The following is a 115,343-nucleotide window of genomic DNA, read 5'->3' as shown; positions in this document are numbered from 1 at the left end:
TCTATTTTTTCCGACATTAGGGTAGCTCCTCAATAAACGAATGAAGTTGCTCCCTCATTATAGTAAACACATTGATCATTAATCAACACGGTGTTAATTTCGGAAAAATCACGGCTCATCTACATTCGTTCTTTGCTTAGGCAATCTGATGCGGAACGCCGTTTCTACTTGTGGGATGCTAGACATTTCAACGCTGCCCTGATGGGCTTCAACGATATCCTTCACAATGGAGAGGCCGATACCGAGTCCTTCGCCCTGCCTACCGCTGCTGCGATAAAAGCGATTGAAAACGTGCTCCCGATCCTCCTGCGAGACCCCTTTGCCTTTGTCCATAATCGCTATGAGCACCGTTTTCTCCTCTTCAATGATTTGGAGACCTAGATATTTCCCTTCGCTTCCATAACGGATCGCATTGTCGAGGATATTGCGTACGGCCCGCTCGATCAGCGAAGTATTCATTTCGATGAAAACCTCCGCTTTGGGGATGTTAAATTCAAGCACGAGGTTTTTCTCATCGATTATTAATAAATAATCGGCGATTATTTTTCGAATGATCTCGCATACGTCTTCGTTGGTAAATTGAATTTTCTGAGCGTCCACATCTTGCTTGGAGATGTCCAAGATTTGATTGAGCAAACGTTCCATGTACCTGGAATGCTGCAAAATGTTTCTTGCGCTGACTTGTAACTCTCTCTTATCTTTGTAGTGCTCCACTCGAATGGTCTCCGCGTATCCAAGAATCATCGTTAACGGGGTGCGGAGGTCATGGGACAAGTTGAATAGAAGCATTTTCCGCTTACTTTCGAACTGTTCGATCTGAGCGACCTGCTTACGAATTCTTTGGGTCATCTCATTGTAGTGGGTGTTAAGTTGGCTGATTTCATCTTTGGAGTTATCGTGCAGTTCGATTTCCTCGCCTCGCAGATTGACCTGATTAAGCGCGAAATTCAGTTTGCGCAACCGCCGATTCATAGAGTAAAAGAACCATAGGGAAAGGAAGAAGGGGGTTAAGAATGCGACCAGGAGAGGAATGGTTAATGTTAATAGCGTTTGGTATGAGCGTATGAAAAAATAGATCTGACCGGATTTCATCGCTTCGCTCGGCAGACTAACCAGTAAGTAATAGGACTGTCCGTCTTTGTCGGCAGAGGCAGCCAAGGTAACGATTTCCCCTTCGGTCCATAGATTGGTAGGCAAGGGAACGAACCGATCCGTCAGTTCCTTGAAGCTGTACGGAGTCGTTTGGCCGGAAGTATCATAGATCGGTATGCCTTCCGAGGAAATCCACTCCAACCGAAGCTGCGGATGCTGCCGATGAAGGTTGTCCAGAATAGGCTGTGCCTGATCCTTGGCAAAAGCTTGCTCGTCCTTCATTTGTTCGATTGCGGTATGGATGAACTTGTTCAACGAGTTCAGACTGTATCCATTGTCGAATTGTTTACCCGTCAACAAGGAAAACACAATAAATAGAAAAAGGCTCAGGAAGAAGCTAGAAACGACGAGCAACCATAGCTTCGTACTTAATCTCATAACCCATCTCCCGAAAACCGGTAGCCGATTCCGCGAACCGTTTGAAAATGATTAACCGATGATGAGGGACTCTCCAATATTTTGCGAAGCCGATTGATATAAACCCTTAAGTTATTTTCGTCATAATTTTCATGCTTCCAAATTTGTTGATAGATTTCTCTTTTGGTTAGAATACGATCGGGATTACGCATAAAGAGATGGAAGAGCTCGAACTCCACCGGCGTTAAAATATGATGCACCCCGTAGCATTCAAGGGTGTTATTGTTCAAATCCAGAACGAGTCCGTTGAAGCTCAACGTTTCGGAATGGTTCCCGCGTTTAGGAAGATATCGCCTGATATTCGCTTGAACTCTAGCGATGAGCTCCAGCGGACTGAATGGTTTCGTGATGTAATCATCGGCACCCAAGCCTAACGTGGTGATTTTGTCCTGTTCTTGCATCCTTGCGCTAAGGACGATAACAAGCGTTTTCGGTTTACTTTCCTGCACATACCTCAGTACTTCGAAGCCGTTGCAGTCGTCCATCATCAAATCAAGAATCATGAGGTCAAAGCTGCGGCTCTTCATCAATTCGATGGCTTCTCTCCCGGATGGGGCTTCTACCGCTTGCATGCCGGCACGTTCGATATGGAGACAAATTAATTGACGAATATCGGCTTCGTCGTCCACGATGAGTATCCGTTCCATTATGTATAATCACGCTCCGAAGTTATGAGTATCTTTTGCGCTGCTAAGTTAAGTTCAACAGTTAGAAACGTTATCCTCCTTTCGACAATAAATAGTGCGGAACCCAAAGAAAAGCGTTGAAAATTGTAATTCATTTACATAAACTATTAATTATTCATTAATTATTAATCGAGGGTTTTCTAGTAAAATATTCGGGTAGCACAATCGAATAATACTATTCTTTGGAAAATCTGTTTCTATATTAGAGGGGAGATTCAATAATGGATCAAGGTTGGGGGAGAATAGAGGGTAGAAAAAGCGCTTCTTCGTTAAGGCCCGGAATATGGGTTTGCGGGGGCAGTGTCGAAGGCGAAGGAATACGGGATCATCAATGGGTACGAGGATGGAACGTTCCGTCCTGCGGACACCATCACGCGCGAGGAAGCGATGTCTCTCGTCATACGGGCCATGGAGCTGTCGGGAGTAGAAACAACGGTTAACACGACTGATATCGAAGTGACATTATCCAAGCTTGCCGGGAATGAGGAAATAAGCGTATGGGCTAAACCTGCCGTTGCTTCGGCGGTGAAGATTGGAATCGTCAACGGCAGCGATGCGGGCTTGAAGCCAGCGAGTGAAATGACGCGAGCGGAAACGGCCGTTATCGTCCAGCAGATGTTGAAGAAAGCTAAACTCATTGATTAATTAAATATCGAACGTAAAGGATAAGGATTGTCCGCAGGCAGAGGCGCTGCTCGCGGACGATCCTTTATTCTGTTTTCCCGATGAAACCGCGGTTATTGAACAAACTTACATAGAACTGGCGTTTAATGAACAGATCAGTCTGAATTTGATTATTGTATTCTTCGGTAATGACAATATAATAAACGAAGTGACCTTTAATCAACATGGTGTTAATTAAAATAGAGAAAAGATGGTGGAGAGAGTGGCTATATTTAAGCAAAAATTGTTGTGGATCGGGATTATTATCGTCATGGTCGTACTGATCGTCTTCGGAGCGGCGATGATGGGGTCCGTGCTGGGCACGAAACCGAAAGAGCTTCCCGTTGCGTTAGTCGTAATGGATAAGCCCGCTGAATTGCCGACGGGAGGAGCGCTAGCGATCGGGGAGATGATCCGGGAGAAGCTGACGGCGAATACGCAGCTTCCGTTGACTTGGGCAGTCGTTGAATCCGAGGAAGCGGCTCGGGCAGGGATGGACGAACACGATTATTACGGAGCTTTGGTTATTCCCGCCGATTTAAGTAGCGGTTTGCTATCGTTAGCGTCACCGACTCTTAAGCCTGCAACCGTTCAAATTATCGCGAACGACGGTATGAACGCGCAGGCCGCGACGGTCGTGAAGCAAGTATTAGGCCAAGCGATGAAGGCCGTTAGCTTGGAATTATCGAATCAATTGCTCGGGCAGATCGGACAGCAGACCGGAGGACAGATTCCGGTAGCGACGGCGCAAGCTTTGCTCTCGCCGATCGTGATCCAGGAAGAAAGCATCCATGCGGTCGGCGTGAATAACGCGAGCGGCAATGCGCCGGGATTGCTTACCCAGATCATGTGGATGGGAAGCTTGGTGACGGGGATGATCCTGTTCCTGTCCATCCAGAAGACGGTAGCGGCAGGGGCTCGCAGATGGACGGTGATCCTGTCTCAGACGGTAGCCGGAGTCGCGATCGTAGGCGTGGCATCGGGATTCCTGGTCTGGATGGCTTCATCCTGGTACGGCATGGAGCTAGCGCAAACGATGGATACATGGCTGTATCTGTGGCTAGGGGGCGCGGTGTTCTTCCTCTTGCAGTCGATGCTGCTGAATTGGATCGGGCTTCCGGCGATGGCGATCTTGGTGCTGCTCATGTTTTTCTCGATGCCGGTTCTCAATATGGCTCCCGAGTTCTTATCGCAGACGACGCACGACTGGATTTATTCCTGGACTCCGCTTCGTTTCGTTTCCGGGGGATTGCGCGAAGTCATGTATTACGGCGGACTGGACTCGGTCAGTACGAACGCATCCGTGTTATGGATTATCGGGGGAGCGTTCCTCGTTCTCCTGCTGGCATCAAGCGTGAAAAGGGCGAGTACGAAGTCGAACGCGGCGGCATAAAGGATGGAATGATGCGTTGCAAACCGTATCGTGCTTCAATTATAGTCCCGGCCACTCTCTTCGGAGGGTTGGCCGGGTTTTTCATTGCGGCTTGGCCTATGGTACGATAGGGGCACGAAAAAAGGTACGAAAATGGCACGAAAGAGGCACGATAGCATAATATCACGATGGCACGAATGCGCACGATAAGGCACAACACATACAGGGGTTCAGGAGAGGGACGGGATATATGGCAGGGAACGGAAAAATTCGCAACGACGTTAAGCCGGGACTGGAAGTCGATATCGTATTGAAGCAGGACCAACGGACGGGAAAATTAACGCGGGGTGTCGTGAAGGATTTATTGACGAATTCGCCCCAGCATCCACATGGGATCAAGGTCAGGCTGCAGGATGGCCAAGTCGGACGGGTTCAGAATATCGTTAGCGGCGAAGGCATTTAGGAGTTTGACTCTCGAAGCGTCCCTTTTTTGCAGAGCTATGCGGATTGGGCTTACCTGAGTGAAATACACATATATCTCGTTCGGATCGGGAGGCTTTATTTTATGCATATTCAGATTGTCAGCGTCGGTAAATTAAAGGAGTCCTATCTTGTTCAAGGGATCGCGGAATACGTCAAACGACTTGGCCCTTATGCGCGCATAACATTAACCGAAGTAGCCGACGAGAAAGCGCCGGAAGTTCTCAGCCCGGCGGAAGAGCGACAAGTGGTCGGCCGCGAAGGTGATCGTATACTTGCCCAGATCAAGGAAGATGCTCACGTTGTCGCTCTTGCCATCGGCGGAGAACTATGGTCGTCCGAAGATCTCGCGTCGCATCTCGATAAACTCGGCACCTACGGCAAGAGCCACGTCGCCTTCGTCATCGGCGGCTCGCTCGGTCTGTCCGAAGCCGTACTCAAACGCGCGGATAAGAAGCTGAGCTTCGGCCGGCTCACCTACCCTCATCAGCTAATGCGACTCGTATTGGTTGAGCAGATCTATCGGGCTTTTAGGATTAATCGGGGGGAACCTTACCATAAGTGACGGCGAAAAAATTCCCCCTTCGAGAAAATAAATGTACCCGTCTCTAGGGTTTCTACTGATACGAAAAGCCTGAGGCACTCTAGAGAAATCGTCTGTTTGGAAGGCATCGAACTAACGGGAAACGATAGTTGAATCACCGACAAGTAGGCCGCCGAGTATCTCGACGGCTTTCAGTGCATATGTATGAAGGTTTGATCATAGCTCTTGGATCGGATATAAAAGTTTGGCAATTATGCGCCGTGGCAGTTGCTTTCCCATCATTCGCCGATAGACCCGTTAAGCTTAACCGTATCACAAGTGACGGCGAAAAATTCTGGTGTCGAGTAGGGTCTAGAGGCCTGTAGGAGTGGTGGAGTGGGAAAATACCGCCCATCAGTGTAGACAAAGAAATTCCATTTAACTTAATACCATGGAAGACGTATGTGAGTGAAGAAAATTATGATTATATGGTATTTTGCCAATCGCCCGGCTACACACCAAGAAAAGCTGATTTTATGATGGATATTATTAAAGAATATATGATTGAAGTATAAGGGCAATATAATTAATATCCGCTCCAAACAGTCACCCACGCTGCTTCACCAAGCCAATTAAAGGAGAACGCCATCACAGCGTTTTCCTTTGCCCTTTCCCGTATCAATTCTTTGTGTCCTCCCGAGCTTCCAACTGCGCATAAACTTCACCCAAGCCAATCGACTCATAATATCCCGTGTGGTCTGCTCCTTGCGCTTAATCACAGCATCATTCTGATCCTCCGGGACGAACTCCAGAGCAAAGGAGCGCCGAGTCGTCTACAGCATCTACAGCCCCAGCTTGTTGCCCCGCTCGAGACGCTGGATCTGCTTCTCGCCGGAATCGGCCAGCTCGCGGAACTGATTGATCGTCTCGCGCATCTTAGGGAGCGCCTCCTGTTTGTAGGCGCTGATCGAATCGAGCGCCGACAGCACATCGGTGAACGCCTGCTTCATCGTATCGACCGAGATATTGGCCTCCAGCGATTGCCTGTGAATCGCTGCACCCTGATCCTTGAGCATCCGGGACGTGCCGGCGATCAGCTCGTTCGTCGTCTGGTTGAGCAGCTCGATCTTCTTGAGCACGATCTTCTGATTATAGAGCGCGCTCGCGACGATGACGGCGATCTTGAGCGCCGATACGGTCACGTTCTTGGCGCGGTCGACCCCCCGAATCAGCTCCTTGTTATTACGGACGACAACCTCGATCGCCATAATGCCCTGTTGATTGACGACTTGCATCTGCTGCAAATCCATCAGCCGCTGACGCAGCGGGAACATGACCTCCTCCGTAATAAAACGGATCTTGTCGGGATCTTCGCTCCGCACCTTCGCCGCTTCCACCTGCTGCTCGATCGAAGCGTCCATGAGCGTGCCGAGCTCGATTTCCTTCTGCAGCTTCTTCGTCAGGTCGCGCAGCGCCTGCTGCTCGATCTCGAGCGTCGTATTGTCGTTCTTGAGCGTCGTCTTGCCTTTGTCCAGCGAGACGATAATGTCGGAGATGACGTTATCGGCCTTCTCGTATCTCGCGAAGTACGCCCGCAACGGATTGAACAGCTTGCCGAGCAGCCCGCGCTTGGCGAAGTCGACCGCGCTCGGGTCGAGATCCTTAAGCTGAATGTTCAGCTCCGCCAATCCCTTGGCGACCTGCCCGCCTTCGTCGCCCGTCTTGGACAGATTGCCTACGGTAATTTGCAACAGCTGATTTTTCTCCGAAGAGGAACGCATCGTGCCCATGCCGAACGTGTCGATCGACTGGAGGATGTCCTTGCGCTTGTCGAGCGACTCGATATCGAGCGACATAATCGCCTGGACATTGGCATCCGCCATCTGCCGAAGCTTGGCGACCTCCTCGGGTACCGGTTTGACCTCTTCCTCAATCGCAAATTTGATCTCTTCCTGGCTCGGTACTTCCATCGTAAATGACATCTCGCGCTCACCCTCCCAAGGTTCTATGACTTACATTTGAACGTTGAACAAATTGCCGAGCTTGTAGACGACATCGTCCGTATCCGCGTTGATGCTGGCCGCTTCGTTGATGCTTGAGATATCCTGAAGCGCTGCGATGTCTGCGTTGTAGCCGACCGTGTAGATCGGAATCTTGTAATACTCGATGAGATCCCGAATCTCTTTGAGCTTGAGGCCGCCGTTGGTCTCTCCGTCGCTGAGGACGAAGATCAGCGGCTTTACGTTCGGGTTGGCCGCCGCGTAGTCCTGCAGCAGCTTGAGTGCCACGACGACGCCGTCGAAGGTCGCGGTGTTGCCTCCAGCTTGCAAGCTGTCCACCGCGCCGACGAACATCGACTGCTGGTTCGTATCGTACTTGCCGATCGGCAGGTTGACCGTAACATTGCTCGAGTAAGACACGAGGCCGATGCTATTATCCCGGCCTAGATACTTCTGCCCCTTGCTCAGCGATTCCTTGAGACGGTTCAGCGGTTCGCCGTCCATGCTGCCCGAGACGTCAGCTACGAATACCGCTGCGATTGGCTTGCTGCCGTTTTTCTTTTCCTTCCACACCTTCTGGGTCGCGATCAGGACGCTGCCTTCGACCTTGTCAAGCTTGGGCTGATAATCTTCAAGTCCGTTGAAGCCCTTATCCTTGGCGGTCTCCTGGTATTTGGCCTGGGCCGTGAACTCGGAGAATTTCTTAATGATCTCGAGCTTGGTTGCGGAGACGTTGCCAAGCACATAGAGCGGGCTGTCATGCCGCGCGCCGAACGGGGTGAATACGTAGGCTCCCTTCAGCTCCGCCGTGTTGACATAGGTTTGATACTCCAGCACGAAGCCGTCGAGCGCGCCCGACTTGGCCGCTTCCCGCATCTGCAGCGTCGTGGATGCAATGAACGGCACGTTGGCCTGGAAGTTCTCGAACCCCTGAACGGCCTTGTCGCTGAGCAGGTTCGCGCTGTCGAACGTCTGCAGCGTCGTCACGAGGAAGTTCAGGCCGGTCGAGCTGGCGAAAGGGTCCGTGTAACCCATAGAGAACTCTCCCGCCGCGATCGCGTCGATCACCGACTTGACGGTCACCTCGCCGTATTTCTGTACGAACGAGTCGTGCTTCGCCTTCGAGATGACGATACCGGGGACGTTGCCGGCGAGCCGCTTCGTTATGAGCTGCGTCTTGACGCCGGATGCCTTCACCATCTCGCCCCACAGCTCGTTGGAGGGCGTGAAGGCGTCAGGCACGTACTTGCCCGACCGGATATAATCCGCAGCCGTGCCCGAAGCAATATTGCGCAGCTTGACCGAGACAGGCTTTCCGTTTATGGTGATTTTGGCCTTGTTGAAATCCTTCGCGACATCCGTCAGCCAGCCGTCATCGCCTGTCCCCGACTTCTCCGTCGAGGAAAAAATCTCGGCATAATCGGTTGTCGTGCTGTCCGCCGTGATCGGGAACTTGGAGATATCGGGCAAAGAGGCGGCTACATCGACCGGATCGAGATTGATCTGTCCTTTGACAGGCGCCTCCGTCGTCACATCGATATTGCCATACAGCTTGCTCAGCCGCTTAACCGCATCCTCCGACGCCATCTGCTTGTCGGACTTGCCCCAGTTCGTGGACAGATTAACGCCCAAGTAGACGATGACGAACACGATGACTAGAATAATGCCAGTAACCAACAGAAATCTCTTGCCGCTGCTCAATGTATCGCACCCCTTATTGTTTATAGTATTTGGTTTGCTTGATTAACGAATCGATCTCCAGCATGGCGGGCATCTGCTCGATGTCGCCCGGCTCGATGCTGTCCAATCGGGAAATCTCCAGCAGCAGCTTGTCGAGCTTCAGCAGCATCTCTTCGTTCGTACCGATCGCGTTCTTGATATAAGCCATGTATTCGGTGTAAAATGCGGTCTTCTCCTGCAGTAGCTTGGGCGAGTACCGCGCCGACTTGTGAGTCATCACTCGTTCGTACTCGGATTCGTCGAACACGACCAGCCTATTGAGCACGCTCTTGATATTCAAGTAGAACAGATTCTCCACCTCGTCCGCGACGGACGCAAACTTGGCGAAGCTCATCTCTACGGGGTCGAACCGCTGTTGCAGCACCTTGAGCAGGGTCGCCTTCTTCTTGTCCATGCGCTCCATCTGCTCCAGCGTCAGTGAGACGTCCTCCGCAAGCGCCCGGATTCGGCTGTAAGGCGCCAGCGCGGCCAAGAAGTCTTCGCGCGTCTCGATCCGGGCCGGGGTCAATACGATTTTCGCCTTGTACAGCCAGTTGTAGCTTCCGTATATGAGCGCGATCGCGCTGGCGACCAGCAGCGTAACGCCCAGCGCGGTCTCCAGCGAGCCTCCGCCTATCATCACGCCGGCGAAGGCGGGAGAGAGCGTAAGGATATCGACGACAGCCACAGCGGCCGTTAGTCCCAGCATTTTTATGTAATTGTTTGCAGCCACGTCTTGCAGCCCCTTTCACTCCGGTGTAGGATTGTCCGGCCACGCAAGCCGCTCACGATGAATATATGGCCGATCTGGAAATCCGTTCCTATCACTAAATACTATCATATTATGCTAGCGTACGGATTGCCACGAATTGTTTTTCGACAAGATCTTTGAAATTCATTCTTCCGATATTACGGGAGTTGAGGGCTTTGGCCCGTTTAATGAGGAATGTAAAGCGAAATATAGCACCTGCGGAAATGAAAGACAGAATTTCTTACTGTGAAGGAAAACGGTACTTGGTTTATAACAATATTGGCAACCGTTTATGATCGACATCATATGTAGTATTCCTCTTGAGTTCGGATTGAAGTGAACAAGGAGATTGACGCGCACACGACGTGGCGGATTTTTCGCCGATAGACCCGTTAAGCTGAACCGTATCATAAGTGAGAGGAAATTTTTGAGTATTTCTCGGACATCGAACTTAAACTTCTATGAGGGAATCCCCGATGAGAGAACGAACCTTATCACGCATGGAGCGAAACGGAGAGATCGAGGTGACGATCGCGTTCAGCCTGATATGTAGCAGAATTATACAATCTCGCCAATTGTTCTGCCTACTTCCAACTGATCTTCTTCGCTGAATTGATCCTGATATAAATTACAATTTGTAATCGCAGTCACAGTAAGTTCGGGAAAAGTTCTTTATAATTAAAAGTAATGCGGATCTATGGAGAAGAAATTTAACACCCTTAGGGTATAGAGTTCTTTTATATTGATTACGTTCCATATTATTACTCTTTAATAATTTGCTAGACGCCGTGATGATAGAATAATCTGGAAACGATTGTGAGAGGAGAAGTGAGAAGAACAATGGCTTGGGGACATACGGAAAAGAAGGAAGCCATTTGCGGTCGGACGACATCTTGGATGGTCCGCCTTTTGCTGGCATTGATACTTACGCTTGTGCCGATACTTGCCGCGCTGCCCGCATTGGCGGCAGCCGCTGCTGATGCGCCTGACCAAACATCCGGAGCAGGCGATCCGGGGAGCACGTATCGGGCGAACGGACTTGCTCAAAGCTTTACGGCAGGCAAGTCCGGCTATTTGAATCAAATTGACTTGTATATGGCGGATTACGGGAGCTCGGGAATTGTGTTTACGCTCAGTATCTATGCAGGACAAAGCGTGTCCGGAACGGTGCTTGCTTCAGCGACTTTTGGCAGTAGCAATATTCCGTACAATCCAGGAGGCTGGCTGTCCGCTTTGTTCGATCAGCCGGCACAGGTGCAGGCAGGACAGCAGTATACGATGCACTTAACGTCTTCCATCGGTGATACGCCGGTAACGACATGGAAGCACTATGCGACCGACGTATATGCAGGAGGAAGAGCTTATACGGCTTCCAATTGGTCCGATTATGATATGGGCTTTACCACTTATGTCGGTGATTCTCCAAGGGATTATACGACTACGCTCGCCGTTTCTCCCATAACCGGTACATACGGTCAAGCGGTAATGATATCGGCGACGCTGACAACTCCGGAAGGGCCGCTTGCAGGAAAGAGGGTTAATGTCTACCTTGATGGAAGCTCGGTAGGTTACTTAACGACGAATGCAGCGGGTTATGGTTCAGGTAGCTATTCAATTAGACAAGCTGCGGGCAGCTATGAACTGAAAGTAGCGACAGCAGCTTCGTATCCTTACCCTGCGGCGGAGCAGACAACGACGCTTACGGTCAACAAAGCCCCGCTCACTGTAACGCCTAACAATGCGACTAGACCCTATGGAACGTCTAATGGCAATTTCACAATGAGCTTTGGCGGACTGATGGCATGGGACACGGCCTCCTCGCTTGGGCAGCCAGTGTATTCGACTCACGCCGACGCATCCAGCACAATCGGCAATTATGACCTAACAGCCAGCGGTTTGACATCAACGAAGTATGCAATCACTTATTCGCCGGGCACTTTAACCGTGACGCCGGCACTCTTAACCGTCACTGCTGCGGATCAAGCTCGGGCATATGGGCAAAGCAATCCATCTCTATCGGGTTCGATCACCGGTCTTGTTAATGGAGATGCTATTCTGGCGTCCTATTCGACAGCAGCAGTCGTGTCAAGCCCGGTGGGATTGTATCCGATCGTTCCGGCCTTATCTGATCCGGGAGGCAAGCTGAGCAACTATCATGTTGTCATTGAGCAAGGCGGGCTTACAGTTACGAAGGCCGAGCTTCGCGTTGCGCCGAATTCGGCGTCTCGATGGGTCGGCAATGTGAATCCGCAATTCGACGGCACGCTTACAGGCGTAGTCGCCGGCGACTCCATCACTGCACAGTATGAATCGGCGGCGACGATAGTTAGCGCTGAGGGTGTTTATGATATTACTGCACAGCTTCTCGATCCGTTGAACCTTTTGTCCAATTATGAGCTCATAACCGACACAGGCAAGTTAACTGTCTATGCCGCTCCAAAGCCGGTGTTTGCCGCAGGAGAGACGGCCGGTGCGGTGAAATCGAATGTTGGGCTGCCGGGCACAGATGCTGCAAGCCGTCCGATCCGCTGGACGTCCTCAGACAACGGCTTGCTTGATGCAACAACAGGAGCCGTGCATCGGCCGGCTTACTCGGCGGGCGATTCAGCCGTAACGCTGGAAGCAGCGGTTGATGCGAATCAGACAACCTATAACGTCCAATACAATGTAACGATCATCGCTGCCGATATGACGGACAAAGAGGCGGTAACAAGAGATATGGCGCTGCTTGCGATCGGTTACGCAGCCGGAGATGACGAGACGCAAGTGCGCAATGGACTGACGCTCCCGGCTGCAGGCTTGAACGGCTCTGCCATTACATGGGCTTCAAGCCGAACGGAGCTGATTAATCCCGCTAATGGTTCGGTATCACGGCCATCGTATGGGGCCGGAGACCAAACGGTTACGCTAACGGCTACAGTTACGAAAGGGCTGGAATCGGACAGCCGCCAGTTTCAATTGATTGTTTTAAGGAATAATCCAATTGTTGTGGGGCCTGAACAGCCTAAAGAGCCCGAGCAACCTAAGCAGCCTGAGCAGCCGCAATCGGACTTTTATATCGATTTCATCGCCGAGAATAATAAGAAGGAACGAATTAAACTTACGCAGTCTCAAGTGAAATCCGGATGGATTGAATTTGTTAAGAATACAGCAAAGGGATATTTCGAGCTGAGCGCAGAAACGGCAACCAAACTGCTCCGGTTGAATCCTTCGTTTGCGTTTCAAGTGTCAACGGCCGGCGGCACAATGAGGCTGCCTGTCTCCGAGCTGGCTGCTGCCGCAGATAAGCAAAATGCAGGCAAGGACGGCGATAAACTCAACTTTGCGATATATGCTGGAGAGATTGAGGTTGATGCTTCTTTATTGACAGAGCTGAAATCCCGGGGTGCACAATTATTGTCTGGTCCTGTTCAGTTTAAGATTGTTATGAGCAATGGCGACGGGGCTGAAATTGCCATTATCCAATTAGGCAGCAAAGTAGAAAGACGCATTGCGGTTCCAAATACCGACGCAGATACAATTGTAACGGTATGGAACGAGCAGCTTCGGCAGCTGCAATATGTTCCGGTCCGATATGAAAATGTTGGGGGGAAGGCCTATGCGTTGCTTCCCGTCAGCAGCGACGGCTTGTACGTGAATATGGTTAACCGGAAAGCTTTTGCCGATATGCAAGGACACTGGGCGAGATACGAAGCGGAGAAGCTGGCTTCTATGCTCATTTTTGAAGGAAAAGGAGAGGGCATCTTCGATCCGAATGCCCGCTTAACGCGAGCGGAGACAGCAGCGCTGCTGGTCAGGGCGCTAGGTATCCCCGCGGCGGCTCAGCCCGCAGCTTTATCCGATATTGCGGGGCAATGGTACGGAACGGCGGTTTCCTCCGCAGCAGCGGCCGGGTTGGTGACCGGATACGAGGACGGAAGCTTCCGCCCGAATGATTTTGTTACAAGGGAAGAACTAGCGGTCATCCTTGCGAGAGCGATCGAATACGATAGCGGCTCCGCCTCCAATGCCCCGGAAAATGGTTCGGCGCTGCTGAACGATTCGAGCGAGGTGTCGAAATGGGCTGCCGAGGCAGTGCGGCAAATGCTTGCTTACGGCATCGTTAAAGGCGACCATGCAGGCAATTTTAAGCCGCATCAAACCGCAACCCGCGCAGAAATGGCACTTATGCTGAGCCGTTTGCTCGGCAAGCTTGGATATCTGTAAAAAAAGTTGCTGGCGCCTGTATTCAACAGTCGCCAGTTTTTTTTGCATTCGATTAGAATGATACGGGTAACCGTACATCATTTTGTCATGTGTGAAGTGGTTTCCCCGGATTCTGTAATCCTTCTACGACTTCCTTCGGTATTTCCCTGAACTTGATATCCCCGCTTAAGAAAAGCAGCCAATTCGTTATTTCGGTCAATTCATCCGGATGATGAACCTTAATGAAAGTCTTTAAGATAGCCGTGGTTTGATAAGGATTCGTGTATGAAATAGTAATGTTCAATGGATGGTATTTCTTGAACTGGGCAATCGCCTTGGGACCGAGACTTTTACTACCTAGGGAACTAATATTAGGTAAGGTGTCGATTCATCCATTAAAAAAGGGAGTTGAAATATAATGGCGACGTATGCCTTTGAGGAAAAAGACAGCTTTATCGTTCTTGGTATCGGAACGGAACTGAAAAGCGATTACACGGATTATGCCGGCATGAACAAAGAGAAGGAAAATTTCTGGCGGTCGGTGGAGCAGGATGGAAGGCTGGACACGTTAAAGGCAATCGCCGCGAACGACTATATTTTTGCCGTAAACGAAGCGGTAAATCACAAGATGATGTATTATGCCGGCGTGATGACCGATTCATCGGTGCCGGAAGAACATAGAGTGATCCAGTTCCCTAAGGGACAATGCCTCGTCGTTAAAGGCGAGGGGGAGTCGGCTGATGAGTTGAGCAGCAGGCTTACCGGCATTGCCTTCGGTCAAGTCTTGCCAACGGTCGATCGTTACGCCTATGTCGGCGGGCCCAATGCAACGGTCGAGATGGGGCGGCGAGACAGCCTTGTATATGGGGAAATGTGGATTCCGGTCGTGGAGAGGTAAACAAGATCAATAGGAGGAATGAGCAATGTCCACTATCGTTAATTTTAAGGATGTATCTACGGTCGGTCTGGAATCTTCGCCGGTAGCAGAAGCATTAGCTGGTTTGCGTGCGAATGAAGCCCGATACTTCATGAACAAATACAAGCACGAATTTACTGTCTTACCGGCCAGCGAAAGCCAGGAGACGCTTGATTACGTGAACCGGGTTTTGAAAGAAGAACGCGGTATCGCGTTTGCGGCCAAACCGCTGGAAACATCGCTTTTCCAAGTAGAAAATATTAGATGGGCCTTCGTCTTTTATGAGGACGGTCTAGCGGTCAACGTCCTGTATACGGTGGATGACCCTAAGAAGCGGGCCGTAGGGTTTAAGTTATCCGAGGGGATGGAAGTGCCTAAGGAGCTGGAAGAGAAGAAGTTCAAATTCGCAAGACAGAAGTCCAAACTGGCAGGGACCATTCGAGGCTCGTTCTTCGTCATTAAAGGAGAGTATTGAAGCTATCCGCACCGCTTGCAGTAAGGCACCCGTTTGGGTGCCTTTTATTTTTTCTTCAGCCGTTTTCAACCCCATGTTTAGAATTTTGTCATATTACTAGCATATACTGACAGCAAACTCTACTTGGGAGGGATAGAATTGCAATCATTTAAAAAGTATGCGGCTGAATTCATCGGCACGTTCGTACTCGTTCTGTTCGGCTGCGGAAGCGCTGCCACGGCGGGAGGCGAGCTGGGGTATCTGGGCATCGCAATGGCTTTCGGCTTGTCGATCGTGGCGCTCGCCTACGTGATCGGCCCGATTTCCGGCTGCCACGTTAATCCGGCCGTATCTCTCGTCATGCTTGTCAGCCGGAAGCTTTCCGCCAAAGATTTCTATGGCTACGTCGTCGCCCAGGTTGCCGGTGCCGTCGCCGGTTCGGCGCTGCTGTACGCGATCATCGACTCGACGGGCAAGGCGGTGACAAGCCTTGGGCAGAACGGTTTCGGCGAAGGCTACGGCATCGGCATTACCACGCTGATGGCTTTTGTGGTGGAGGTTGTCTTGACGTTCGTATTCGTCTACGCCATTCTCGGCGTGACTTCGGAGGCCAGTAACGGCAGAGTCGCCGGGCTGGTCATCGGCTTGACGCTTGCGTTCGTACATATTCTCGGCATCGGCTTGACGGGAACTTCGGTCAATCCGGCGAGAAGCTTCGGACCGGCGATTCTGCTCGGGGGAGAAGCATGGTCCCAGCTGTGGGTTTTCGTCACGGCTCCGTTCATTGGAGCGCTGCTGGCGTTAGCCGCTTACCGGCTACTGAACGTTCGCAAAGCCTAGCCAATCTATATTTCTCTAGGCACGAGCCACTGCTGCGATTCCGGGCGGTGGCTTTTTAATGAGCACAGAAGTTGGTTGTATACGCCGTTACTCTAACTACTGTAAAATTAAATCTTATGTAGCCAAACATCTAACGATAATCACTATTTTAGTGATATAGAAAGGTAACACTATGATAAAAGTCGAACGCCTATCCTTCTCCTTTCCGCAAAAAGAACTATATAACAACGTTTCATTTACGCTGGAAAATGATCAACATTGCGCTTTTATAGGAACAAGCGGCAGTGGGAAAAGTACATTGATAGAGATACTGATGGACCCGGAAAGATATCTTTTCGATGGCAAATTAGAGATGGACCCCGATTGCGCGATCGGATACGTAAGTCAGTTCTCGGAACTAGACAACGCTAGAGAAACAACTGTTTTTGAGTATATCGGAGAACGATTTATAAAGATTCAAAATGAAATTCAATCGATTTGCACGGAAATGGAAACTTCGGAAGACATAGAACCGTTGCTGGAAAAGTATCAATTAGCCTTGGACGCATTTGATACAATGGGCGGGGAAGATTTTGAAAGTAACATTCATAAGCAGCTAAATCTAGCAAACCTCTTGAATCGAAAAGATCTAAAGGTATCCGACCTAAGCGGCGGCGAATTCAAGCTTATTCAAGTGATGAAGGAAATGCTTAATCGTCCCGACTTGATGATTATGGACGAACCGGATGTTTTTTTAGACTTCGAAAACCTAAATGCACTGAAAAAGCTCATTAATTCGTACAAAGGAATGCTGCTGGTCGTTACGCACAACCGTTATTTATTGAATCACTGTTTCAACAAGATCATTCACCTTGAAAATAGGGAGATCCAAGAGTTCGACGGGCGATATTTGGAGTATAACTTCTCATTACTTCAGACGAAAATCGAGTTGCAGGAACTCGCGGTCGCCGAACAGGAAGAGATCGAGAGAAACGAGAAAATCGTCAATCATCTAAGAGTTATTGCGACTTATAACGCAGAAGCCTCTAGAGGCAGAGCGTTAAAAGCTAGGGTTAGTTATCAAGAGAGATTGGAAGCGCGTAGAATTAAAGCGCCGTTCGTGGAGATTAAGCAACCGAATATCCGTTTTGATATTGAAAACGAGTTGGACGACGCCCTTGTCGTCAAGGTCGATAATTATAGCGTTGCCTTTGATGAGTTGCTGCTAGACAATGTTAGCTTTGAGATTAAATCTACGGATAAAGTGGCCATTATCGGTCCGAACGGTACCGGAAAAACGACTATACTTCGAGAAATCTTTAACAATAATCATGATTCAATCGAAATAAATGCGGATGCCAAAGTGGCTTATTTATCACAGCTTCAAGGTGAAATGCTAAAAGACTCTAATACCCTACTAGGAGAATTCATCGATGCGGGGTTTAAAACTTATGACGAGATCGAATCTTATCTTTCAAACTATGGTTTTGAAGGAGAAATCCTGAATCAAAAGATAGAATCCTTATCCGGCGGAGAAAAAAATATTGTTCAATTGGCTAAAGTCGCTGCCGGTAAAGCAAACGTATTGCTTCTGGATGAACCGACAAGCCATTTAGATTCCTATACGCAAATAGCACTGGAGAACGCCATTAAAGAATTCAAAGGCGCGATTCTCATGATCTCTCATGATTTCTATTCCGTCGTAAACGGTATGGATTATGTGTTAATCATCGAGGATAAGACGGTTAGAAAAATGAGTATGCGAAAATTCAGGCAGATGATTTATGCTAGCCATTTTGATAAAGACTATTTAGAAACGGAACAAAAGAAAAAATCGGTCGAAATGAAAATAGAATCGGCTTTAAAAGATACGGATTTCGAACTTGCAAAAAAATTCGTCGATGAGCTGGAAGAGCTGATTAAGTTACTTTAGATAATATTAACGCAACGACCGCTTCCCGGTATTTTACCGGGGAACGGTCGTTTCATTTTAGTTATAAAGTAATTTCGCCGTTAGGTGAGTTACGCTGAACCGTATCATAAATAGGACGAAGTGATTTTAAGTTTTGAGGAGTGAGCTTCGGACAGGGGTTCAACTCCCCTCGCCTCCACCATGTGAAACCACAACCGCACGAGGTTGTGGTTTTTTCTTTTCCTCAAAAGCCGTAACAGGAACCTTCAGAATTGGCTCCACATACTCTTTGTAAACGATGACCATTTCTACAAAACTACTAATGAATTTTTTGATCTCAAGGATGTTGCGATCAACGACACGATCTTTTTCGCTTTCTGCCGTCCGGCCTTTTGTTTATTGGCATCCATTTTTGCTTGATTTGCTGAAACAACTCGGTGCTCACGATCGCTGGCATGCCACCCTCTACGTGGATCACATCTTGCATCCAGCTTGAAACACTTCAACATGATCGTGAAAGATGACACTAATCTTGATTCTCCAGAATTTCAAAAAGATTCAGAAACAATAGGGAAATTAATGAAGTTTTTTCTGATTAAGGTAACATACAATCTTTAAACTACGTTGTTACTCAAACCCAAGTATAGCACTGCACCCGAGGATGAAGGGCTGTGCCTTTTTTATGATGTTATTTTCGAGCCATATAGGAACTTAAGCATTCTTGAAGAATATTAATAAAGTCTACCTCTATTGGCTTGTATTAGGCATAATGATTGAAATTCACAAATCTTGATTAACAATATTCGGTGGATTGAAATACTAAATACGTTAATTACATTAACTGAAGCAAAATCCTTGTGTTGTTTTTATTGATAATAATCAAATTTTGTATTTTTGGAGAAATAATTATTTATTCTCGTAATTTATATTACACTTCCACCGATTATTTCACTTTAGATGTTCAAGTGACTTATCTGGAGCCTCATAAAGTGAAGAGCTTACTAGACTTGCGGAGTATAACGCTCAATGATTTTAAATTTACTTTATTAATGAGGGTGGGAAATAATTTCATATGAAAACAGTGGTAGATTTTTTTAATGAGTTTCTGGAAGCTGAATATCATTCAACAGTGTCCATATTTACAAAGGAAATGTCTGATGAAGAAAGCAAGGAACTTACTGATAAAACCAAGTCTTTTTTACATTCAATAGTGAAATATCAACACGAAAGAAGCGGTGCCGAGTTTGATGAAGACATGGTAGAGTTTTCGGAAATAAATAAAAACAACGTTATAAAGCGGCATATTTTTCTGGTAAAAGAATATCAGAATGCAACATATGGTGAAGCTTTAAGTAGAGTTATTATTGGAAATAAATTGTATGGTTTTTATTGTAGCTACAATATGAAAACCAGAAAAGAAATAGGATATTCACAAATATTTTTTGTGACTGATACCGACGAGGGATTTAAGATAGTTTATTTGAAGCGATTCCTTGATGGTAAGTGGGCGCTGATGCATGGATATGAACCTATGCAAATAACTAACACTGGTCATGTAGTAGAAGTTTGTAAAGTACAGGCGCCAGTAGACGCTGTAAGTCTTGCACGATATGAAGAGGATTAAAACTTCACTAGGGTTTATAAAGTTTAAAGTAATTTTTCAAAGGAGCTTATTAAGGAACAGCAAAAAAAATGAGTTGAGTGATTTTCTATGAATTAATACTTATGACAGTTCCATTGAGGAAAAGGCAAGTAAAGGAGAAGCCATTTACTATTTTTCTGATTCGTAGTCATTTGTACAAAACCCTTGCCGCGACTATATTGATGTTTGCCCCTCTAAACAAGTATTAATTATTGATTGTAGATATAGTGATAGCATCATATGACGTCGAATTGTGATTTATCAAACCACGGTTCGCACAGCTTGATCCCTTTCAACTAAGCCAGGGCACCATTTTGAGTGACTGGGTTTTTTCGCTCGATAGATGATATCGTGAACCGTATCATAAGTGATGGCCACCTTAATCTTACTTTCCAAAACTTTTGGATGCAATCTATAGAATTTCGAATAAGAAGTCCTATAATCTATGAAATCCGGTTCATGCTACGCTAGACACGAAATCGATCCGCCTAAACTTCAAGGAGGGCTGCGTAGTGGGAAAGTGGAAAAGGATAAAGCGTCTGATAATGGGTTTGACCATCATGGCATGCATAGCTGGCGCAATGGGAGCGATGCCGCCGGAGGCCAAGGCATCGCCTTACTTAACCGAGGATTTCAACGGGAGTGTTGCCGGATGGATGACCTTTCAGGGCAATTGGTCCGTCGCGAACGGGGCTTATGTCGTGAATGGGAACGGGTCTAACCGGCCGAAATCGTTAAGAAATTTGACAACGCTTACATCTGGCGCATATGCGGTGGAAGCCGACGTGACCGTATTAACCGCGGGAGAAGCCGCCTTATTGGTGAATGTGAAATACCCCGAGAACGGAGCGAACAATCTGTTAGGTTACGGGATTGGCATTGACACTGCCGCGGATGAAGTATGGATCGGACGGTTTAACGACAAAGCCGCGATGACGAAGCTGGCCTCGGCCAAAGCCGCGCTTAACCCCAATACGGCTTACAGGATTAGAATCGAACTGCAAGATGGCGACATGAAGGCGTATGTAGATAATGTCCTCTTCTTGCACATATACGATAGCATGTTCATGAATCCGGGGATGCTCGGATTCCGCGGCGGAAGCAACAATTCCGTCGCGTTCGACAACCTGGTTGTGGAACCGCATCAGGCCGTAAACACGCAGTCCGTGCTGGGAGGATCGGCTATCGTGACGGGGAATACGTACAAAATCCGTTCAGATGCGGCCGGCAAGTTGCTGGAAGTCGCTCCGGACGGGTTGACGGTGGACATCTACGAGGATCTGCAGGATACTTCCCAGCAATGGCGGATCGTACAAGACGGCAACGGCTATTTTTTCGTTCGTTCCGCGAGCGCCGAAGCAAGCTGCCTCACCGTATCGAATCAGCCGATTGGGCAACAACAATTGGGAGCGTACCTGAAGTTGACTTCTTGCGGGACGGTTATCGCGGCTCCCGATAGTCAGCGGTGGTCGTTCGTCCCGATCGCGAACGGATATTACAAATTGCAGTCGAAGGCGAGCGGATTCGTCGCCACGTTGGAGAACGGCGTCACCTCAGGCGGTACGAAGGTTCAGCAGTGGGCCGGGAGTACTCCCGGCCCTCATCAAGGGTGGCGGTTCGAGCTTGTGCAGAACCAGCAAGCCGCGGCGTTGGCTGCCGTTTCCGGAGGTTATAAGCTCATGCCCGTTAACGACGGAGACGGCCGTTACGGCCTCGCGATCTATGAGCAGGACGGAAAGCGGAGACCATTCGGCCAACAGCGCCCGCTCATGATACAGATCCGGGATACCGGCGGGAAATTGCGTGAATACAAAGCGAACTACAGCCAGATCGCTAGCGATGGCCAAGGCGGATGGGTGGGAAGCGGAACGGTATCGACGGATCGGGGATCTGCGTTCTCTTTCACCGACGAATATTCCCCGTATGACGGTTCGGGAGCCTTCCGTCTTCGTCGCCAAGTGAGCGTTATTGCGGCGCAGGCCGGCGACGAGGGCTTCGGTACCGTCTTCGGGCTCTATCCGAACGAATCGCGAGAAGCGAGAAACTTCTTGAACTACGAATACTTCGCTCCCGCCAATTGGTATCAGCAGAACGGCTACAACCCGGCAACGGGGCAGACCGACTTCGTGGAATCGCAAGCGTTGGCCAGCGATTTCTCGGACAACTACTATTGGATGCGCGAGACGAGGCTGCCGCTGCCGATGTTTATGATGCGCAATAATACGACGCAATCGGTTCTCTCCATGCTCCATTTGAACGCGACGGAGCTGGAAGATTCCCCCGAAGGCGAGCTGGACGCGGCCGCAAAAGTGACAGATCCCTTCGGCAACACGACGCATTGGAAGGTCGGTAACGTGTACAAGTTCGGCTCCCTCGGGGTGCACAAAGCGCCGCAGCCGACGCTCGATTTCGTCTATCCCGGATCGGAAGGGGAGAAAACGTACGTCCAGCAAAGCGGAAATCCCAATCGCTGGTCGCGCAAGAGCCAGCCTGTCGTCCTAGGCGCTTCGCAATTGTACGAGCTCGTGCTCAAAGCCCAGAAAGCTCCTAATTACGGGGAAGCGATGTCCGGCGCCTATCGCTATTTCTACGGCATCTACAATCCCCAGACGAATCCCTTGGACGTTGACGCGATCTACGAGAACGCGCTTGAGACGATCGATTCCCACATGCAGCCTTTCGGGCCGCAGAACGTGATGGGCATGCCGTTCAAAGCGAATGTGTATACCGGATTTTACGATACGGACGGCAGCGACGGGGTACACGATCTGCACATGCAGTCCGGGTTCGTCGGGCAAGTACTGCCCGCTTCGTATCAACTGCTTCGGCATGGACTTCAATCCAATTTGCCGAACCAGTATGCGAAAGGCGCGGCTTCGATCGATTGGTGGGCGCAGAACGCCGCTATGAATGCATCTAATCCGAACCAGAAGAACACGTACGGATTGGTTCGAACGGATTACGATATGCTCGGGAACGGATGGTTCCCGACCCCGATCTTCCTGCGCACTGCGACGGACGGAATGGAAGGGGTCATCGACGCCTATGAGGTCGCGCTAGCTCATGGCTATTCGAAGCCGGATTGGCTGGCTTTCGCGCGGCGTTACGGAGATTGGCTCGTGAACAATCAGAATGCCGACGGCAGCTTCTACAGAGCTTACGATCAGAACGGCAATCCAGCCAGTCTGAGCAAATTCAATACGACCGTTCCGATTGGGTACTTGGCGAGGTTATACGAGGTTACGGGAGATGCGAAATACAAAACCGCAGCGCTGGCTGCCGGCGAGATGTCCCGTACGGTTCTATTCCCGTTCGGCACCTATGTCGGAGGTACGGCGGATTACCTGCATCAAGTCATCTACGACAAAGAAGCCGGGGCTATCGCGCTCTACGGATATTTAGCTCTACTGGATATCACGCAAGATCCCAAATGGCTGACGGCGGCGAAGTCCGCGGCCGATTATACGGAGACATGGACGTACGCTTATCCGTTTCGCGTCAAACCGTACGTACCGACCGATCCGAACGCTCAAGATCCGGGGAGCACGAACCCTTTTAACCCGAACTCGGCCTATCATTACACTTCGGATCTCGTCGGTCTTAGCTTGGTGAAGACGGGTTTGTCCTATGTGGATGTCTATTCCGCATATTTGTCCGAACCGTTTTACCGGCTGTACCTCTTCACGAACGACCCGCACTATCTCCAGCAGGCGAAGCTCTACCAGCATAACGCGAATCAAATCTCGGATTGGTTAGGCAAGAACGGCTTGGCGCAAAAAGGTTTGGTTCGGGAAGGAATAGGGGCGGATTACCTGGAGGCGGCGTTTAACCCTTATTGGCTGCCATGGGTATCCGTAGCCCAGACCGACCCGCTGTCCAAGCTTGAGGATCGGTTCGGCAGCATGGATATCGATACGATCGAGCAGCTGCCGCTATCCGTCCGTCAACAGTTGAATCACTAGTCCCGTCTCCGCAGGAGCTTGCTCTTGCGGAGTTTTTTATTGTTTAGGAAATTATAACCGATTAAAAATTGTGGATAACTTGAACTTTATTGCTTGATCCTACTGGAAAAAGTTCCTGAGCAATGTACACATAATTATAAATAGAACCAAGGCACATTTTATGCCTTCATTCGCCGATCGCGCCAAACATAGTCCAGCCAAGGTACATTTTATGCCTTGATTCACCGATCGCGTCAACCATCCTCCAGCGAAGGCACATTTTGTACCTTGATTCGCCGATCGCGCCAACCATCCTCCAGCGAAGGCACATTTTGTGCCTTGATTCGCCGATCGCGTCAACCATCCTCCAGCCAAGGTACATTTTGTGCCTTGATTCGCCGATCGCGCCAACCATCCTCCCACCAAAGCACATTTTGCTCCTTCACGGAGCTACACGTCGTTATTTGTGTCCAAATGATCCAATTTCGTTGGATTATCGGCAAATCAGGGCGCTCACTTCGACAGGGAGGAACCTGCCCCAGGACCTGCCCCCTCCTCTGACTGTGCCATTAATCGTTGCCAGCGGGGTTATGCGATAACGCACAAGGGTTAATCTGTCGCTCAAATTTCAGTTTCGTAAGTTATAGCCTTGCATTCAATTCGCTATTGGGTTATGCAGGTATGTGCAGTTTACTCAGGCAGCCAGAAATAGCGTAGATAGAAAAAGTTTAGCAAACGGAGTCACCCGTTAGGGTGATTTTGTTCTTTTCTACACGACATGAAATCCATGCAATAGAAACCTAGAATCCGTGAAATGTATTCCGATACGAATCTCCCTATGATGAAAATAGAGAACCGGTCAGACACAAGGGAGAGGATACGAAGCATGACTGGCGAGCTGAAAGCGAAGATGACGATCGATCGGGAATTTGCCGTGGCGACGGTGGATCCCCGCATCTACGGATCTTTCGTCGAGCATATCGGAAGAGCCGTATACGGAGGCATTTACGAGCCGAACCATCCGCAGGCGGATGACCGCGGATTCCGGCAAGACGTGGCGGATCTAGTTAGGGAGCTTCAGGTTCCGATCATCCGCTACCCGGGCGGCAACTTCGTCTCGGGCTATAAATGGGAGGACGGGGTCGGTCCGAGGGACCGGCGTCCGGCAAGGCTGGATCTCGCGTGGCGAACGACGGAACCGAACGAGATCGGGACGAACGAGTTCATGCAATGGTGCCGCCAAGTAGGCGCGGAAGCGATGATGGCGGTCAATCTGGGGACGCGGGGAATAGAAGACGCCTGCAACCTGATCGAGTATTGCAATCATTCGGAAGGCTCTTATTGGAGCGATCTGCGCAAGTCGCACGGTTACAAGGAGCCGCATCGAATCAAAACCTGGTGTCTCGGAAACGAGATGGACGGCGAGTGGCAGGTCGGTTATAAAACCGCCGAGGAGTACGGCAGAATCGCGGTCGAAACGGCGAAAGCGATGAGGCTGGTCGACCCGGGCATCGAATTGGTCGCTTGCGGCAGCTCTCATTCGGCGATGCCTACGTTTCCGCAATGGGAAGCGACGACGCTGGAACATACGTACGACGCCGTCGATTATATCTCCTTGCACCAATATTACGGGAATCCGAAGCGGGATACGGCGAACTTCCTCGCTTCCGCGCTGGACATGGATCGTTTTATCCGAAGCGTGATTTCGACCTGCGATTATATGAAAGCCAAGAAACGCAGCAAGAAAACGATCAATCTGAGCTTCGACGAATGGAACGTCTGGTTCCATACGCTGGAAAGCGACAAGGCGATCGTGCCGTGGTCCGTCGCTCCGCCGCTCGTGGAGGATCGGTATACGTTCGAAGACGCTTTGGTCGTGGGGAGCATGCTGATTACGCTGCTGAAGCACGCCGATCGGGTGAAAATCGCCTGCTTGGCCCAACTGGTTAACGTGATCGCGCCGATCATGACGGATACCGGAGGCAAGTCGTGGAAGCAGACGATTTTCTACCCGTTCCTTCACGCGTCGGTTTACGGCAGGGGCATCGTGATGCAGCCGATCGTCTTGTCGCCTAAGTACGATAGCGCGGACTATACGGACGTGCCTTACTTGGAGGCGGTTGCCGTTTATCGTCCGGAGACGAAGGAGATCACGGTGTTCGCCGTCAACCGTCACTTGGAGAGCGCCCTTCTGCTCGATTGCGATCTTCGCAGCCTGGGACAAGTTCGCGTCGTCGAACATCTCGTGCTGGCCCACGACGACCTGCAAGCCAAGAACACCCGCGACGAGGAGCCTGTACGGCCCCGACGGGGGCCGGAGGTGCAAGCGCAAGACGGGCAGCTTGCCGTGAGCTTGCCGAAAGCTTCATGGAACGTCATTCGATTGGAGGCAATGGCATAAATGGCTGTGGATCTAAAATTGGGCATCAACTTGGGATTCGCTAACAACAAATACCCGGAGCCGCACGTATGGACGAGAATCGTGGCGGAAGAGCTGGGATTGAAATACGTGCAATTCGTCGCGGATATCTTAAACGTCTTCCTCCCCGACGAGATCATTGAGCGACAAGTCGAAGAGATCTTGGAGAACACGCAGAAATACGGTCTAAACATTACGAGCACGTTCTTGAGCTCGTTCACCCGGGTCAACCATTTCATGCATCCCGATCCGGAGCAGCGCAAGGTGTGGCTCGCTTGGTTCAAGAAGTTCGCCGACATCTCCGCGCGCATGGGCGCCAAGATGACGGGCGGGCATCCCGGCATCCTGACGTTTAACGACTACGATGACCCGGCAAGGCGCGAAGAGATTACCTTGGAGGGGATCAAGCATTGGCAGGAGCTCAGCTGGCACTGCCGCGAGCTTGGCATGGATTGCATGATTTTCGAGCCGATGTCGATTCCCCGCGAATACGCGAACACGGTCGAGGAGACGAAGGAATTGCTAGCGAGGCTGAACGACGGGGCAGGATTGCCGTTTAGGCTCTGTCTCGATCCGGGCCATGCTCCGCATCCGGATGACAGGGATCCTTACCGCTGGATTCGAGAGCTCGGCAGCGTATCTCCAATCGTGCACATCCAGCAGACGGAAGCCGGTCACAGCAGGCATTGGCCGTTCACGAAAGCTTATAACGAGATCGGCATCATTCATGCGGAGAAGGTCATTGAAGCCTTGGAGCAATCGGGCGCCAAGGAAGCGGAATTGGTGTTCGAAATCTATCACCGCGAGGCGTGGTCTTCGGAATTCTCTATCGTTCAAGATCACAAGGAATCGGTCGAGTATTGGCGCCGTTACGTGAAGGGATAGCCTTATACATGAGCAATTAGCATTATCCGCATGGAGGAGGCGGTCAATATGGCAACGAAAGCCGCAGCGGAGACGCAGGAACCGAGCATTGCGATATGCGGGCATATCGCGGTAGATATCATCCCGGAATTTCCGCATGCCGCGACGGCCGCAATCGGTTCGCTCTTAACGCCGGGGAACCTCGTCGAGGTAGGCGCCGCCGCGATCGCGACGGGAGGCGCGGTATCCAACACCGGAGTGGCGTTGCATCGATTGGGCGCGAACGTCAAGCTGATCGGCAAGGTCGGCGACGACGTCTTCGGCGAGATGACGGTAAGTACGCTGGAGCGGATCGATCAGGGGCTCGCTTCCGGGCTGATCCGGGCGAACCAAGAGGTCAGCTCGTACACACTTGTGATCAGTCCGCCCGGGACGGATCGGATTTTCCTTCACTGTCCGGGCGCGAACGATACGTTCACTGATGAGGATGTTCCATATGGAGCATTAGAGGGCATCGAACACTTTCACTTCGGTTATCCGCCGCTCATGAAGCGGATGATCGATGATGGAGGCGTTCGGCTGGAGCGGATGCTGAGCCGAATTAAGGGCATGGGCATTTCCACCTCTTTGGATATGGCGCTGCCGGGCGCCGGTACCGTCGCCTACGGACTGGATTGGGTCCGTATTCTGGAGAAGGCGCTGCCTCACGTGGATCTGTTCATGCCGAGTCTGGAAGAAGCGCTTCTCATGACGGATCAACCGGCCTACGAAGATCTGCTACGAACGTTCGGCAAGGCGGAGCTGTGCGAGAGAACGCCGATTGCGACGATCCGCAATTTGGCGGAGCGGCTGCTGGCGTTCGGGTGCGGCACGGTCGTATTGAAAATCGGCAGCTCCGGTTTGTACGCCCGCTCGCGGGAGCGGGAGCTGTGGGCGCCTTGTTTCAAAGCGAATCTCGTAGGCACGACCGGAGCGGGAGACAGCACGATCGCGGGGTACCTGTACGGCATGCGCCGAGGCCTGTCGCTGGAACGGACGATGACTGCGGCTGTCGCCGTGGGCGCGTTCAGCGTGGAAGCGGCGGAAGCGACGGCGGGCATCGCCGCCTGGGACGACGTATGGAGCAGAGTCGAACGCGGATGGGAGAGACTTTCCGTTCCCCAAGATCTTGAAGGCTGGGCATGGAACGGAGACGAAGGTATCTGGCACGGGCCGGCGGATTGCCGAACGAACAAGACAACATATGGAGGGCTGCACACATGATCCAACAACGGGCACGACGGAAAACGACGCTAGGCGTCATCATCGGCAACAGGGGATTTTTCCCCGGGCATCTCAGCCAATCCGGCCGGGCGGAAATTGTCCGCATTCTGGCGGAGGAAGGGCTGGAGGCCGTCATACTGGAAGAGTCGGCGACGGAATACGGCGCGGTCATGACCTTAGACGAAGCGCATAAATGTGCCGAGCTATTCAAGGCCAACCGGGACCGTATAGACGGCATTCTCGTCTCCTTGCCGAATTTCGGAGAAGAGAAGGGCGTAGCCAACACGTTAAGATTCGCGGAGTTGAACGTTCCCGTTCTCGTCCATGCGTTCGACGACGACATTCAAGCGATGGGCATCCAGCACCGCCGAGACAGCTTCTGCGGCAAAATGTCGGTATGCAACAACCTGAGGCAGTACGGCATTCCATTCACGTTGACCGAGAAACATACGGTCAATCCCGACAGCGAGAGCTTCCGGAACGACTTGAGGAAATTCGCAGGCACATGCCGTGTCGTGTCGTCGCTTAAGAACGCTCGATTGGGATCGATCGGCGCGCGTCCGGCATCCTTTAACACGGTTCGTTACAGTGAGAAGCTATTGGAGCGTTCGGGAATCAGCATCGAGACGCTCGACTTGTCCGAAGTGTTCGGCCGGGCAGGCAAGAAGAAGGAGTCTGACGCGGCCGTCAAGCGCAAGCTGGAGGAAATCGCGGCTTACGTGAACACGAAAGGCTTTCCGCAGGACAATCTAGTGCGAATGGCGACGCTCGGAGTCGTCATCGAAGAGTGGATGGCGGAGAACGAGCTGGCCGGAACGGCCATCCAATGCTGGACTTCGATGGAGGAATATTTCGGCATCGTGCCTTGCACGATCATGAGCATGCTGAGCAGCCAGCTCATTCCGAGCGCTTGCGAGGTCGACATTACCGGACTCGTGTCGATGTACGCTTTGCAGCAAGCATCCGGCAAGCCAAGCGCGCTGTTGGACTGGAACAACAATTACGGGGACAATCCGGACAAGGGCGTCGTATTCCACTGCAGCAACCTGCCTAAGGAAATGTTCGAGGAGATCCGCATGGACTATCACGAGATTCTATCGGGCACCGTCGGCAAGGAAAGAACGCTTGGCACGATTCAAGGGCGAATTAAGCCGAGCGCGTTCACGTACTGCGGAATCGCGACGGACGACGTGAACGGAGAAATCATCTCCTATGTCGGCGAAGCGGCCTTCACGAAAGATCCGTTGAAGACGTTCGGCGGGTACGGCGTCATCCAAGTGCCGCGGTTCCAGAAGCTGCTCCGTTATTTGTGCGAAAGCGGATTCGAGCATCATGTCGCGTCCACGATGTCCACCGTTGCCGAGTCGGTCGAAGAAGCTTTCGGCAAGTATAAGGGCTGGCGCACGTACAGGCACGGAGCGGAGTAACGAATGAGCGCTCAGACGGTCGCGAAGGCGACCCGCCAACCAAAACCAGCCGCCAAAGCCGCGAACAGACGTTTAAAAGCGTCTTTGTTAGCGATGACGATCCCTTTCTTCGCTTTGGTCATCTTGTTCAACTACGTTCCTTTGCTGGGATGGGCGATCGTGTTCTTCGACTACTTTCCCGGCAAGAGCTTATTGGCTCACGATCCCGTCGGTTGGAAACACTTTATCCGCATGGCCACCGACGAGACGTTCCTTCGGGCGCTGCGCAATACGCTCGTACTCAGCTTCCTGGGGCTGGTCATCGCACCGGCTCCGATGATCTTGGCTTTATTGTTAAACGAAGTGAAATCGCTTCCGTTCCGGAAGTTCGTACAGACGTTGTCTTCCTTTCCGAACTTCATCTCCTGGATCATCGTCTACTACGTCTTCTTCAGCTTCTTCTCGGTGGACGACGGGCTGTTGAACAGCATGCTCCTGAAGCTGGGCTGGATCGGGCACCCGACGGATATACTGGCCAATTCGAGTGCCGCATGGGTATTCCAGACGCTGGTCGGTCTATGGAAGGGCGTCGGATGGGGAGCGATTATCTATCTCGCCGCGTTGTCCGGCATCGACCAGGAGCTGTACGAAGCGGCCCGGGTCGACGGGGCGGGACGGTTGCGGGAAGCGTGGCATATCTCCCTGCCGGGCATGATGCCGACGTTCGTCGTGCTCTTCGTGCTGGGCATCGGCAATCTGCTCTCCGGAGCCGGGTTCGAACAGATCTTTACGTTCATGAACCCGATGGTCAAGGACCATCTCGAAATCATCGATACCTATGTTTATTTTAACGGTTTGCAATCGCTCAATTTCTCCTATGCGACCGCGATCGGGGTTGCCAGATCGATTGTCAGCATCGCTCTGCTGGTGTTGGCCAACTACGTCAGCAGGCTGGCGACGGGCAGATCGATTCTATGACCCCTTACCGGAAAGGAGGCGTGGTCACTTGTTAAGAGCCATTTCGCAGAAGGGATTCGACGTAGGCAACATTGTGTTCCTCTCCGTACTCGTGCTGTTGACGAGCTACCCTTTTTATTACATTCTGATCAATTCGGTGTCGGTGCCCGCGCGAATTTTGTCCGCGCCCGCGTTCTTGCTCCCGAAAGGCTTCACTTGGGTCAATTACGAGCAGATCTTCACGAAGAACGATCTGATCGGACCTTTCTTCGTGTCCTTATCCAGAGCGGTCGTCGGCACGTTCCTAACGCTGGCCGGCTCCTCGATGCTGGCCTACGGATTGACTAAGAAGCAGCTTCCGTTCAGGAGAACGATGTACTTCGGCGTCATTTTCACGATGTACATCAGCGTAGGTCTGATTCCGAACTACATTCTGATGTCCGAGCTGCATCTGCTCGATACGTATTGGGTATACGTGCTGCCGGGCATCGTTAACGCGTTTTTTCTCGTTTTGATCAAAACGTACTTCGAGCAGCTCCCGATCGCCTTGGAGGAAGCGGCGATGCTCGAGGGGGCGGGCGTCTTTACGATTTTCCGTAAAATCGTGCTGCCCCTATCCAAACCCATTCTAGCTACGGTGGCGATCTTCAGCGCGGTCGGGCAATGGAACAGCTGGGTGGACAATCTCTATTATGTAACCAATTCCAAATGGATGACACTGCAATTGCTGCTGCTGAATTATATCCAGAGCCAATCTTATAACCTGAGGGATGCCGCGGCGCTATCGACGATGGAGAGCGCGATCTCGGTTACGCCGCAATCGCTGCGCATGGGCATTACCGTTCTCGTCATTGCGCCGATTTTCCTCGTTTATCCGTTTCTGCAGAAGTATTTCGTGAAAGGCATCATGTTAGGAGCCGTTAAAGGCTGACGAAAGCGACTATTGGGGTTGTGGCGAACGCCTCGCCGTAATAGCATAGAACTATCATTCTAGGGAGGACATCACATGGTCAGAGGATCGAAAGGAATTGCGTCAGGCCTCGTATTCGCTTTAAGTTTCAGTTTAATGATGGGTTGTTCCGGAGAGAAAAAAGAAGCAGCGAATTCCGGGACGCCGACGGCTTCCGAGAGCGCGAAGAGCACGCAGGAGGGGGTCGGCAAGGAGCCGGATCTGACGCCGGTTACCTTAAAGGTATTTCACAGCCAGCAGATCGTGACGCCTTCCGAAATCTTGGACAATCCGGTCATGAACGAGCTGGAGAAACGCACGGGCATCAAGATCGACTGGTCGCCTTACATGGGATCCGGAGACGCTAAGCAGAAGCTAAGCGCTCTGATCGCCAGCAACAATTTGCCGGATCTAATCGTGAACAGCGACAGCGATACGAACAAGATGCTATTGGAAAACGACTTGATCATTCCGCTGGACGAGCTCGTGGCCCAGAACGCGCCGGAGATCGCCAAGAATATCCCGGACGCCATGGCGCTCAGCAAGCTGATGATGTCCAACGGGCGCGACGCCACGTACTTCTTGCCCGGCAACGTGAACTACATTAACTTTTTCCCGAACGGAATGGACGCCGTCTTCCAATACCGTTATGATCTGTACAAAAAGATGGGCAGCCCGAAGCTGGAGTCGCTCGACGATCTGCTGAAATTCGGCGAGGAAGCGCAGAAGCTCGAGCCGAAGAACGCGGACGGCCAGAAGACCTATACGTTCGGCATACCGTTCGCAGATCCGCAAGGCTGGGCGTACTTGGACTGGGACAAGTCTCATTATGACGGCTACTGGGGAAGCAAGAGCTTTATCTACCTGGATATCGAGAACGATAAGGTCGCTCCAAGGCTTAACGCCCCGGATAATTCCTTCTGGAAGTCGATGGAGTTCTATAATAAAGCTTATATCAAAGGGTTGCTCGATCCGGAGTCCGCGACGATGAAGTTCCAGCAAGTGCAAGACAAAGGCAAAGCCCTTCGGTACCACGTCGGCTTGGCCAGTTGGCAGATCGGTTGGCCGAACAGCGTAATCCTGAGCAAGAAGGATCCCGAGAAAGGCTTCGTTCCGACGCTGCTCGATTCGAAGAAGGACTATACGTTCTACGAATTCTCCTTCCCGGCAGGCAACGGCATGTATTGGTCCGTGCCGAAGAACGGAAAGAATATCGAGAGAGTGCTGCAGTTGCTTAATTTCGTCGCTTCCTACGAAGGTTCCGAGCTGTTCTGGAACGGCCTCGAGGGACAGCATTGGGATAAGGTAAACGGAGTGCCGGTTATGAAGGAGCGGGATCCGAACCAGCCGGTCGACCCGGACGAGGCGAAGAAGAGAGGCTCGACCTACGTGGCGCCGAACTTCATTCTGAACGGCGGCTACGTCAGCCCGCAAGGTTGGAAAACGCGGTATACCGACAATTCGCCGGAGCGTTGGGAGAAGGATTATACCGAAGGCGAGAAGCAATTCATGAAGGATTACGGTTTGAAGTATCCGGTACAGCAGTACGAGACGCGCGAGCACCGCACGGCCAACACGGCGCTGATCGATTCGATCGCTCCGGAAGCCAACAGCGAATTGGCGATCAAGGAACAGTCCCTTAACGCGTACCTGGACAATAACATTGCGAAAATCGTGTATTCGAAAACGCCGGAAGATTTTGCCGCCGCCAAAGAAAAGTTCCTGAAGGATTTGGACGGTATGGGCATTCAAGAGATCGTCGACTTCTACGACAAAAAATACGAAGAGATGAAGCAGCAGTTGAAGGCATTTAAACAAGGCTAATCCCGCAAGGGAAAAGGAGCATTTTGCGATGCTCCTTTTCGCGTACCCGCGCAGGGGATTGTAAGCTATACTTATGGAACACAAGTTTCGCTCAGGGTTGGTGAACGCATCTATGAAGTGGCCGCGAAGTATTGCCGGAATGAGCATGAAGTCGAAACTAATTCTCCTCTATTGCTTCACGATTACCGTCCCTTTTCTCGTCATCGGGCAGGTGATCCTGCAAGTTTACGGGAATCTGGTCGTCCGTCAGACGACCGAGCTGTCCCAAGAATCCGTCAAGCAGGTTCAACTGAATCTGAAAGAACTGCTCGATCGCCAAACGGAAATTCTGGACAGGTTCGCGTTCGATTCCTATTTGAGAAGCTATTTGAACCCGCAGCGTTCCTACGCGGATAACCGGGATAGCATCGATGCTTACAACAACTATTTGAAACCGATTACAAATAATCTGACTATCCCGGACGGACTAGTCTCGCTTAACATCTATTTTCTAAACGAAACGCTGTTGCCGGGACTCGGAATCTATGCCTATGCGGACGAACGGATCCGAAGCGGAAAGGCGTATTCAAGCGCAATAGAAGTGGGTATGGGAATCGCGTGGGGACTGGAAAACGGAAGATTGTACTTGTCTAGATCGATCCGCGAGTATAGCGGCGAAATCTACGGAGTCGCGGTCGTCCGATTGCCGGAGACGTTACTGTATGCTCTGATGAAAGAAAGCGATCCCGTGAACAATCGGATTCTCATCGCGGACGATCAGGGACGGGTGGTGTCTTCCAACGATCGCGATCGGGTCGGAACTTCGATCTCCGAAGAACCGTTCTATGTGCAGACGAGCGGCCAGCGGCATGGAGCGGCGGAGGTCAAAACCGACCAAACCTACAAGGTGCTCTTCGAAACGATCGAGTCGGATATTAATCTGACCGGCTGGAAAGTCTACTCGCTCATTCCGATCGACCATCTTCTGAGGGAAGAGAAACGGGTACGGACGATCGGAATCGCCGCGATGGCCGTCATGGCCGTCCTGTCGTGCGTGTTATTCCTATTTTTCCTGGATCGGATCACGAACGGTATCAAGACGTTGGTAGGCAAAATGAAAAGCCTGAGGAACGGCGAATTCTCGACGATCGAGGATAAGGGCTACCGTGACGAGATCGGAATCATGACGCGCAGCTTTAATCGGATGGTCGAGGGGCTGGAGAGGATGATTCAAGAAAACTATCTGGCCCAGGTCAAGATCAAGGACATTAACATCAAGAAACGCGAAGCGGAGCTGTACGCCCTGCAGAGTCAGATTCATCCCCATTTCCTGTTCAATACGCTGGATTCCATCCGAATGAAGCTTCTACAGCTTCCGACGGACGACCATCAAGAAGCGTCGGACATGGTTCTTAACTTATCGAAAATTTTACGTAAAAGCCTAAATTGGCAGTCCGGCGTCGTCACGCTCGCGGACGAGCTCGAATTCGTAGCGAGTTATCTGGAAATCCAGAGAAGCCGGTTCAAGGATAAGATCGGCTATCGAATCGAGATTCCTTCCGAATGGATGGCGCTGCGCATTCCGAAGCTGATCCTTCAGCCGATCGTAGAGAACGCGATCCAGCACGGTCTGGAGAAGAAACGCGGACAGGGTATGATCGCGATTAGCGGCAGCGGTTCGGGCTCTGAACTGACGATCGAGATCCGGGATGACGGGCTGGGCATGGAGCCGGACAAGCTAATCGAAATTCAAGGGGCGTTAAATTGGCAACAATCTTTAGATAACGAGCAGAGCATCGGGATTAAGAACGTTCACGACCGGATTCGGCTGCATTTCGGCGATTCGCACGGGGTGACGATTCAAAGCCGGCCGGGAGAGGGGACGGTTGTAACGCTAAGCATGCCTCTCGAACAACAAGAGCGACTAGAGACGGGGGATTCGAATGTTGAAGGTCATGATCGTCGATGACGAATACGATATTCGGCAAGGCTTAAAAATTATCATCGACCGGGGCGATCAAGGATTTCGGATCGTCGCCGAGGCGCGGGACGGAACAGAGGCGGTCGAGCTGTTCGAGCGTACCCGTCCGGATATCGTCATTACGGATATCCGCATGCCAGAGACGGACGGTTTGCGGCTATGCGAGAGAATTCGCGCGATATCTCCGGAGACAAAACTCGTCATCCTGAGCGGATACAACGATTTCTCGTACGCGCAGGAAGCGATGAAGTTCGGCGTTGCTTGCTTTTTACTGAAGCCCGTCGACCCGGGCGAACTGAACCGCGAGCTTGCTTCAATTAAGGAGCAGCTTGCGGCGGAGCTGACGGAGAAGCTTGCGGAACGCCACCGGGCGGAAGCGCTGCGGGAGTACTTGATCTTGAAGCTGGCGAAGGGAGAGCAGGTGTCGGACGAGCTGCTTCTTCGCGATGGCGTGCTCTCCCTCGGAGAGATCCGGCAAGCCCGGTCTTACGGGTTCTTGATCGTCGACATCGATCGATGCGGAGACATGCTGCTGCAACGTTCCGGAAGCGACATTCGGCTGCTGAAATTCGCCGCGCGCAATATTGTAGAAGAATTGCTTCAGGAGGAAGGTCGAGGAGATCTGTTCGAAATTTCGGACGCTCGAATCGGCATTCTCTTGAAAAGCGCACAATCCGGTTTCGAGCGCCAACGCCTGGCGGGTATGGCCGATCGCATGGTTGAATGTCTGCTCTCGTATGCCAGGATTCAAGCTGTCGCGGGCGTCGGCAAGACGGTGCATTCGTGGACGGAATTGCCGGAGTCCTATCGGTCCGCGGAGAATGCGCTGCACGGTAGCTTCTTCTCGTCCGAGCACGGGGTATATTTTCACGATGACATTAATATGTCGGTCGACGTGTGGTCGTTCGGATGGCACGATCAAGATCTGCTCCGGGCGGTCAAGAATAAGGATATGGACGCCGCGCGCAGGGAAATCGCGGAGCTGCTTGCCCGGTTTAGCCGGCAAGCCGTTCCTTACTCCACGATCGCCGACGTGCTTAAGCTCGTGATCGTCGGAATCTCCCGCCTCGTACTGGAGGAGAACGGCGATTGGGAGCAGTTGTTCGCGGGGAAGCGCGGCTATGCTGAAGACTTGCTTCGGCTGCGCGATCAGGCCGAGATCGGACGGATGCTGACGGAAATCTGCGAAGCCGTTTGTTCGTATCTCCGGCAATCGGAGGATCGGCGCGGCGACCCGATCGACGAGATTTTAAGCTATGTCCGCGGCCATTATACGGAAGCGATCAATCTCAAGCAATTGTCGAACCTGTTCTATTTTAATGCCAGTTATCTCGGTCAGCTCTTCAAGAAAGAAACGGGCGAGTACTTTAACGACTACGTACACGCGCTGCGGATCGAGCAAGCCAAGCGGATGCTTAAAGAGAACGGCAGGTCGATTCAACAAATCTCGGAGCGGGTAGGATACAAAAATATTAACCACTTCTATATTCAGTTTAAGAAGCACGTCGGCGTCAATCCGGGCGATTACGACTGAGACATTGACGCCGAGACTAGTAATTTATCAGGAATAGTTCTCCATCATTTGAGATAAATAATTTCGAAAGTCTTCCACATAGGTTTTGGGCTCTACAACTCTCAGATGAATGCCGAAGCTTGCTATAAATTGAAATCCCATACGATTTTGAGGGACATAAAGGGTTGCTAATAAAAGTCCGGAACCATGGTCTTCAATACTTCTTCGACCATACCTTTCGATGATTTGATCTTTTATGCTAGGCGATATCCATGCCTTAATCGTGACGAATTGCGGCTGATAACTTGCTTCGTGTTCTTGCTCTGACCAATCTTCTCTAGGATGAAACGCGCGTTCATCCATAGTAATAGGATCGATCCGGGATAACTTGAATGTTCGATATCCCTGGCGTTGTAAACAGAATCCTTTCAAATACCAACTCGATTCGCTAAAATGCAGCTCATAGGGCTCGACCGTTCTATGCGTTACAGCCCCGTCTTTATCTATATAATCAAACGAAACCAGCCTTTTCTTTAAAATGGATTCTTGACATGTCTTTAAGGTTTCAAGAATCTCGGACCGACCTACCCAATCATAAAACGACAGTTGAATAGAACGATTCAGAGACAATGGACTAACCATTGCCTCTATTTTTTTTATCGTTCTTTCAACTTCTTCGGTAAGGAGGAGTTGTTCCAATCCGCCGAGCGCGGTTAATATATTCTGTAAATCGGAGCTGTTTAAAAGGCGTTTATCAACCTTGTATTCATCCATTATGCCGTAGCCGCCTTTGACCCCATTGACAGAATAGATCGGGATGTTCGATAAGCTCAATGTTTCCATATCGCGAAGGATCGTTCTTTTGGAAACATTGAATAGTTGCGAGAATTCCTTTGCAGAAACAAGCTCTTTTTTCAGCAAGATCATGATAATCGAAATGAGTCGCTCCACTTTGTCCATAATTGCCCTCTTTTTTTTCTACATGATTTCAGAACGGTGACAATAAGGTGTCACCATTTAACCATTATACTACATGTATCACAAGAAGGAGGTTTTGATTCCATGTTTAATCCAATCGATTTCCCCAAGCCCACCCTCATTTCAGTCAACGCTGTAGAACTCGAAGTCTTTGAAGCAGGCCGAGAAAACGCAGGAAAACCCATTGTTCTCTGCCACGGCTGGCCTGAACATGCTTTTTCCTGGCGCTATCAGGTGCCCGCGCTTGTCGCAGCGGGATACCACGTCATCGTCCCGAACCAGCGGGGTTACGGCAACTCTTCCCGCCCGGCCGAGGTGACGGATTACGACATTGAACACTTGTCGGGCGATCTCGTCGCCCTTCTCGATCACTATGGATACGAGGACGCCACCTTTGTCGGTCATGATTGGGGTGCGATGGTCGTTTGGGGACTGACCTTGTTGCATCCAAACCGCGTGAACAAGGTGATCAATCTGAGCTTGCCCTATCAGGAACGCGGAGAAAAACCCTGGATCGAGTTCTTGGAGGAAATCCTCGGCGGCGACTACTATTTTGTCCACTTCAATCGACAGCCAGGTGTCGCGGACGCCGTATTGGATAAGAATACGTTTCGGTTTCTTCGCAATCTGTACCGCAAGAACGAGCCTCTCAGAGCACCTGAGCCAGGCATGGTGATGATCAATCTTGCCAACGCGGAAACACCGCTCGGCGAGCCCTTGATGAGCGAAAGCGAACTGGCCGTTTTCGTATCCGCCTTTGAAACATCAGGGTTCAGGGGCAGCATAAATTGGTACAGGAACCTTGACCGCAACTGGCGCTTATTGGCGGACGTGGATCCTGTCATCCAACAACCCGCGCTCATGATCTATGGCGACCGGGATGCGATCCCGAAATCCGGAAATCTGGAAAAATTCGTGCCCAATGTGGAAGTGGTCAATCTGGATTGCAGTCATTGGATCCAGCAAGAAAAGCCGGAAGAAACAAACCAAGCGATTTTGAGATGGCTGGAACAGCAGGATGCCACCTAGTCTCAAGAGCTTTAAGGTTAAGCCTGCCCTCCGGGTTGACCGGAGGGTGGAATGAGACGCGGTCACCATCTTTGGGGTGACTTGATTGGGCACCGCTACCCCGGTAGGGCTAGGACATGTCTCCTAAAGGCGCGGCGGTCGTGAGCCGTGCGGGCGGAGCAACAGGGCTGATCACTTAAGGAAGATCAACAAGGAACTGCTTCGAGCATTTAAATAGCACCCTCTCTGTATTTGAGCGTAGTGCTCAAGTGAGGGGGTGCTTTTCTTAGGCGGAGAGCGTAATTCGTCTAACAAACTGTCTAGCCAGAGCGATTTAAAGGAGTTGTGATCGATTGCGATCATGTGGTCTTGCCTTAATTTTCGCCGATAAACCCGTTAAGCTGAACCTTATCATAAGCGACGGCGAAAAAATTGGCAGTAACCGCTTGCTGGGAGCAGAAAAAGTGAAGGGTTTTAGATAATTTAGGCGAATTATGTTTATGGGGCTTTGATTTTAATCTCGGCGACATTCAGCCAACCATCTCTTCAATTATGCACGGTCTACCTATTATTTAATTGTCATAGAACGTTACCCCAGTCAATTATTTTCCCCATGAGTATAGAGATTTCTTTCTTATTACTACAGGATCATTATCAACGTTCATTTTCCCAACAACAATGCAGGGTCAGAACGTATAGAACCGGGTTGGTTTTGTCGTGTTCAACTTGGTCGAAGGGAAGAGAAATCGATCCTGGAGGGGTTTCACTTGGTCGTGAAGACGAAACTATACATCCCGCATAAACGCCATGATTCGGTGCCACGGCCGAGGTTGATGCGCAAGCTAGACGAGGGACTCAAAGCGAAGCTGACATTGATCTCCGCGTCGGCCGGCTATGGGAAGACGACAGTGTTAACTGAATGGGCCAGGCAGAGCGGAATTCCCGTGGCCTGGTTGTCGCTGGATAAGCAGGACGACGAATGGGTATCGTTCTGGACCTATGTGACCTCTTCCATTCAGGAGCAAGCTCCCGGCTTCGGGCAGACGGTTTTGCCGCTGCTGGAGAAAGGACCGTCGGCGTCTTTCGTGTCCTCGGAGCCTGCGGTCGCGGCTATGCTGAACGAATTGAATCAGTTGCGCGACGAACTTGCGATCGTGCTGGACGACTATCATTGCATTGAGCTTTCCGCGATCCAGAGGTCGCTAAGTTATTTGGTGGACCATTTACCTCCTCATATCCATCTATATATCGCCAGCCGTGCCGATCTGCCCATCCCGACCGCCAGGCTCACGGCCAAAGGGGAGATGCGGCAGATTATGGTTCGCGATCTGCGGTTTCAACCCGACGAAGGACAGGCTTTCTTCCGGGAAACCGCGGGTTTATCGCTGTCCAGGGAGCAGTTCGCGCAGTTGTACGAGCAGACGGAAGGCTGGATCAGCGGTCTGCACCTCGCGGCGATCTCTCTGAGGCGAAGCGATAATATCGCGGAATCCATCCGGCAATTCAGCAGCCACCAAACTCGTATTTCCGATTATTTGCTGGAGGAGGTGTACCTTCATCTACCGGAGGCCACCCGCGCTTTTATGCTCCAAACCTCCGTGCTAACCCGCATGAATCATTCCTTGTGCGAAGCCGTAACGGGTCAGTTGAACGGCCAGGAGCAGTTGGAGCGATTGGAGCAGTGGAATTTATTCATTACCCCTCTGGACGATCGAAGGCGCTGGTATCGTTATCATCATTTAATGTCCGACTTCTTGCGGCGAATGTATGTTCGAACCCATCCCGGGCAATGGGCGCAAAAGCATGTCCATGCGGCTCGTTGGCTGGAAAGCCATGGATTCGTTGAAGAAGCGGCGGAACATTACCTGGAGGGTAGACAGTACGAGGATGTCGTCCGGGTAATCGAAAACAATCTTCAAGCCTTCATGCAAAAGAAATTCGCCGCGCTAAGCAGATGGATCCTGCAGCTGCCGGAGAGTTACATTTCCAGGCGTCCTATGGTCGAAATGTTCTATCTGCTCCTTCTTATTGGAATTCGGCAATGGGATAAAGCCTCGGTAAAAATAGAGCAGGCCAAAATCCGCTATGAAGCGCTGCAAGGGACGATGGACGAGAAGGAATGGAAGAACGTCATGGGCAATATTTACTACCTGTGCGCGACCTCCTGGTATTTCAGGAAAGATCTGCCCAAGGTCTCGGACTACTTCGAGCGGGTTGACCAATATGCGCCGGAAGGCAGTTTCTTGCAAATGATCGGGGACAATCGGTATAACGGTTACGATGAATTCGAGGATCATTTGACGTTTATTAACGACTATCATGGCGCCGCTGCGTTTCTGTCGAAATGGATCACCCGGTGGGGGGGCAAAAAAACGCATCCGTTTGCCGGACGGCTCCAAGCTTCTTATAGCAAGCTGCTCTATGAATGGAATCGGCTCGAGGAAGCTGAGCGCTGCATTGGTCAGGTCCTTCGTCCCGAGGACGCGCCGCCCAACACTCGGAGCATGATGCAAATTTACATTAGCGCTTCGCGAATTCAGCAAGCGCTTGGCCATCCGGTCCGGGCCGCGGAGCTGCTGGAGAGGTTGACGATACAAATCGAATCTCCGGATTATGAACTCTTTCTTCGGAAAATAGAAGCGGAGCAAGCTTGCTTGGCCGTCCGACAGGGCTCCCTGCAAGCGGCGATGAGATGGCTCGAACGATACGGCATGGCCTCGACGGATGAGATATCGTTGAACGGCGCAGCCGAATATGCGGCTTTAGCGAGGGTGCTCGCCGCTTGCGGGCGGACGGACGAAGCGATGTTGTTGTCGGAACGGTTGCAGCAGCTGTTCTGGAAAGAGGATCGTCTTCGAGAACGAATCAAAATAGTCATCTTGCAAAGCGTGATGCAATATCGCAGCGGGCAAACGAGAAAAGCGCTCGACTTGCTGGAGACCGCACTGCGCTTGGCGTGGCCGCAAAGGTTCGTTCGCAGTTTCGTGGACGAAGGCGCCGTCATGGCGGAGATTCTATCCGCTTATGTGAAAGAACGGCAAGACAACCGTTCAAAGCCCGAGACCTCTTTTCCGCCTGACTATGCCGTTAGTCTGCTTCGGGTACTCCATCTTTCTCAGCAGGAAATGGCAGTACCGATTCGGGTAGAGGTGAGCCGCAAAAAAAAGCCGCAGATCGAACGGCTGACCAATCGCGAGGTGGAGATTGTCCGTCTCATGGCCGAAGGGATGTCCAATAAGCAGATCGCACTGGATATGGATATTACGGAGGGAACAGTAAAAAGTCACGCCAGCCATATCTATGAGAAACTGGACGTCCGTACGCGAGTGCAGGCGATTAAGAAAGCAAGAGAGCATAAATGGATAGACTAAATCATGCGAACAAGGCACGGTTTCTCCCGTTGGAGAGCCGTGCTTTTTTTTGATGGGCAAGCAGCAGACTCTGTTCGACAATATACGCGTTTTTTACGCTTTTTATAACTTTCTATAGATGTGCTAGTGTCGCTTTTTCTATAAAATTGGCGGTGGCATAGTTTGATAGGGGGAACGGGCATGCGTAAATGGAGACGGTTTATGGCCTCTATATTGGCTTTTATGTTAGTGACGACATCCTTGTCTCTGTTGTTCAGGGGACAAGCTTATGCGGCGAACGGCGATATTATTGTCACGGTAGCGGGCACGGGAAGCTACGGCTCTTCGGGAGATGGGGGCTTGGCGACGGATGCGGAAATCAAAGATCCGAGAGGCATTGTTTTCGATAGCAACGGCAATCTGTATATTGCGGATAGCGGCGGCAATCGCGTTCGTAAAGTCGATAAATCGACCGGGATCATTACGACGGTGGCGGGCACCGGGGCTCAAGGGTTCTCGGGAGACGGAGGGCAGGCGGAGGATGCCCAGTTGGCGTATCCGAGCGGCATCGCGTTCGATGCCGCCGGCAATCTGTATATCTCGGATACCGGCAATAACAGGGTACGGAGAGTGGATGCCGACGATGGCATTATCACCACGGTTGCAGGTACGGGGAACAAGGGGTATTTGGGAGACAATGGCCCGGCGACGTTTGCCGATTTAAACGGTCCTACTGCCCTGGCGTTCGATAGGGCGGGGAATCTCTATATCGCGGATACGGGCAATAACCGGGTTCGAAAAGTAAGCACGTCAGGGACAATTATCACGGTTGCAGGCACTGGAACAGGGCAACCGAGCGAAGGGGCTTATTCCGGAGATGGCGGACCTGCTAGTGCGAATCAATTGAATTTTCCCTACGGACTGGCGGTCGACAGCGTCGACAATCTATATATTTCAGACTCCAATAATCATAGAATTCGGATGGTGGCAGCTTCAACGGGGAACATCTCCACCGTGACCGGCGTTGGCTACCCTGGCTATTCGCCGGATAGAACGGATGCCGAACATGCGTATATTAGCATACCTATCGGATTGGCGATGGACAGTAACGATAATTTGTATATCGCCGATGCGGGCAACAGTCGGATTCGGATATTGAATAAGGCATCGAATACCGTCTCCACGATTGCGGGCAACGGAAGCTTTGCTTATTCTGGAGACGGGATAGTGGCGACTGCTTCCCCGATGAATTTACCGGCGGCGGTCGCATTGCATAGTAGCGGGACGCTGTACATCGCGGACTCGAGCAATAATCGAATTCGGCGTCTTGCTCCCTCCAACAATTCGAACTTGAGCGGGTTGACGTTATCCAGCGGCAGTCTAAGCCCTGGTTTCGTATCGGGCACGACGAGTTATACGGCTAGCGTATCGCTCAGCGTATATAGCGTCACTGTCACGCCTACGGTAAGCGACGTCGACGCGACGGTAACCGTCGATAGCGCGCCGGTGACAAGCGGAACGGCATCGGGCGCGATCAACCTGAGCGTAGGAGCTAATCTGATTCCAATCGAAGTTACGGCGCATGATGGAACGGCGAAGACGTATACCGTGACGGTAACGCGCGCGTCGGATGACGCGAGCTTGAGCGGTTTGGCGCTATCGAGCGGCACTCTAAGCCCGACGTTCGCATGGGGCACGACAGGTTATTCGGCAAGCGTGGCAAACAACGTAAATAGCATTACGGTGACGCCAACGGTGAGTGATAGCAACGCAACGGTGACGGTTGATGGCGTTGGAGTAGCAAGCGGAGCGGCCTCGGGTGCGATTAGCTTGAACGTAGGCGCGAACGCGATCCCGGTCGTGGTGACGGCGCAAGATGGAACGACAATTAGCACGTACACCGTGACGGTAACTAGGGCGCCGAGCAACGATGCGAGCTTGAGCGGTTTGGCGCTGTCGAGCGGTACTCTAAGCCCGACGTTTGCATGGGGCACGACAGGTTATGCGGCAAGTGTGGCGAACGCCGTTGGCAGCATTACGGTGACGCCGACGGTGAGTGATAGCAACGCAACGGTGACGGTAGATGGCGTTGAGGTGGCAAGCGGAGCGGCCTCGGGTGCGATTAGCTTGAACGTAGGCGCGAACGCGATCCCGGTCGTGGTGACGGCGCAAAATGGAACGACAATTAGCACGTACACCGTGACGGTAACTAGGGCGCCGAGCAACGATGCGAGCTTGAGCGGGTTAGCGCTATCGAGCGGCACTCTAAGCCCGACGTTCGCATCCGGCACGACAGGTTATGCGGCAAGTGTGGCGAACGCCGTTGGCAGCATTACGATGATGCCGACGGTGAGTCATAGCAACGCAACGGTGACGGTAGATGGCGTTGGAGTGGCAAGCGGAGCGGCCTCAGGTGCGATTAGTTTAATCGTAGGTGCGAACGCAATCCCGGTCGTGGTAACGGCGCAAGACGGAACGACCACGAGCACGTACACCGTAACGGTGACGAGGGCTCCAGCGGCAACGAGCGGGGGCGGCATCAGCGTCAGCAGGAGCAATGACGCGCGCCTAAGTGGGTTAACGCTGTCGAGCGGCAGCCTGAGCCCGGCGTTCGCATCGGGCACGACGAGTTATTCGGTCAGCGTGGCAAATAGCGTAAGCAGCTTGACTGTCGCGCCGTCGGTTACAGACCGCGTGGCAACGGTGAAGGTGAACGGTGCGGCTGTGTCGAGCGGTTCGGCCTCGGGCGCCATTAGTCTCAAGACCGGAGACAATTCGATCTTGGTCACGGTAACGGCGGAGGACGGCACGACGAAATCTTACATGCTCACCGTAACGAGAGCGAGCGACAATATCGCATCGCCTGTATCTCGCGGGCCATTGCTGAACGAGAAGATCGCGAATGCGCCGAAGGTGAGAGAATCCTCGTTAACCGCGCTTCAAGCGAACGAATACAAGCCCTTTGCCGATGTGAAGGAGAGTAGATGGAGCTTCGAAGCGATTCAAGTCGCCCAGCGCTTGGGCATCGTTCAAGGGAAACCCGACGGGAACTTCCATGGCGCAGATTCCATAACGCGCGCCGAATTCACCGCAATGGTAGCGAACGCGCTGTATCTCGATACGGCGAGCGGTGCGAGCACAGCCTTATCCGATACCAAGGGTCACTGGGCGGAACCGTCTATTGGCGCTTTGACTGCCGCGGGCGTCATTGAAGGTATGGGCGACGGGACTTTCAAGCCGAATCAGCAGATTTCCCGGGCCGAGATTTCAGCAATTCTAGCACGGCTCATGATTTTCGATGAGTCTATTGGCAATGCCTCATTCGCGGATACGACCGGCAACTGGGCACGTCAATGGATTGAACTGCTGGCTGGCGCGGACGTGGTGAAGGGTCAAGGCGACAACAAGTTTAATCCGAGCGCCTACGCGACGCGCGAGCAGGCAGTCGCCTTAATTCTGCGTATGCTGGCCGTCTGTCGCAACGTCGATCTTCAATGGATAGATTAAGGAGGACAATATGAATCGTTTGCGATCGTACTTGAGGACAAGGATGGCTTCTAAGCTTGTATCTATTATTTTATCGATAGTGCTCCTAAGTGCGATGGTGCCCGTGACCGCGTCGGCGGATGAGGACGCGGTCGTTGTCGCAGCCGATATCGCTATTGGAACGGCGGCTCCGGTGAACGGGGCGGCTATCTCCGACGGAATGGTCTCGTTCGGCGGCGGAACCGCGGCTGTGACCTGGTCGTCAGATGGGACAAGCTACGCCGCCGCGAGCGGCGCTTTCGCGCATAGCACGGTCTACCGGACCAAATACGTGCTGACGGCAAACTCGGGCTATGTGTTCGATCCGGTGTCCGGCGCATATGAGAAGAACGGCGCGAAAGACATAACGGGCAGCATCGCCAACTTAGGCTCGGGACCGTTCGCGGCGACTTTCACCGCGACCGTAAGCCAAGGGTTCTCTTTAAACGATACGCTGACGATCGTAATCACGTGGCCGAACGCAACGATCGAGCCCTCCGATATTTCGATCGGTACGATTGCTCCGGTAACAGGCGAGGCGATCGCGGACGGCGCGAATACGTTCAACAAAGCCACGGCCGTTATTACTTGGTCCAACAATGGCACTATTTTTGGTCCGGCAAGTGGAACTTTCGCGGCTAACATGTACTATTACTCGAAATATGTCATCACGGCCAACGCAGGGTATGCCTTCGATACCACGAGCGGAATCTACAAGAACGGAGCCAAGTCGTTGGCGGGACGCATCGCCAATCTTGGCACGGGTATGTTGGCTGGGGCTACAGTATCGACGGTAACTCGTCCTAATGACACCTTGACCCTCATCGTAGGTTGGGAGTCGACCGATGCAGGATCGGGGCAGATCGTCATCGGGGCTTCCGATATTTCGATCGGCACTGTTGCCCCTGTGCCATCCGGCGTCGTGGCGAATGGAACGAACGTATTCAACCATGCGACGGTCACTTATGTGGATTGGAGTCAAGAGACTCCCTTTGCCTACTTGGATGAGGGAGATCCGTTCGTTTCCGGAATGACTTACGCAACGGAGTATGTTCTCAAGGCGGCGAACGGCTATACCTTCGATTCGAGGTCGGCTTATTTAAAGGACGGGGCCAGAGATCTGTCGAGCCGCATTGCGAATCTTGGATCGGGTACGTTCCAGGTGTACGAAAATGCACCAGGCGAGATATCGATTAAGGTCATCTGGCCCCGGACAGGGCTCCTCCTGCCGAACGATATCTCTATCGGCACGCTGGCGCCGGTCGCGGAGGCTGCGGTGGCGGACGGAGTCAATACGCTCAACCATGCAACGGCCGAGGTGAATTGGTCTGCAGACAACGGAGCGACCTACAATCCGGCGGGCGGCACCTACGCCTTCGTAACGACTTATAAAACGAAATATGTTATCGCTGCGGAAGCGGGCTATTTCTTTGATAACGCTGCAGGCGTATACGAAGCGGGCGGGGCGAAGACGTTGACGAGCCGCATCGCTAATCTCGGATCGGGTACGTATACCGCGGTCGTATCGGGCGCGTCGAACGGTACGTTGACGGTCGTCGTCACTTGGCCGCAGACTGCGGCGGCGCCGTTCACAACCATTGACGCGTCGGGAATGTCGATCGGTACGGTCGCTCCGGTAACGGGGGCGAACATCGCGAACGGCACGAACGCTTTAGCGCATACAACGGCGAGTGTGACGTGGTCCGCCGACAATGGTGCGTCCTACGCTTCCGCGAGCGGTAAGTTCGCCCCCGGCAAGGCGTACAAGACGAAGTACGTGCTGACCGCGGAAGCGGGATACGTATTCGATCCAACGGCGGGTGCTTACGGTTCGATCTCGATCTCGGACTTAGGTTCCGGCACGGTCGTTACGCAAGTGTCGACGACAAGCACGTCCAATGACACGTTAACGATTACGGTGACTTGGCCGTCAACGGCGTTGGCAACGATCGCTGCGAACGAGCTCTTGATCGGGACAATCGTGCCGGTATCCGGCGCGAGTATGGCGGACGGCGCCAATACGTTTCCACATGCTACCGTTAGCATTGCCTGGTCAAGCGACGGGGGCCTCTCTTATGCGGGAGCAAGCGGGGCCTATGCGCCGAATACGGTTTATAAAACGAAATACGTGCTAACCGCGGCTGGGGGCTATAAGTTCGATTCGGCGATGCATGCTTACAATACCGTCGCCGTCGAGAACCTTGGAGGAGTTGCGCTCAGCGCGGACGTATCCACGTCGGCCACGGCAAACGATACGTTAACGATCGAAGTCACTTGGCCGGCAACGGGCGCGGCCACGCTCACGGCTGCGGACATCTCGATCGGAACGATCGCGCCGGCGACGGGCGCCACCCAGGCGAACGGGACGAATACGTTCGCGCATGCGACGGGGTCCGTTACCTGGTCAAGCGACGGGGGAGTCTCCTACGCGGCAGCAGGCGGCACGTACGCCGCGGCTAAGGTGTATAAGACGAAATACGTGCTGACATCTATGGCTGGTTACGCGTTCGATTCGACGGCAGGCGTCTACGATAAGAACGGGGCGAGAGATCTTTCGGGACGAATCGCCAATCTGGGCGCAAGCCCATTCACCGCGACGGTATCTACGGCAAGCTCGTCGAACGACACGTTAACTATCGTGGTGACATGGCCGGCAACGGGAGCGTCAACGATTGTTCCCGCGGACATCTCGATCGGAACGGCGGCTCCGGTTACGGGGGCGACCCAGTCGAACGGGAGCAATATTTTCAACCATGCCACCTCAAACATTTTCTGGTCTGCCGATAACGGCAGCACGTATCAGCCGGTGGGCGGGACATTTGCAATCGGGAAGAGCTATAAGACTAAGTACGTGCTCACCGCGGCGGCAGACTATCGATTTAACGCGGGAGCGTACGGATCAATCAACATCGCCAACCTAAACACACCGGGCACGTTCACGGCACAGGTGTCGTCAACAAGCGCGACGAACGATACGCTCACGATCATCGTCACTTGGCCGGAGACGGCGATTACCGACACGGTAAGGGTCAACGTGAACAACACGACCGACTTCCGCGCGTATTCGGGCAGCACGCTCATCCCCTTGCAGGGGTTGATCGTCTCTGCGGAGAACGACTACAGCATTACGCTCGTCAACGAATCCATCGATACGACGAATCCGTCCGCGCCGCTCACCGCCGCGATGGTCAAGAGCATTATCGTCAAAGATAGTCTTGGCAACAACGTGCCGATAAGCGTGCAAACCGTAGCGAATGGCGTCGCGCAAAATCGTCCGTGGAGCTTGAAGATCACGATCGACCATAATGCGTCGGCGGCGGCCAGGCTGATTACGGTAACGGTGAACGCAGATACCGCTCAGCGAATCGATATTCGCAATCTGATCGGATTCACGAATCCGACGATTGAATATGCTCTATCGACTCCAAGAAGCCAATATCCTTACGAATACGGCAATTATTATTACTTTCTTACCGGCGATCCGTTGAAGATGCAGACGACGTCGAGCGGGCTTATTCCGGCGGGCGTACAGATCGTAGGCAAAAACACGTCCAAAACGTCATCCGTGACGAATACGCTGTTCGATACGACGAGCTATCGATTCGGCTACTCTTTCTCGATGCCGAGCGAGCCGATCTACCTTTCGGTGACGTCGACGGACGGCAAAGCCGCGCATAACATAGCGGTGCAAGCGACGATTCCTGGCGTCGTAATTCCGAAGCTGTCCGGCGGTTCGAACTTCGTGCAGGCGACCGTGAGTAAGCCGGCGACTGATTATTCGGGCGCTACCATCACCGTCGATCCGGGTAGCTACAATCGTCGCATCTATAGGGTTAAGACGGTCGAAGTGCGCTCCGACCTGCTGAACGTTGCGTTACCGGTTATGCCAGACTCTACGACCGGCAAGTATTCGTTCGTTATGCCGTTCACCGATGCGAACGTCACGGTCGTGATCGAGAAGATCGTGTCGAACCCGGTCCAGACGGAGATTACGACGAACGCGAGCGCGGAAATGACAGTCGATCTCGAGGAATATTATCCAGGAGACACGATTAAGGTACAGATCGTGAACAAAGATCCGGCGAAATACGTCGCTAACGTCCAAGTGTACCGCGTGTCGGGATCTTCGAGTTCCTTGGTCAAGCAGACACAGCCGGCCAACCCCTATGACTCCAGAATCGATGTCAGCATCCTGCCTTATGCGTCTACCGTCCAACTGACGGCTGGCGCGACGCTGAAAGTTGTCGCCAAGTTCGAAAGCGTCTCGATACCCGTAACGACGGCAAGCGCCGCGCAATTCTCGAACTATCCGGACAGGGCGAGCTTGAACGAACCGATTACGTTCAGCTTCGCGCCGCCGAGCGACTCAAGTAAAATCTACAAGCCGATCGTCCGGTTCCGCGATAAGCTTAACAACAAGACCGTATATGCCTGCACGTACGTGAGGTCCGATCCGCAGGATCAGACGAAGAGCGTATACACTTGTCCGGCCATTACGAAGAACAGTATCGATTTGGTCGAATTGCTGTACGATGCGATCGATACCCATTCTCCGGCCGCAGGCGGCGCGCCGGGCGCAACTAAGCTCAGGAATATCGCCTCCGTCTCGCCGAATTCCAGATTGGCAGGCATATTCAAATCGATTAACGTATTCGGAACGAATATGAACGGCCAGGGACAAGTGTTCATCGGCACGTCGCCGAATCCGACGCTGGCAGCTACCGTAACAGATGCGACGGCGACCTCCCTGGTCGTCCAAGTACCCTTCAATATGATGTCCCGTACGTTGGACGTCACATATTACGTGTCCAGCAATGGCGTACAGCGATCCGTTACGATACCGGCAACCGAGAACTTAAGCCACACTAAGTTCGGTTATATGGCTGTTGTCTCGGATAGCCAATTCAATCATTCCGTCATCGTCTCGGAAAGCGAGAAGGACTTGACGCAGCAGTTGGGTAATCGCACACCGATCATGACGATCAAAGGCAGCTTCACGGCCAATCCGAACATGAGGGGCGAATACGTGTTCAGCGGAACGACGACCGTTAACGGCGGCCTTGCAGTCTACCTGCCGGACACGCAAAGCTTGCTCAATGTGCGCGACGATACCGACGGCACGGTCAAGCTGACGATGGGAAAAGTCAACATGACCGCGGGCTCGTTCAGCATCATGTCGACGGCTGACGGCTCGATCAGGCTGGATAAGGGTATCGAGTATATTTCCGAGTATGCGAGGGACGAGGACGGGGAATTAGAGGATCCGTCTAAGCGGAACATCGAGGTCGCCATCCATAACCAGAACAAGTTGACCGTTGTGGGGAGCGGTATGCAGGCCGGCATTACGGGGGCAACGCTGCTCGGTAACGCCGTCATCTTCGACGGAAGAATCTATGTCGGCATGGCACTGCCGGGCAGCAACGTGGTAGGGATCGACCTGAACATCGATCGTCTCCAGTACGGCATGGACGGTAAAGGGAATTTGAGCTTCCAAGGGGTTACGGCGGACGGCTCCTTTACACCGGGCACGGATATATCGCAAAAGCTACTCGGCGGCTTCGGAATTAACGGCAGCGCGGAAGGCTCGATCGATACGTTCGACGGCAAGTACGCCGTCGCGTTTGACATAGACGCCAAGCTAGCGAATTTTGCTTCGAGCATGAGTCTGAGAAAGAATGGCGCGACCGGTCAGTTCATACCCGATTCGATCAAGATCATTGTCGGATTAGAGAACGGAATTCCGGTAACGCCGATGACGCCGATCGCGAAGCTGACGAGAGTCGGCGGAGGCGTCTCGGGCCTAGCGGACACGATCAGCGGCAACTATAAGGGCGTCGCACCGATCTTGATTTTGCTCAATGGCGATTTCGAAGTCGGAAGTCTTATTCCAGGCACTGGCCTGCTCGAATTCAATGATGTAGAGCTCGCGATCGGGCCTTCCCAGATTAGCCTGTCCGGGAACCCTACTCTGCTGAAGATGCAGATCTTCGATAAGTTCGAGGCGGGCATCTACGTGACCAATTCTTCCGTATCGTATCAAATGCAGATCGCCGCTAATATCTTGAAGAACTTCTCGGTCATTCTGGCAGGCGGCAATGCCAACCTTACTTATTACAGAAACAACGGCTTCAATCTGAATGGTCAATTGCGAGGGAAGCTCCAAGTGCCGGAGATCGAAGTCGGGCTGTTTTCCATCGGTCCGTATACGTTGCTCAACAGCGACGTCGGGCTGAGCAATACGAACGCCTACGCGTCGTTCAGCATTCTCGGTTTCGGATTTAAGGTGAACTATGGGTTCGGCAGCGGCTCCGTTAGCGTGGGGCGTCGCAGCTTCGCTTCGGCGCAGACGGGACCGGAGGGACAGACCGTGTACGACGAGAATGGCGCGGAGGTCGGACAGATTAACGCATTCTCCAACGTGCGGCTCGTCGCGTCGAGCGGCGGCTCGCGAAGTCTGCTTAGGACGCTTGCGGTCGAGCCGGCGATCTCGACCAACGCTGATGGAACGGAGCATACGGTGTCTTTCCCGGCAGACTTGACGGAAGATTATGCGGTGCTCGTATCCGCTGACCCGGAAGATCTTCGCATATTGGACCCGAGCGGCAATCCCTACGGCTTGACGTATCCGGAAACGTTGGATGACGGAACGCCTTATTACGACGATCCAAACGCGAACGCATCGGTCGTATCCGAGAGCACGGTCATGATTCGCCTGCGCGCACAAGCGGGTGATTGGACGATTACGTCCGGCCAGCCGTTCGGCAGCTCGATCATCGCCATTGCGCCGATTCCGAAGATCGCCGGTACTTCCTACGATGCGGGGACGCATAAGGTAAGCTGGGATTTGTCGGGTCTGGATACCGCGACGGAAGACTATCAAGTCGAAGTCCGTCTGTCGACGGACAACGGCGACGATCCGAACGCCAGAATCGCGGGTGTACTGGTCCACACGGTAGATATCGACGGAGCGGACGTGACGGACAAAGCGGCATCCGGCAGCTATACGTTCACGGAGCAAGATTTGAACTATCTGCAAAGCGGGCAGTATTACGCGAGAGTGACGCTGGTCGGCAAGCCGATGTCCGACGCCTCCAGATCGATTCCGTATGCGAGCGTGAATGCGAAGGAGGCGATGAGCGTCGTCAATCCGCTCGCGCCCGGCTCAATAAGCGGCGTAACCGTGTCCGCAGGCGGCAGCGGCACGATACATGCTGCGTGGAGCGTCGTCTCGGACGCGGACGGTTATCTCGTTCGGATGTACGATGCCGACGGAAATGCCGTCATGTCACCTTTGATGTACACGGACGAGATCGGTAGTGACGGCAATCCGACGGGTAACCAGGTCGCGCATGCCGGTAGACCGATCGAGTATCAAGTCGCGGCTAGCGACGAGGTGAACGGACAGTTCAGCCTCGACTTCGGCGGGATTGATTCGGGCAACAGCTACAGGCTTGCCGTCACTCCGTTCGCCTACGCGGACGACGCGGAGATGAACTCATCCTATATTTACGGAGCGACAACGGTGACGGACATCGTCGACGTTCCACTGGTCAAGAACCCTGTCATTCACGTTAAGCCTAGCGCAGGCACCATAGCGAACGATTCGCTGCTGGGCAATGTGCTTACGGTAGGCGGTGACTTTACGCTGGAAGCCGCGACCACATATGTGAGCGAAGAGGACGGACAGACGCAAGAGCTGGACGCTAAGTTCATCGTATGGCAAAGCGACGGAACGATCGACGAAAACACGAATCTGCCGAGGTTCGTTCAAGTCTACGCTAGCGACGATTATGAGAGTCGGGTTTCCGTACCGATAACCGTCGACGGAGACGCGGGATCAACCTTGCTGCGAATCGTCGCCGAGAACGATCAAGGCGACATATCCGAGTACGGATTGGCTGTCCACTACAAGGGTCTCCCGCCTGCTTTGTTCGTCGAGACGGGAATGGATGGCAAGATCGTCGCCGATTCGGCCGGACGGTACCGAATTCTAGGCAGCACGGTTCCTTACGCGACCGTGATTGACGACCAGGGAAATCGCACAACGGCGGACAATGAGGGTCAATTTAGCTTAAGCGGCGCGCTCGGTTCCGGTACGCAAGCTTACAGTACCGTCACGGCTATCGATTCCGTGGGGAACGTCGCGCAAGACGATGTCTCGATCATTAAAGGAAGCCAACCCGCTAGCCCGGGAACAGGCACGGGTACGGAAAGCGGCACGAATACGGGCTCGGGCGGTAAGCCTTCGACGAATGGCGGCCGAACCGACGGTTCGACGGACAACGGAACGCCAACGAAGAAGGCGTTCAAGGACGTGCATGACGAAGCGGCTTGGGCCGAAGATGCAATCGAACGAGCTTACAAGTTGGGCATCGTATCCGGTCGGACGGTGGACATATTCGCTCCGAACAGCCATACGAGAAGAGACGAAGCGATCGCGTTGCTGGTCAGAGCAAGAAAGTTGGCGATTGGCAAGCAAGCCGATCTGGATGCTGCTGCGGCGTACTTCGCCGATTGGAACGAGCTGGCGCAGTGGAGCAGGCCGTACATTGCCGCCGCTTATGCGAACGGCCTGGTCACGGGCAAGGAGCGCCAAGGCAAGTTTTATGTCAATGGAGCTTCGCTCGTCACGCGGGCGGAAGTGGCGGTATTGTTCCAGAACGCTTACCGGCTGATGGCGGACGTCGGCAACAGCAAGACTTTCGGGGACATGATCCCGTCTTGGGCCGCGAATAGCGTGAATATCCTGTCTTCCAATGGCGTAATCAACGGATATCCGGATTCGACGTTCCTGCCTGCGTCTAACGCGACGCGCGCGGAGATCGTGGTCATATTAATGCGTTTGATCGATCGGCAGGAGAAAGACGCGCCGATCAAAGGCGAGTAGACGAGTGGCATTTGAAATAAGCGACTCAGCAATTTAGAGTAAACCTGGAAATCTTGTACACCTAAGTGTACAACCTACAACTAGTTTGGGGAGTTTTTCTTTCTCCTATGACTAAGTGTAAAACCTGCAACTAGATCAGGAGAATATTTCGATTGCAGACGAAATCAATCGATCTAATTGTACTTTTTACATTTAGAACGTGGAAACGAGGAATTTGGACGACACTAAATGTACATTTTACAATTACATTTTGAGTGTGCCGGGAAACGATAGTTGAACACGCTCGTTTAGGCCGCCGATTACTTCGGTGGCCTTCCGTGCATTATTATGTAGGCTTGATCATAGCCCCGACGAAGTTCGAATCAAGGTCCCACTTGATATTGTCTAAGGAGGCATGAATGAAACTAACTTTTATATTAGATACATATGGAACGTAACGTCAGGTGCTTTATGACCAGTAGTAATCGGTACTGAATGATAGAGAAAAAACGTGCCTCTAGAATCGCTTCTAAGGCACGTTTTGCGTAAAGGGAATCATATTTGAATTTTAACCAGCAGCCCAAACATCTAATTCAATTTTTAATTCAGGTAAACCTAATCCTTTAATATAAGCAACCGTCATTGAAGGAGGAGTGGGACCGAATACTTTATTCCAAATGGCATTGAAATGATCCCAATCAATTTCTTCTGTGGCCCAAATGTTGATTTTAACGACATGATCAGGAGTTAACTTTTGAGAGGAAAGGATTTCAACAATATTACTCATTGTATTTGTCACTTGTTGATTAAAATCCGTGGGGATATTGTTGTTCTGATCGATACCAATCTGACCGGAAAAAACATACATTTCAGCGTTTCTGCTTATTTTAGTCACATGACTATAGTTTCCAACGGGTTTCGCTATATTTTCCGGATTATATCTATGAATTACATTATTATTTAAGTTCATCGTTTGTAAAGTCTCCTTATAAGTAGAAAATATCTAACTATAGATAGGCTAAATATTTTCACTGTTTTTTAATTTCAATTAATAGATGACAGACCTATCCCGTCGATATTAATTCTAGAAAAAAACAGCAGTTGAATACCCAATACCAAAAGATAAATATTTAATCGATCTCTTCTTCATTAGGTATTCCCCCCTTCATACTTATAATCAAAAACCTTGCAACAAAATAATAACATGAACTCAAGAAAAACTGTAGTAGAACCCGACTGATAGTATAAGGCATTATGTATTTCGCTGTTTGAGTGATACGGTGAATCTTATCATAAGTGACGGCGAAGAATTCGGTTGTCAAGAAGTGTGTAGAGTACTGGAGGAGTGATGGAGGAAGGGGCTATAGAGGGGCGATTATTGTGACCAGAAAAAGAGATTAAAAAGGCCAACTCGTAAAGGATGTATGAATACGCGGAAACCCGCTACAAGAAAATCCGATTATATGTCTAATTACACCTAAAATTATTTGTTTACAGCCTTATATACAAGCCCATAATTTTTTTGAAAATCAATGGAAAGTAAGCTTTACATTTATGTTAATTGTTTGTATGCTTAAGGAAAGTAAGCTTTCCTTTTCGAGGAGTGATTGTTTGAAGAACCGACTAGAAGAAATAAGAAAGAAGCTTGGAATAAAACAAGAAGAACTAGCGGATAAGTTGGAAGTATCCAGGCAAACGATTGGTTCACTTGAAAATGGTAGGTATAACCCATCCATCATTCTTGCATTTAAGATTGCACGTTTTTTTGAAATGAACATAGAAGATATTTTCATTTATGAGGAGGAGCGGGAAAATGAAAACGATAGGTAGATGGGTGCTCTTAACAATTGTTGGTGCTAGTGCGGCTTATATGGGTGAATTTATTTTAATCGAGGAGAAGCTAAAAGGAATTGCCGGCTTGCTCTTTGGCGTTGGTTCAGTTCTTGTGGTGCTCGGATTAGGAAATATGGTGCATTTGTTATGGCTGAATAAGCCTAAGAACAAAGTGAAGTACGATGCAAAAATTAGAACGAGTAAAATTGAGGCTAAAGACGAACGGAAGATAAGAATAAAAGAAAAAGCAGGCTGGAAAACAAATATTATTATTTTTTACATCCTAATGGCATTGACTGTCGTGTTTAGTTTAATAGGAATAGATAAGATTGTAGTCACTGTGCTAAGCGGCGTTTTTGTCTTTCAAATCGGATTAGGAATCTTCCTGTTTAATCATTATGCTAAAAAAATGTAACTGAAATAACGCCGAGCTGTAAGCAACCACAGCAACCATACTTGGTATAACGGAGGGATGAAAGGACATACAATAACCATACAATCCGGATGCACAGTCCGTGGTTCAGTCCGTGTTTCTAAGATAGAATTTGCTTTAATAAATAAGGATTCAAATGTCCTTATTGTGGAACGGGATTATGATTGAAGGAGAATAACGTCTATTTTGTTGGCCAAACGATTAATAATTATTATGGGACATTTCCTGTTCAAACAACAACGCTACCAAAGACGAATTAAAGATGTTATTCATTGTGCCACTTGTATTAGCTTACGTTGGTAAGGAATTTAAAATCCGTTGAGGTTGTGAATAGTTTGACTTCACTGACCGAATTGGCGATAACGGGTTATAATGGTACTGTATCGCCGATCGTAGCGTCAATCATTTTGTATAAATGAAAAAACATCTCTTGTAGAAGACTGCGTTAGTACATAGTGGTGAACATGGCTTGGAGTTCAGCGATTGCTTGATCAAGCCGATATGACCTGCACTCACTTCTAACACAGATCCTTATATGATGAAAAGGAAGAGATTCAGTGGGAAGAAAACAATCTTTTACTGAGACAGAGCTGTTGAATACGACAAAAAAATTAGTGCTTGAGCATGGCTACGACGGATTTCATCTCAAACTGCTCTCACAGCATCTATCCGGAGCCCGGAGCACTATTTATCAATATTACTCTAATAAAGAAGAGATAGTTGCTGCTTGTATGAAACGCGTAATAGCAACGGTATTAGAAAATTCATCAGCAATTGATGAGACTGATCCTATGGACGCTCTCGAGCAGTTACTTCTCATTTACGTAGAAGAATCTACGCTCCATCAACTTCTAGGAGATGCTGGTAAAATTAATACTACTAATTCTTCTGCGGCAGCGAGAGATCTTGAATTTATTGAGGAAGCACATATGACTCTCAAAATTCAATTATCACGCTTGTTTGAACGGGCACAACAGGATAAAAGCCTGCGCCAAGATATCCCACTGCCTGTACTTATTGGTGTTTTTTTCAACTTAATTAATACGCCTAATATGTTGAATATCCCTACACCTGAATGGGGAAAGCTGTTGTTTCAAATGTGGATTGGGGGAGCAAAGAGCTAGCCGCAGTCTTGAAATTAATTTGACACAAGTGTCATTTATGGTGTTTAATTAGCGGGGATAAGTGTAACGGTATTATTAAATTGACACATGTGTCAAAAATGATAAGGAGTTGAAAAGAAAATGTTTTTAGCTATGAAGGAATTGATGAATAGTAAAATGAGATTTCTAATGATCGTCATTATTTTTGTACTAATCGCTTGGTTGGTATTCATCTTATCAGGTTTGGGGAATGGGTTATCTACGCTAGCTGCATCAACATTCAAGACCATGAAGGCTGATTATGTCGTCTTTGAAGAAGGGGCGCAGTCTTCAATGAGCAAGTCGTTACTGTCTGATCAATTGATGGCGGAAGTGGAGCTGCTACCAAATGTGAGTGCTGCCGCACCTATGGGAACAACGATGGCAACGGCGCTGAAGGAGCAAAGCACCAAGAATGAAGATAAGGTGGACATCGCGATTATTGGAATTAACCCAGGAAGCTTCTTGGAACCGGCTATCGTAGAAGGGGAAAGCCTATCTTCCGGGAACCCTACGGGTGTCGTGGTGAATTCAACCATGAAGGATGAGGGCTATAACATTGGCGACACTTTTCAGTTAGATGGAACGACGGAATCCTTGACGATTATCGGATATGTCGAGAATCAGACCTATAACCACGTTGCATCGGTATTTACTCCGATGGCTGAATGGCGGAAGATTACCTTCGCGGCTCCGGGTTCGGATAAAGGAGTCGCAGGGCCCGTTAATGCGATTATGTTACAAGGCAAGAATATCGATCCGGATTTAATTAACAGTAAGCTATCAAATACGGATACGGTTACCCGAGCGGCAGCCGTTCAAGGAATGCCGGGGTACAAAGAAGAGAACGGTACTATTTTAATGATGCTTGCATTTCTGCTTGCTATCTCCGCATTCGTGCTTGGGGTGTTCTTTTATGTAATTACGATGCAGAAGACCAACCAGTTCGGCATTATGAAAGCCATTGGTGCTAGTAACGGATTTCTGGGCAAAGCTATTGTATCGCAAGTGTTTGTGCTTTCGCTGACCAGTATTGTAGTTGGAATTTTACTGACTTATGGAACGGCTGCCATTATGCCGAAGGGTATGCCATTCAGGCTGGAAACCAGTCTTGTCGTCACGTATTCTGTTATCTTGCTAATTATCGCTATGCTAAGTTCGATGGTATCTGTTCGCAAGATTACAAAGATTGATCCGCTCAAAGCGCTTGGGAGGGTTGAATAATGACTAAGGGATTACAAATGAGTGAAGTCACAAAGTATTATGCCGAAGGAAGCAATCGAATCGCCGCACTCGATCATGTGTCGATATCAGTGGGGCCGGGTGAGTTCGTTGCTGTAGTTGGACCGTCCGGGTCTGGTAAAAGTACGTTCTTATCCATTGCAGGAGCGCTGCTTAAGGCCTCCGAAGGAGATGTTAAGCTGAATGGGTATAATATCTCTACGCTTACAGCGAAGGAACTTTCTAATATAAGGTTACGAGAAATCGGATTTATTATGCAATCATCGAATTTGGTTCCTTATTTAAATGTTCTTGATCAATTGTTAATAGTAAAAAGGATGTCGGGAAAGGTTAAAAGGGAGGATAAGGAATTCGCCGCTAAATTGCTGGAAGAGCTGGGTCTGGGCTCGAAGTTAAAAAGCCTTCCGGAAGAGTTATCAGGCGGCGAGAAGCAACGCACAGCGATTGCTCGTGCTTTAATTAATAATCCCAACGTCATCTTGGCGGATGAGCCGACAGCAAGTTTGGATACCAAGCGCGCCCATGAAGTGGTTGGTCTAATTGCGCATGAGGTGAAGTCACGCCGGAAAGCGGCGATTATGGTTACCCATGATGAGCGTATGCTTGAATATTGCGACAAGGTATACCGAATGGAAGATGGGAAATTGTCGTTGGCTGAAATGTCAAGATCAAGGGGAGTCCATGTTTGAGTTCTTTTTTTTCCTTCATTTCACGGCACTTTCCTTCTCGATTGGTTTAACGATTGCTGCTAATGAGGAAACAGATGACGAATCATGTTGTAAAAGGCTTGGGTCTATTGAACGCCAAAGAAATCTCCGATTCTCGGAAGTGAAGACTAGACTAAAGGCACCCGATATCGGGTGCCTTTAGATGTCGCTCTACGGATGATCCAAAAATGCGCTGTTAAATTATATAGACGGTACCAAATAATCCGTTATATTTTAATCCTAAACCTGTTGATAACTTCTATTGGTCTATTACTTATTTCGTTAATAAAGCCTTTAACAGCAGCGCTTAAAGAGTTCCCGGAATGTTATCTGTCACCTATCTATGCTTAACTAAAATACATACTCGATTCTCACAACACTCAGAATCTAATTGTAAAATGTACATTTAGTGTCATCTAAATTCCTCGTTTCCACCTCTTAAATGTAAAAAGTACACTTAGATTGATTGATTTCGTCTGCGAACGAAATATTCTCCTGATCTAGTTGTAGGATTTACACTTAGTCATATGAGAAAGAAAAAACTCCCCAAACTAGTTGTAGATTTTACACTTAGGTGTACAAGATTTCCAGGTTTACACTAAATTTCTGAGTCGCTTAATTCAAAAAACACTTTTAATCTCTATGACTGATCTTGCATTCATTTATAGATATCCTTCAATGCCGTCTATATAAGACAGAGAAATATATTTTACCCGGGTAATATTGTTTTTATTTCTTTTTCAAGTCATCAAGACTACCTGACAGGTATCGGACATCGGACTGCAGCAATCGAAGATTCACGCCTCCTGCCTTTAACTGAGCTTCCGATGCCAAATTAACTGAAGGAGAAAACAATCATGAACATTCTAAGAGTCAACGGTGTTGAGTTGGCCTATGATAGTTTCATAAGTGACGGCGAAAAGTAATTGCAGGGAAACTCGGATACTGCCGTACGATTTCAACGATGCAGTAAAAATTCGTGTTCATAAATCGCATTAACACTTTGCAGTACGTTCCGCGCTTGATCTTGAAATTTTATTTCTGCAACCCGGCCGTTCACCAAGAACACACCAGTCTTATCGCGATGTCCCCCGAGGGCTCCTTCATACAACTTGCTGGCTCCGTGGGTAGGCGGAGAAAAAAACAACTTCATTAACATTGTAACCAATAAAGGCAGACCGGATGGTTTTCCTTTTCTCAGCGTATTGTTGCCGCCTGGGTCAACACTGCGGACCCTGATGTCTTCCTTGGCAAGCTGCGGCGCTATGGCCTGAGTCCATAGTGAAAGAGCCAGCTTGGAGGCAGCGTAAGGACCAAGCAGCTTACGGAAGGTTTTGGGACGCTCTAGTATTTCGATAGTAAACTCTTTAGTCCATTTTTGTGCTGAAGATGAGGTGTTGATCACCGTTTTTAATTGACCACGTTTAAGTAGTTCCATCAATTCCATCAGAATGATATACGGAACGACCGTTAACAACTCATAATGCTGTTCACGCCCTTGTTTTGAATAACTCAGCTCGGGAAAGGATCCGCCAGCGTTGTTAAACAGGATGTCGATTCGCTGTTCCTTGCCTTTGATTTCTTCCAATGCCCGAATCAAGCTGGAATAATCAGCAAGATCAGTCGTTTTATATATTCGAAGCTTTCCAAGTTTGAGTGCAGTTTGGATTATCTCATCATCCGCCGGAAAGTCAGAACGGTTCAAAGCAATCACCTGCCAGTCCTCCGACAGCAACTTCCGGGTTAATTCCAACCCGATTCCTGCACTAGCCCCCGTAATCAATGCGATCGTTTGATCTTGTCTCTTGTTCATTGCACATCTCCTCCAGATACCGGGATTCCCCTTGATAATGCACATTCTATAACTTGGAGTCGGCTCCAAGTCAAGGCGGAGGAGCATAGATTTTTGCCCTGGGGTTAAGAGACTTGACTTAGAGCCGGCACCCAGACGTATAATGCATTAAAATCATCTCTGAAAGGTGCGGACAGGATGAAGGAAGAGCTGACTTTTACAATAAAGCAAATCGCTATGCAGATCGGAATTTCCGAAGATACGATCCGGTATTATGAGAAGATCGCGCTACTGCGCCGGGCTGACCGGAAGGATAACGGGCACCGCGTCTATCGGCAGGAGGACATCGATACGATCCGGCTGTTATCTTGTCTGAAGAAAACGGGGATGCCGCTGGGAGAAATGCGACCTTTCTTGGCAGTCTCCGCCGATGCGGATCCCGCGGAATATCCCGAACTGGTGGGACACTTAAGAAACCATCGGGAAAATATCATCGCCCAAATCGCCTCTCTGCAGCAAGTCGTCGATTTTATCGATATGAAGTTGGAGGTGGGGAGAATCCGTAAAGACTGCTCCGATGATATTTCAGATGCCATGACGGGAGAACCGCACCCAAAGCCCGTCTCACCCGTTGAGATGGCTTTTTTTCCTGGATCGTCCGGGGTGCGCAATTCACCGTCCTCCGGAAGGTGAGCCCTCAATTGTAATATTTCATAATGAGCAGATAGAATGTTTTAAAACTTCTTTTTCAATAGTCGGAAGAGACTGCGAGCTTTACGCAGTCTCTTTTTTTTGCATCTCTTAATCTACTCTTAAACTGAAGCTGATACTATTCGCATTGCCCCTATTATGTCTGACGGGCACAGTATGATTGCGGAGGACGAAAGCATCAGATCTATTAAAATAATGGAATTATATTAAGGAGAGATAGAAGTGCATAATATTTTGGGTATGGTAAAACAGAAAAAGATATTCACGGTCGTCCTCGCTTTGGCAGTATTCATCAACGTTTATTCGGGGGTCGCTAAAGCTCAGGGTACGGCCGCATTGAAGATTTCGGCAAATTCCATGGATTCGACTTATGGGGAGGATGTAACCTTTAACGTCACTGCACTAGATCCGGTAATCGGTGGAATGACCCCTAGCGGGACAGTCACCTTCAGGGATGGTAATCAGGACCTTATGACCGTTGGATTAACTACCGCTGAACCAGTGATTACGAGAACGAACTGCGGTTCATCATGTCCCGTTATTCAATGGGGGGCATACACCTACCGGGCTTACAGTTTTGGGGATAATCGCCTTGCGATGAACATTGTGACTTACGACGCTTCCGGCAATATGGTTACCCAACTGGAAAAGGCAGGAGCACGTTATTTATCGAACATTACGATGGATGCCGCTGCTCGGACTTTCACCTTCTGGGGTCAAGATAACATGACGATTACGGTGGGATGGGGAGAGCTCCTAAGCGCCTCGTCCAGCGCCAGCTTTAAGACATCCGCTCTGGCGATCGGCATGCACGCCATTACCGCTGCCTTTCCAGGGGACGACGCTCATGCCGCAAGCGAAGCGACCACTACGATTACCGTGCACCCTAGGTATACCGTGGCGTATAACGGCAACGGCAGCACTGGAGGAGAGGTGCCCGCTAACAGCGGTTCACATAATGGCATTAAGGTGTTGGTTTCCGGCAACAACGGAAATCTGGTGAAGACAGGCTACACTTTCGCGGGCTGGAACACGCAGGCGGATGGACGTGGAGTGAATTATAAAGCAGACGCTGAAGGCGTGATCACGTCCGATGTGACGCTGTACGCGAAATGGAATAAGACTTTAGACATTGGAACGGGTACTGCAAGCGATCCTTATCGGATTGCAACCGGCGAGGAACTGGATACGGTCAGGAATTATTTGGGTTCTGACCTGTATTTCAAGCTGACGGCGGATATTGATCTGAACAGCTATGGCCAAGGATGGTTGCCGATCGGGGGCGGGGGTTCTAGCGGTCGATTTCAGGGGCATATGGACGGCAATGGACACAAGATCACAGGCTTGACGATTAATCGACCTAATGATAATTATTCAGGGTTGTTTGGGCATATAGACTATGATGCAAGTGTTTCCAATATGATTCTGGAAAATGTGAATGTTACAGGCAAACAATATGTTGGCGGCTTGGTAGGCCGTATCGATGGCGGCGAGATAAGCAACAGCTATGTATCGGGAAGCGTAACAGGAACAAGCACCATGGTAGGCGGTTTGATTGGCTACAATTACTATGGAACGGTTAGTAACAGCTTCGCAAAAGCAAACGTAACAGGAAGCAGCAACAATGTAGGCGGTTTGGTTGGATCCAATTTCGGAGAGATCAGCTACGGCTATGCAGCAGGAAACGTAACGGGAACCGGCACCAATGTAGGTGGTTTGATCGGCACCAACGGCGGAACGATCAGCTACGGCTATGCAGCAGGAAGCGTAACGGGAACCGGCACCAATGTAGGCGGTTTGATCGGCACCAACGGCGGAACGATCAGCTACAGCTTCTACGACTCGGGTACAACCGGTCAATCGGATACAGACAAAGGCGTTGGCCGATCGACCGCGGAGATGAAGACGCAAAGCACTTATGCGGATTCAAACTGGGATTTCACAACCATTTGGGGGATAAGTCCATCGCGCAATAACGGATATCCCTATTTGCAGGCCATACAAAAGTTTGTGACCTATGACGGGAACGGGAACACGGGCGGGAATGTGCCGACTGACGGCAAGTCGTATTCCCAAGGCGAAACAGTCAACGTCTATGGCAACACGGACGCTTTAGTCAAGACGCGCTATACGTTTGCAGGTTGGAATACGCAAGCGGATGGAACCGGGACAGATTATGCTTCAGGCCTTTCATTCCGCATGGGCTCGTCCGATGTGATCCTGTATGCGAAGTGGGAATCGAACCCGAAATACACGGTGACGTATAACGGCAACGGCAGTACAGGAGGGAGCGTTCCGACCGATAGCAACTCCTATGATCAAGGCGATACGGTGCCGGTTTACGGAAACAACGGAAATCTGGTGAAGACGGGCTACACGTTCGCAGGGTGGAATACGGCGGCGGATGGAAGCGGCATGAGCTACGGCAATGGGATAGACTTCCCTATAGGTACGCAGAATGTCACCTTGTATGCGCGATGGCTGTCAACGAATACCTTGTTGTCCGGCTTGTCAGTGGATCAGGGGGCGATCGATTTTTCACCATCGCAGACCCATTATACGGTAGATGTGGAAAACACGGTTTCGAGCCTCAACCTTTTCATTAGTAAAGGGGATCCCAATCAATCTCTAACGGTTACGGGAGCGACTTACGGTTCGGTAGCCGATGATGTGTATTCCTACAACGCTTCAAACTTGGTTGTCGGGCCAAACCCTATTCAGATCGCAGTGACGGCTCAAGACGGCGCAAACACGGCATACGTGGTCACGGTCACCCGAAAATATCTCATGGGAGAGCCGGTGCAATTAGATCCTTCGGTCCGTACGCTTAAGTATTCGGGCGGACTCACGATCAAGTTGCCTGACGAACTGTTGATTCCCGAAGGTGCGACATTGACGGTACGAGATTCGAGCGCCGCGCCGTCCGGGGGGATTAAACTCTCCAGAGCCGGACAAGTTATAGATTTCCAATTTGAAGGGATAACCGTCGATCGCCCTGTAGAGATTACGCTCGGGTATGACGGGAATTCGGATCCGAGCAAACTCGCTATTTACTATTACAACGTAACTACAGGCGAGTGGGAATATCATCCTTCTCAAGTAGCGGACAGCGGCATGAAGACGACAGTCAGCCATTTCTCCACCTACGGAGTGCTTGCGGATACGACCGCACCGGACCAAGTAACCGTTACCTTGGGCGCAAAAACGGCAAACTCAATCACGCTTCATCTTGCCGCAAATGACGATTCGGGCGTGGCTAAATATTTGATCTATCGCGACGGGACGCTCATTGCGGAAACGGCGGAAAGTACGTATGTCGATGCCGGGCTTTCTGCTTCGAAGACGTATACCTATGCCGCTAAGGCTGTCGATAGGCTGGGTAATATTTCGAATGCCAGTGAAAACGTGACGGTCGCAACGAACGGCGGTGGCGGTGGAGTTGGTGCACCGGCAATGCCTCCAAGCGATAAAGTCACCTCGTCGGACGGTAAACTGACGCTTCTTGTAGGCAAGTCAGGTGAGGTTAGCTTAGGCGATGGGATAAAGATTATCATTCCTGCAATGGCTACCGGCAAAGAGTTGAAATTAACGATCGACAAATTCACGGACATACAGACGCTGATTACCAATAAGGACGTTCTTCTCAGCTCGGTATTCGAAGTTCTGAAAAACTTCGCGGAGAACTTCGACAAGCCTGTCACGCTCTCTTTCAAGTTTGACCCAGCTCGCTTGAAGAGCAATGAAAAGCCGGTCGTCTTCTACTATGACGAAGCGAAGAAGGAATGGGTGAAGGTCGGCGGTACAGTGAGCGGCAACAACATTACCGTAGAGGTTAATCACTTCACCAAATACGCTGTATTCGCAGTAGCCGATGCTACCCTGCCGGCAACGGATGGATCCGCAACAACGAAAGGGAGCTTCAGCGATATCGCCGCACACTGGGCGGAAGCCAGTATCAAGCAAGCGGTAAGCGTCGGCATCGTTAGCGGCTATCCGGATGGCACGTTTAAGCCAGGTCGTACCGTGACGCGCGCGGAATTCGCGGTTATGCTGATGAATGCGCTCAAACCGCAAGGAGATGGAGCCGCCCTGACATTCACCGACAAGGCGATGATCGGCTCCTGGGCGCAGAAATCTATCGCACAGGCAGTGTACGCGGGTATTATTAGTGGTTATGAGGACGGCTCCTTCCGCCCGAATGCCGAAATCACTCGTGCGGAAATGGCTGCGATGATCGCAAAGGCATTGGGTCAGACTAGCGAAACGGCTACGGCAGCTGGCTTTGCAGACGATAAAGCCATTCCGAGCTGGGCGAAAGGCGCAGCGGCGACCATGAGAAAGCTGGGCATTATCGAAGGCAAAGGCGCGAACCAATTCGCTCCTGGAGATAAAACGACAAGAGCAGAGGCGGTAACGGTGCTCTTAAAAATGCTGGAACAAAAAAGCAAGTAAAGAATCTAGACAAAGGCTGCTTTGAAGTCAAATTCAAAGCAGCCTTTGTTTTGTAGAACCGATAACCCGGATTCCCCGCTGCCGAGAGGGATAACCCGGACTGCGGCTGCCGCGCTTCATCCCAAAGTTGGTACGGCTTCTCATCCATGCAAATGACGGGACAATCTTTATCGTAGGGCTGCTGGTACACATCCAGCACGGAGAACAGGCGGGGTGAGGCGTTTCTTACGTCCGACGGCCGCTTCGCCTTGTTCGGTATAGGCTTTTCGAATGGCAAAAACGGTGTTCACATGAACCCCTGCACGTCATAAGATAAATAATCAGAAAAAGGTTTTTTGGTGGTAATACCCTTCAGTGATAATACATACGGAATGGCTCAAAAGCCTGAGCTCGTATCATAGAGACCTCCGTTCCCTTGTGCGTCATGGGAACGGAGGTCTCTTCCATTATATGGCCGGTGAGGGGGGGGCATCCGCGTGAGAATCTGGCTTGGATTCTTCGATAGAGCCGGTTACGTACAGTTCCATAATTTTATGAATGACTGAAGGGAGCGTGTGATAGTAGCTAATGACCGTTCCCTCGCTGCCCCGATCCGGAAGGATGCGGCAATAGTGCTCCATATATTCGTCGCAATAGCCAAGCGCTCGTGTGCAGACGCTAATGACGTCGTGTTTCTGCGCTTCGCTAAGCGTTCCGGGCGGGAGGGAGCCACACACGGCTTGAAGCTGCGTCATTACTTCGACCATGTTCAGATGAATCAGCGTGCACTCGATTCGATTCGCGATCAGCTCAAGATCGTTCGAGCCATTCGCGGTTGCCGTATCGATCCTACACGTCTGAAAGAGCTCCAATACCCTCTTGTATTCTTCCCTGATCGTCGTGATCCGCTGGGGCTCATAGGCACCGAAATAGCCCAAGCGCCCGTTCCACCAACAATCCGCAAAGCAGAATCCGATATTGCTTAGCCGGTTCCGGACCTGGTCGTCCGTCTCGTCCAACAATGCCATGGCCGAAGCGTAGCGCGGCGTGTCGGCAATGCCCAGACTCTGGGCGTAGCTTTCGTAAAATTCCTCCGGCTCGATATAACCGCGAATCATCGTCAACGAACCATACTTAGCCGCCGTTTTGTTTTCGGCCGTTCTCCAATGGTTGAGGTTGATGCCGTAAATCTGCTTGTTATCCTGGCTTGTCGTCAGGAACTTAAGAAGCTGCCCAATGCCTTCGACAGCGTTCTGCTGCAAATACATATTGCCGTCAAACTCTACCCAACTGTAAATCATACAGTTACGCATAAGCTCGCGATCCACTTCCATGGCTTTCAAGGAATTCTCCACGGCTCTGGCCCCGTGTGCAGGGAGCAGCGAACAGCGGACGTCGGCGGGCATGTGCGTCTCCAGTATTCGTCGGATGATCTTCAACGTGGAATGGTCGGTGGCGTAGAGGCCCAACGCAAGCTCCGGCACCGTCCGTTCTTCTCTGGATGCCAGCAGTTCGTTCGCGAGACGAATATGATTGGAAAGCTCCTTCAAGGTACCCGGAAGCTGCCAGATACCTGCGTTGATAAATGCTTTCGTATCTTCGTCCGTCTCCCGGCAGGCTTCGGCTAGAATTCGGCGAATCGCGCCGTCTTCGAGCACTTCCGGGCCGAACAATTCCGCAATCAACCCCTCAAGCTCTCGGGCGGGCAAAACCGGATAGGCCCAGGTTCCGCATTCTTGGGTGATCAACTCCAGTTCGTCGATCAATGGGTAAAGCGCCAGAATCCGATCGCAGATTTCCAATCCTGCCCGATCCAGATGGTCGCGCAATTCAACGGAAAACCGAACCTTCAATCCGACAGCTTTGGCTTCCTGCATCACCGCGCCTAGCCATTGAATCGCCGCTTGGCTTTTGGAGGGGGCGTCTTCGTCATGCCTTTCAATCTCCGGAATGCAAAATAAGTTTTCATTCGCGATATAAGGGGAGAGCTGCCGAGGAATCGGATATCGCTGCCCGTAGAAGAAATTCCCAGCCAGCTCCCCAGAGGGAAGGTCGTACCACTGACCGGGATAGCTATGAAACGTGATGCAATTCATTCGGAGCCGGGCAAGATTGCAAATATACTCTCGGGCATCCGGAAGCGAGTAGGAGGAAATATCCATTGGGAAGTTGATATGCTGCCGGATGCCTCGCCATTTTACAGCGGGTACTACGAATTCTTTTAAGTCCCATATTTTGTCATATTCGAAGCTCTTTGTCACAACAGGGCCTGAAATATCGAAGACGATCCCCATTTCCTCCAGAAAGGTATAGACGGCGTGCAGGACGCCCGTCGCATCTCGCCCCGTCAGTCTGAGAACGGGCTTTCCTGTGCCGGAGTCGAACCCGGGTTCTATCCCGAAGGAAAAATTCGGAAGAGAATGCCCAATGACAAGCTCGATATAACCGTCATATCGTTCCTCGGTCGGTTCCTCTCGTTCCTCTGCCTCTAGGGAAGCCGAAGCGTTCAAATATCGCTTTAATTCTCGCACCGCGTAAAGCAATACCGGATCGTTCCGCGTAGCGATAATGCCGATCCGTTTGCGTTTTTCTTCCATACGATTGCCCCCTTGTCGAAGCGGCTAACCTTTCACGGCTCCGGCCGTCATTCCGCCGATGATGTATTTTTGCGTAAAGAGATAGAACCCCATGACCGGAAGCAGTGTGATCGTTACTCCCGCCATCAATAAATTCCAAGTCGTGCTAAAGGTTCCGCGAAAGCTCATGATGCCGACCGTAACCGTTTTGTTCGCGGTCGTGCTGATTAGCAGATTGGGCAGGAAAAAGTCGTTCCAGATTTGAATGCATTGCAAAATGATCAAAGTCACGGTCACGGGTTTGATTAGCGGAACGATGATCTTTCGGTACAAGGTCCAGTCGGAGCAACCGTCCATCCTGGCCGACTCGTCCAGCTCCATGGGCACGGTTTTCATATAGCCTGCAACAAGAAAGATTCCGAAAGGGATCGCTAGGTTGACGTAGACCAAAATGAGTCCAAACAGATTGTTGTACAAGCCCAATGCCCGAATCACAATCATTAAAGGGACCATGCTTAATTGAAATGGGATAAAGATGCCGGAAAAAAACAATAAGTACGTCAGCCGGCTTCCTCTGAAGCGCAGCCTTGCAATTGCAAAGGAGGCGCTTGTCACAAGCAGGACGATTCCCGCCAGGCTTGCCACCGTCACGATTATACTGTTCGAGAACATTCGGGCAAGCCTGGCTTCCTCCCATACCCGAACGTAATTTTCGAAATGAAAGGAGTTGAAAAGGCCGACGGAGTCCATGTATAGCTCGTTTTCCGATTTCAGCGATGTGCCGATCATCAGCAGCAGCGGATAAGCGACGAACGCGCTGACGCCAAGCATTAGCCAAAAAATCAAATTCTTATAAAGCGTCTTCTCTGCCAGCATCTAAGTCCCACCAACCTTAATTCGTATCCTTTTGTTCGGTCATTTTTAACTGGGCGTAGGCCAAAAAGAACAGCACGACGAACAGCAGCACCGCCAGGCTGGAGGCGTACCCCATCCGGTTGGCCGTAAAAGCTTCGCTGAAGATTCTCGTCATCAGCACTTCCGTCTCGTAACCTGGTCCCCCGCCGGTCAGGATGTATACCATATCAAAGGTTCTTAGTGTTCCGTTGACCGTGAGAATGGTGACCATGCCCAGTACGGGAATCATCAATGGAAACGTAATTCGAGTAAACGCTCTCCACGGTCCCGCGCCGTCGATTTTTCCCGCTTCGTAAACGTCCGAGGGGATCGTCTGCAATCCTGCCAACAGAATGACCATGTTAAATCCGACGCTTTTCCAGATGTCCACGAGAATGATGGAGATCAAGGCCGTGGAGGAGTCTCCAAGCCAATTACGAGTCCACTCGCCCAATCCCGCGGCCTGAAGGAATTTGTTCAAGTCCCCGACCTGCGGATCCAAAATATACCCCCAAACGAAGCTGACCGCTACAGAACTGATCACCACGGGCAGGAAGATGATGGCTCGGAATAGATTCGTTCCCCGGATTTTTTGATTCAGCAGCAGGGCGAACAGGAAGGCCAGTCCGTTGCCGAGTAAGAGTTGGAACACGAGCCAGACCAACGTGTTGAGGATGGCTTGACCCATTTGCTTGTCCCGAGTCAACAAGTATATATAATTGTCCAACCCTACGAATCGCAGTTGCGACAGCTTCAGGATTCCGTCGTAGTTCGTCAAGCTGTAAACGAACGTATAGAAGGAGGGCAATAATGTCAGGATGACATAAACGATTAGCGCGGGCAGGATAAACCAGTAGGCACTGCCTTTTTTCGAAGCCACATGTATTCCTCCAACGGTCGATAACGGCAGCATGGACGAAGGCCACGATCTCCTTCGCCCATGCGCTTCTGACGTGTTTATTTGGCTTGTAAAGCCCTCTCGTTGCTTTCGTCCATGTCCTTGACGATGTCGGTTGCCGTTTTTTGATTCAAATAAGCTTCCTGAATCGATTTCAGCATCGTATCCGCCACCCCGGAGAGCCATACATCGTTATCCGAGGGATACATCGTCATTCCGACAAAGCTATCGCTCATTGCGTTCGCAAGCGGGTCGATGGAGGAGACGTCGATGCCCTCCAGCACGGGGAACCACTTGATACCGTTTACAAAGCTTTGATAGTTCTCCTGCGTGAACAGCCAGTCTAGATATTGCTTGGCCGCTTCTTTGGTTTTTCCGCTTTTGACGGAGAGCGACATCGAATAGCCGCCCCAGCCGACTTTCTCGTTTTCCGCTGCATCGTCCGAGGCAGGAAAGTCCATGAAGCCCAGTTCGAATTCGGGATTGATCGCGCGAATGTCGGAGAGCAGCCAGTCCGTCCCTACGAACATCGCGCTTTTGCCCTGGGCAAACTCCGCTTTGGCTTGATCGAAATTAATACCCAGCGCATCTTTGCTGAAGAAGCCCTTGTCTCGGAACAGAAGAAATTTCTCGAAGGCTTCCGAGATCGCCGTATCTCCGAATTTCATTTCTCCTTTGGCGATTTTGTAATAGATGTCCGGATCCTTGGCCTGTACCGGGGCTTTGGTCAGCGGATAAATGAAAAACTGGGTGAACCAGGAGTCTTTCACGGTCATCCCGAAAGGCACGATCCCGTTTTCCTTGATTTTCTCGCTAACCTCGATCAGCTCAGACCAGGTACGGGGTACATCCAAATTCAGTCGGGAAAAAATTTCCTTATTGAAGAGAATCCCCGTTCCTCCTATTGCCAGTGGGATCGCGTAGAGCTTACCGTCGACCTTGTATTGGTCGAGATTCAGACGTTCGAGCTTTTTCAAGGCAGCCAGATCGTCCAAAGGGGCGATATATCCGGCCTGAACGAAGGATTCCAGATCAGCCGGATAAACCGACATGATGTCGGGCCCTTCTCCCGATACCACCCGGGCCTTATACACTTGACTGTACTGCTTGGAGTCCATCGGCTCGTTGACTACCGTAATATTGGGGTGAGCTTCGTTAAACTTAGCATTCAAATCGTCCCATACCTTCTGTGGAGCCCCCGAGCCTTGCCAAGTCATCAGAGTCAGGTTGTAATTTTGTTCCGGATCCGGCGTTGTTTGCTTGCCGTCGTCCGAAGACGCTCCCGGGCTTTCGCTCTTTCCAGCGCAACCCACCATTAGCGTAAATGCCACAATACATGAAAGGATAAACGCCCATCGCTTTTTCATCGCTGTAACTTCCCCCTAAATTTGTCCATACAAAGCGTGCACGCTTATGTATTCTAGTCTTAATCATACGCGCTCAAGGCGTTGAAATCATTGGCAATGCCTTTGTAAAAAGTGCGGTTTGGTTAGATGTTGGGGCGACTTGACAGCCGGCCTTCCCGGGTAAATAATAACTCTATCATATTAATTCGGGGCTGGTGAATCCGCTTGCAAATCTTGATCGTAGAGGACGAAAAGCTCACGCGTGAGGGAATACAAAATATTCTGGAGGTAAAGTTGCCGCTTGAGAAGCATCAGATTTTAAGCGCCGTAAATGGAGCCGAAGGCATTGAGAAAGCGCTTGCAAGTAAGCCGGACATCATTATTACCGACATTAAAATGCCCGAGATGAACGGTATCGAGATGATCCGATTTTTGCATCGGAGCCTGCCGTCCTCCCATTTTATCATCGTCAGCTGCTACAGCGAGTTTCATTACGCCCAGACCGCTCTCAAGTATAAACGGGTCCACGATTATTTGCTGAAACCGATCAGCTGGAAGAGCCTCGTGGAGGTGATTCGCAACATCCAAGCGGAACTAAGCGACGCGGAAGCCTCTCGAGTTTTCCCCGATTCTATCGGTGTTTCGATATCCGACGAGAATAAGGAAGGAAATGCGATCGAGAAGGCCAAGCGAATGATTCACGACAATTACGGCCAAGACATTAACTTGCAGATCGTCGCGGAGCGTTTGTACCTGAACTCCAGTTATTTGAGCACAATCTTCAAGAGCGCCACGGGGCAAGGCTTTTCGGATTACTTGATCGAGGTTCGCATTAAACAATCCCAGCGGCTGCTGAAGGAAACGGAGCTGTATGTATATTCCATCGCTCAGATGGTTGGCTACAAAAGCGAAAAGCACTTTATTAATATTTTCAAGAAAAGGGTAGGCTGCTCGCCGAATAAATTCCGCAACGCCTAGCTCCCGTTCAAAGGAAAGGTCACCTCTACGGTCGTGCCTTTGCCTTGCGTGCTGCGAATTTGGATGCCGTAAGGCTCGCCGAAAGCCATTTTGATTCTTTTGTTGGTTTTGTACAACCCGATGCCGGAGCTGCGATCTTCGGACCGACTTTCATGGAGTCTTTTCCGAACGGTCTCCAGCTCTTGGGTGTTCATTCCGATCCCGTTATCCTCGATGACGAACGAAATCCGATCTTTATGCAAGATGGAATGGATGCTCACGACACCTTTTCTTCCTCCGCGAAAGCCGTGCACGATGCAGTTTTCGATCAGCGGCTGAATAGACAGCTTTAAGATCTTATGCGCGAGCGTTGCTTCCGCAAGCTCGAATACAAATTCGACATCGTTCAGCCGATGGCTCTGCAGCTTGACGTAGTTGCGGATATAATCGATTTCAGCCTTAGCAGGAACGATCCATTGATCGTTATGAACCGTGTATCTGAGCATTTCTCCCAGCATGCTCATCATCTCGCTGGCCTGATAGTCTCCGTTCATCACGGCGGTCATACCGATCATGTCCAATGTGTTATATAAAAAATGGGGATTGAGCTGATCCTGCAAAGCGGAAAGCTCCGCCTCCATCTTCAAAATCCGGAGCTCGTAATTTTCTCTGATCGTTCGATCGAGGTTCCGGATCATGGCGTTGAAGCTTTCGCCTAGAGCGCCAACCTCGTCCTCCGTATGCACCTTCACCTGAACCTTCAAATTTCCTGCGTCGGCCTGTCTCATGGACCGACTTAAGACGACAAGGGGCTTCGTCAGATATCTGGAGAAGAAAATCACGCCGAGCAAAAACAGCAGGAAAAATAAGCCGAACAGGAGAATGGCTTTGTTTTTCACTTTTTCCGATTCCGCTAGGAGCTCGTGGTAAGGAATGATATGAATGAGGCGCCAATTCGTGAATGACGAATGGCTGTAACTGACGAAATAGTCCGTTTTATCCACCAATACGTTTAGATATCCGTTTTCGGCATCGCCTGTCTTCTCCATAATTCCGCCATAAAAAAAAGTCTCTCTTTCCGTCAGAAGGTCCTGGGAAGGGTATACAAGGTTGCCTTGGCTATCGCCAATAATCATCTCGCTGCGGAGGGTATACTTCACGTCTTGCAGCGTATCCTGGAGCAGCTTCGTTTCCAGGTTGATGCAGATCAGGCCAAGCGATATCCCGTTATAATCCTTCAGATTGCGGATGAAAGATACGACGTGGGGCAAGTCGTGTCTATACGTCAGAATGTCCGGCTGGTGAGAGGGCAGTAGAATGAAATCCTGGCCGCTTTTATCCAGCGTCTCGCGCCAGTCCTGGACATACTCGACATAGTTTTCTTTGAGCGCCCCGTACTTTTGTTGATTAAACATGATGTTATTAGGGGTAACGACAAAAACGCCTTGAATATTCGGCTTGGTCCTGAAAGCCTCCGTGATAAACGCGTCGATCTTGCGCCGTTCGAACAGATCCGGAGCGTTATCGCTGTCTCGCGGGAACTTGAGAAGCACTTCGGTAATCTGATCGTTGTTCATAAACAGTTTAGTAATGCCATCGGCATCCATCATATATTGATCGATCGTTTTATTCAGCTGAGTGTTTAATTGCATCGTGTCCTTCACGGATTTTTCTTCAATAATTCGAATATAGCTGCCGTAAAAAAACGATCCGATTCCTGCACAAGGCAGAAGGATAAGCAGGATGTAGGTGATTATGATTTTCCTTTTGATGCTTAGTCGGGATAACTGCCTCTTCAGTTTATAGAAAAATAACGGGCTTGTCTGTCGTTGAGGTCTCATCGCTTGGCCCCTGTCTATGAGGAGAGTAGATATTCCGGCTACAGAAAAAAGGTTAGCTGCGGAATCGAACCAACCTTTTTTCTTGATTATAGCTTTCTTTGTCTACCGCGTGAATTGAACGTCGTCGAATTGACTGCTCGCGCCTCCCGTTATCAGACTGATATACCCCGACACGTAAGCGGAGTCCGTAATATCGAGAGCGGCAGTCTCGCTGTGATTGACGTACACTTTCAGATTGTCGTCCCGCAGAACGACTTCAAGCCGGAACGGATGGGAAGGATCGAGGCCCGTATCGTACGTCTGCAAATCTCCCGCTCCCGCCTTGTAGACGGCCAACTGTCCGTTTTTCCTCATGTAAACCAAATAACCGGAATCCAAATAATTATCGGCGGCGTTCGTCTTTCGTACGATTAACCCCACCCAATTCGTTGCGTTTCCGTTCTCGTTAACGATTCGCAGGGTTGCCTCAAGCTCTCCGTTCGAATACGTTTTTCCGGTAAGGGTCGACATTCCGTTTCCCGTATTTTCAGAGTAAACGCCAGAAACGATGCTCCACGGGGAGTAGCTTTGCGTCCACATTGTATCGTAGCCCGTTTCGAAATTGTCGAAAAAGTCGACTCCCGGCACCGAAATCTTGACATTGTCGAAATGCGCAAGTACGCCGCCCGATCGAAGACCAAGATAACCAGTGGTAAACAGATCGTCGGTGACCTCCAGTGCGGGGGTAAGGCCATGATTGACATAGACTCGGATCGTCGATCCGCTTGCCGCGACTTTAAGATGATTATATTCGGCCATCCATACGGGAAGCGAGACCGTGGCCAGATCCGATCCTGCCCGGTGAATAAACAATTGCCCGTTATGTCGTATTCCGATCAGATATCCGGTCGCTGAGTCTCCAGGGTTATGGCTTCTAATCTGGAAACCGGCCCAGTTGGAGGCATCACCGTTGGCATCCGGAATTTGGACGTCAGCACTAAATTCGAAATCTCTGTAGGCGTTGCCCTTCAGGCTCGAGACGGCGTTGTAAGTCGTCATGTCGCTTTGAACATACTGTTCGCCGTTCACGCTCCACGTGCCGACAGCATGGTGCCAACCGTTGTCGTTGCCTCGGGAAAAGTCATCCTCGAAAGTCGTCATGGTCAGATCTGAATCCGCGGAAACGATGTCGTCGAGAATCATTTTATGCGCATGGACGATATCCGAGCCGTCATGGGTGTAGTCGGTTCCGTTCGTCATGAGGCTATCGACGATTTTTTTGGCGAGTTGGGGCTTGGACGCGCTGAGAATCTTTAGCAGCTCGTAATCTTCTATGCCGTCGAGCTGCGCCTCATGGCGGATGCTGTCGTATACGCTCAGGTTGGCGACATCCGGATACACGATATGGGTGTCTCCCGGAGCCCAGTCCCATGAGCCGTCGGCGTTTTGCCAATTATCCAGAACGTTCGGCTTGGTATTCCAGTAGTTCCAGCCGTAATGCAGGAATCCCGTCGCCCCCGCTTTCCAATTGAACCAATGGATCAATCGCGTTTTGAGCAGGGCGTAATCCAAGAAACGATTCGGATATTGTCCTTGCGGTCCCACGCAAGTGTATGTCCAGATTTCCTTGCCCTCGGCGCGTCTGGCCGTATAGTATGCCATATTCTGATCCAGTACGTCCAACTGCGGAACGAAGGTCGTTAGGCGGTTTTCCAATCCGGCCTTGAATTCGTAGAAGGGTTCTCCCTTTCTTGCTCCGGGAACGTATTGATCGACCTTATCGTAAAACCAGTTGTCCGCGGCGATATGCTGAACCGTTGCCGGCTCGTCATGTCCGACAAGGTAATACATCTCGGTCCATCCTTTTTGGTCCAAATGGCTCTTAAGAGCCGGTAACAGCACTTCCAGCCACTGATTGGCTTCGGCGGAGCCGGCTGGAACCTCGCTCAAGGTCGGTACTCCGTTGGCCCGGGTAATGGTTTTGATGTAGCTTGGCCCTTCCCAGCCATCCTTTCTATCCAACATGTGCGCGTTCCATATATATTTCACGGTGCCTTCGTCGATGAACAGTTCGATGAAACGATCGAAATTCGTCCAATCGAACGTATGATGGCCTAGCGCATCGATGTCTAAGCCCCCGAGCATCAGAAAGCCCAGAACATCAACGTACAGGACGTTATTCCGATGTTTTTTGAAGTTCTTTGCTATGTTTTCGTAAATGGTCCACCAATCTTCGTCGAAGATTTCCACGCCGAATTGATAGGGAACCGATATTTGCGTCCCGGTGAAATCCCAGCCGACCGAAGTCAGCCAGTTATTGACCAGATAATCCGCCGAGGCCGTCTGGGGCAGCTCCACATCGTAGACGACCAGACTGACGTCGATCGGGACGTTCCCCGAATCCGTATTGACGACAACCGTTCCGGTATAGGTGCCGGGGGCCTGACCGGAATCGACGTATACGCTGTACCAGTAGGCGAGGGTAACATTCGCTTCCACATTGAAAGGCGCGTTGTCTACCAGAATGTCGGGGTATTCGTTCGCGTTCGGAGCAGGCGGCATTTCGATCTCGCCGCCGGAGTTGTGCAGCGTATACACATTTTTGACTCTTCTCACGCTGATGTTGCCGGTGGGAATCGTCGCCCCGTCGGGTCCCGTCAGCGAGTGAACCGTGACACTGACATTGTCCAGAGTGTGAGTTGAGCGAATCCCGATTTGCGCGGCTTCATTCTCGTTTTTGGCGGAAAAGAGCTCTATCGAGGTTCGGGGGTTAGCCGGAACCGGCGATGAGGAATAGACCTTGGTTGCGGAATTCTCTACCCATACCGTCAATGCATTTGAAGCATATGCTGGGGACGGATATTGAATGCTTAAGCATACCAACGATACGATCAATAACTTCTTCATAATTCGTTGTGACCATTTTCTCAAGCTGAGTCCTCCTCGTTTTCTAATGCCGGCGAATATGACCTAAAGAAAATTGAAAGGGTTTACATTTGGCCGCGCAAGGTAACTCTATCAAATGCACGCTTCTGTTGTCATTAGCACAACCGTTGTAAAAAGTGCGTTTTTCTTGGGTGATGAGGGGCTGAGGGTTAACGGGGGAAGAAGTTTGTAACCTTAAGCAAGGATTTTTCGGAACGGAAACCACTGAGCCAAGGTTGAAATTAATAGATGGTGGCCCCAACGGATCAATCTCGATAAAATGAGGGGGATAAGAATATGGCTGGACATGCAGGCGGAAATCTTGATAGAGCAGTGAAGTGACCGTCTCAAACGATACGTAGACCGTACCCTAAGTGATGGCAAGTTTCTCGTCATGTTCTTAATGAACTTGCAGTGTGCCTTGATACGAAATTCCCACAATCTACCGAAGCGGTTCTTGACCCGCGACGGGCAGCTTCCAACCTTTTCTCACAATGAAAGTAATCCCCAAATAGGCAATGATCAGAATCCATAATTGGTAAGCAATCGCGTTGATCTCTACGGCATAGGACCATCCAGCCCATTCCAAAATACCTGCCAGAATGCCAATTCCGCAACCTATGGAAAGAACGGCTAACGCCGCATGGATATAGCGGGAACGGTATAAAGCAACGGCTGTCAGGATCGCCCATATTCCCATGGTTAGGAAGCCAAGCGTTTCTCCGATTGTTACGCCCAGATACATATGAAGCATATTAAAGCTAGTCTCAATCGCCCATTGTTGATCCGCTGACAGACGATCCGTTCCGACATATTGGGCAGCCAAATAATCAACGGCGAACAACCACCTCGAGAAACCAAGAACATGAAAGACAGCGCTGGTAATGCCAATACCGGCCGCAGTTAGGCTCAAGCTTCGATTGGCATGGTTTGTAAGGCGGTATAGCGAGAGGGCAACCGGAATGATAAGCAGGCTCGATAAGACCATTCCTGCCCAATAAAGCTTTAATGTGATTCCGCCTTCGTCATATTGTTGCAGGATGACGGAGGTGGGCTCCCTCAAAATGTCGGGGTAATCGAAACGGCTAATAAGTCCCGACCATGAGATGACAATAAGCAGCGGCATGAGCAAAAGCAGTATCCCCATCATTCGCATTTCGTAACGGCTCATCATTTTGCACTCCTTGCAATATTTACTTTGATATAATCATCATAGGCATGAAAGCATCTGAATCCTATGATGCATAACGCAATAAAGTTATTCTGCGGCGAAGAGAAGGAGTGTAGATATGGGCCATGGCTTATCTGTCGGGATGATTCCCCCAATTCTGAGTTTCTTGGTAAGGCGAGGCTATGATTCGGAATCGTTCTGCCGATTCGCTTCGTTCGATACGAGAATCCTTCAAGAAGCGGAGGCTCGAATCCCGGAAGAGGAATTCGACCGACTGCTGGTTGCTGCTGCGGCTTTTACAAACGATAGTTGCTTTGGTCTGCATTTAGGACAATCCATCGAGTTGTCCAATCTCGGCATTCTTGGTTATGTACTCCTGAATTGCAACACGATTGGGGAAGCGCTGGCTGCTTATCGAACCTATAATATTATTCTGTGCAGCGGTATCGACATGGAGCCGGAGACGAATCATAGAGAGACGGTCATCGCATTTAAAGTTTGCGACTCTGCCAGGCAAGCATCCAGACAAGCGCTTGAAGGTATGATTAGCTCCTTATATACCATTCTTCTTAAATTGAGCTGTCGCAACATTACTCTTGGCAAGCTGCAACTGGCGCATGAAGCCTCGGAAGAAGAGCGTAACGCATACCAGAACATCTTCGGTATACATCCGGAATTTGGCGGCGAAAGTAATCTCCTGAGTCTGGAAAGCGAGGTTATGCAGTACCCCATCCTCTTTTCGAATCAGGAGTTGCTAAGTACGTTTGAGGCATATGCGGTAGAAGCGAGAAAGCAGTTGTTGTATGGCCGTTCCTTTGCGGATCAGGTGTACAAATGGATTGCGGGATGCATGCCCTCCAGGTTCCCGGATGTGACAGAAGCCGCGCAAAACTTCAATGTCAGCGTTCGAATGTTGCAAGTCAAATTGAAGCAAGAGGAAACGACGTACAACAGCTTGTTCAACAAGGCGCGCAAGGAATTTGCCGTTTACTACCTGAAGAGAACGCAGCTCGCAATTGGCGAAATCGCCTATTTGCTTCAATTTTCGGAGCCGAGTGCTTTCCAGAGCGCTTTTAAGAAATGGACCGGAATGCCGCCGGGAGAGTATAGGGAAACTTGCCGTTACAGACAGCGCGGTGAACCGTACCATATGCAGAATTCGGGGGGAGATACATGCTAATCGGAAGTCACGTATCCATGGGAGGCAAGGAGATGTTGCTCAAAGCCAGCAAAGAGGCTGCTTCTTATGGAGCGAATACATTCTTGATATACACCGGTGCTCCACAAAATACGAAAAGAAAACCGATCTCTGATTACAAGATTTCAGAGGGGCATGCGCATATGAAAGAGCAGGGAATCAGCAATATTGTTGTTCACGCTCCTTTCCTAATCAATCTTGCAAATTCCATGAACAATCAAGTATTCAGTCATAGCATTGCCTTTATGCGCGATGAAATGGAACGGACGGAAGCATTGGGTTCGGAACAGATTGTTATGCATCCCGGATCGCACGTTGGAGAAGGAGTAGGCAAGGGACTTAACATGATCATCAAGGGGCTTAATGAAGTTCTTACCCGGAATGAAAAGGTTCAAATCTCGTTAGAGACGATGGCAGGTAAAGGGACGGAATGTGGCGTTCGCTTTGAGGAACTGGCTCGCATTATAGATGGAGTAACGTACAATGAGAGTCTTTCGATCTGCCTGGACACTTGCCACGTTCATGATGCTGGATACGATATTGTCCATGACTTTGACGGCGTGCTTGATCAGTTCGATCGCATCATTGGGCTTAATCGGTTAAAGGTGCTTCACATTAATGATTCCAAGAACGAACGCGGCTCCCGTAAAGATCGACACGAGAATATCGGACATGGATTTATAGGTCTGCATGCCTTGGACTATATTGTTCACCATCCTCAACTTTCTAATCTCCCCAAACTGCTTGAAACCCCATCTATTGGACCTATTAAATACAAAAACCCTCCGTATAAACATGAAATTGCTTTACTTAGAAGAGAATTAACAGAACCCATAGAAAAGTAAGACTTTGTAAGAAATCAAACATAGGCAACCATCCGCATGAATTCTTCCGTATCCAATCGTCTATATCCCTACTAGCTTCATACCTATTATAAGACGGTTGGGAAGGAGTGCATGTCGGATGTCGGAATGGGTTCGTTACAAACATGCACCGATTTCTCTTATACATTCGAACAATTCTCGCTCATTATTGAGCAATTATTGGATCAGCTGTCTATTCCACAGTTTATTTTGTACTGTCACGATTATGGCGGTCCCGTCGGATTTCGGTTGGCCGTCAGGCACCCTCTTCGCGTCCGAAGCTTTATCATTCAAAATTCCGTTGTGAACTTCGAGGGATTGGGAACGCCATTTGATGTATTCAAAGCGCTCTGGGAGCACCCGGATGCCCGAACGCAGCAGGAATTCGCAGCCACCGTAACCTCTTTCGACTTCACCAAGAAGCAGTACTTTACCGGAGCATGCTATCCCGAAAGGGTTAGTCCCGATGGACCCTACATGGATCAAATGTTTCTGAATCGCCCCGGCAATCGGGAAATACAAGTTGCTCTTGGCTACGACTATCGCAAGAATGTGGAGCAGTATCCTATCTGGCAGCAAATAGGCTTATCTTTATAAGATCGACTTGTGTATGCTTAAGTGGATATATATAGCACAACAACTATCAAAAAAATAAAATCGATGTAATCTATATTTTTATTCAGGAGCGGTGCAAATGAATGAATATATACAGCAGATAATTGATTGGATAGAAGAAAATTTAAAAAATGAATTTTCGCTAGAGGGCTTAGCTAGCTATATGGGATATTCCCCTTATTATTGTTCTTTTAAATTTCATCAGGCAACGGGTATAAGCATTAGACGCTACATTCTTCTTAGAAGGTTGTATTTATCTACGGGTGATTTAGCAAATAATCGGAAGATAATCGATATTGCCTTTGATTATAGGTATTCATCGCAAGAAGCCTATAGCAGGGCTTTTAAAACAGTTTTTGGCGTTAGTCCAAGAGAATTTCAACTCAAAAAAATGCCTGTTCAGTCATTTGCTAAGCTCACTCTTAATCAGAGAGAGGATGGTTGCAGAATGAATATATCTAGAGAAACCGAGGTTGAACAATTAAAAAATAGGAATCGAGAATTGTTTGACCAAGATGTACTGAACATATTAAATGGTCAAATCATGTATGAGGAATTTAAGAATAAAAAGCTTATGGGAGATTCTGATTATGTACCGTTCAATGAAGCAATGTGTGCAAAAGCGACTACGGTACCTATTTTTGATTATGCGTTTATTCAAAAGAGAGCATCAGAACATAATGAGTCTGTAGAAAATTACAGCAATATGGTAATAAAGCCCTTAGATAGTTTGTTTAAGAAAAACTATAACTATATTGTTTTATGGTTTGGGGAAGACATGTTTTGTCAGATGAATCTTCTGACTATCCTTGCCTATCTTGAACAGTCTCAGTATAAAGGTAAAGTGTTTGTTAATAGCTTTAGAGAGGATGAATTTAAAGTAAGCCAAACTGAGCTTAGTTTAGGTAGCTATTATTCCGTCTATGAAGAAGTATTAGTCAATCATATGAAGCCAACAAAAGAACTACTTCCAATGATGTACCAGGCAATAGAGTTATTTTTAGAAATGCAGACAGAAAATAATGCCGTTATCAAATACATTTCCAAAAATAAACATCTACCTACATCCGAATTGCTTAAGCGGTTATTCGAGATTTTCCCAACAGTAGGATATGGAGATTTACAATATATTGAACTCATTGATAAAACGAAGTGAGTAAATAACAGTGTAAATATTGTTTACAGCATGGAGAAGCGATTGAATGACATACAACCAAGCCGCCGATTACTTCGGCGGCTAAATCATTTAAGGCGACGGGTCAATGCCCAGAATAGAAGAGCCGAAGCGCTGACAATTGCACCTAACAAGCACACTCCGTTCCAGCCTGAGTAAGCATAAATATGGGTAGATGCGATTGACCCGGTGGCGCTGCCAATGGAATAGAAAATCATGTAACCGGCAGTAAGCCTACTGCGTGCCTCAGGGCGCAAAGTAAGGATCATGCTCATATTGGTGACATGTACGGCTTGTACTGCCAGGTCAAGAAGGACAATACCGACGATTAATGCGAGAAGCGAATGCTGAGTATAACTTATTGGCACCCATGATATAAGCAACAGAATCAATGCCACGCCCGTGGTTCTTTGCCCTAAACCTCGATCGGCAAGACGACCTGCACGCGCCGCGGCTAACGCACCGGCAACTCCGGCGAGACCAAACGCTCCAATCGCAGTATGTGAAAGAGAAAGCGGCGGAGCGCTGAGAGGCAGCACTAGAGGAGTCCATAATATACTGAAGGCGGTAAAAATCATCAGACATAGTACAGCTCGGATTCGCAGGATTCGTTCTTGCGCGTACAACGTGAACAGAGAACGAAGAAGCTGAAGGTAGGATAATGATTCTCTCTTGTGCTCGGAATGCGGCAGTACCCTAAACAATACACATGCCACGATTAGCGTTAATACCGCAGAGACAAGGTAGACAGAACGCCAACCGGCTAAATCCATTAATATGCCGGCAAAAGTTCGCGCCAGTAGAATACCCATTACGATTCCGCTTGTCACAACACCCACGGTACGCCCGCGTTCGGCTGGGGCAGCCAAAGTTGCCGCGAACGCAACGAGCGTCTGCGTCACTACGGCAAGCAATCCAACCGAGGCTATGCCCATGAATAACACCATGCTGGTGGGAGCGGAACCAACCGCAATCAGAGCCAAGACGGATACTAGCATCTGTCCAGCGATCAGCCAACGTCGATTTAATAAGTCGCCAAGGGGCACAAGCAATAGCAGTCCCAGTGCGTAACAAACTTGAGTGATCGTAATGACGATGCCGACGGATGAATGAGTAATACCGAACTCGTTCGAAATAGCGTCCAGCAAGGGTTGCGCGTAATAGATGTTGGCGACCGCCAGTCCGCAGGCGATAGCAAATAGGAGTGCCACATTGCGAGTCATTAATAAAGCCTCCTTAAATTAAATACCGATTGGTATGAAATATTGCCTGATAAATATAACTCCAGAAAAAGATAACTGTCAAGAAACAACTGTAAAGGGTAGACGAATAGAGCAGATAAGCTCAATCTAATTGACAGGGCAATCTTCACAACATACAATTATAATATACCGTTCGATATGGAAAGAGGGGGTCACAATGGCTCGACCGCGCGAATTTGATGAGGAAAAGGCATTGGATGCAGCTATGCAACTATTTTGGGAAAAAGGGTTCGAAGCTACCTCATTAAGCGACTTGACATCAAGAATGGGCATTCAGCGTCCAAGCATATACTCCGCCTTTGGAGACAAAAAGGGATTATTCGAAGCTGCGTTGCGAAAATACACGAGTTCTCATGCCGCCTATATTCGCGCCAATCTTCAAAACAATTCTTCCGTTAAAGAGGCATTCCGTGCCTTTTTTGAAAATATGGTGGCGAAAGAATATGGAAAAAGTCCGAACTGGGGATGTTTTTGCATCAATTCGATGGTGGAACTTGCTCCTCATGACGAGAAATTCGAAATCCTAACAAGAGAACATCAGATGTATCTCTCCGTAATATTCCAAGAAACGATCGAACGAGGTTTGCGCTCAGGCGAGCTGGATACGGGTATTAACGCGAAGGGTTTAGCACAGACGCTTGTCATATCGTTAATAGGACTTACCGTGATCTTGAAATCTCGTCCTGAACGATCATTTGTTGATAATTTCGTAAAAGAAATTCTTACATTGCTTAAGTAGTTTGGGGCTATTTTAGGGTTGGAAGGAAGGTCTTTGCGTGGCAAAAAAGAAAACAGCGAAAAGAATCAATAAGATTCTTCTGACTGCTATAGGCGGAGTTGTGCTTATTTTAGGTGTTTTGGCGGGTTATGTTTACTTCTTCATGCTTGAAAAACCCGCCGAACCGGATAAATGGGCTGCTGCGGAGCGCTATGTCTGGAATAAAATCAAGTTTGACCCGGATGCGCAAGTTATTTCTGCCGATGGTTCGGATTACTATTTACTTGCCAATAAGGGAGCGGCTGCCGAAGATAAATTGATCATTTATTTTTCCGGGGGCGGCGTGGCCTGGGATGCGGCGACTGCCGCGCAGCCGATCAGTCTGAGCAATGTAATGAAGAACGGCGAGATCAAATATTATTTTCCGAACATTCCGTTCTTTAAAGTCAGTACGCTTGGCGGCCTGTTGAAAAATAATAACCCCGACAATCCGTTCAAGGATTGGAATATTGTATATATCCCATATTCTACTGGTGATCTGCATATCGGGAATGCATCCAAGGAATATACGGACGCCAAAGGCAAGCCGTTTACAATGCGTTACAACGGTCAAGCCAATACGCGCGCAGCATTGGAATGGATTGCAAACCATTTCGCCGCGCCGGAAAAGATCCTCGTTGCCGGAGAAAGCGCCGGAGGATTCGGAGCTGCTTTCTGGGCGCCCGAGATTGCGAAACGCTACCCGGATGCCCGCATTTATCAATATTCGGACGGCTCCTACTTAAATGCCGACCGCTGGCCGGATATTATCGACAACGAATGGAAGGCCGACTTTGCGGCAACCTTCGGTTATGAAGTCCACGGCGATTTGATTTCGTCCGTATTCGCTGCGAACCGCAAGCTGCTCCCGGGCAACGCGATACTTTTGCAGTCCAATACGCTTTATGACGAGCTGCTGTTCGACTTCGAAAAGGATCTGAATGGCGACGGTTCGGACGATGAAGAATATGTGCATCGCTGGTCGGCCCGCATGCTGCAATCTACCGGAGAGCTAAGCGAAGATTTGCCAGGCTACTATTATTACATCACGGATTACGGTCTTAACGGGAAGACGGGCAGAACGCCGCATACGCTCTCCCCATCAAATCATTTCTACAAAGCCGAACAGGACGGGGTGAAGCTGATGAAGTGGCTGGACGATGCCGTGAATAAGGATGAGTATTACTCCGTGGGGCGGCAATTTGTAGACGTGGTCGTAAAATAGGATTCCCCTAGAAGTTCCTTCGCTTGATAACTGTTTGGCGAAAGTTCTTTTTCAACAAAAGCGTTGATTTCCGGTTTTTCAATATCATACATAACTTCAATTTCTTTAGAAAACAACAGCTTTTCTTTTTCAAGCAAGTTAGAAAGGGAGGGTTGTTGTTTTGGGCGTATTTCATCCGTATTTAGAATTTGCTGTAGGCCCTCGACATAGGACTCGAATGGACGACTGCCTACGATTTTCAAGCCTTTGTTTTCCTCGTTGATCATAATGATCGTCGGGAAACCTCTAACGCCAAGGCTTCTAGCGAGAGTAAAGTCTTCATTCAATAATTGTTGACCGGTTTGTTGTTCGGCATCTTTTACAATAGCTTCTCCATCAAGTCCAAGCTGATTTACGATGTCTATCATGATCGATTCATCGGCGATATTTCGATTAAACGCGAACAGAGCTTCTCGTGATCGTCTTAAGTAATCATAGGCTAATGCATCGTTGCAGCGTTGTTGAATCACTTTAAATACACGAGAAGGCGGGTAAGAGGATTGAACGGGATCGTTGAGCATCAGTGAACCGTCAATGGGCATACGCGAATATTCTCCAACCTCTCTCCAGTGGCCGAAGACGTCAGCAGGTCCCGATATTCCGTTACGTGGGTCGACAGGCTCGTCGCCCCATTTTTCCAGCAGTCCGCCCATTACCGTATGGAAGTTAAAATAATGTCCATACTGCTCCTTAAATCGCCTAAGAACAGGATCAAGCGCCCAGCAATGAGAGCAAATCGGATCCGTTACATAATAAACTTCAATGGATTTTCGGGGTTGATTAAAATCGATCATCTCTATTTCTTCTTCCCCAGCTACTCCGCATACGCCTGTCTCTAAATCACAAACCATATGATTATCGTTCGCCATTCGTATCTCCCCATCGCTTTGTTTTATAATCCTATTCTAGGGATATAAAATCTATCGGAACACCAACAGATCATTTCATTTGTCGTGTATGCAACGCATTGATACAATTGTTTAAAAAGTGGGAGGGACATGATATGACTCAATCAAAGACGGATCCCCGAATTATACGAACTCGTAAGTCAATCATGGACTCTTTTATTGAACTCTCCGGTAAAAAAGAATTCAAGGATATTACCGTTAAAGATATTACAACGGAGGCTAATATTAATCGTGCAACTTTCTATTATCACTTTGAAGATATATACGACTTGTTGGACAAATCATTATCGGAAGTTTTATTGATTAATTTGAATACCATAGACTTCGAGAAAAGCGAGCTAAACGAAGCATCGATTATGGATATCTTCGTGGCCATAACGGACTTTCAAGGAGAGTTATCCAGTCGGTGCCATAGAGGATACGATGAGACCATAGCCCGTATTATTAGGGAACAACTTGAAATCATTTTCTATGGAATGTTGCGAAAACAACATACAACGGAAGTGGATGGATCTCTAAAAATTACAGCTGTCATTTTAAGTTGGGGAGTTTATGGTGCTTCCGTGGAGTGGAGGAGAAATCGTAAGGAATTATCGCCGGAACAATTTATCAAGTCGGCCATTCCTTTTCTGATGTCCGGGATTGAACGCGTTGTAGGGCGAAATGATAACGTAGCCGCTACGGAGACTGATGTTTCCAACCTAGCACAGGAATTTACGATTTAGCGTCGAAATTACTCCTAATTGCTCATTTTCTGTCTGAATTATGGAGGGCTAGCGATGATTGCCGCAACAAAGATGCACATCCCTTATGTACGTCATGCCTTGGTTGCCCGCTCGAATCTGCTTCGTCTGCTTGATGAGGGCATGGACGCGAAGCTGACGCACTTATTCGCTCCATCCGGCTATGGGAAAACGACGGCGTTAAGCGAATGGGCCAAACAAAGCGGCAAGCTTGTTGCTTGGGTATCGCTCAGCAAGCAGGACGACGATTGGATTACCTACTGGAGCATCATCCTTGCTTCGATACAGAATCGCGTCGACGGCTTTGGCTTGACCGTTTGGCCGCTGCTGGCGGAGGGGCCCTCCGCATCCTTTGAATCCATGGAGCCGGCAATGACTGCGCTGTTGAACGAGCTAAATCGTCTGCCGGGCGAGCTGGTCATCATGTTGGACGATTATCACCTGGTGACAATGCCGACAATCCAGAAGTCGATGAGCTACTTGCTCGAATACCTTCCGGATCAGATTCACTTCTATATCGCAAGCCGTAACGACCTTCCCTTCCCGATAGCAAGATTGTTCGCAAAAGGCCAGATGCGGCGGATTACGATTGAGCATTTACGGTTCCAGCCAGAGGAAGTCTACGATTTCTTCCGAGAGACAACCGATTTGAGTCTGTCGGTGGAGCAGTTCAATATTCTATACAACCAAACCGAAGGTTGGATTAGCGGCTTGCGGCTTGCGGCCCTCTCGCTGAAACAAAGCCGCAATGTGGCGGAATCGATCCGTCAATTCAGCGGCCATCAGCAGCACATTTCCGATTACTTGTTGGAGGAAGTCATCCGCGATCTGCCGGAGGCGATGTATGATTTTTTGTTGCAAACCTCCGTGTTAAGCCAGATGAATTATGCATTGTGCGAGGCGGTGACCGGTCAAGCGAGAGGTCAGCAACAGTTGGAACAACTGGAACAGCTTCAGCTATTCATTATTCCGCTGGACGATCAACGTAATTGGTATCGCTATCACCATCTGCTGTCCGATTTCCTCCAGTCCATGCTCGCTCGAACGGCGCCTCAGTTGTGGGTACGGGCGAATGTGCGCGCCGCGCAATGGCTCGAGGATAACGGGTTCATCGTAGAAGCGGTAGAGCATTATCAGGCGGGCCGGCAGTATGAAGATGTCGTTCGCCTGATTGAAGCGCATCTGCACGAACTTCTTGGTGGCAAGAACACCGTCGTTGCGCGTTGGGTGATGCAAGTGCCCGAGCAATATGTAGCAAGCCGACCGCTTGTCGAGCTTTTTTGTTTGTTCGTGATGGTCGGCGTACGGCAGTTTCATCGCATCCCGGATCGAACGGAACGGCTTCGGATCCGTTTCGAGGCGATGAAGGATCACATGGAAGCCGATGTATGGCGCGCGATAATGGGAGATATCTATTATTTCTGCGGTGTTGCTGCCTTTGTTAGAAGAGACCTCTCAGGCACGGCTGACTATTTTATCCTTGGAGATAGGTTTGCACCCGAGCAAAGCTTTTTTATTCAAGGCGGCAACAATAAGCATAATGCGATCGATGAGTTTGACGATCATCTATGCTTTATTAACGATTATCATGATGCGGCACTATTTTTTGTCAAGATGTTAGCGTATTGGCAGGATCGCGTGAACCATCCGTATGCGACGCCGATGTATGCTTCCTATGCAAAAGTATTGTATGAGTGGAATCGGCTGGAGGAAGCGGAGGAATGGCTAAATCGGATTTTGCGCGCTGACGGCTTCGAGCCGGTTCCTCGCAATCGGTATCAGCTCTTTGTGGCTGCTTCGAGAATTCAGCAAGCCAAGGGGAATTCTCGAGAGGCCATGGCGCTGCTAGAACAAATTAAACTGAAGATCGATTCGCCCGACTATGAAATCTTCATACGTAGAATAGAAGCGGAACAAGCGAGCTTGGCGGTGCTTCAAGGCGACATGGAGTCGGCTCGTCGGTGGTTGTCGCGGTGCGGACAGTCGCATTTGGACGAAGTAACGCTGGACCGAGTTTCCGAACAATTGGCGTTCGTTCGCGTGCTGTCCGCATGCGGGCAATTCGAATCGGCGCTCTCTCTCGCAGAGCGATTGTATCATCTGTTGACGAAGGAAGACCGTCTGCGGGATCGCATACGCATTTTGATTCTGCAAAGCATGACTTTGTATCGTAGCGGGCGAATCGAGCCGGCGCTTGCGAAGCTGGACACGGCATTGCGTCTTGCCGAACCTCAGGGGTTTATTCGCAGTTTCGCGGACGAAGGCTTGGCGATGGCAGAGCTGTTGTCTACGTATGTTCAAACGTATGAAGACTATGGTGCGGGATGGACGGATGTATCAAGTTATGCGCATCTCGTGCTGCAAGCGTTCCAAGTTTATCCTTTACATCCGCGAATTAAGATCCGATGTTTTGGGCGGTTGCGCATAGAGACGGAGAATGGCGCCGGAATCAAGTGGCGGACATCCAAAACCGAAGAGTTGATGGCCTTTCTCATTCACCATCGCGGCGAGGCGGTGAGCAGGGACCGGATTCTCGACGCTTTGTGGGGAGAGGTAAATGTAAGCCAGGCAGGCGCTCAGCTGAATACAACGACTTATTATTTGCGAAAGGTTTTAAGCCAGATCGGACTTAACGGTATCGTTCAACATGCGGAAGGCGGTTACCGAATCGATATAAGCCAATTGAACTGTGATCTCGATGAGTGGAATCGATTGCTGTCCGAGCAAGAGCGGATCGATGACATCAAGTTGCGTGACTACGCCGATGAGCTAATTCAATTATATGGAGAGGGTTATCTGGCAGGCGCTTCATATGAATGGGCAGAGCCGACGCGAATTCGCCTGGAGGGCGAGTATGTCGCGATGTTAGTTCGCCTTCATGAACGTCAGGAGAAGAAGGGGCAATATGATGCCGCTGCGGGACTGCTACGGAAGGCGCTTGTACATGATCCGCTAAACGAGTCCATTCATGAACGGCTCATTCGCGTGCTGGTTTTGGCGGATGACCGTATTTCGGCGATCAAGCAATATGAGGCGTTGAGGATGATGTTGTTGTCCGAGTTCGGGATGGTGCCGAAGGAAGCGGTCAGGAGATTGTTGGATATGAAATGACGGTTATAAGCATCATGGAGTGCTAGATTTCTTAGTAAGAAGAGTGTATCTCAACGTCAATAAAGTTGACGAAGGGATACCTCTTTTTTTGCATTTACACGGTCGATGATCGAATTGTTTAGACTTTGTTTAGCCTGCTTGTGATAACTTGTAGAAAAGTGTAGAAAATTGCGGGAGGGAACGTATCTTGTATAAACGAATACTAAGTGTATGGCTAACAATATGTATACTTGTATCCTTAGTACCATCTCAAATCCTGGCTGCTAACGCACCCGGAGCAGTATCCCAGCAAGCGTCTCCGAATCTTTCTTCTTCGACAATCAATTGGCATGACCTGTCGCAAGAAGGATCGGTAGTCGCTATGAACAACCCTGATGAACAACAGAAACCTCAACGATCTTTTAAAGATATTAAAACAACAGACTGGTTCTACGATGCCGTCGCCTATGTCCAACAAAATGGAATATTCAGCGGTACGGATAACGATAGCTTCTCGCCCGGCGGTACAATGACTCGCGCGATGTACGTAACTGTACTGGGGCGTATGGCGGGAGTCGATGTAAGCAAATATACAACTTCCGCATTTGCTGATGTGCAGTCAGACGCTTATTACGCGCCTTATGTGCAATGGGCAGTTGAAAAAGGCATTACAAAGGGTAAGGGCAATCATAAATTTTCACCAGACGCCGCTATAACAAGAGAACAAATGGCAACGCTGACTTTGGGCTTTTTTGAAAGTTATAAAATCCCATACCAGACGAACGTCAGCCTAACCTCTAAACCAAAAGACTTATCCGATATTTCTCCATGGGCGGTCGATGCGATCGTCAAGCTGTGGCAGGCAGGTTTGCTTACCGGCGATGCCAAAGGTAATTTCAATCCGCGCTCCCAAGCAACTCGAGCTGAGGCAGCTATGTTCAGCATGCGAAGCAATCAGGTTGTGAAGGCGGGGGCGAACCCCAATCCAACGAATCCAACTACCGAACCGTCGAAACCAACGACTGGAGGCGGCAGCTCGAGCACCAATCCCCCTAGTTCTCCTAACCCTGGAAACTCTCTTAACACTTATACCATTACGTTCGAGACGAATGGCGGATCGACGATTCCTAGCCTTTCGCTACAACAAGGCAAACGGCTGAATAATCTTCCGGTGCCATTAAAGGTAGGGGCTATTTTCCAAGGCTGGTATAAAGATAGCGGCCTTACCCAAGTATTGCTCAATGATGATGTCGTTAGCGGCAATATGACGCTGTATGCCAAATATATTGATAGCGTCGAAGAGGCTGTGCAAAGTATTCCGAGCATAACGGTGCTGGATCAAGCGCCTAGCTTCAAGATTAAGGTGACCGATACTACAGGCAGCTTGACGGCAGAGCAAGTGAAAGCGGGAATAAAGTTCGAATCTCCGGCTAACCCGCAATTTGCCGGTATTGAAGTCACAGGCTCCAATGGTCAATTTACTGTAGCTGCTAAAGGCGGCGCGTTTGAAGAAGGCAACACCTACCGACTAACTTTAACGGACACCAAGCTTTTTTTTGAAGGACAAGACCAAACGACCACGATCTATGTTTTCAGTATTGCGAAACAAGAGGTCGTTCAGCTCCCGCTTAATGCAGGCATGATCTATATACCGTTTTCGAGCATATCGAACATGACTCGCGATGGTTCGCTTGTTGCATCTACTTCGATTTCGGTAATCGCTGCGAGCGTTGGTAATAATGGAACCGATCTAGGATCCGCTAATGTGACAAACGGTACTTTCACATATACTGCCAGCCCGAGCACTGGCAGCCCAAGCATTCAAGTTGGCGATACCGTCGCTTTGTATGAGGGAACTCGGCCTGATGAGCGGACTGCCGATACAAGCGATGCCAATAACGGCGATGTAGCCTATGTACAGATCACGGCGATAGACGGAGACACGTACACCTATACCAATGCGGATGCGAAGAACGTGTTGGTGAAACCTGACGTTCTGCCGGTTAGTATTCACGCGGATACCGATGGGAATGCGACGACGATCACTGTAAACCATATAGCGATGAACTTCCAGGACAGCAAGTATGCGCCGTTAGGGCTTAATGAGCTTACGGTTGTCAACGTGGGCGACTTTATCGCTTTCTACGATGGCGAATTCGGCAGCGAATCCACTTTCAAGGGATACGGACTGATTACGTCCATTACCTCAGAAGACGGAATGGATGTCATCGAGTATTCGGTTGCAACGCAGGAGCAAATAACGGGAGCCCTTGATTTCTATCAAAAACAACAGATCGATGGAGATCAATTATTGTCGGAAGCCGATGTTGCTAGCTTAGAAGGACAAATCAAGCAGCAAGCGGTAGAAAGCGGGTTTGTGCAAGAAGCTGCCGATTATCTGTCGGCGGTGGCGCTGCAAACCGATGCGTTCAAGCAACGTTACGAAGTGCATGCGCTAGGGGCTCCGGCAGTTAAGGTTAGCGTGGAAAATTTGACCGTCGTACCTTCCATAAGCGATAAGCTGAAGCATTTCCCTGGATATACGGGCGCAAGTGTTACACTCCAAGTAAAGGCCGATATTGTCATTGATACAGACGATGGAAATGATGATGCCATCGTAATCCATTTGACGAGTACATTCGTCGAAGAATTGCGGTTTGAACTTGGAATCAATGGGGACACCCAAATCCAGTGGTATTGGTTTATCCCTATTATTAAGGACTATATCATTACAGCTAATTTGGATGCCTACACGTATACGGGGATCACGGTAACTGCCGAGATCGGCACCATGGCAAAGGAAAAGCTGAAGGATTCGTTGGTCGACTGGGCCGATGCGGAGGACGTAGAAAACATCGCTACGCAAATCCAAGCGCTTCTGGATGGCGTGGGCGATTCAGGTGCAATAACCGCGGATACATTGAGGAGCAAGTATCAAGAAATACTTGAGAACGAGACGGAATGGGTTCCGCTATTAAGCAAAGAACTGGTTAAAAAAAGCGCCAGAGTTTGCATCGGGATCATTGAGATCGAATTTACAGTCAACTTAGTCATAAGCATGAATCCGAATCTTACTGTAGGTATTGATTTCAATTATAAGAGTGCTAAGCGTTATTCGGTGACTGTACGGGTTCTAAGCGGATCAGGCAGCAGCGACACCGTAAGTTTATCAGGAGATGGCGAGTATCAGTTTAAGTTTTATGTCCTTGGCACTTTAGGGTTGCGAGCAGGTATTCAGGTGGAGCTTAAAGCAGGTATTCTAAGCGTGGATCTGAACAGTATCGGGTTCGAGGTAGAAGCGGGTCCTTATTTGAAATTATGGGGATATTTCTACTACGAGCTGACGAATTCGTCCGCCGGCAAGAAATCCAAGTCTCTCGGAGCCTTGTTTATGGAGATGGGTATTTATTTGGAATCCGCGTTCGTCGCACAGGTGGGGGATGGTTGGCTCTCGGCCGAAGTCCCGATCTATGAAAATGAATGGCCGCTTTATAGCGTTGGGGCACAGGATAATGTCTACGACTTTGTATACCCGCAGGATGATAAGCTTGGAGTGAATCTACTAGGCAAGGTAACATCCGTCCAATTGCCGGACAAGTTTTTCACGATGAATGTGATGGATATGAAGACAGGAGAGACGAGTGAAAAGCTGTTTGATCAATCGAAATTCACAGTCGAGGTGGATAGCCCTGACTTCGTGTACGATCCTAGCACCAAGAAATTGAAGCTTAAAAACTCGAACACGTTGGGAACCACCAGTAATCTGACAATTACATGGAAGAGTGCGCCTTTAGCATTTACTTCTGCTCAAATTAAGCGCACGATTCCATTGTCTTTCTCAGCAGCTACATTTGATTGGGGATTACAACTGTATTTTAACAACGGTGACATGCCTTTATCGATCGTCGCGCAATATAACGCCAAAATTACGGTTCCTGCCGATCCCGTACGCACTGGGTATAAGTTTGCAGGTTGGTATGACGATCCTCAGGGCGGCTCGATATATACGATTCCTGACCGTATGCCGGCGGTTTTCAAGACCCTCCATGCCCGCTGGACGCCGAACACGGATACGCCGTATAAAATCGAGCATTATTTGATAGATTCGAACGATTATTCTGCTACCCTTGCGGATACAGAGAAGTTGACGGGTATAACCGGAACTGAGATTATACACACTTCCAACAAATACGTGAACCAAGGTTATTTACCGCAAACGGCACCAAGAGGAGTGTACATTAACGGGAGCGGCTTGACAGTCGTTAAGCTTTATTACCAGCGTGCAACTAGAACGATTACTTTCAAGTCGGGTTACGGGGATCAATCTGTTGTACGCTCGCTAACTTTGCCAATCGGGAAAAACATGACATGGACGCCTGTAGTGACAAGACCAGGGTATACGTTCACCGGATGGTCGCCATCCGTTCCGAGCACAGTGCCGAATCAAGACACAACGTATACGGCGACGTGGACGGCCAAGAGCGATACGCCTTACAAAATCGTACATTTGCTACAGGATATTTCGACGGGTGCCATCGGACCTTCGACCTTAGCAAACTCTTATACTGTCGTCTATGAGGAAAATAAAAAGGGTACTACGGATGCCGCGACGATCACGGCATCTACCGAGAAGAGTTACGAAGGGTTTACCTACGACAGCAACGCTCCCGGCACACTTCTATCGAGTACGATAGCAGGTGATGGAACGACTGTTCTAAGACTGTACTACAAACGTAACTCGTATCCAGTGACCTATGATTTAAACGGAGGGAAAGTCTTAGACGACTCTGGACCTGTAGTATACACCATTCCATATGGCGGAAGAGTCATGCAGCCCTATGTGACGAATGGAACTGCTACATTCGGCGGATGGACACCATCTAAGCCGGCAACAATGACCATGCCGGCGCACGCTCTAAATTTCAAAGCTGAATGGGAAACGGGTACTTATGTGGTGACCCATATAAGACAAGATCTAACTGGTGGATATACGATAACCGAATCTGAGACGTTAGAGGGTCCAACCAACAATGAAGTCACAGCAACGCCAAAGAGTTACGCAGGCTTTACGTTTGACAGCAGCGTGCTGGGTACAGTTGCAACAGGAATCATTAAGGGGCCGAATGATAGCCCGCCTCAACTGAAGCTGTACTACAAACGGGCTAAGTTCAAGGAAATATATGATGCGAATGGCGGCGAATTCGGTACGACGACAGATGGTGTTGTATTGGTTTCGTACGGTGCATCCCTGTCCTCCGCAACCGAGCCGCAAGTAACAAAGGCTGGCTATATATTCAAGGGTTGGACACCGTCTAAGGCAAGTACAATGCCAGCTCATGATGTCACCTATACGGCTCAGTGGGAGCTTGGCTCGACGGTCTCTAGTGTAAGCATCAACAGTTCTGAGCCTGAGGTTGGCAATACTCTTACCGCGAATGTGGTCATGAGCGATAGCGGCTCGGCAGGCAGCCGAGTGACCTACCAATGGCAGGTAGAAACAGCAGCAGGAAGCGGAACGTATCAGAATGCCACAGGTACTGGCAACACAACAGCCAGCTACACGGTTGCGGCAGTCGACGCGGGTAAGAAGCTGCGAGTTGTTGTTACGGGTGTAGGTGAAGTATCAGGAACGGCAACAAGCGCAGCAACAAGTGCAGTGCCCGTTCCTGTTACGGGCGTAACCGTAGACAATGTAAATCCGACCATTGGCGATATCCTGGTTGCTAGCGTAGCCATGGGCGATGGTAATCCGGCAGGCAGCCGCGTTACGTATCAATGGAAAGTAGAAACGGCAGTAGGAAGCGGATCGTATCTAAGTGCAACAGGTACTGGAAACACAACAGCCAGCTACACGGTTGCAGCAGCAGATGTAGGCAAGAAACTGCAAGTTGTGGTTGCGGGCGTAAGCCCGGTTATTGGCACGCAAACAGCAACAACAAGCGCAGTAGTCGTTAAGGTATCTAGTGTAAGCATCGATAACGTTACACCTTCAGTTGGTGATACCCTTACTGCCAATGCGGTCATGAGCGATAGCGGCGCAGCAGGTAGCCGAGTGACCTACCAATGGCAGGTAGAAACAGCAGCAGGAAGCGGAACGTATCAGAATGCCACAGGTACTGGCAGCACAACAGCCAGTTACACGGTTGCAGCAGTAGACGCGGGTAAGAAGCTGCAAGTTGTGGTTACGGGCGTAAGTCCGGTGACGGGAACGCAAAGCGCATCAACGGGTGCAGGAACCGTAAGCATTACTTCGGTTACTATAGACAATCCAGATCCTAGCGTGGGTACTACCATTAATGCGAATGTAACGTTGAATGATGGTAACCCGGCAGGCAGTCGCGTTGCGTATCAGTGGCAAGTGGAAGCGGAAAGCGAAACGTATCAGAATGCAACGGGTGCTGGCAACACAACCGCAGCTTACACAATTCCGTCAGCAGATGCAGGTAAGAAACTGCGTGTTGTTGTTACAGGCGTAAGCCCGGCGGTTGGCACGCTAACAAGTACAGCAACGAATGCCGTGCTAACTTCTCCAGCCATTTCATTTATCGCCGATGCTACGGCAGCAGGAATAGCGAATGTCGTAAAAGTATCTGACACAGAAGTAACCCTATCAAGCGCAGCTACGTTGACGGGCAATCTGACAATCCCGGCAGGAGTAACGCTTACCGTTAATGGTACATTTACGGTGAATGCCGGCAAAACGCTTACCGTTGACGGCACACTGAAAGCTTCTAGCACAGCTTTTACGAACAACGGTACCGTTGCGATCGGTAGCAGCGGGACGGTTGCCATTAATGGTCAAGTGAGCAGTAAGGGCACATGGACCAACAATGGCACGGTTAACGTACCGCAAGGCGGCGTATTTAAAGCTGAGTTGTTTTCGACACTGTCAGGATCAGGCATCACGAATGTTTCTGGAAGATTCGAGACCGATAATGCTACTGTAAGTATTACGGGCAGTATTATAGTATCTTCTGCTGCTGTGTTTAATAAAAACCTGCTAGAATTGTTCGGTACTACGGGGAGTATCTCATTAACCAATGGCTCAAGCGTGACAGTGACGTACAGCAATGGCGCGGTGGTGTATACGTTGAATGGTATGGGGACGGTAAGGACGCCGCAATTCAAAGTAAATGCAAACGAGCAGTATGTTGTTGCAACTGGCGCTACGCTTGACGTATATACAGGCATGTCGTTTACGGTCAATGCGAACGGAGCAGTGATCAATAACGGTACAGTTACCAATCACGGCATAATCACGAATAACGGTACATTTGATTCGACTGGCGGCACATTTATCAACAACGGTACAGTTAATGGTACGATTACAGGTGTCTGAGCAGCGTATTAGGTAGCAACAAGAACTGAGTTCTGCAACTTAGAGAACTCAGTTCTTTGAGTTTTCAAGAGTTCGGCACCCAGTCCCGATTAAAACCTGGAACTATCAATGGTTAGGTAAAAATCCTAACTGAGTAAAGAGGCCTATTTCTGGGGTGCTTCTCTTTCAATACGTTGTTGGTAGAATGGCGATAACTTCATCTCAATGTGCGCACCAACAGCGAACAGGGCAATCGCCCGAATTTAATCATTTAAGGCGACGGGTCAATGCCCGTCTCGCAGCTTGCGTATGGCGCGCCCATAACGGCGCCTACAGTGACAAGACCTGGCTATACATTCGCAGGCTGGTCTCAGCCGGTTCCAAGTACAATGCCGGGTCAAGATCAGACGTTCCAGGCCGTGTGGCAGGCTACTTCTTATCAGGTGCTGTATTATCAGCAGAATTTGAACGATGACGGCTTCACGCAAGCGGAGGCCGTTACAGCGGATGGAACGCTCACGCTTAAGCTATATTACACGCGTAACAGCTACACTTTATCCTTCGTTGATTCAATGCAAAGCATTAACTATTCGACGATGCAGGTTAAGTATGGGGCGCCGATTGTACCGCCTGCAGATGCAACGCCTTCGAATTTTTACCCTCCGGGCTTCGTACTTATTACTTGGGATCCGGTGGAAGGCGATACTCCATCGTTAGAGTTGCCAGGTGGCGCAAACATGCCGGCACATGACGCTAGCTATAACGCAAGGTTTGGATTTCCGGACGGAGGAATCGGACTATAGTTTCTTACACGGTTTACGATAACAAGCATAAAGCACCAGACCCAATATTAGGGGCTGGTGCTTTCTCTATACGCATTTGCAACCGTAAGTGGCGCAAACGCAACCTCAAGCATATAGCCTCGAGTCCGTTGTTTTTCTATAATTCAGGTATAAACAGCAAAGGAGAGCAAGCCGATGTCATTTAGCGAAAAACTATTGCGACTAAGAAAAGAAAAGGGATACTCCCAGGAAGCGCTAGCCGAAAAGCTGTGCACAACTAGACAGGCAATCAGTAAGTGGGAAAACGGACAAGGGTTTCCCGAAACTGAAAAGCTGCTTATGCTCGGCAATCTGTTCGAGGTGTCCATTGACTACTTGCTGAAGGAGACCGAGGAGAAGGACAGCGGGGAAGAGCGTGGGTATTATGTCAGCCAAGAGATGGCGGAAGGGTATTTGAGCCATCAGCAGAAGTCGTCCAACCGCATTGCGACGGGCTTGTGCCTGCTCATTCTGGCCTGCTTGCCGTATTTGATGTTTCGCGAAGAACCGGTTGTTTATTCCTTCCTTATCATTTTGTTGGGGGCGTCGGGTGCCGTTGTCCTCTTGTCCGCCATACTGAAGGACGAGGAGCGCTACCATGTGTTGGAGAAAGATGCCCTGATGCTGGATCAGGGTTACGTAAAGCAATTAACGGAACGTTTTAATCGATTGAAGAGGAGGTATTCAGCCGTGATCATCCCCGGAGCTGGCATGGTTGCGATAGGCGGAATGGCTTTTTTGTTGGAGAAAAAGGGGATTTCCGAAGGCGCATTGGTCCCATATTATCCGGTTTGCGTCGTTTTGATCGCCATGGGCGCATATGCAATCATTCGAGCATCTACAATGTGGTCCTCCTATGATCTGCTGATTTACAACGAGAAACATTTGAATCGGAAGAACACGGGCTTCTGGAATAAAATCAGGAAAAAGCTGGCCGGATAAATGACTTAGGACTATCGGACGACCAAATCAATCAAATGCTCACTATGCCTTCTCGTCAACAATAGGGCAAGGATAGCAAAAAACAAGGGCGTCCATTGGGCGCCCTATCTATTTTTCGCTGTTAGAGAAGAGTGGGAGTCTTTATTTTAATATTCACCTTTAATTACAAAAAACGTACCCCGAATGGTTCCGGCCAGCTTGGACTTCTGTCTGGCGAACTTAAACTTCTTCTCTTCCAGCTCCTTGGGTACTTCCATCCCTTCGGAAAGCTTGAAGCCAACGGCCCGCTTCTTAGGGTCGTCAACCGTATACAAGACGTTGACCCCTAGACCGTCCTCATAAAAGACGAAGGCCCATCGGATATTTTCCACTTGAAAAAACGACGTTTCCAGTGGCTTGGCTGCAAACTCGATACCGCGTTCTTCTTTCAAAATTCGGTTCACGTAATCCAGGGTATCCTGGCTTTCGCTGGCGGGTACGACCGTGTACTCATGCTTGTATTTGTTCATGAAGTAGCGGGCTTCATTCGCGCGTAAACCGGCAAGAGCTTCTGCTACAGGCGAAGACTCTAAACCTACCGTAGACACATTCTTAAAGTCAACGTTATAGGACATTACCGTTTCCTCCTCCTCTCTTTACTTCCTAACAACGGGAATCCACATTTCACCGAATACGAAGCCGTTGTGCTGACCCATCTCAACCGTTGCATTCGGTCCGCCGACATAGGCGAAATTTTTAGCTTCCGGCAAGACTTGGCCAAAGGCAATGCCGGCCAGTTGATTACTCAGCTCATCAGCCGTCTTCGCTTCCCCTTTAACAACGAGGTATTCGCCTTTAGGGAATTGGATGACTCTGGTTGCATCAGGTACGGATTCCTCTGTCATGACGCCGGCATAGTGCATCATCTTGTTATTCACCGCTTCATTCACGGCAAAAATGTAATCATTCGTGGCGATGGATTTTAATGTATCAAGCCTTCCATCTTGTTCGACGGCCTTCCAAAAATCCGACTTTTCCTTGTTGATGCCGGCATAGTCCGTGTAATCGCTCTTAAGCTCGGTTCCAAAACCTAAGACGGTAAAGATGTCTTTTTCTTCAAGGGTATAATTCGCCATAATCAAAACCTTCCTTTTTTTATTTTAATCAAATGATTTGTCTTTTCACTTGATAGGTTTACAATAACATTGAATCATGTCAAAAAATGATACTGTTTAGGAGGCCCAATGAAAAAGGTTGAACGGATTAATATCATCATGCGATATATCAACAACCGAGCCCACTTTACAATTTCCGAAATCATGCAAGAATTCAATATCTCCCGTTCAACGGCCATTAGAGATATCAGAGAAATTGAAGCCATGGGAATGCCTCTTGTCGCCGAAGTCGGTAGGGATGGGGGTTACTCTGTCATGAACAACTCGGTCCTGCCCACGGTTCGTTTTACCGATAATGAGATCAAAGCTCTGTTTATTGCCTTTATGGCCACAAGAAATCAACAACTCCCCTATCTGAAGAGCCGTCATTCTTTAACGGAAAAATTACTTGGCCTCATCTCGGAAAACCAGCAGGACGACCTTGTTCTTTTAAATCAAATTTTGCTTTTCGAAGGGACCAATCCCAATAATCCAGACCTGCTTGATCTGTCGGACCTCCCTCATCCCTTGTTAGAAAAACTGATCCAAATCCTTCTTCTGGACAGCTATTTATTAATTACCATGAAAGAAGAGAAGGCTAATACGTCTTATCCCATATATCTCTTGCACCTTTATCGGGAAAAAAGTCTCTGGCTGATCGAGGGCTTTGATTTAAAGGAAGAAAAGAAGAAGATTTTCCCTGTCGACAATCTTACCGATATCCAACCCTACTCGACGAAAAAAAGATTAAGCAAGAAAAAAATCGAAGAGACGCTGAGCATGCAGGATGAAGCAATCAACCTGGTTCTTGAACTTGGTCCCAAAGCAATTGCGCAGTTCAGAAAATACCATCCATTAAAATTTACGATTTCCTACACGAATCCTTACCAAACCACGGCCATTCTAAAGACTTTTATCCATGTTCACAATGCTGAGGAATTGAACGAAATAACAAATTGGCTGCTTTTTCTCGGTGGGGATATCAAGATCAGGGAAGTTCCGCCAGAAGTCTTAAAAGTTCTGCATGAAAGGTTATTCTCATTCTGCCCATCTGTTGGAGATATTAAAAAAGGAAACAGCCATTTGCCGTAAAGAAGGCAGGAACGGGAAGTACCCTGATCCTGCCTTCTAGCGTGGCTTTTAGTTTGCTAAATGATCTAAATCCGGCTGCAATTTGGTCCGCAGAACATACAGCATGATGCCACCGACAAGGAACGCAACGGCATCCGCAATGACGAGCGACCAGACGACCCCATGGAAGCCGTTCATTCGATTGGCGATATACAACACGGGAATCAAAGTAATTCCTTGAATAACGGACATAATAAACGCGGCGGTTCCTTGCGCCGTTGCTTGAAAGATCCCCGTAAACAACGCCGTCGTTCCTGAAATGAATAGGGACAAGAACGTCACATGAAGAATGTAACTGCCCATTTCAATGAGTTGCGGGTCATTCGTAAATAAACCGATTAAATGGTCGGAAGTCAGATAGACGATGACGCCGAACGCGACCGCTAACGCCACAATCGTTTTGATCGTGAATCCGATGGTATGCTTCATGCGTAATTTATTCGCTGTAAAAGAGAAGGCAATCAACGGCACGACTCCCTCGCATAAGCCCATCAGAATAAACTCGGGAAATTGCAGTAACCGAGATGAAATTCCGAACCCCGCTACGGCCTGATCCCCATATTCGACAAGAAAGTGGTTTAAGACGAGTGACATTGTGCCCAAGAAGATACTCATAACAAAGACGGGAACTCCGATTTTCAATACATTGCTCAGAATGTCCTTCGTAGCTTTGAACCATTTTACGGAGACGGATAAGAATTGGCTTTTGTACCCCAAATGGAAGGCGTAGAATGCACTCGCAACCAAGTTAGAGACGACCGTAGCGGACGCAACGCCGATCACGTCCCAATGGAACACGAAGATGACGAGCGCATCGAGAATAATATTGACGACAACGCTGAGAATCATACCGACCATTGACGTGATTGCCGAACCCTCCGAGCGCACGATATTCTCCAGCGTGAAGAATAATACGACGAATGGTGAACCGATAAGCATGATCGTGACATAATCCTTCGTGAATCCGAAGGAGTCGGGCGTTGCCCCCAGCCCATGAACGATCTGATCGATCAAAGGGAGGCCGACGGCCATCACGATAAGACCGAGAACTATACTGCTGTAAAAGGCGAATGAAGACACATGTTTTACATCATCGTATTTTTTCTCGCCTAGTAAACGGGAGATAAATGTTCCGCTACCCATGCCAATCAAATTGCCCAGCGCCATAATGATCGCGAATAACGGCAAGGTTAGTGCGAGTGCGGTTAACATGGCCGTATTGTGGAGCGTACCAAGGAAATAGGCATTCAAGATGGAATAGATGACACTCATTGACATGCCTAGCATCATCGGTACGGCGAAGTGAGCTACGGCTTTAGCGATCGGTGCTTTTTCAAAGTAATGAAGGTTTTCTGCATCCATGCTGATCACTGCTTTCTTCATTTATTTTGAACTTATCTAACGGTGTTAGATTGAACCTTACAGTGTTAGATGATATCATGAACTTATTAACCTGTAAAGAACAAACTTACACTGTTAGATAAAAGGGTGGATACCGATGAAAAAGCAGCAGCCTCAGATTTCGGAGGATAAGATTTTGGAAACCTCGTGGGAGCTTCTGGGGGAGGAGGGCATCGAGAAATTCAGCTTGAGACGATTGGCCGAACGGCTGGGAATTCAGGCTCCCTCCCTGTACTGGTACTTCAAGAGCAAGCAGAATCTCTATCAGCGTCTGGCCAACCAGGTGTCAAAAATGATTCTGGAGGAGTTCCACTCCGAAGGGGACTGGAAGGAGCAGATGACGGGGCTTGCGGTAACGGTACGGAGTGTGCTCAGCCGGTATCCCTGCTCCACGCAGCTCATGATGATGACGCTGCCCCACGAACCGGACATCATTCGGTTCACTAACCGTATGCTGCTATGCGTGGAATCGACGCCGCTTGAGCAAGAGCAGAAAATGCAAGTGGTGACTACGCTTGTGAATTATGTGTTCTATTTCGTTCTGGACGATTATCAACACGAGCGCAATGTCTCCGCTATCCTTAAGGATCAGGAAGAGCTTCCGGGTGATGAGATGATTCGCCTTCTGGACTCCATGGGCGAGTCGGAAGCGGGATTGTTCCGGAGGATGTTCACGAACGGGTTGTTCGAGCTGATGGGAACCGACCGGGCGTTCGAGTTCGGCTTGAAGCTGATTCTGCTGGGCATCGAGCAGATAATAAAGGAGCAGGAGAAGTAGAATGTTACAGTCAGTTCGGCAACACCGTAGTATATAACATAAAACATCTCCGACTCATACCCTATATGAAAAAGGAGATAATTCTTAAAATGCAACCGACCTCTCTTGTAACCATTGCCATTCTTGCTAAGGATAAAGCCCATGTATTGCCTATGTACCTTAACCTAATCGAGAATCAGACCTATCCGGCTTCGCAAATCAAGCTTTATATACGTACGAATAACAATCGAGATCATACGGCAAGCGTGCTTGAGCAGTGGATTGAAAAAGTAAAAGACAAGTATTCGGAAATTCATTTCGATTCAAGCGATGTTGAGGAACCCGTACAAGAATTTGGTCCGCATGAATGGAATTATTTGAGGTTCAAAGTATTAGGACGTTTACGTCAAGAATCTATAGAATGGGCAAAAGCAAGAGGGACTCATTACTTTGTCATTGATTGCGATAACTTTATCGTACCCGAAACGCTTGAAATGCTTCTTCATACCCGTTTGCCGGTGGTTGGACCATTGCTGCGAAACGGCGATGATCCATTGAGTAATTATTCCAACTATCACTATGATACCGATGAAAATGGTTACTACAAATATTCAAGCTTATACTTTGATGTTTTATGGAAGTCAATCAAGGGATTGATCGAGGTCGGGGTCATTCATTGCACTTACTTGGTTCGGAATGAAGTTTTGGATGTTGTCAAATACGATGATGGCAGCGGCAGATATGAATATGTAATATTTAGCGATACGTTAAGAAAGTCCGGTATCCCCCAGTATATCGATAATCGTCGTGAATATGGCAAGCTTACTTTTTGTAATACGGAAGAAGAGTTCGGTTTAAAGAATATCACGATATGACCAAAACTGAGCCGTAAGACAAGTAACGGCAAGGTTTTAAATAATTTTTCCCGAAATGTAGAAATCGGAATAGCTGATACGTCATTATAGCGAAACCAAATTCCAATAGGACTTATAGAGAGGAGTTTTGTATGAGGTATACTTTGATGTTGTATGAGGGTCAGGAGGATTTTGCGGCTAGAACGGATCCTGCACGGCAACAAGAATACTTGGCAAGCTGGACGCACTATGTGCGCGCTTTGCAGGAGGCGGGAATCGTGGTATACGGTTCGGGTCTCTATGCCCCGGAGACAGCTGCGACGATAAAGCGGCATGGCGGCGAGACGGTGGTTCAGGACGGACCGTTTGCCGAGACGAAAGAAGCATGTCCGAAGATACTCAACGTCGGGCTTCTTTCTACCGATGCTTTTCCGGACGAGCGGCTGAGAATGATGTTTCTTTGTACGCATCCGGCAATTGATCCCGTGATGCGTACGCCGCTTATGTTGCAGAGGGAACTATATCCCCCTCTCCGAGCAAGACTGCACGCGATGGGATCAACGCTTGATCATGGAAGCGGAGCGTTATTTGCATACCGCTTCGCAAGCCGGTGGAATCGGTCGCTTTCAGCTCATGGCCGCGATTCAATCGGTACATGCTCAGCGTTTACGGACCGGGCGTATCGAGTGGGAGGCCATTGCTCAGTTATACGAGGGTCTCATTCGTACGCACCCGACACTGGGCGCATTAGTCGGACGAGCCGCCGCGGTCGCGGAGGCTTATGGATCGGCAAGCGGCATTACCTTGCTGGAAGCTATTCCATCTGCTGAAGTAGTGAACTATCAGCCCTATTGGGCGCTTGCCGGTCATTTGTACAAGCGGATGCATCGAGAAGAGGATGCCCGTTCCGCTTATAGCCGCGCTATTGGACTAAGCACCGATGTTTCGGTTCGACGATTTCTGAACCGCCAAGCTTCCGAGATCTAAATGCGGCAATTGTAGAAATATCTCCGAGGGTACCCTACTAGGGTGCCTTTTTCTTAACCGCTTAAGCTGTCGGATACTATAGTTTTCTTGCCTTGATTACAAGAGTTACAGGAGTTACAGGAAGCATTTTTGCTTTTTTTGTAAAATCGCTGTTATTCATAACTTCTTCGTCGGATTGCTCAATCATTTGCTAAATGACAAATCCCGCTTTGGCCAACGCGTTCACCTAGGTGGATAGTTTACGATCCGATAATTTTAGCGCACTGTCGTCAAGAGAAACCGAATACCAAGATTCATCGAAGTAACATTTTTTAAACACAAGCCTATCATTTTCTTCGACAACGCAGAAATCGTTAGCTTTAAAATTATCCAATATTAGGTTGCAGGGCAATTGACTTAAAAAACCCCTTCATGATATATTGTGCATACACAACATACACAATTTAATGAGGAGGCACGATATGCTCGCATTGGATATTCGAAATTTAAATAAGAAGTACCCCCATTTCCAGTTAAAAGACGTCTCGTTTCAACTGGAAAAGGGCTATATTATGGGGTTTATCGGCGCCAACGGCGCGGGAAAAACAACCACGATAAAATCGATCTTGAATATGGTCCGTATGGATAGCGGCGAAGTCCATATCTTGGGCAAGAATATCGTCGAACACGAGATCGAATTGAAACAAGAAATCGGATGCGCATTCGGCGGCGTAGACTTTTATACTCGAAGCAAAATGAAAACTTTGACCCATGTCATCAAGAAGTTCTACAAGAACTGGGATGATGAAACTTATTACAACTATTTGAGAAGATTCAAATTGGATGAAAACAAAAAAATCGCCGAATTGTCGGCGGGTATGAAAGTGAAGTACAATTTGGCCATTGCCCTGTCCCATGGCGCGAAGCTTCTCGTCCTCGATGAACCGACAAGCGGACTCGATCCGGCCGCGAGAGACGATCTGTTGGATATTTTTCAAGAGCTCGTATTGGATGGAGAAATCAGCATTCTATTCTCCACTCACATTACGTCCGACTTGGAGAAATGCGCCGATTTTATTACCTTTATCGTAAACGGGCAAATCATCGCGAGTTCCGAGAAAAACGAATTTATGGAGTCCTACCGCTTGCTGAGCGGTAACGAAAGCCAACTGAACCGGGTGAAAGAGCGGTTGATTTCCTACAAAATCAATTCATTCGGCTTTACGGGATTGATCCATTCCAGAGACTTCGACTCCTCTTCCGATATTAAAGCGACTACGCCGAATCTCGAGGAAATCATGATTTATTTCGCGAAAAAGGAGGATATGCATGTATAACTTGGTGATGAAGGATTTGAAATTAGGAGTAAATCCTGCGTTTTTCGCATTTCCTTTTTTAATGGGCGCCTTAATGCTTGTTCCCGCTTGGCTCTATTTTCTCGTCCCCCTGTATTTTTGTTGGATAACGATACCGAACACGTTCGCCGGATTTAGAACTCAGAACGATTTGATGTTTACCTCGTTGATGCCCGTAACCAAAAGAGACATCGTGAAAGCAAGGATAACCGTTATAGTCATCCTGGAATTATTGCATGTTGTCATTGCCATGATCTATGGCTTGTTCACGATTCGCTTATACCCGCATCTAACCTACTATTTCTTCGCGCCGCACATGGGTTTTTGGGGTCTCTGTTTTGTCATGCTTGCGATCTTCAACGTGATATTTATACCCATGTACTACAAGACGGCGTATAAATATGGAGGGGCGATGACCGCATCCATTACGGGCGCTATGCTTTTTGCCGGAGTTGCACAGTGGATCGGAATCCAGAATTCTTTTGTCTATGATACTTTTAACGGTACCGGGGTGGACAATACGGCGCTTCAAATCTCCATTTTAATCGCAGGAATCGTGATATTCGTTGCATGTACCATGATTGCATATCGGATTGCGGTTAAACGATTCCTAAAAGTAGAAATATTATGAACGTATCCATCTCGAGCACTTCCGAAAAACCGATTTATCAGCAGCTTTTCGAACAAATCAGCGCCCAAATTCTGAAAGGCGAGCTAGAAAGCGGCTATTGTTTGCCGCCCATTCGTCAAGCGGCCTTGGAGCTTCGCGTTAGCGTCATCACCGTAAAGAAAGCTTGGGAAGAACTCGAACGAAGCGGCTTGATTAATACGGTAACGGGTAAAGGGTGTTTCGTAGCCGAATTCTCGTCGGATGAGACGCTACGATTACGTAACGAAATGATCCTGAAGCAAATGGAAAGCGATACATCTTACTACAAGTCCTTTGGCCTCACCCTAGACGAAGTGATTGGGCTGCTGAAAAAGATTTATTAACAGCCTTTCGTAGATCGTGTTCAATTCAAAAAGGCGCCCAAATGGGCGCCGTTCTAATTTGAAATTCCGGGTTGATCCGGACCGTGTGTCCCGCCTCCGAAATTGAGCCCGATGACCCCGAGAACGATCAAACAGATGGAGACTACTTTGAACGGAGTCATCGTTTCCTGAAAGTACATATAACCGATGATCGCGACGGCAGCCGTGCCGAGACCGGACCAGATCGCATAAGCGACGCTGATCGGGACTTGCTTGAGCGACAGGCTTAAGTTGAAGAAGGCCAGTAAATAAAACGCGACCATCAGAACGGACGGAATCATCTTCGTAAATCCCTGCGATAGCTTTAAGGATACTGTTCCGGCGATTTCAAGTAAAATGGCGAAGAGCAAATAAACCCATGCCATATTTGGATCACATCCCTGCTACCGTATGCTTAACTTTAGCTGATTTGATTTAAGTTGTTTTGAGGCGGTTCATTATTCCGTATTCTTTGTATATTTTGAACGAAGAAACGATACCGTGTTTCGTGAAACTTCGTTCCATCCGGCATCCCTGCCGTATGAGGGGTTAAGATAACGTTCTTCAAAGTTCTCAATTCGCTGTTCACGCTTAACGGCTCTACTTGGAATACGTCCAAGCAAGCGCCGCCAATCACATTGTTCTTTAGGGCATTTATCAGATCCTCTTCGCATACAAGAGGTCCTCTTGCCGTGTTTACAAGTAACGCGTTGCTTTTCATTTTATTCAAGAATGTTTTATCGACTAGGTTCCTTGTAGACGGGTTCAGAAAAATATTAACGGTAATCACGTCTGAATTCGCGATTAGGGTATCTAAATCAACCTGTTCAACGTCGTGATTTTCGATGCTTTTATAAGCGTCATATGCCAGAACGTTCATCTTGAAAGCTTTTGCCAGCTCGGCTACCCGGGATCCGATCGCTCCAAAGCCTATGGTGCCGATTGTTTTGCCGAGCAACTCGCCGCCCACATAATCCAGCTTCGTTTCATCCTCCCGATTCTTCATCGCTTGATCGAGAAAAGAGATGTTCTTGTAATATCCGAGAACAAGAGCGAAGATATGTTCCGCTACGGCATTCGCGTTTACTCCGGCGGCGTTGCTTACCCAGATGTTTCTATTCGTGCAGGCTTCAATATCAACATTGTCATAACCGGCACCGGTTTGAACGAATTTTAAGTTTCGGGCTTTACTCAATAAGGCTTCGTTTACTTCGATATGTTCCGGAATTAACACATCCGCTTCGCCGATGAATTCCTCGCATCTCTGAGGTTCGACGATTTGAATATTCCATCCCTCCGGGAACGATCGAGTGACTCTTTGTTTGGAAGATTCGTTAAAAAATCCAGTAATTAATACGTTCACTAGCGCTACAACTCCTGTACTCAGATTATGCGTTCGCCCAAGCTTCCCGGAAATTACGCTTTAGATTTGCGATAACCAGCCGGGGAGACTCATTCTCCAGACAACCTACCTCAAAGGTCATCACGGGCTTTCTTGTTGGTTTCGGGCTTCTAAAAAAATCAATCGTATGCAAAGTCGCGATGAACTTCGTAAGCTCCGCAACGCCGACTTCCGAATCTTTAACGCCAAAAGGAATATGCTTATCTCCGAAATAAGGGGCTTGTCTGTCTTTCAAATAACAATTCCCGAGATGAATGTGGGTTAAATAATCTTTGGCAAGCCATAGCGACTTATGCGGATCTTCTCCCATAAGCGGAAGGTGGCTTTGATCCAGCAGAAGACCGAAATTATCATATTCGTTACGGATCGTTCTTGCAGCATGAACCGCTTCGTGAGTGGGACCGAGCAAATAGTTGCGGTCAACATGCCGATCCCCGATCTCGAGCGAAATACAGAGCTCGTACGTTTCCGCTTTTTGTTTGGCATACTTGCATAGCTCCATGGTAGAAGCAATGAACGCGTTGATGTTGTGCTGTTTGCTGTCTTCTCCTTCGAACTTCCCTGTCACGATGTGCATGATTCGGGCATTCATTTCGTAACAGTGATCGATCAAGGTTTTACACTGCTCGACGGAGCGGTTTCTAACAGCCGAATCCAAGGAACTTAAATCGATGTTTAATTGTCTGAAGGCATCTCCGCCGTTGAAAATGATTTCTACGCAACTGTACTGCATATACTTCGCCGCAAGTTCTCGGGTTTTCTTATCCGCGATATAAGAGACTTCTACCGCCGTGAAGAAGGGGTCTTCCAGTATGGTCAACAGATTAGAGATCATCTGTTCAGGATTCGTTTGGTTAAAGGGAAACAACTTAGGCAGCACGATGCCTATGCTTGCTGTGTTTTCAAGTTGATCCATTATACGATTTTACCGGACGTAATGAGCTCCGGCAGTTCTTTCACGGTGTCGATAACATGCGTATGATAGTACTTGCCCCATACTTCGATCGGAGTAGATCCTTGCATGACTCCGATGACCGCTTTGCAGCCCGCATTATAACCTTCAAGCATGTCGGCGGGAGTGTCGCCGATTTTGATTACCTGTCTTACGTTCTGAACATTTAAATACTCCATCGCTTTGAAAAGCATAAAGGGAGCAGGGCGTCCCTTGCCTTCAGGAACCATGTCCAAGTCTACCGCGTAATCGATCAAGCCATTCTTCACCCAACCGAGCGACTCCATAATGACGCGGTTAATCTCCTTATGAAATCCTGTTCCCGTCGCGACCAGAATTCCGTTGTTTTTGCACCATTTCAGGGTTTCCGTTGCGCCTTCGATTTCTCGGCAATTTTGTTGATAATAAGCAATCATATGTTCCGTATAACGCTCGTAAAGTTTAACGGCTTCATCGTGGGTGGAACCGTCGATATCGATTTCGAAATTTTTGAAGTCGATCATTTTCCCGTTCGTTCTTGCGATCAAAAACTGATACAAATGAATCTTGTTCGTTCCCATGTGGGTGCTGATTTCATCTTTCGTTACGTTTAATCCGTATTCCACGGCCGCTTGATGAAGACAATCCCTGACCGCGTTTTGATCCTCGACAAGGGTTCCCGCCAGATCGAATACAGCTAATGCAATGTTATGATTCATTGTTTATCTCTCCAATAGTTATGATTTTTGTGGGAGGAAGATCCCCGCTGCTCCGAGATAGCAGCGGGTTTCCCGGCTTGCTTACATTACTTCTTCAGAACTTTATCAAGCTCTGCCTGTGCCTTCTTCTTCGCTTCCTTCAGCGCTTCCGCCGCGGGAACGTTCTCGATGAGTACTTTGTCCTTCGCCAAATCGATTTCGGCATAAATTTTACCGCCCGTCGGATCTACGAAGGGAGGAATCCCGTTCGTCTTGGCTTGTTCCAATGGAATCGAGAAGTAAGGATTTTCTTTTAATTTGTTCTTATAGATTTCGGTCTCCACGGCGCTGTTCCGAATCGGAATATATCCCGTTTCCACGCTCCATGAAGCCGTCTGATTCGCTTCCGAGAAGAATTTCACGAATTCCCAAGCGCCTTGCTGCTGCTCTTTAGGAGAAGATTTGAACAGGTTGAACATAACGGATACGGCTACGGGTCTTGGTTTGCTGCCATTGAATCCTTTTTGCATTCCCGTTGCCATCTTGGAGAAATCCAAGTCTCCGCCGTCGCCGGACGAGCCCGTATATCCGGCCGATTTGCCGTTCATTACATTGTCGATGGTCTTATACCACCACTCCCAGCCATTGCCTCCGTACACCGTATCCATGATTTTGTCCTCATGAATCCATTTTCTGATATTGTCCCAAGCATAAATCCACTCATCCGAATCGATCGTTACGGTTTTGCCGTCTTCGCTGACGATATCCCCGCCGGTCGAACGAGCGTAATCGATCATATGTTCTCCGTACCACATGATGGACCAACCGCTGATTCCTTCTTTTTCTTTAATGAGTTTCGCCGCTTCGGCTAATTGTTCGAAGCTTTCCAGAGAATCGTAATCGATATTGTATTTCTCGAAAATATCTTTTCTGTAGTACATCATTTGCGTAGAGACGTATGCCGGAACGCCCAAGGTTGCATCCTTGTATTTGCCTTGCTCCAGAAGAAGAACATCGTCTTTGTTATACTCCGGTTGATCGATATACTCTTCTAGAGGGAGCAGTACCTCGCTGTTAGCCAGCTTCATGAATTCCGGGTAACCGTTGATAGCCAGTGCCGGCGGCTTATTGGCGGCGAGCGATGCTTGCAGGGCTTGCAAGGTTTCGCCGTAGTCCCCTTGAACGATCGGCACGACTTCATACCGCTCATTGCCGCTGTTAAAATCTTTAATGATTTTATCCATCGTCTCCCCGAGTTTGCCGCCAAGACCATAATAGAACTCCAGCTTGACCTTCTCTTTGGGTGCGGACGTTGCATTCGTTTCGCTTGGTTCGTTTGCATTCTTCGGGGATGAGGTATTGTTGCTTGAGCAGCCGATGATCCCCGTCAGAATAAGCGTAAAACATAAGCTGGATAGGATTGCTTTTTTCAAGTTCCTTTTCGGTTTGTTCACAGTTAAATTCCTCCCGGTAAATTTCTATTTGCGTCTCGTATAGCCATATCCATAATGATCAGTCCGTTGAATACAGATGAAATCGCATCACCGCCTTATTTATTCACATAGAGACTAGCCATCGATTGAATAATTCTTTTGCTTGAAACGGCGAGCAGGATAAACATCGGCGCAAGCGACACCGCGCAGGCGGCCATAGCTAGAGGGAAGTCCATTCCATATCCCGCTTGAGTCATAAACAACCTTCGCAAACCGATGGTGACGAACATGTTTTCCTCAGATTTGAGCAGCAATGAAGGCCACATATAGTTGTTGTAGCTGTAAATAAACGTGATCAATACCAAGGAGGCAATAGCGTTTTTGCAATAAGGAATATACACCGTGAAGATGAGCTTCAAATGCCCGGCGCCATCCAACTTTGCTGCATGAATTACCTCGCTCGGCACCTGGCTGAAAGACTGCCGCAAGAAGAAGATTGCAAAAATGCTTATAAACTCGCTGAAAATATAGCCCATATGCGTATCCAGCAAATTCACTTTCGAAAGCAGGACGAAGGAAGGGATGTAGGTTACGGCCGATGGCAGCATGTACGTCGCCAATATGAGCACGAAACAGACTTGAACCCATTTTTTCCGAATCGCCGCGAATACGTATGCCGCCAAAATAGCCGTTACGATTTGAAAAGCAATGACGATGAGGCTGACATAAATACTGTTCCACAAATAAACGAGCATCTTGGTTTCCGTAAATACTCTGATGTAATTCTCAAAATGAAACGAAGATGGCCAAATCGTACCGCTATAAATCTCGTTTTTCGGTTTTATGGAAGTAAAGAGCATCCAGATAAACGGAAACACCATCAGTATGCTTAAGCCGATTAACGTTACGTAATTGATCCACGTTTTGTATTTGGGTAAGTGCAAGTCCCCGCCTCACCTTCTAAACAGAAATTTCGATAGGATATAATTTAATGCGCTGATCAGCAGACAAAGGACAAGGAAGATTATCGCCAAAGCCGAAGCGGGTCCGGTCTCGAACCATTCGAAAGCCAACACGTAGAAGTAATAAAGAATGGTCGAAGTCGCGCCTGAAGGTCCGCCTTGCGTGATAATGTAAATCTGATCATAGGCTTTCAGGGAATTGAGAGTAAAAAAGATAAACAAGAATACAAGGATGGGCGAGATCGCGGGCAGGGTGATCTTTAACAATTTGCGTAACCCCTTGCCCCCGTCCAAAGCATTCGCTTTCTCTACTTCGGGATCTAATTTGGCCAATGACGACGTAAGCAACAAGATAGCTAGTCCAACATACTGCCAGATGGTGACGACAATAACGACAATCATCGCCGTAGTTCGTCCGCCTAGCCACTCAATAGGCTCTAGGCCAATCCCTTTCAAGAGGGTATTAACGATCCCCGAATCGCGATCGAAGATGCCGACCCAAACCATAGAAACGACAACGGTCGGCGCCATCCATGACGAGAACGTAGATGCGAGAAAGAAATTACGCAGCGTTTTTATTTTGCTTAGCTTGGTAGCGACGTACAATCCGATTAGGATCGGAGGAACTACCGTGAAAAAAGTAAATACGATCGTATTCATCAATACTTTGGCGAAAAAGGCATCGCTGAATAAATTTGTGTAGTTCTCCATCATCACATAGTTATATGTGGGCGAAATATAGTTCCAATCGGTAAAACTAATCTGGAGCGATTTCGTCAATGGATAGATCCAAAAAACAACCAACGGAACGAGTGTCGGCAACAGCAGCGCAAATGCCCACAGGTTATCTTTTACGTTTTTGCTTTTTAGCCAGGCCATCTAGTCATACTCCCTAATCATGTCGTGGATGATTCCGCCGTCGCAGGGGTGCGAAATCTGAAAAAGCTTAGCTAATGTAGGAG

General features: G+C 49.4%; 79 protein-coding genes and 2 pseudogenes (2 of these 81 cut by a window edge). 50 read left to right on the top strand and 31 right to left on the bottom strand.

What is annotated here, in order from left to right:
* From HH215_RS22620 to HH215_RS22610, 3 genes are all read right to left on the bottom strand, one after another.
* On the bottom strand, positions 1-17 hold the 5' end (the start) of the coding sequence (locus tag HH215_RS22620) for a TetR/AcrR family transcriptional regulator (protein WP_169281963.1). The gene continues 586 nt to the left of window position 1, outside the view; 17 of the gene's 603 nt are visible here — the first part of the coding sequence; its start codon is at positions 15-17; the stop codon falls past the left edge of the window.
* 91 nt (positions 18-108) lie between these two features.
* Entirely contained in the window at positions 109-1,530 is a 1,422-nt protein-coding gene (locus tag HH215_RS22615) for a sensor histidine kinase (protein WP_169281962.1), read from the bottom strand.
* Positions 1,527-2,216, bottom strand: coding sequence for a response regulator transcription factor (locus HH215_RS22610; protein ID WP_169281961.1), 690 nt, complete (start codon positions 2,214-2,216; stop codon positions 1,527-1,529). The genes HH215_RS22615 and HH215_RS22610 overlap by 4 nt, the downstream gene beginning before the upstream one ends.
* Before the next feature lie 339 nt (positions 2,217-2,555).
* Between HH215_RS22610 and HH215_RS22605 the strand changes: the two genes are divergently transcribed.
* The 4 genes from HH215_RS22605 (at position 2,556) to rlmH (ending at position 5,335) form a co-directional block, all read left to right on the top strand.
* Positions 2,556-2,900 (top strand): S-layer homology domain-containing protein, encoded by a 345-nt coding sequence (locus HH215_RS22605; protein WP_169281960.1) that lies wholly within the window; start codon positions 2,556-2,558, stop codon positions 2,898-2,900.
* Between the two features lie 241 nt (positions 2,901-3,141).
* On the top strand, positions 3,142-4,311 hold the full coding sequence (locus HH215_RS22600; RefSeq protein ID WP_169281959.1) for a YhgE/Pip domain-containing protein: 1,170 nt from the start codon (positions 3,142-3,144) through the stop codon (positions 4,309-4,311).
* Positions 4,312-4,540: 229 nt separating this feature from the next.
* Positions 4,541-4,753, top strand: coding sequence for a YwbE family protein (locus tag HH215_RS22595; protein ID WP_169281958.1), 213 nt, complete (start codon positions 4,541-4,543; stop codon positions 4,751-4,753).
* Positions 4,754-4,855: 102 nt separating this feature from the next.
* A complete protein-coding gene (gene rlmH / locus HH215_RS22590; protein ID WP_169281957.1) occupies positions 4,856-5,335 on the top strand; it encodes a 23S rRNA (pseudouridine(1915)-N(3))-methyltransferase RlmH in 480 nt (159 codons plus the stop codon).
* An 800-nt stretch (positions 5,336-6,135) separates the two neighbouring features.
* On the opposite strand, the gene HH215_RS22585 is transcribed toward rlmH, so the two are convergent.
* Genes HH215_RS22585 through HH215_RS22575 form a run of 3 tightly spaced genes read right to left on the bottom strand, consistent with a single transcriptional unit; the run spans position 6,136 to position 9,745 of the window.
* A complete protein-coding gene (locus HH215_RS22585; protein ID WP_169281956.1) occupies positions 6,136-7,275 on the bottom strand; it encodes a toxic anion resistance protein in 1,140 nt (379 codons plus the stop codon).
* A 30-nt stretch (positions 7,276-7,305) separates the two neighbouring features.
* On the bottom strand, positions 7,306-8,994 hold the full coding sequence (locus HH215_RS22580; RefSeq protein ID WP_169281955.1) for a vWA domain-containing protein: 1,689 nt from the start codon (positions 8,992-8,994) through the stop codon (positions 7,306-7,308).
* A 13-nt stretch (positions 8,995-9,007) separates the two neighbouring features.
* Positions 9,008-9,745 (bottom strand): hypothetical protein, encoded by a 738-nt coding sequence (locus HH215_RS22575; protein ID WP_169281954.1) that lies wholly within the window; start codon positions 9,743-9,745, stop codon positions 9,008-9,010.
* Between the two features lie 846 nt (positions 9,746-10,591).
* Between HH215_RS22575 and HH215_RS22570 the strand changes: the two genes are divergently transcribed.
* Positions 10,592-13,969, top strand: a complete 3,378-nt coding sequence (locus HH215_RS22570) for an immunoglobulin-like domain-containing protein (RefSeq protein WP_169281953.1) — start codon at positions 10,592-10,594, stop codon at positions 13,967-13,969.
* 85 nt (positions 13,970-14,054) lie between these two features.
* Here HH215_RS22570 and HH215_RS22565 read toward each other — a convergent pair.
* Positions 14,055-14,294 (bottom strand): annotated as a pseudogene (locus tag HH215_RS22565) (hypothetical protein); the annotation flags it as partial.
* Positions 14,295-14,366: 72 nt separating this feature from the next.
* On the opposite strand from HH215_RS22565, the gene HH215_RS22560 reads away from it, so the two are divergent.
* The 15 genes from HH215_RS22560 to HH215_RS22490 all read left to right on the top strand — a co-directional run bounded on the left by HH215_RS22560 (position 14,367) and on the right by HH215_RS22490 (position 36,808).
* Entirely contained in the window at positions 14,367-14,846 is a 480-nt protein-coding gene (locus HH215_RS22560) for a GyrI-like domain-containing protein (protein WP_169281952.1), read from the top strand.
* Positions 14,847-14,871: 25 nt separating this feature from the next.
* A complete protein-coding gene (locus tag HH215_RS22555) occupies positions 14,872-15,339 on the top strand; it encodes a DUF8821 family protein (RefSeq protein WP_169281951.1) in 468 nt (155 codons plus the stop codon).
* A gap of 138 nt (positions 15,340-15,477) precedes the next feature.
* The gene (locus HH215_RS22550) at positions 15,478-16,158 is read left to right on the top strand and encodes an MIP/aquaporin family protein (protein WP_169281950.1); all 681 of its coding nucleotides are present in this window, start codon (positions 15,478-15,480) and stop codon (positions 16,156-16,158) included.
* 172 nt (positions 16,159-16,330) lie between these two features.
* Positions 16,331-18,070 (top strand): ABC-F family ATP-binding cassette domain-containing protein, encoded by a 1,740-nt coding sequence (locus HH215_RS22545; protein WP_169281949.1) that lies wholly within the window; start codon positions 16,331-16,333, stop codon positions 18,068-18,070.
* Positions 18,071-19,121: 1,051 nt separating this feature from the next.
* Positions 19,122-19,673: a hypothetical protein gene (locus tag HH215_RS22540; protein WP_169281948.1), complete on the top strand. Its 552-nt coding sequence runs from the start codon at positions 19,122-19,124 to the stop codon at positions 19,671-19,673.
* Positions 19,674-20,203: 530 nt separating this feature from the next.
* Entirely contained in the window at positions 20,204-23,653 is a 3,450-nt protein-coding gene (locus HH215_RS22535; protein ID WP_169281947.1) for an RICIN domain-containing protein, read from the top strand.
* Between the two features lie 865 nt (positions 23,654-24,518).
* Positions 24,519-26,033, top strand: coding sequence for an arabinosylfuranosidase ArfA (gene arfA / locus HH215_RS22530; protein ID WP_169281946.1), 1,515 nt, complete (start codon positions 24,519-24,521; stop codon positions 26,031-26,033).
* Positions 26,034-26,936: a sugar phosphate isomerase/epimerase family protein gene (locus HH215_RS22525; RefSeq protein WP_217362236.1), complete on the top strand. Its 903-nt coding sequence runs from the start codon at positions 26,034-26,036 to the stop codon at positions 26,934-26,936.
* Between the two features lie 48 nt (positions 26,937-26,984).
* Positions 26,985-28,178, top strand: a complete 1,194-nt coding sequence (locus HH215_RS22520; protein WP_169281945.1) for a carbohydrate kinase family protein — start codon at positions 26,985-26,987, stop codon at positions 28,176-28,178.
* Positions 28,175-29,605, top strand: a complete 1,431-nt coding sequence (locus HH215_RS22515) for an L-fucose/L-arabinose isomerase family protein (RefSeq protein WP_169281944.1) — start codon at positions 28,175-28,177, stop codon at positions 29,603-29,605. The genes HH215_RS22520 and HH215_RS22515 overlap by 4 nt, the downstream gene beginning before the upstream one ends.
* A 3-nt stretch (positions 29,606-29,608) precedes the next feature.
* The gene (locus HH215_RS22510) at positions 29,609-30,562 is read left to right on the top strand and encodes an ABC transporter permease (RefSeq protein WP_169281943.1); all 954 of its coding nucleotides are present in this window, start codon (positions 29,609-29,611) and stop codon (positions 30,560-30,562) included.
* Positions 30,563-30,590: 28 nt separating this feature from the next.
* A complete protein-coding gene (locus HH215_RS22505; RefSeq protein ID WP_169281942.1) occupies positions 30,591-31,472 on the top strand; it encodes a carbohydrate ABC transporter permease in 882 nt (293 codons plus the stop codon).
* 75 nt (positions 31,473-31,547) lie between these two features.
* A complete protein-coding gene (locus HH215_RS22500; RefSeq protein WP_169281941.1) occupies positions 31,548-33,314 on the top strand; it encodes an extracellular solute-binding protein in 1,767 nt (588 codons plus the stop codon).
* Between the two features lie 112 nt (positions 33,315-33,426).
* Positions 33,427-35,262, top strand: a complete 1,836-nt coding sequence (locus HH215_RS22495) for a sensor histidine kinase (protein WP_169281940.1) — start codon at positions 33,427-33,429, stop codon at positions 35,260-35,262.
* Positions 35,237-36,808: a response regulator transcription factor gene (locus HH215_RS22490; protein WP_169281939.1), complete on the top strand. Its 1,572-nt coding sequence runs from the start codon at positions 35,237-35,239 to the stop codon at positions 36,806-36,808. Before HH215_RS22495 ends, HH215_RS22490 begins: the two co-directional genes overlap by 26 nt.
* 27 nt (positions 36,809-36,835) lie before the next feature.
* On the opposite strand, the gene HH215_RS22485 is transcribed toward HH215_RS22490, so the two are convergent.
* Positions 36,836-37,747, bottom strand: coding sequence for a helix-turn-helix transcriptional regulator (locus HH215_RS22485; RefSeq protein WP_169281938.1), 912 nt, complete (start codon positions 37,745-37,747; stop codon positions 36,836-36,838).
* A gap of 102 nt (positions 37,748-37,849) precedes the next feature.
* Here HH215_RS22485 and HH215_RS22480 point away from each other — a divergent pair, with 102 nt between their 5' ends.
* The 4 genes from HH215_RS22480 to HH215_RS22465 all read left to right on the top strand — a co-directional run bounded on the left by HH215_RS22480 (position 37,850) and on the right by HH215_RS22465 (position 54,535).
* The gene (locus HH215_RS22480; RefSeq protein ID WP_169281937.1) at positions 37,850-38,794 is read left to right on the top strand and encodes an alpha/beta fold hydrolase; all 945 of its coding nucleotides are present in this window, start codon (positions 37,850-37,852) and stop codon (positions 38,792-38,794) included.
* 752 nt (positions 38,795-39,546) lie between these two features.
* A complete protein-coding gene (locus HH215_RS22475) occupies positions 39,547-42,144 on the top strand; it encodes a winged helix-turn-helix domain-containing protein (protein ID WP_169281936.1) in 2,598 nt (865 codons plus the stop codon).
* A 180-nt stretch (positions 42,145-42,324) separates the two neighbouring features.
* Entirely contained in the window at positions 42,325-45,630 is a 3,306-nt protein-coding gene (locus HH215_RS22470; RefSeq protein ID WP_169281935.1) for a cadherin-like beta sandwich domain-containing protein, read from the top strand.
* A 10-nt stretch (positions 45,631-45,640) separates the two neighbouring features.
* Complete coding sequence (locus HH215_RS22465) at positions 45,641-54,535, top strand: S-layer homology domain-containing protein (protein ID WP_169281934.1); 8,895 nt, start codon at positions 45,641-45,643, stop codon at positions 54,533-54,535.
* A 547-nt stretch (positions 54,536-55,082) separates the two neighbouring features.
* Here the strand turns inward: HH215_RS22465 and HH215_RS22460 are convergent.
* The gene (locus HH215_RS22460; RefSeq protein ID WP_169281933.1) at positions 55,083-55,484 is read right to left on the bottom strand and encodes a RidA family protein; all 402 of its coding nucleotides are present in this window, start codon (positions 55,482-55,484) and stop codon (positions 55,083-55,085) included.
* Between the two features lie 641 nt (positions 55,485-56,125).
* Here HH215_RS22460 and HH215_RS22455 point away from each other — a divergent pair.
* The 5 genes from HH215_RS22455 to HH215_RS22435 all read left to right on the top strand — a co-directional run bounded on the left by HH215_RS22455 (position 56,126) and on the right by HH215_RS22435 (position 59,853).
* Positions 56,126-56,344, top strand: coding sequence for a helix-turn-helix transcriptional regulator (locus HH215_RS22455; RefSeq protein ID WP_169281932.1), 219 nt, complete (start codon positions 56,126-56,128; stop codon positions 56,342-56,344).
* A complete protein-coding gene (locus tag HH215_RS22450) occupies positions 56,328-56,762 on the top strand; it encodes a hypothetical protein (RefSeq protein WP_169281931.1) in 435 nt (144 codons plus the stop codon). The genes HH215_RS22455 and HH215_RS22450 overlap by 17 nt, the downstream gene beginning before the upstream one ends.
* Before the next feature lie 575 nt (positions 56,763-57,337).
* Positions 57,338-57,904, top strand: a complete 567-nt coding sequence (locus HH215_RS22445; RefSeq protein WP_169281930.1) for a TetR/AcrR family transcriptional regulator — start codon at positions 57,338-57,340, stop codon at positions 57,902-57,904.
* A gap of 120 nt (positions 57,905-58,024) precedes the next feature.
* Positions 58,025-59,146 (top strand): ABC transporter permease, encoded by a 1,122-nt coding sequence (locus HH215_RS22440; RefSeq protein WP_169281929.1) that lies wholly within the window; start codon positions 58,025-58,027, stop codon positions 59,144-59,146.
* Positions 59,146-59,853, top strand: coding sequence for an ABC transporter ATP-binding protein (locus HH215_RS22435; protein WP_169281928.1), 708 nt, complete (start codon positions 59,146-59,148; stop codon positions 59,851-59,853). The genes HH215_RS22440 and HH215_RS22435 overlap by 1 nt, the downstream gene beginning before the upstream one ends.
* Positions 59,854-60,829: 976 nt before the next feature.
* On the opposite strand, the gene HH215_RS22425 is transcribed toward HH215_RS22435, so the two are convergent.
* The gene (locus tag HH215_RS22425; RefSeq protein WP_169281927.1) at positions 60,830-61,684 is read right to left on the bottom strand and encodes an SDR family NAD(P)-dependent oxidoreductase; all 855 of its coding nucleotides are present in this window, start codon (positions 61,682-61,684) and stop codon (positions 60,830-60,832) included.
* Between the two features lie 177 nt (positions 61,685-61,861).
* Between HH215_RS22425 and HH215_RS22420 the strand changes: the two genes are divergently transcribed.
* Both HH215_RS22420 and HH215_RS22415 read left to right on the top strand, forming a co-directional pair.
* A complete protein-coding gene (locus tag HH215_RS22420) occupies positions 61,862-62,356 on the top strand; it encodes a MerR family transcriptional regulator (protein WP_169281926.1) in 495 nt (164 codons plus the stop codon).
* 240 nt (positions 62,357-62,596) lie between these two features.
* Positions 62,597-66,826, top strand: a complete 4,230-nt coding sequence (locus HH215_RS22415) for an S-layer homology domain-containing protein (protein ID WP_169281925.1) — start codon at positions 62,597-62,599, stop codon at positions 66,824-66,826.
* A 446-nt stretch (positions 66,827-67,272) separates the two neighbouring features.
* Here the strand turns inward: HH215_RS22415 and HH215_RS22410 are convergent, their stop codons facing one another.
* The 4 genes from HH215_RS22410 to HH215_RS22395 all read right to left on the bottom strand — a co-directional run bounded on the left by HH215_RS22410 (position 67,273) and on the right by HH215_RS22395 (position 72,540).
* Positions 67,273-69,402 carry a hypothetical protein gene (locus tag HH215_RS22410; RefSeq protein WP_169281924.1) on the bottom strand — a complete coding sequence of 710 codons (2,130 nt, stop codon included), beginning with the start codon at positions 69,400-69,402 and terminating at the stop codon, positions 67,273-67,275.
* Between the two features lie 24 nt (positions 69,403-69,426).
* Entirely contained in the window at positions 69,427-70,257 is an 831-nt protein-coding gene (locus tag HH215_RS22405) for a carbohydrate ABC transporter permease (RefSeq protein WP_169281923.1), read from the bottom strand.
* Between the two features lie 16 nt (positions 70,258-70,273).
* Positions 70,274-71,155, bottom strand: a complete 882-nt coding sequence (locus HH215_RS22400) for a carbohydrate ABC transporter permease (protein WP_169281922.1) — start codon at positions 71,153-71,155, stop codon at positions 70,274-70,276.
* A 77-nt stretch (positions 71,156-71,232) separates the two neighbouring features.
* Positions 71,233-72,540, bottom strand: coding sequence for an ABC transporter substrate-binding protein (locus HH215_RS22395; protein ID WP_169281921.1), 1,308 nt, complete (start codon positions 72,538-72,540; stop codon positions 71,233-71,235).
* A gap of 204 nt (positions 72,541-72,744) precedes the next feature.
* Here HH215_RS22395 and HH215_RS22390 point away from each other — a divergent pair, with 204 nt between their 5' ends.
* Positions 72,745-73,497: a response regulator transcription factor gene (locus HH215_RS22390; protein ID WP_169281920.1), complete on the top strand. Its 753-nt coding sequence runs from the start codon at positions 72,745-72,747 to the stop codon at positions 73,495-73,497.
* Here the strand turns inward: HH215_RS22390 and HH215_RS22385 are convergent.
* The 3 genes from HH215_RS22385 to HH215_RS22375 form a co-directional block, all read right to left on the bottom strand.
* Positions 73,494-75,317, bottom strand: coding sequence for a cache domain-containing sensor histidine kinase (locus HH215_RS22385; protein WP_169281919.1), 1,824 nt, complete (start codon positions 75,315-75,317; stop codon positions 73,494-73,496). The genes HH215_RS22390 and HH215_RS22385 overlap by 4 nt on opposite strands.
* 102 nt (positions 75,318-75,419) lie before the next feature.
* Positions 75,420-78,227 (bottom strand): glycoside hydrolase domain-containing protein, encoded by a 2,808-nt coding sequence (locus tag HH215_RS22380; protein WP_169281918.1) that lies wholly within the window; start codon positions 78,225-78,227, stop codon positions 75,420-75,422.
* 436 nt (positions 78,228-78,663) lie between these two features.
* A complete protein-coding gene (locus HH215_RS22375) occupies positions 78,664-79,395 on the bottom strand; it encodes a DUF4386 domain-containing protein (protein WP_169281917.1) in 732 nt (243 codons plus the stop codon).
* A gap of 115 nt (positions 79,396-79,510) precedes the next feature.
* On the opposite strand from HH215_RS22375, the gene HH215_RS22370 reads away from it, so the two are divergent.
* The 4 genes from HH215_RS22370 to HH215_RS22355 all read left to right on the top strand — a co-directional run bounded on the left by HH215_RS22370 (position 79,511) and on the right by HH215_RS22355 (position 83,224).
* Positions 79,511-80,572, top strand: a complete 1,062-nt coding sequence (locus HH215_RS22370; RefSeq protein ID WP_169281916.1) for an AraC family transcriptional regulator — start codon at positions 79,511-79,513, stop codon at positions 80,570-80,572.
* Entirely contained in the window at positions 80,566-81,435 is an 870-nt protein-coding gene (locus tag HH215_RS22365; RefSeq protein WP_169281915.1) for a deoxyribonuclease IV, read from the top strand. Before HH215_RS22370 ends, HH215_RS22365 begins: the two co-directional genes overlap by 7 nt.
* A gap of 111 nt (positions 81,436-81,546) precedes the next feature.
* The gene (locus tag HH215_RS22360; protein ID WP_169281914.1) at positions 81,547-82,050 is read left to right on the top strand and encodes an alpha/beta fold hydrolase; all 504 of its coding nucleotides are present in this window, start codon (positions 81,547-81,549) and stop codon (positions 82,048-82,050) included.
* Positions 82,051-82,147: 97 nt separating this feature from the next.
* Complete coding sequence (locus HH215_RS22355; RefSeq protein ID WP_169281913.1) at positions 82,148-83,224, top strand: helix-turn-helix transcriptional regulator; 1,077 nt, start codon at positions 82,148-82,150, stop codon at positions 83,222-83,224.
* Positions 83,225-83,310: 86 nt separating this feature from the next.
* Here HH215_RS22355 and HH215_RS22350 read toward each other — a convergent pair whose 3' ends face one another.
* Entirely contained in the window at positions 83,311-84,465 is a 1,155-nt protein-coding gene (locus HH215_RS22350) for an MFS transporter (RefSeq protein ID WP_169281912.1), read from the bottom strand.
* Between the two features lie 196 nt (positions 84,466-84,661).
* Here HH215_RS22350 and HH215_RS22345 point away from each other — a divergent pair, with 196 nt between their 5' ends.
* Positions 84,662-85,243: a TetR/AcrR family transcriptional regulator gene (locus tag HH215_RS22345; protein WP_169281911.1), complete on the top strand. Its 582-nt coding sequence runs from the start codon at positions 84,662-84,664 to the stop codon at positions 85,241-85,243.
* A gap of 37 nt (positions 85,244-85,280) precedes the next feature.
* Positions 85,281-86,486, top strand: coding sequence for a pectin acetylesterase-family hydrolase (locus tag HH215_RS22340; protein ID WP_169281910.1), 1,206 nt, complete (start codon positions 85,281-85,283; stop codon positions 86,484-86,486).
* On the opposite strand, the gene HH215_RS22335 is transcribed toward HH215_RS22340, so the two are convergent.
* On the bottom strand, positions 86,444-87,394 hold the full coding sequence (locus HH215_RS22335) for a DsbA family protein (protein WP_169281909.1): 951 nt from the start codon (positions 87,392-87,394) through the stop codon (positions 86,444-86,446). The two genes, HH215_RS22340 and HH215_RS22335, sit on opposite strands and share 43 nt — an antisense overlap.
* 134 nt (positions 87,395-87,528) lie before the next feature.
* On the opposite strand from HH215_RS22335, the gene HH215_RS22330 reads away from it, so the two are divergent.
* The 5 genes from HH215_RS22330 (at position 87,529) to HH215_RS22310 (ending at position 100,347) form a co-directional block, all read left to right on the top strand.
* Complete coding sequence (locus HH215_RS22330; RefSeq protein WP_169281908.1) at positions 87,529-88,158, top strand: TetR/AcrR family transcriptional regulator; 630 nt, start codon at positions 87,529-87,531, stop codon at positions 88,156-88,158.
* A gap of 54 nt (positions 88,159-88,212) precedes the next feature.
* Positions 88,213-91,287, top strand: a complete 3,075-nt coding sequence (locus HH215_RS22325) for an AfsR/SARP family transcriptional regulator (protein ID WP_169281907.1) — start codon at positions 88,213-88,215, stop codon at positions 91,285-91,287.
* A gap of 361 nt (positions 91,288-91,648) precedes the next feature.
* Complete coding sequence (locus HH215_RS22320; protein WP_169281906.1) at positions 91,649-98,605, top strand: InlB B-repeat-containing protein; 6,957 nt, start codon at positions 91,649-91,651, stop codon at positions 98,603-98,605.
* 266 nt (positions 98,606-98,871) lie between these two features.
* Positions 98,872-99,387, top strand: a complete 516-nt coding sequence (locus HH215_RS22315) for a hypothetical protein (protein WP_169281905.1) — start codon at positions 98,872-98,874, stop codon at positions 99,385-99,387.
* A gap of 174 nt (positions 99,388-99,561) precedes the next feature.
* Positions 99,562-100,347 carry a helix-turn-helix domain-containing protein gene (locus HH215_RS22310; protein ID WP_169281904.1) on the top strand — a complete coding sequence of 262 codons (786 nt, stop codon included), beginning with the start codon at positions 99,562-99,564 and terminating at the stop codon, positions 100,345-100,347.
* Between the two features lie 146 nt (positions 100,348-100,493).
* Here the strand turns inward: HH215_RS22310 and HH215_RS22305 are convergent, their stop codons facing one another.
* The gene (locus HH215_RS22305) at positions 100,494-100,961 is read right to left on the bottom strand and encodes a DUF8821 family protein (RefSeq protein WP_169281903.1); all 468 of its coding nucleotides are present in this window, start codon (positions 100,959-100,961) and stop codon (positions 100,494-100,496) included.
* Between the two features lie 21 nt (positions 100,962-100,982).
* Positions 100,983-101,462 carry a GyrI-like domain-containing protein gene (locus HH215_RS22300; RefSeq protein ID WP_169281902.1) on the bottom strand — a complete coding sequence of 160 codons (480 nt, stop codon included), beginning with the start codon at positions 101,460-101,462 and terminating at the stop codon, positions 100,983-100,985.
* A gap of 108 nt (positions 101,463-101,570) precedes the next feature.
* On the opposite strand from HH215_RS22300, the gene HH215_RS22295 reads away from it, so the two are divergent.
* Positions 101,571-102,572, top strand: a complete 1,002-nt coding sequence (locus HH215_RS22295; protein ID WP_169281901.1) for a helix-turn-helix transcriptional regulator — start codon at positions 101,571-101,573, stop codon at positions 102,570-102,572.
* A 48-nt stretch (positions 102,573-102,620) separates the two neighbouring features.
* Here the strand turns inward: HH215_RS22295 and HH215_RS22290 are convergent, their stop codons facing one another.
* On the bottom strand, positions 102,621-103,973 hold the full coding sequence (locus HH215_RS22290; RefSeq protein ID WP_169281900.1) for an MATE family efflux transporter: 1,353 nt from the start codon (positions 103,971-103,973) through the stop codon (positions 102,621-102,623).
* A 136-nt stretch (positions 103,974-104,109) separates the two neighbouring features.
* Between HH215_RS22290 and HH215_RS22285 the strand changes: the two genes are divergently transcribed.
* From HH215_RS22285 to HH215_RS22270, 3 genes are all read left to right on the top strand, one after another.
* Complete coding sequence (locus tag HH215_RS22285; protein ID WP_169281899.1) at positions 104,110-104,790, top strand: TetR/AcrR family transcriptional regulator; 681 nt, start codon at positions 104,110-104,112, stop codon at positions 104,788-104,790.
* A gap of 89 nt (positions 104,791-104,879) precedes the next feature.
* Positions 104,880-105,644 (top strand): glycosyltransferase family 2 protein, encoded by a 765-nt coding sequence (locus tag HH215_RS22280; protein ID WP_169281898.1) that lies wholly within the window; start codon positions 104,880-104,882, stop codon positions 105,642-105,644.
* A 549-nt stretch (positions 105,645-106,193) separates the two neighbouring features.
* On the top strand, positions 106,194-106,610 hold the full coding sequence (locus HH215_RS22270) for an RNA polymerase sigma factor (RefSeq protein WP_169278026.1): 417 nt from the start codon (positions 106,194-106,196) through the stop codon (positions 106,608-106,610).
* 76 nt (positions 106,611-106,686) lie between these two features.
* Here the strand turns inward: HH215_RS22270 and HH215_RS36490 are convergent.
* A pseudogene (locus HH215_RS36490) lies at positions 106,687-106,956 on the bottom strand (class I SAM-dependent methyltransferase); the annotation flags it as partial.
* 115 nt (positions 106,957-107,071) lie between these two features.
* Here HH215_RS36490 and HH215_RS22260 point away from each other — a divergent pair.
* Genes HH215_RS22260 through HH215_RS22250 form a run of 3 tightly spaced genes read left to right on the top strand, consistent with a single transcriptional unit; the run spans position 107,072 to position 108,937 of the window.
* Positions 107,072-107,926, top strand: coding sequence for an ABC transporter ATP-binding protein (locus HH215_RS22260; protein ID WP_169281897.1), 855 nt, complete (start codon positions 107,072-107,074; stop codon positions 107,924-107,926).
* The gene (locus tag HH215_RS22255; protein ID WP_169281896.1) at positions 107,919-108,575 is read left to right on the top strand and encodes an ABC-2 transporter permease; all 657 of its coding nucleotides are present in this window, start codon (positions 107,919-107,921) and stop codon (positions 108,573-108,575) included. Before HH215_RS22260 ends, HH215_RS22255 begins: the two co-directional genes overlap by 8 nt.
* Positions 108,572-108,937 (top strand): GntR family transcriptional regulator, encoded by a 366-nt coding sequence (locus HH215_RS22250; protein ID WP_169281895.1) that lies wholly within the window; start codon positions 108,572-108,574, stop codon positions 108,935-108,937. Before HH215_RS22255 ends, HH215_RS22250 begins: the two co-directional genes overlap by 4 nt.
* 53 nt (positions 108,938-108,990) lie before the next feature.
* Here HH215_RS22250 and HH215_RS22245 read toward each other — a convergent pair whose 3' ends face one another.
* The 8 genes from HH215_RS22245 to HH215_RS22210 all read right to left on the bottom strand — a co-directional run.
* Positions 108,991-109,341 (bottom strand): DMT family transporter, encoded by a 351-nt coding sequence (locus HH215_RS22245; RefSeq protein WP_169281894.1) that lies wholly within the window; start codon positions 109,339-109,341, stop codon positions 108,991-108,993.
* Between the two features lie 35 nt (positions 109,342-109,376).
* Positions 109,377-110,318, bottom strand: coding sequence for an NAD(P)-dependent oxidoreductase (locus tag HH215_RS22240; protein ID WP_169281893.1), 942 nt, complete (start codon positions 110,316-110,318; stop codon positions 109,377-109,379).
* Positions 110,319-110,343: 25 nt separating this feature from the next.
* Positions 110,344-111,273: a TIM barrel protein gene (locus HH215_RS22235; RefSeq protein WP_254450184.1), complete on the bottom strand. Its 930-nt coding sequence runs from the start codon at positions 111,271-111,273 to the stop codon at positions 110,344-110,346.
* Positions 111,273-112,007, bottom strand: coding sequence for an HAD hydrolase-like protein (locus HH215_RS22230; protein ID WP_169281892.1), 735 nt, complete (start codon positions 112,005-112,007; stop codon positions 111,273-111,275). Before HH215_RS22230 ends, HH215_RS22235 begins: the two co-directional genes overlap by 1 nt.
* 86 nt (positions 112,008-112,093) lie before the next feature.
* Positions 112,094-113,440 (bottom strand): ABC transporter substrate-binding protein, encoded by a 1,347-nt coding sequence (locus HH215_RS22225; RefSeq protein ID WP_169281891.1) that lies wholly within the window; start codon positions 113,438-113,440, stop codon positions 112,094-112,096.
* Positions 113,441-113,535: 95 nt separating this feature from the next.
* Positions 113,536-114,363 carry a carbohydrate ABC transporter permease gene (locus tag HH215_RS22220; RefSeq protein ID WP_169281890.1) on the bottom strand — a complete coding sequence of 276 codons (828 nt, stop codon included), beginning with the start codon at positions 114,361-114,363 and terminating at the stop codon, positions 113,536-113,538.
* A gap of 9 nt (positions 114,364-114,372) precedes the next feature.
* Positions 114,373-115,260: a carbohydrate ABC transporter permease gene (locus tag HH215_RS22215; protein ID WP_169281889.1), complete on the bottom strand. Its 888-nt coding sequence runs from the start codon at positions 115,258-115,260 to the stop codon at positions 114,373-114,375.
* A protein-coding gene (locus HH215_RS22210) for an alkaline phosphatase family protein (protein WP_169281888.1) crosses the window boundary here: on the bottom strand, positions 115,261-115,343 show its final stretch. Its footprint extends 1,072 nt past the window's final position; only the last 83 of its 1,155 coding nucleotides appear in the window; the start codon falls outside the window, past its right edge — the gene reads right to left on this strand; it ends in the stop codon at positions 115,261-115,263.

Source organism: Cohnella herbarum (assembly GCF_012849095.1).
In the GTDB taxonomy this organism is placed as follows: Bacteria; Bacillota; Bacilli; order Paenibacillales; family Paenibacillaceae; genus Cohnella; species Cohnella herbarum.
The sequence above is the reverse complement of the archived record's forward strand: the minus strand, read 5'-3'. Positions and strand labels throughout refer to the sequence as shown.

What these genes read in the sequence shown, in the direction of transcription:
- HH215_RS22295 (WP_169281901.1), top strand. Translation starts at nt 101,571, where the DNA reads ATGAAAAAGGTTGAACGGATTAATATCATCATGCGATATATCAACAAC.
- HH215_RS22310 (WP_169281904.1), top strand. Translation starts at nt 99,562, where the DNA reads ATGTCATTTAGCGAAAAACTATTGCGACTAAGAAAAGAAAAGGGATAC.
- HH215_RS22500 (WP_169281941.1), top strand. Translation starts at nt 31,548, where the DNA reads ATGGTCAGAGGATCGAAAGGAATTGCGTCAGGCCTCGTATTCGCTTTA.
- HH215_RS22425 (WP_169281927.1), bottom strand. Translation starts at nt 61,684, where the DNA reads ATGAACAAGAGACAAGATCAAACGATCGCATTGATTACGGGGGCTAGT.
- HH215_RS22260 (WP_169281897.1), top strand. Translation starts at nt 107,072, where the DNA reads ATGCTCGCATTGGATATTCGAAATTTAAATAAGAAGTACCCCCATTTC.
- HH215_RS22560 (WP_169281952.1), top strand. Translation starts at nt 14,367, where the DNA reads ATGGCGACGTATGCCTTTGAGGAAAAAGACAGCTTTATCGTTCTTGGT.
- HH215_RS22215 (WP_169281889.1), bottom strand. Translation starts at nt 115,260, where the DNA reads ATGGCCTGGCTAAAAAGCAAAAACGTAAAAGATAACCTGTGGGCATTT.
- HH215_RS22330 (WP_169281908.1), top strand. Translation starts at nt 87,529, where the DNA reads ATGACTCAATCAAAGACGGATCCCCGAATTATACGAACTCGTAAGTCA.
- HH215_RS22595 (WP_169281958.1), top strand. Translation starts at nt 4,541, where the DNA reads ATGGCAGGGAACGGAAAAATTCGCAACGACGTTAAGCCGGGACTGGAA.
- HH215_RS22370 (WP_169281916.1), top strand. Translation starts at nt 79,511, where the DNA reads ATGGGCCATGGCTTATCTGTCGGGATGATTCCCCCAATTCTGAGTTTC.
- HH215_RS22435 (WP_169281928.1), top strand. Translation starts at nt 59,146, where the DNA reads ATGACTAAGGGATTACAAATGAGTGAAGTCACAAAGTATTATGCCGAA.
- HH215_RS22360 (WP_169281914.1), top strand. Translation starts at nt 81,547, where the DNA reads ATGTCGGATGTCGGAATGGGTTCGTTACAAACATGCACCGATTTCTCT.
- HH215_RS22355 (WP_169281913.1), top strand. Translation starts at nt 82,148, where the DNA reads ATGAATGAATATATACAGCAGATAATTGATTGGATAGAAGAAAATTTA.
- HH215_RS22335 (WP_169281909.1), bottom strand. Translation starts at nt 87,394, where the DNA reads ATGGCGAACGATAATCATATGGTTTGTGATTTAGAGACAGGCGTATGC.
- HH215_RS22305 (WP_169281903.1), bottom strand. Translation starts at nt 100,961, where the DNA reads ATGTCCTATAACGTTGACTTTAAGAATGTGTCTACGGTAGGTTTAGAG.
- HH215_RS22395 (WP_169281921.1), bottom strand. Translation starts at nt 72,540, where the DNA reads ATGAAAAAGCGATGGGCGTTTATCCTTTCATGTATTGTGGCATTTACG.
- HH215_RS22510 (WP_169281943.1), top strand. Translation starts at nt 29,609, where the DNA reads ATGAGCGCTCAGACGGTCGCGAAGGCGACCCGCCAACCAAAACCAGCC.
- HH215_RS22280 (WP_169281898.1), top strand. Translation starts at nt 104,880, where the DNA reads ATGCAACCGACCTCTCTTGTAACCATTGCCATTCTTGCTAAGGATAAA.
- HH215_RS22465 (WP_169281934.1), top strand. Translation starts at nt 45,641, where the DNA reads ATGAATCGTTTGCGATCGTACTTGAGGACAAGGATGGCTTCTAAGCTT.
- HH215_RS22585 (WP_169281956.1), bottom strand. Translation starts at nt 7,275, where the DNA reads ATGTCATTTACGATGGAAGTACCGAGCCAGGAAGAGATCAAATTTGCG.
- HH215_RS22270 (WP_169278026.1), top strand. Translation starts at nt 106,194, where the DNA reads ATGGAAGCGGAGCGTTATTTGCATACCGCTTCGCAAGCCGGTGGAATC.
- HH215_RS22410 (WP_169281924.1), bottom strand. Translation starts at nt 69,402, where the DNA reads ATGGAAGAAAAACGCAAACGGATCGGCATTATCGCTACGCGGAACGAT.
- HH215_RS22250 (WP_169281895.1), top strand. Translation starts at nt 108,572, where the DNA reads ATGAACGTATCCATCTCGAGCACTTCCGAAAAACCGATTTATCAGCAG.
- HH215_RS22230 (WP_169281892.1), bottom strand. Translation starts at nt 112,007, where the DNA reads ATGAATCATAACATTGCATTAGCTGTATTCGATCTGGCGGGAACCCTT.
- HH215_RS22365 (WP_169281915.1), top strand. Translation starts at nt 80,566, where the DNA reads ATGCTAATCGGAAGTCACGTATCCATGGGAGGCAAGGAGATGTTGCTC.
- HH215_RS22450 (WP_169281931.1), top strand. Translation starts at nt 56,328, where the DNA reads ATGAAAACGATAGGTAGATGGGTGCTCTTAACAATTGTTGGTGCTAGT.
- HH215_RS22615 (WP_169281962.1), bottom strand. Translation starts at nt 1,530, where the DNA reads ATGAGATTAAGTACGAAGCTATGGTTGCTCGTCGTTTCTAGCTTCTTC.
- HH215_RS22495 (WP_169281940.1), top strand. Translation starts at nt 33,427, where the DNA reads ATGAAGTGGCCGCGAAGTATTGCCGGAATGAGCATGAAGTCGAAACTA.
- HH215_RS22405 (WP_169281923.1), bottom strand. Translation starts at nt 70,257, where the DNA reads ATGCTGGCAGAGAAGACGCTTTATAAGAATTTGATTTTTTGGCTAATG.
- HH215_RS22345 (WP_169281911.1), top strand. Translation starts at nt 84,662, where the DNA reads ATGGCTCGACCGCGCGAATTTGATGAGGAAAAGGCATTGGATGCAGCT.
- rlmH (WP_169281957.1), top strand. Translation starts at nt 4,856, where the DNA reads ATGCATATTCAGATTGTCAGCGTCGGTAAATTAAAGGAGTCCTATCTT.
- HH215_RS22555 (WP_169281951.1), top strand. Translation starts at nt 14,872, where the DNA reads ATGTCCACTATCGTTAATTTTAAGGATGTATCTACGGTCGGTCTGGAA.
- arfA (WP_169281946.1), top strand. Translation starts at nt 24,519, where the DNA reads ATGACTGGCGAGCTGAAAGCGAAGATGACGATCGATCGGGAATTTGCC.
- HH215_RS22470 (WP_169281935.1), top strand. Translation starts at nt 42,325, where the DNA reads ATGCGTAAATGGAGACGGTTTATGGCCTCTATATTGGCTTTTATGTTA.
- HH215_RS22300 (WP_169281902.1), bottom strand. Translation starts at nt 101,462, where the DNA reads ATGGCGAATTATACCCTTGAAGAAAAAGACATCTTTACCGTCTTAGGT.
- HH215_RS22440 (WP_169281929.1), top strand. Translation starts at nt 58,025, where the DNA reads ATGTTTTTAGCTATGAAGGAATTGATGAATAGTAAAATGAGATTTCTA.
- HH215_RS22325 (WP_169281907.1), top strand. Translation starts at nt 88,213, where the DNA reads ATGATTGCCGCAACAAAGATGCACATCCCTTATGTACGTCATGCCTTG.
- HH215_RS22245 (WP_169281894.1), bottom strand. Translation starts at nt 109,341, where the DNA reads ATGGCATGGGTTTATTTGCTCTTCGCCATTTTACTTGAAATCGCCGGA.
- HH215_RS22515 (WP_169281944.1), top strand. Translation starts at nt 28,175, where the DNA reads ATGATCCAACAACGGGCACGACGGAAAACGACGCTAGGCGTCATCATC.
- HH215_RS22420 (WP_169281926.1), top strand. Translation starts at nt 61,862, where the DNA reads ATGAAGGAAGAGCTGACTTTTACAATAAAGCAAATCGCTATGCAGATC.
- HH215_RS22320 (WP_169281906.1), top strand. Translation starts at nt 91,649, where the DNA reads ATGAACAACCCTGATGAACAACAGAAACCTCAACGATCTTTTAAAGAT.
- HH215_RS22545 (WP_169281949.1), top strand. Translation starts at nt 16,331, where the DNA reads ATGATAAAAGTCGAACGCCTATCCTTCTCCTTTCCGCAAAAAGAACTA.
- HH215_RS22460 (WP_169281933.1), bottom strand. Translation starts at nt 55,484, where the DNA reads ATGAACTTAAATAATAATGTAATTCATAGATATAATCCGGAAAATATA.
- HH215_RS22525 (WP_217362236.1), top strand. Translation starts at nt 26,034, where the DNA reads ATGGCTGTGGATCTAAAATTGGGCATCAACTTGGGATTCGCTAACAAC.
- HH215_RS22315 (WP_169281905.1), top strand. Translation starts at nt 98,872, where the DNA reads ATGCCCGTCTCGCAGCTTGCGTATGGCGCGCCCATAACGGCGCCTACA.
- HH215_RS22235 (WP_254450184.1), bottom strand. Translation starts at nt 111,273, where the DNA reads ATGGATCAACTTGAAAACACAGCAAGCATAGGCATCGTGCTGCCTAAG.
- HH215_RS22485 (WP_169281938.1), bottom strand. Translation starts at nt 37,747, where the DNA reads ATGGACAAAGTGGAGCGACTCATTTCGATTATCATGATCTTGCTGAAA.
- HH215_RS22285 (WP_169281899.1), top strand. Translation starts at nt 104,110, where the DNA reads ATGAAAAAGCAGCAGCCTCAGATTTCGGAGGATAAGATTTTGGAAACC.
- HH215_RS22350 (WP_169281912.1), bottom strand. Translation starts at nt 84,465, where the DNA reads ATGACTCGCAATGTGGCACTCCTATTTGCTATCGCCTGCGGACTGGCG.
- HH215_RS22375 (WP_169281917.1), bottom strand. Translation starts at nt 79,395, where the DNA reads ATGATGAGCCGTTACGAAATGCGAATGATGGGGATACTGCTTTTGCTC.
- HH215_RS22520 (WP_169281945.1), top strand. Translation starts at nt 26,985, where the DNA reads ATGGCAACGAAAGCCGCAGCGGAGACGCAGGAACCGAGCATTGCGATA.
- HH215_RS22610 (WP_169281961.1), bottom strand. Translation starts at nt 2,216, where the DNA reads ATGGAACGGATACTCATCGTGGACGACGAAGCCGATATTCGTCAATTA.
- HH215_RS22540 (WP_169281948.1), top strand. Translation starts at nt 19,122, where the DNA reads ATGAAAACAGTGGTAGATTTTTTTAATGAGTTTCTGGAAGCTGAATAT.
- HH215_RS22290 (WP_169281900.1), bottom strand. Translation starts at nt 103,973, where the DNA reads ATGGATGCAGAAAACCTTCATTACTTTGAAAAAGCACCGATCGCTAAA.
- HH215_RS22480 (WP_169281937.1), top strand. Translation starts at nt 37,850, where the DNA reads ATGTTTAATCCAATCGATTTCCCCAAGCCCACCCTCATTTCAGTCAAC.
- HH215_RS22490 (WP_169281939.1), top strand. Translation starts at nt 35,237, where the DNA reads ATGTTGAAGGTCATGATCGTCGATGACGAATACGATATTCGGCAAGGC.
- HH215_RS22385 (WP_169281919.1), bottom strand. Translation starts at nt 75,317, where the DNA reads ATGAGACCTCAACGACAGACAAGCCCGTTATTTTTCTATAAACTGAAG.
- HH215_RS22255 (WP_169281896.1), top strand. Translation starts at nt 107,919, where the DNA reads ATGTATAACTTGGTGATGAAGGATTTGAAATTAGGAGTAAATCCTGCG.